General features: G+C 71.3%; 107 protein-coding genes, 3 tRNA genes and 2 pseudogenes (1 of these 112 cut by a window edge). 79 read left to right on the top strand and 33 right to left on the bottom strand.

The window, feature by feature from the left end:
- From Q7L65_RS05330 to Q7L65_RS05310, 5 genes are all read left to right on the top strand, one after another.
- Nucleotides 1–119, top strand: partial view of a hypothetical protein gene (locus tag Q7L65_RS05330; protein WP_304719260.1) — the final stretch only. The gene continues 331 nt to the left of window position 1, outside the view; the window shows 119 of its 450 coding nt (coding positions 332–450); its start codon lies beyond the left edge, outside the window; it ends in the stop codon at nt 117–119.
- Between the two features lie 142 nt (nt 120–261).
- On the top strand, nt 262–900 hold the full coding sequence (locus tag Q7L65_RS05325; protein ID WP_304719259.1) for a TetR/AcrR family transcriptional regulator: 639 nt from the start codon (nt 262–264) through the stop codon (nt 898–900).
- A 49-nt stretch (nt 901–949) separates the two neighbouring features.
- Nucleotides 950–1,567 carry a hypothetical protein gene (locus tag Q7L65_RS05320; protein ID WP_304719258.1) on the top strand — a complete coding sequence of 206 codons (618 nt, stop codon included), beginning with the start codon at nt 950–952 and terminating at the stop codon, nt 1,565–1,567.
- A gap of 33 nt (nt 1,568–1,600) precedes the next feature.
- Nucleotides 1,601–1,861, top strand: a complete 261-nt coding sequence (locus Q7L65_RS05315) for a hypothetical protein (protein WP_304719257.1) — start codon at nt 1,601–1,603, stop codon at nt 1,859–1,861.
- A complete protein-coding gene (locus Q7L65_RS05310) occupies nt 1,858–2,286 on the top strand; it encodes a type II toxin-antitoxin system VapC family toxin (RefSeq protein ID WP_304719256.1) in 429 nt (142 codons plus the stop codon). Before Q7L65_RS05315 ends, Q7L65_RS05310 begins: the two co-directional genes overlap by 4 nt.
- Nucleotides 2,287–2,310: 24 nt before the next feature.
- On the opposite strand, the gene Q7L65_RS05305 is transcribed toward Q7L65_RS05310, so the two are convergent.
- Entirely contained in the window at nt 2,311–3,573 is a 1,263-nt protein-coding gene (locus Q7L65_RS05305; RefSeq protein ID WP_304719255.1) for a ribonucleotide-diphosphate reductase subunit beta, read from the bottom strand.
- A 121-nt stretch (nt 3,574–3,694) separates the two neighbouring features.
- Nucleotides 3,695–5,065 (bottom strand): glycine--tRNA ligase, encoded by a 1,371-nt coding sequence (locus Q7L65_RS05300; protein WP_304719254.1) that lies wholly within the window; start codon nt 5,063–5,065, stop codon nt 3,695–3,697.
- A gap of 103 nt (nt 5,066–5,168) precedes the next feature.
- Here Q7L65_RS05300 and Q7L65_RS05295 point away from each other — a divergent pair, with 103 nt between their 5' ends.
- Both Q7L65_RS05295 and Q7L65_RS05290 read left to right on the top strand, forming a co-directional pair.
- Nucleotides 5,169–5,525: an FmdB family zinc ribbon protein gene (locus tag Q7L65_RS05295; RefSeq protein ID WP_304719253.1), complete on the top strand. Its 357-nt coding sequence runs from the start codon at nt 5,169–5,171 to the stop codon at nt 5,523–5,525.
- A complete protein-coding gene (locus Q7L65_RS05290; RefSeq protein ID WP_304719252.1) occupies nt 5,485–5,937 on the top strand; it encodes a hypothetical protein in 453 nt (150 codons plus the stop codon). The genes Q7L65_RS05295 and Q7L65_RS05290 overlap by 41 nt, the downstream gene beginning before the upstream one ends.
- An 84-nt stretch (nt 5,938–6,021) precedes the next feature.
- On the opposite strand, the pseudogene Q7L65_RS27690 reads toward Q7L65_RS05290, so the two are convergent.
- Both Q7L65_RS27690 and Q7L65_RS05285 read right to left on the bottom strand, forming a co-directional pair.
- A pseudogene (locus Q7L65_RS27690) lies at nt 6,022–6,273 on the bottom strand (LysR substrate-binding domain-containing protein); the annotation flags it as partial.
- On the bottom strand, nt 6,164–6,571 hold the full coding sequence (locus tag Q7L65_RS05285) for a LysR substrate-binding domain-containing protein (RefSeq protein WP_304719251.1): 408 nt from the start codon (nt 6,569–6,571) through the stop codon (nt 6,164–6,166). The pseudogene Q7L65_RS27690 and the gene Q7L65_RS05285, both read right to left, overlap by 110 nt.
- Nucleotides 6,572–6,596: 25 nt before the next feature.
- On the opposite strand from Q7L65_RS05285, the pseudogene Q7L65_RS27685 reads away from it, so the two are divergent.
- A pseudogene (locus Q7L65_RS27685) lies at nt 6,597–6,689 on the top strand (DUF4440 domain-containing protein); the annotation flags it as partial.
- 57 nt (nt 6,690–6,746) lie between these two features.
- Here Q7L65_RS27685 and Q7L65_RS05280 read toward each other — a convergent pair.
- Complete coding sequence (locus tag Q7L65_RS05280) at nt 6,747–8,027, bottom strand: LCP family protein (protein WP_304719250.1); 1,281 nt, start codon at nt 8,025–8,027, stop codon at nt 6,747–6,749.
- A gap of 22 nt (nt 8,028–8,049) precedes the next feature.
- Between Q7L65_RS05280 and Q7L65_RS05275 the strand changes: the two genes are divergently transcribed.
- From Q7L65_RS05275 to Q7L65_RS05220, 12 genes are all read left to right on the top strand, one after another.
- Nucleotides 8,050–9,018: an ROK family protein gene (locus Q7L65_RS05275; protein WP_304719249.1), complete on the top strand. Its 969-nt coding sequence runs from the start codon at nt 8,050–8,052 to the stop codon at nt 9,016–9,018.
- A 4-nt stretch (nt 9,019–9,022) separates the two neighbouring features.
- Entirely contained in the window at nt 9,023–9,832 is an 810-nt protein-coding gene (gene rsmI / locus Q7L65_RS05270; RefSeq protein WP_304719248.1) for a 16S rRNA (cytidine(1402)-2'-O)-methyltransferase, read from the top strand.
- A 105-nt stretch (nt 9,833–9,937) separates the two neighbouring features.
- The gene (locus tag Q7L65_RS05265) at nt 9,938–10,705 is read left to right on the top strand and encodes a succinate dehydrogenase cytochrome b subunit (protein WP_304719247.1); all 768 of its coding nucleotides are present in this window, start codon (nt 9,938–9,940) and stop codon (nt 10,703–10,705) included.
- On the top strand, nt 10,702–12,624 hold the full coding sequence (locus tag Q7L65_RS05260; protein ID WP_304719246.1) for a fumarate reductase/succinate dehydrogenase flavoprotein subunit: 1,923 nt from the start codon (nt 10,702–10,704) through the stop codon (nt 12,622–12,624). The genes Q7L65_RS05265 and Q7L65_RS05260 overlap by 4 nt, the downstream gene beginning before the upstream one ends.
- Nucleotides 12,621–13,391 (top strand): succinate dehydrogenase/fumarate reductase iron-sulfur subunit, encoded by a 771-nt coding sequence (locus Q7L65_RS05255; RefSeq protein WP_304719245.1) that lies wholly within the window; start codon nt 12,621–12,623, stop codon nt 13,389–13,391. Before Q7L65_RS05260 ends, Q7L65_RS05255 begins: the two co-directional genes overlap by 4 nt.
- Nucleotides 13,392–13,447: 56 nt before the next feature.
- On the top strand, nt 13,448–14,950 hold the full coding sequence (gene metG, locus Q7L65_RS05250) for a methionine--tRNA ligase (RefSeq protein ID WP_304719244.1): 1,503 nt from the start codon (nt 13,448–13,450) through the stop codon (nt 14,948–14,950).
- Between the two features lie 13 nt (nt 14,951–14,963).
- Nucleotides 14,964–15,716, top strand: coding sequence for a TatD family hydrolase (locus tag Q7L65_RS05245; RefSeq protein WP_304719243.1), 753 nt, complete (start codon nt 14,964–14,966; stop codon nt 15,714–15,716).
- A 78-nt stretch (nt 15,717–15,794) separates the two neighbouring features.
- A complete protein-coding gene (rsmA, locus tag Q7L65_RS05240; protein WP_304719242.1) occupies nt 15,795–16,616 on the top strand; it encodes a 16S rRNA (adenine(1518)-N(6)/adenine(1519)-N(6))-dimethyltransferase RsmA in 822 nt (273 codons plus the stop codon).
- Nucleotides 16,613–17,518, top strand: a complete 906-nt coding sequence (locus Q7L65_RS05235) for a 4-(cytidine 5'-diphospho)-2-C-methyl-D-erythritol kinase (RefSeq protein WP_304719241.1) — start codon at nt 16,613–16,615, stop codon at nt 17,516–17,518. The genes rsmA and Q7L65_RS05235 overlap by 4 nt, the downstream gene beginning before the upstream one ends.
- Nucleotides 17,508–17,729, top strand: coding sequence for a hypothetical protein (locus tag Q7L65_RS05230; protein ID WP_304719240.1), 222 nt, complete (start codon nt 17,508–17,510; stop codon nt 17,727–17,729). Before Q7L65_RS05235 ends, Q7L65_RS05230 begins: the two co-directional genes overlap by 11 nt.
- 147 nt (nt 17,730–17,876) lie before the next feature.
- Nucleotides 17,877–19,133, top strand: a complete 1,257-nt coding sequence (locus Q7L65_RS05225; protein WP_304719239.1) for a CdaR family transcriptional regulator — start codon at nt 17,877–17,879, stop codon at nt 19,131–19,133.
- A 209-nt stretch (nt 19,134–19,342) separates the two neighbouring features.
- Nucleotides 19,343–20,524, top strand: a complete 1,182-nt coding sequence (locus Q7L65_RS05220; RefSeq protein ID WP_304719238.1) for an EAL domain-containing protein — start codon at nt 19,343–19,345, stop codon at nt 20,522–20,524.
- A 78-nt stretch (nt 20,525–20,602) separates the two neighbouring features.
- Here the strand turns inward: Q7L65_RS05220 and Q7L65_RS05215 are convergent, their stop codons facing one another.
- Both Q7L65_RS05215 and Q7L65_RS05210 read right to left on the bottom strand, forming a co-directional pair.
- The gene (locus Q7L65_RS05215) at nt 20,603–20,779 is read right to left on the bottom strand and encodes a DUF1059 domain-containing protein (protein ID WP_304719237.1); all 177 of its coding nucleotides are present in this window, start codon (nt 20,777–20,779) and stop codon (nt 20,603–20,605) included.
- Nucleotides 20,780–20,806: 27 nt separating this feature from the next.
- Nucleotides 20,807–20,877 (bottom strand) — tRNA-Gln (locus Q7L65_RS05210).
- A gap of 97 nt (nt 20,878–20,974) precedes the next feature.
- On the opposite strand from Q7L65_RS05210, the gene glmU reads away from it, so the two are divergent.
- Genes glmU through Q7L65_RS05195 form a run of 3 tightly spaced genes read left to right on the top strand, consistent with a single transcriptional unit; the run spans nt 20,975 to nt 23,775 of the window.
- Nucleotides 20,975–22,381: a bifunctional UDP-N-acetylglucosamine diphosphorylase/glucosamine-1-phosphate N-acetyltransferase GlmU gene (gene glmU, locus Q7L65_RS05205; RefSeq protein ID WP_304719236.1), complete on the top strand. Its 1,407-nt coding sequence runs from the start codon at nt 20,975–20,977 to the stop codon at nt 22,379–22,381.
- A 41-nt stretch (nt 22,382–22,422) separates the two neighbouring features.
- Nucleotides 22,423–23,445 (top strand): ribose-phosphate pyrophosphokinase, encoded by a 1,023-nt coding sequence (locus tag Q7L65_RS05200; protein WP_304719235.1) that lies wholly within the window; start codon nt 22,423–22,425, stop codon nt 23,443–23,445.
- A gap of 18 nt (nt 23,446–23,463) precedes the next feature.
- Nucleotides 23,464–23,775 carry a hypothetical protein gene (locus tag Q7L65_RS05195; RefSeq protein ID WP_304719234.1) on the top strand — a complete coding sequence of 104 codons (312 nt, stop codon included), beginning with the start codon at nt 23,464–23,466 and terminating at the stop codon, nt 23,773–23,775.
- 21 nt (nt 23,776–23,796) lie between these two features.
- Here the strand turns inward: Q7L65_RS05195 and Q7L65_RS05190 are convergent, their stop codons facing one another.
- A complete protein-coding gene (locus Q7L65_RS05190; RefSeq protein ID WP_304719233.1) occupies nt 23,797–24,072 on the bottom strand; it encodes a DUF4235 domain-containing protein in 276 nt (91 codons plus the stop codon).
- 67 nt (nt 24,073–24,139) lie between these two features.
- On the opposite strand from Q7L65_RS05190, the gene Q7L65_RS05185 reads away from it, so the two are divergent.
- The 3 genes from Q7L65_RS05185 (at nt 24,140) to Q7L65_RS05175 (ending at nt 27,574) form a co-directional block, all read left to right on the top strand.
- Nucleotides 24,140–24,859 carry a hypothetical protein gene (locus Q7L65_RS05185; protein WP_304719232.1) on the top strand — a complete coding sequence of 240 codons (720 nt, stop codon included), beginning with the start codon at nt 24,140–24,142 and terminating at the stop codon, nt 24,857–24,859.
- 108 nt (nt 24,860–24,967) lie between these two features.
- Nucleotides 24,968–25,417: a hypothetical protein gene (locus Q7L65_RS05180; RefSeq protein ID WP_304719231.1), complete on the top strand. Its 450-nt coding sequence runs from the start codon at nt 24,968–24,970 to the stop codon at nt 25,415–25,417.
- Between the two features lie 120 nt (nt 25,418–25,537).
- On the top strand, nt 25,538–27,574 hold the full coding sequence (locus Q7L65_RS05175) for a glycoside hydrolase family 2 protein (protein ID WP_304719230.1): 2,037 nt from the start codon (nt 25,538–25,540) through the stop codon (nt 27,572–27,574).
- 116 nt (nt 27,575–27,690) lie between these two features.
- Here the strand turns inward: Q7L65_RS05175 and Q7L65_RS05170 are convergent, their stop codons facing one another.
- On the bottom strand, nt 27,691–28,032 hold the full coding sequence (locus tag Q7L65_RS05170) for a hypothetical protein (RefSeq protein WP_304719229.1): 342 nt from the start codon (nt 28,030–28,032) through the stop codon (nt 27,691–27,693).
- Nucleotides 28,033–28,135: 103 nt separating this feature from the next.
- Between Q7L65_RS05170 and Q7L65_RS05165 the strand changes: the two genes are divergently transcribed.
- The 8 genes from Q7L65_RS05165 to Q7L65_RS05130 all read left to right on the top strand — a co-directional run bounded on the left by Q7L65_RS05165 (nt 28,136) and on the right by Q7L65_RS05130 (nt 37,331).
- On the top strand, nt 28,136–28,777 hold the full coding sequence (locus Q7L65_RS05165; RefSeq protein ID WP_304719228.1) for a 50S ribosomal protein L25: 642 nt from the start codon (nt 28,136–28,138) through the stop codon (nt 28,775–28,777).
- Between the two features lie 6 nt (nt 28,778–28,783).
- Nucleotides 28,784–29,386, top strand: a complete 603-nt coding sequence (gene pth / locus Q7L65_RS05160) for an aminoacyl-tRNA hydrolase (RefSeq protein WP_304719227.1) — start codon at nt 28,784–28,786, stop codon at nt 29,384–29,386.
- 132 nt (nt 29,387–29,518) lie between these two features.
- Nucleotides 29,519–32,866: a transcription-repair coupling factor gene (gene mfd, locus Q7L65_RS05155; RefSeq protein WP_304719226.1), complete on the top strand. Its 3,348-nt coding sequence runs from the start codon at nt 29,519–29,521 to the stop codon at nt 32,864–32,866.
- Between the two features lie 115 nt (nt 32,867–32,981).
- Nucleotides 32,982–34,145 carry a peptidyl-prolyl cis-trans isomerase gene (locus tag Q7L65_RS05150; RefSeq protein ID WP_304719225.1) on the top strand — a complete coding sequence of 388 codons (1,164 nt, stop codon included), beginning with the start codon at nt 32,982–32,984 and terminating at the stop codon, nt 34,143–34,145.
- A 113-nt stretch (nt 34,146–34,258) separates the two neighbouring features.
- Nucleotides 34,259–35,116, top strand: a complete 858-nt coding sequence (gene mazG, locus Q7L65_RS05145; RefSeq protein WP_304719224.1) for a nucleoside triphosphate pyrophosphohydrolase — start codon at nt 34,259–34,261, stop codon at nt 35,114–35,116.
- Nucleotides 35,113–36,390: a phosphopyruvate hydratase gene (gene eno / locus Q7L65_RS05140; protein WP_304719223.1), complete on the top strand. Its 1,278-nt coding sequence runs from the start codon at nt 35,113–35,115 to the stop codon at nt 36,388–36,390. The genes mazG and eno overlap by 4 nt, the downstream gene beginning before the upstream one ends.
- A 272-nt stretch (nt 36,391–36,662) precedes the next feature.
- Nucleotides 36,663–36,944 carry a septum formation initiator family protein gene (locus Q7L65_RS05135; RefSeq protein ID WP_304719222.1) on the top strand — a complete coding sequence of 94 codons (282 nt, stop codon included), beginning with the start codon at nt 36,663–36,665 and terminating at the stop codon, nt 36,942–36,944.
- Nucleotides 36,945–36,974: 30 nt separating this feature from the next.
- Complete coding sequence (locus tag Q7L65_RS05130) at nt 36,975–37,331, top strand: hypothetical protein (protein WP_304719221.1); 357 nt, start codon at nt 36,975–36,977, stop codon at nt 37,329–37,331.
- Nucleotides 37,332–37,416: 85 nt separating this feature from the next.
- Here Q7L65_RS05130 and Q7L65_RS05125 read toward each other — a convergent pair whose 3' ends face one another.
- On the bottom strand, nt 37,417–38,007 hold the full coding sequence (locus Q7L65_RS05125; RefSeq protein WP_304719220.1) for a hypothetical protein: 591 nt from the start codon (nt 38,005–38,007) through the stop codon (nt 37,417–37,419).
- Between the two features lie 186 nt (nt 38,008–38,193).
- On the opposite strand from Q7L65_RS05125, the gene csrA reads away from it, so the two are divergent.
- Nucleotides 38,194–38,433, top strand: coding sequence for a carbon storage regulator CsrA (gene csrA / locus Q7L65_RS05120; RefSeq protein WP_304719219.1), 240 nt, complete (start codon nt 38,194–38,196; stop codon nt 38,431–38,433).
- Nucleotides 38,434–38,482: 49 nt separating this feature from the next.
- On the opposite strand, the gene Q7L65_RS05115 is transcribed toward csrA, so the two are convergent.
- From Q7L65_RS05115 to Q7L65_RS05105, 3 genes are all read right to left on the bottom strand, one after another.
- Complete coding sequence (locus Q7L65_RS05115) at nt 38,483–38,722, bottom strand: hypothetical protein (protein ID WP_304719218.1); 240 nt, start codon at nt 38,720–38,722, stop codon at nt 38,483–38,485.
- Between the two features lie 88 nt (nt 38,723–38,810).
- Nucleotides 38,811–39,359, bottom strand: coding sequence for a thermonuclease family protein (locus tag Q7L65_RS05110; protein ID WP_304719217.1), 549 nt, complete (start codon nt 39,357–39,359; stop codon nt 38,811–38,813).
- Between the two features lie 170 nt (nt 39,360–39,529).
- On the bottom strand, nt 39,530–40,450 hold the full coding sequence (locus Q7L65_RS05105) for a 2-deoxy-5-keto-D-gluconate 6-phosphate aldolase domain-containing protein (protein ID WP_304719216.1): 921 nt from the start codon (nt 40,448–40,450) through the stop codon (nt 39,530–39,532).
- 103 nt (nt 40,451–40,553) lie between these two features.
- Between Q7L65_RS05105 and Q7L65_RS05100 the strand changes: the two genes are divergently transcribed.
- Genes Q7L65_RS05100 through Q7L65_RS05080 form a run of 5 tightly spaced genes read left to right on the top strand, consistent with a single transcriptional unit; the run spans nt 40,554 to nt 43,779 of the window.
- A complete protein-coding gene (locus tag Q7L65_RS05100; RefSeq protein WP_304719215.1) occupies nt 40,554–41,654 on the top strand; it encodes a carboxylate-amine ligase in 1,101 nt (366 codons plus the stop codon).
- A gap of 40 nt (nt 41,655–41,694) precedes the next feature.
- Nucleotides 41,695–42,465, top strand: a complete 771-nt coding sequence (locus Q7L65_RS05095) for a rhomboid family intramembrane serine protease (RefSeq protein WP_304719214.1) — start codon at nt 41,695–41,697, stop codon at nt 42,463–42,465.
- 33 nt (nt 42,466–42,498) lie between these two features.
- On the top strand, nt 42,499–42,831 hold the full coding sequence (locus Q7L65_RS05090; protein ID WP_304719213.1) for a hypothetical protein: 333 nt from the start codon (nt 42,499–42,501) through the stop codon (nt 42,829–42,831).
- Nucleotide 42,832: 1 nt separating this feature from the next.
- The gene (locus tag Q7L65_RS05085; RefSeq protein WP_304719212.1) at nt 42,833–43,507 is read left to right on the top strand and encodes a metal-dependent hydrolase; all 675 of its coding nucleotides are present in this window, start codon (nt 42,833–42,835) and stop codon (nt 43,505–43,507) included.
- Nucleotides 43,504–43,779, top strand: a complete 276-nt coding sequence (locus Q7L65_RS05080; protein WP_304719211.1) for an Lrp/AsnC family transcriptional regulator — start codon at nt 43,504–43,506, stop codon at nt 43,777–43,779. The genes Q7L65_RS05085 and Q7L65_RS05080 overlap by 4 nt, the downstream gene beginning before the upstream one ends.
- A gap of 67 nt (nt 43,780–43,846) precedes the next feature.
- On the opposite strand, the gene Q7L65_RS05075 is transcribed toward Q7L65_RS05080, so the two are convergent.
- Nucleotides 43,847–44,956, bottom strand: coding sequence for a glycosyltransferase family 4 protein (locus Q7L65_RS05075; protein WP_304719210.1), 1,110 nt, complete (start codon nt 44,954–44,956; stop codon nt 43,847–43,849).
- A 28-nt stretch (nt 44,957–44,984) separates the two neighbouring features.
- Here Q7L65_RS05075 and Q7L65_RS05070 point away from each other — a divergent pair, with 28 nt between their 5' ends.
- Both Q7L65_RS05070 and Q7L65_RS05065 read left to right on the top strand, forming a co-directional pair.
- Nucleotides 44,985–46,292 carry a glycosyltransferase family 4 protein gene (locus Q7L65_RS05070; protein ID WP_304719209.1) on the top strand — a complete coding sequence of 436 codons (1,308 nt, stop codon included), beginning with the start codon at nt 44,985–44,987 and terminating at the stop codon, nt 46,290–46,292.
- A gap of 267 nt (nt 46,293–46,559) precedes the next feature.
- Entirely contained in the window at nt 46,560–46,979 is a 420-nt protein-coding gene (locus Q7L65_RS05065) for a hypothetical protein (RefSeq protein ID WP_304719208.1), read from the top strand.
- Between the two features lie 45 nt (nt 46,980–47,024).
- On the opposite strand, the gene Q7L65_RS05060 is transcribed toward Q7L65_RS05065, so the two are convergent.
- Both Q7L65_RS05060 and Q7L65_RS05055 read right to left on the bottom strand, forming a co-directional pair.
- Complete coding sequence (locus Q7L65_RS05060) at nt 47,025–48,632, bottom strand: RNA polymerase sigma factor (RefSeq protein ID WP_304719207.1); 1,608 nt, start codon at nt 48,630–48,632, stop codon at nt 47,025–47,027.
- A gap of 140 nt (nt 48,633–48,772) precedes the next feature.
- The gene (locus Q7L65_RS05055; RefSeq protein WP_304719206.1) at nt 48,773–49,594 is read right to left on the bottom strand and encodes a hypothetical protein; all 822 of its coding nucleotides are present in this window, start codon (nt 49,592–49,594) and stop codon (nt 48,773–48,775) included.
- Between the two features lie 240 nt (nt 49,595–49,834).
- On the opposite strand from Q7L65_RS05055, the gene Q7L65_RS05050 reads away from it, so the two are divergent.
- The 4 genes from Q7L65_RS05050 (at nt 49,835) to Q7L65_RS05035 (ending at nt 52,364) form a co-directional block, all read left to right on the top strand.
- Nucleotides 49,835–50,842, top strand: a complete 1,008-nt coding sequence (locus Q7L65_RS05050) for a thiamine pyrophosphate-dependent dehydrogenase E1 component subunit alpha (RefSeq protein WP_304719205.1) — start codon at nt 49,835–49,837, stop codon at nt 50,840–50,842.
- Nucleotides 50,839–51,870, top strand: a complete 1,032-nt coding sequence (locus Q7L65_RS05045) for an alpha-ketoacid dehydrogenase subunit beta (protein ID WP_304719204.1) — start codon at nt 50,839–50,841, stop codon at nt 51,868–51,870. Before Q7L65_RS05050 ends, Q7L65_RS05045 begins: the two co-directional genes overlap by 4 nt.
- Before the next feature lie 59 nt (nt 51,871–51,929).
- Nucleotides 51,930–52,013, top strand: a tRNA-Leu gene (locus Q7L65_RS05040).
- 84 nt (nt 52,014–52,097) lie between these two features.
- Nucleotides 52,098–52,364, top strand: a complete 267-nt coding sequence (locus tag Q7L65_RS05035; protein WP_304719203.1) for a DUF167 domain-containing protein — start codon at nt 52,098–52,100, stop codon at nt 52,362–52,364.
- 140 nt (nt 52,365–52,504) lie between these two features.
- On the opposite strand, the gene Q7L65_RS05030 is transcribed toward Q7L65_RS05035, so the two are convergent.
- Nucleotides 52,505–53,197 carry a helix-turn-helix domain-containing protein gene (locus Q7L65_RS05030; protein WP_304720243.1) on the bottom strand — a complete coding sequence of 231 codons (693 nt, stop codon included), beginning with the start codon at nt 53,195–53,197 and terminating at the stop codon, nt 52,505–52,507.
- A 230-nt stretch (nt 53,198–53,427) separates the two neighbouring features.
- Between Q7L65_RS05030 and Q7L65_RS05025 the strand changes: the two genes are divergently transcribed.
- The 3 genes from Q7L65_RS05025 (at nt 53,428) to Q7L65_RS05015 (ending at nt 57,864) form a co-directional block, all read left to right on the top strand.
- Nucleotides 53,428–54,066: a DsbA family protein gene (locus Q7L65_RS05025; protein WP_304719202.1), complete on the top strand. Its 639-nt coding sequence runs from the start codon at nt 53,428–53,430 to the stop codon at nt 54,064–54,066.
- Nucleotides 54,067–54,165: 99 nt separating this feature from the next.
- Nucleotides 54,166–55,830, top strand: a complete 1,665-nt coding sequence (locus Q7L65_RS05020) for an adenylate/guanylate cyclase domain-containing protein (RefSeq protein WP_304719201.1) — start codon at nt 54,166–54,168, stop codon at nt 55,828–55,830.
- Nucleotides 55,831–56,214: 384 nt separating this feature from the next.
- The gene (locus Q7L65_RS05015) at nt 56,215–57,864 is read left to right on the top strand and encodes an acetolactate synthase (protein ID WP_304719200.1); all 1,650 of its coding nucleotides are present in this window, start codon (nt 56,215–56,217) and stop codon (nt 57,862–57,864) included.
- A gap of 352 nt (nt 57,865–58,216) precedes the next feature.
- Here Q7L65_RS05015 and Q7L65_RS05010 read toward each other — a convergent pair whose 3' ends face one another.
- Nucleotides 58,217–59,149, bottom strand: coding sequence for a Ppx/GppA phosphatase family protein (locus Q7L65_RS05010; protein ID WP_304719199.1), 933 nt, complete (start codon nt 59,147–59,149; stop codon nt 58,217–58,219).
- A gap of 32 nt (nt 59,150–59,181) precedes the next feature.
- Entirely contained in the window at nt 59,182–60,114 is a 933-nt protein-coding gene (locus Q7L65_RS05005; RefSeq protein ID WP_304719198.1) for a D-glycerate dehydrogenase, read from the bottom strand.
- A 91-nt stretch (nt 60,115–60,205) separates the two neighbouring features.
- Here Q7L65_RS05005 and Q7L65_RS05000 point away from each other — a divergent pair.
- The 4 genes from Q7L65_RS05000 to Q7L65_RS04985 all read left to right on the top strand — a co-directional run bounded on the left by Q7L65_RS05000 (nt 60,206) and on the right by Q7L65_RS04985 (nt 61,815).
- Nucleotides 60,206–60,279, top strand: a tRNA-Met gene (locus Q7L65_RS05000).
- A 620-nt stretch (nt 60,280–60,899) separates the two neighbouring features.
- On the top strand, nt 60,900–61,115 hold the full coding sequence (locus Q7L65_RS04995; protein ID WP_304719197.1) for a helix-turn-helix domain-containing protein: 216 nt from the start codon (nt 60,900–60,902) through the stop codon (nt 61,113–61,115).
- Nucleotides 61,116–61,177: 62 nt separating this feature from the next.
- Nucleotides 61,178–61,426, top strand: coding sequence for an AbrB/MazE/SpoVT family DNA-binding domain-containing protein (locus Q7L65_RS04990; protein WP_304719196.1), 249 nt, complete (start codon nt 61,178–61,180; stop codon nt 61,424–61,426).
- Entirely contained in the window at nt 61,372–61,815 is a 444-nt protein-coding gene (locus Q7L65_RS04985) for a PIN domain-containing protein (RefSeq protein ID WP_304719195.1), read from the top strand. Before Q7L65_RS04990 ends, Q7L65_RS04985 begins: the two co-directional genes overlap by 55 nt.
- A gap of 19 nt (nt 61,816–61,834) precedes the next feature.
- On the opposite strand, the gene Q7L65_RS04980 is transcribed toward Q7L65_RS04985, so the two are convergent.
- The gene (locus Q7L65_RS04980; protein ID WP_304719194.1) at nt 61,835–62,254 is read right to left on the bottom strand and encodes a hypothetical protein; all 420 of its coding nucleotides are present in this window, start codon (nt 62,252–62,254) and stop codon (nt 61,835–61,837) included.
- Nucleotides 62,255–62,421: 167 nt separating this feature from the next.
- Between Q7L65_RS04980 and Q7L65_RS04975 the strand changes: the two genes are divergently transcribed.
- The 8 genes from Q7L65_RS04975 (at nt 62,422) to Q7L65_RS04940 (ending at nt 71,151) form a co-directional block, all read left to right on the top strand.
- The gene (locus Q7L65_RS04975) at nt 62,422–62,553 is read left to right on the top strand and encodes a hypothetical protein (protein WP_304719193.1); all 132 of its coding nucleotides are present in this window, start codon (nt 62,422–62,424) and stop codon (nt 62,551–62,553) included.
- Nucleotides 62,554–62,577: 24 nt separating this feature from the next.
- Entirely contained in the window at nt 62,578–63,546 is a 969-nt protein-coding gene (locus Q7L65_RS04970) for a hypothetical protein (protein ID WP_304719192.1), read from the top strand.
- Nucleotides 63,547–64,067: 521 nt separating this feature from the next.
- Nucleotides 64,068–68,051: an amidase family protein gene (locus Q7L65_RS04965; RefSeq protein ID WP_304719191.1), complete on the top strand. Its 3,984-nt coding sequence runs from the start codon at nt 64,068–64,070 to the stop codon at nt 68,049–68,051.
- Nucleotides 68,052–68,242: 191 nt separating this feature from the next.
- Nucleotides 68,243–68,428, top strand: a complete 186-nt coding sequence (locus tag Q7L65_RS04960) for a hypothetical protein (RefSeq protein ID WP_304719190.1) — start codon at nt 68,243–68,245, stop codon at nt 68,426–68,428.
- A gap of 95 nt (nt 68,429–68,523) precedes the next feature.
- A complete protein-coding gene (locus Q7L65_RS04955) occupies nt 68,524–69,096 on the top strand; it encodes a TetR/AcrR family transcriptional regulator (RefSeq protein WP_304719189.1) in 573 nt (190 codons plus the stop codon).
- Complete coding sequence (locus tag Q7L65_RS04950; RefSeq protein WP_304719188.1) at nt 69,096–70,337, top strand: glycosyltransferase; 1,242 nt, start codon at nt 69,096–69,098, stop codon at nt 70,335–70,337. Before Q7L65_RS04955 ends, Q7L65_RS04950 begins: the two co-directional genes overlap by 1 nt.
- A gap of 127 nt (nt 70,338–70,464) precedes the next feature.
- Complete coding sequence (locus tag Q7L65_RS04945; RefSeq protein WP_304719187.1) at nt 70,465–70,749, top strand: type II toxin-antitoxin system Phd/YefM family antitoxin; 285 nt, start codon at nt 70,465–70,467, stop codon at nt 70,747–70,749.
- 6 nt (nt 70,750–70,755) lie between these two features.
- The gene (locus tag Q7L65_RS04940; RefSeq protein ID WP_304719186.1) at nt 70,756–71,151 is read left to right on the top strand and encodes a type II toxin-antitoxin system VapC family toxin; all 396 of its coding nucleotides are present in this window, start codon (nt 70,756–70,758) and stop codon (nt 71,149–71,151) included.
- Between the two features lie 276 nt (nt 71,152–71,427).
- Here the strand turns inward: Q7L65_RS04940 and Q7L65_RS04935 are convergent, their stop codons facing one another.
- Nucleotides 71,428–72,390, bottom strand: coding sequence for an aldo/keto reductase (locus tag Q7L65_RS04935; RefSeq protein ID WP_304719185.1), 963 nt, complete (start codon nt 72,388–72,390; stop codon nt 71,428–71,430).
- Nucleotides 72,391–72,469: 79 nt separating this feature from the next.
- Between Q7L65_RS04935 and Q7L65_RS04930 the strand changes: the two genes are divergently transcribed.
- Nucleotides 72,470–73,030 carry a TetR family transcriptional regulator gene (locus tag Q7L65_RS04930; RefSeq protein WP_304719184.1) on the top strand — a complete coding sequence of 187 codons (561 nt, stop codon included), beginning with the start codon at nt 72,470–72,472 and terminating at the stop codon, nt 73,028–73,030.
- Between the two features lie 290 nt (nt 73,031–73,320).
- On the opposite strand, the gene Q7L65_RS04925 is transcribed toward Q7L65_RS04930, so the two are convergent.
- A complete protein-coding gene (locus Q7L65_RS04925) occupies nt 73,321–73,758 on the bottom strand; it encodes a hypothetical protein (RefSeq protein ID WP_304719183.1) in 438 nt (145 codons plus the stop codon).
- Between the two features lie 80 nt (nt 73,759–73,838).
- Nucleotides 73,839–74,336: a MarR family winged helix-turn-helix transcriptional regulator gene (locus tag Q7L65_RS04920; RefSeq protein WP_304719182.1), complete on the bottom strand. Its 498-nt coding sequence runs from the start codon at nt 74,334–74,336 to the stop codon at nt 73,839–73,841.
- Between the two features lie 135 nt (nt 74,337–74,471).
- Here Q7L65_RS04920 and Q7L65_RS04915 point away from each other — a divergent pair, with 135 nt between their 5' ends.
- Nucleotides 74,472–75,416 (top strand): NADP-dependent oxidoreductase, encoded by a 945-nt coding sequence (locus Q7L65_RS04915; protein ID WP_304719181.1) that lies wholly within the window; start codon nt 74,472–74,474, stop codon nt 75,414–75,416.
- Nucleotides 75,417–75,493: 77 nt separating this feature from the next.
- Here the strand turns inward: Q7L65_RS04915 and Q7L65_RS04910 are convergent, their stop codons facing one another.
- Entirely contained in the window at nt 75,494–79,132 is a 3,639-nt protein-coding gene (locus Q7L65_RS04910) for a hypothetical protein (protein WP_304719180.1), read from the bottom strand.
- A 106-nt stretch (nt 79,133–79,238) separates the two neighbouring features.
- Nucleotides 79,239–80,042 carry an IclR family transcriptional regulator gene (locus Q7L65_RS04905; RefSeq protein ID WP_304719179.1) on the bottom strand — a complete coding sequence of 268 codons (804 nt, stop codon included), beginning with the start codon at nt 80,040–80,042 and terminating at the stop codon, nt 79,239–79,241.
- 70 nt (nt 80,043–80,112) lie between these two features.
- On the opposite strand from Q7L65_RS04905, the gene hutH reads away from it, so the two are divergent.
- Genes hutH through Q7L65_RS04880 form a run of 5 tightly spaced genes read left to right on the top strand, consistent with a single transcriptional unit; the run spans nt 80,113 to nt 86,835 of the window.
- Complete coding sequence (gene hutH, locus Q7L65_RS04900; RefSeq protein ID WP_304719178.1) at nt 80,113–81,663, top strand: histidine ammonia-lyase; 1,551 nt, start codon at nt 80,113–80,115, stop codon at nt 81,661–81,663.
- A 21-nt stretch (nt 81,664–81,684) separates the two neighbouring features.
- Nucleotides 81,685–83,307: a urocanate hydratase gene (hutU, locus tag Q7L65_RS04895; protein ID WP_304719177.1), complete on the top strand. Its 1,623-nt coding sequence runs from the start codon at nt 81,685–81,687 to the stop codon at nt 83,305–83,307.
- Nucleotides 83,304–84,518, top strand: coding sequence for an amidohydrolase family protein (locus Q7L65_RS04890; protein ID WP_304719176.1), 1,215 nt, complete (start codon nt 83,304–83,306; stop codon nt 84,516–84,518). The genes hutU and Q7L65_RS04890 overlap by 4 nt, the downstream gene beginning before the upstream one ends.
- The gene (locus Q7L65_RS04885; RefSeq protein WP_304719175.1) at nt 84,515–85,699 is read left to right on the top strand and encodes a Zn-dependent hydrolase; all 1,185 of its coding nucleotides are present in this window, start codon (nt 84,515–84,517) and stop codon (nt 85,697–85,699) included. The genes Q7L65_RS04890 and Q7L65_RS04885 overlap by 4 nt, the downstream gene beginning before the upstream one ends.
- On the top strand, nt 85,696–86,835 hold the full coding sequence (locus Q7L65_RS04880) for a formimidoylglutamate deiminase (protein ID WP_304719174.1): 1,140 nt from the start codon (nt 85,696–85,698) through the stop codon (nt 86,833–86,835). Before Q7L65_RS04885 ends, Q7L65_RS04880 begins: the two co-directional genes overlap by 4 nt.
- A 9-nt stretch (nt 86,836–86,844) precedes the next feature.
- Here Q7L65_RS04880 and Q7L65_RS04875 read toward each other — a convergent pair whose 3' ends face one another.
- Nucleotides 86,845–87,894: an aldo/keto reductase gene (locus Q7L65_RS04875; protein ID WP_304719173.1), complete on the bottom strand. Its 1,050-nt coding sequence runs from the start codon at nt 87,892–87,894 to the stop codon at nt 86,845–86,847.
- A 78-nt stretch (nt 87,895–87,972) separates the two neighbouring features.
- Between Q7L65_RS04875 and Q7L65_RS04870 the strand changes: the two genes are divergently transcribed.
- Entirely contained in the window at nt 87,973–88,509 is a 537-nt protein-coding gene (locus Q7L65_RS04870) for a TetR/AcrR family transcriptional regulator (protein ID WP_304719172.1), read from the top strand.
- Nucleotides 88,510–88,523: 14 nt separating this feature from the next.
- The gene (locus Q7L65_RS04865; protein WP_304719171.1) at nt 88,524–88,658 is read left to right on the top strand and encodes a hypothetical protein; all 135 of its coding nucleotides are present in this window, start codon (nt 88,524–88,526) and stop codon (nt 88,656–88,658) included.
- A 32-nt stretch (nt 88,659–88,690) separates the two neighbouring features.
- Here Q7L65_RS04865 and Q7L65_RS04860 read toward each other — a convergent pair whose 3' ends face one another.
- Entirely contained in the window at nt 88,691–89,632 is a 942-nt protein-coding gene (locus Q7L65_RS04860) for a LysR family transcriptional regulator (RefSeq protein ID WP_304719170.1), read from the bottom strand.
- Nucleotides 89,633–89,743: 111 nt separating this feature from the next.
- Here Q7L65_RS04860 and Q7L65_RS04855 point away from each other — a divergent pair, with 111 nt between their 5' ends.
- Together Q7L65_RS04855 and rph are read left to right on the top strand one after the other, a co-directional pair.
- On the top strand, nt 89,744–91,078 hold the full coding sequence (locus tag Q7L65_RS04855; RefSeq protein WP_304719169.1) for an MFS transporter: 1,335 nt from the start codon (nt 89,744–89,746) through the stop codon (nt 91,076–91,078).
- Nucleotides 91,068–93,701, top strand: a complete 2,634-nt coding sequence (gene rph / locus Q7L65_RS04850) for a rifamycin-inactivating phosphotransferase (protein WP_304719168.1) — start codon at nt 91,068–91,070, stop codon at nt 93,699–93,701. The genes Q7L65_RS04855 and rph overlap by 11 nt, the downstream gene beginning before the upstream one ends.
- Nucleotides 93,702–93,707: 6 nt before the next feature.
- On the opposite strand, the gene Q7L65_RS04845 is transcribed toward rph, so the two are convergent.
- Entirely contained in the window at nt 93,708–94,385 is a 678-nt protein-coding gene (locus tag Q7L65_RS04845; protein ID WP_304719167.1) for a GAP family protein, read from the bottom strand.
- Nucleotides 94,386–94,689: 304 nt separating this feature from the next.
- Between Q7L65_RS04845 and Q7L65_RS04840 the strand changes: the two genes are divergently transcribed.
- Nucleotides 94,690–94,980: an MMPL family transporter gene (locus tag Q7L65_RS04840; protein WP_304719166.1), complete on the top strand. Its 291-nt coding sequence runs from the start codon at nt 94,690–94,692 to the stop codon at nt 94,978–94,980.
- On the opposite strand, the gene Q7L65_RS04835 is transcribed toward Q7L65_RS04840, so the two are convergent.
- On the bottom strand, nt 94,916–95,854 hold the full coding sequence (locus tag Q7L65_RS04835) for a class I SAM-dependent methyltransferase (RefSeq protein ID WP_304719165.1): 939 nt from the start codon (nt 95,852–95,854) through the stop codon (nt 94,916–94,918). The genes Q7L65_RS04840 and Q7L65_RS04835 overlap by 65 nt on opposite strands.
- 48 nt (nt 95,855–95,902) lie before the next feature.
- Between Q7L65_RS04835 and Q7L65_RS04830 the strand changes: the two genes are divergently transcribed.
- Nucleotides 95,903–96,463 (top strand): helix-turn-helix domain-containing protein, encoded by a 561-nt coding sequence (locus tag Q7L65_RS04830; RefSeq protein ID WP_304719164.1) that lies wholly within the window; start codon nt 95,903–95,905, stop codon nt 96,461–96,463.
- Nucleotides 96,464–96,487: 24 nt separating this feature from the next.
- Here Q7L65_RS04830 and Q7L65_RS04825 read toward each other — a convergent pair whose 3' ends face one another.
- Genes Q7L65_RS04825 through Q7L65_RS04815 form a run of 3 tightly spaced genes read right to left on the bottom strand, consistent with a single transcriptional unit; the run spans nt 96,488 to nt 99,493 of the window.
- Nucleotides 96,488–97,336 carry an ABC transporter ATP-binding protein gene (locus tag Q7L65_RS04825; protein WP_304719163.1) on the bottom strand — a complete coding sequence of 283 codons (849 nt, stop codon included), beginning with the start codon at nt 97,334–97,336 and terminating at the stop codon, nt 96,488–96,490.
- On the bottom strand, nt 97,333–98,418 hold the full coding sequence (locus tag Q7L65_RS04820) for an iron chelate uptake ABC transporter family permease subunit (RefSeq protein ID WP_304719162.1): 1,086 nt from the start codon (nt 98,416–98,418) through the stop codon (nt 97,333–97,335). Before Q7L65_RS04820 ends, Q7L65_RS04825 begins: the two co-directional genes overlap by 4 nt.
- Before the next feature lie 37 nt (nt 98,419–98,455).
- Nucleotides 98,456–99,493, bottom strand: coding sequence for an iron ABC transporter permease (locus Q7L65_RS04815; protein WP_304719161.1), 1,038 nt, complete (start codon nt 99,491–99,493; stop codon nt 98,456–98,458).
- 64 nt (nt 99,494–99,557) lie between these two features.
- On the opposite strand from Q7L65_RS04815, the gene Q7L65_RS04810 reads away from it, so the two are divergent.
- The 4 genes from Q7L65_RS04810 to Q7L65_RS04795 all read left to right on the top strand — a co-directional run bounded on the left by Q7L65_RS04810 (nt 99,558) and on the right by Q7L65_RS04795 (nt 107,735).
- Nucleotides 99,558–100,625 carry an ABC transporter substrate-binding protein gene (locus tag Q7L65_RS04810; protein ID WP_304719160.1) on the top strand — a complete coding sequence of 356 codons (1,068 nt, stop codon included), beginning with the start codon at nt 99,558–99,560 and terminating at the stop codon, nt 100,623–100,625.
- Nucleotides 100,626–100,797: 172 nt separating this feature from the next.
- A complete protein-coding gene (locus Q7L65_RS04805) occupies nt 100,798–107,031 on the top strand; it encodes a DUF2341 domain-containing protein (RefSeq protein WP_304719159.1) in 6,234 nt (2,077 codons plus the stop codon).
- A gap of 118 nt (nt 107,032–107,149) precedes the next feature.
- On the top strand, nt 107,150–107,386 hold the full coding sequence (locus Q7L65_RS04800; protein ID WP_304719158.1) for a hypothetical protein: 237 nt from the start codon (nt 107,150–107,152) through the stop codon (nt 107,384–107,386).
- On the top strand, nt 107,373–107,735 hold the full coding sequence (locus Q7L65_RS04795) for a type II toxin-antitoxin system PemK/MazF family toxin (protein WP_304719157.1): 363 nt from the start codon (nt 107,373–107,375) through the stop codon (nt 107,733–107,735). Before Q7L65_RS04800 ends, Q7L65_RS04795 begins: the two co-directional genes overlap by 14 nt.
- Before the next feature lie 315 nt (nt 107,736–108,050).
- On the opposite strand, the gene Q7L65_RS04790 is transcribed toward Q7L65_RS04795, so the two are convergent.
- Nucleotides 108,051–110,150, bottom strand: coding sequence for an FG-GAP-like repeat-containing protein (locus tag Q7L65_RS04790; RefSeq protein ID WP_304719156.1), 2,100 nt, complete (start codon nt 110,148–110,150; stop codon nt 108,051–108,053).
- A gap of 181 nt (nt 110,151–110,331) precedes the next feature.
- Between Q7L65_RS04790 and Q7L65_RS04785 the strand changes: the two genes are divergently transcribed.
- The gene (locus Q7L65_RS04785) at nt 110,332–110,811 is read left to right on the top strand and encodes a hypothetical protein (protein WP_304719155.1); all 480 of its coding nucleotides are present in this window, start codon (nt 110,332–110,334) and stop codon (nt 110,809–110,811) included.
- The last annotated feature ends 175 nt before the right edge of the window (nt 110,812–110,986 follow it).

Raw genomic sequence — 110,986 nt, 5'->3', positions numbered from 1 at the left:
CGCTCGCGCTGAGCGAAGATCTGCGCACGAAGGTGCTCGACGCGCTGTTCGGCAAGGAGGAGGAGTTCGAGTACACCTCCACCACCACGCCGAGCACGCCGCCGCCGACGGCGGCCTGACGGCTAGCGAGTTCCACGTCGTCGCGCTCTGCTGCGCGGCGACCGTGGGAACTCGCGGCATGGCTCGGAGGGCGCCCCATCGGGGCGCCCTCTTTGCGTCCGGTCCGGTGCCTCTGGCTGACGAGCCAGGTACGATCGGTGGATGTCCGCCACCGATGCGATCGTCCCCACCGTCGCGGACGGGCCTGTCCGCACGCTCGAGAGCGACAAGGCCAAGCGGATCGTCGACGCGATGCGCGTGAGCGTCGCGGCGCGCGGCGCGGCCGGCTCGACGTTCGATCATGTCGCGCGCGAGGCCGGCGTATCGCGCGGCCTGCTGCACTACTACTTCGGCACGAAGGAACGGCTGCTGGTCGAGGTCGTGCGGCGCGACTGCGACATCCGCATCGCCGGCCTCGCGGCCCAGCTGCACGGCGCCCACACCGCCGACGACTTCATCGACGGGCTCGTGCGCGGCCTCTCGGAGCTGGTCGAGGGCGACTCCGACCTCGTCACGCTGATGTTCGAGCTGTTCACGCTGTCGCGCCGCAACGCCGAGATCGCGGACGCGCTCGCCGACCTCTGTCGTCAGATGCGCGCGCATCTGGCCGCGTCGCTGACGGAGAAGCGCGACGAGGGCATCGTGCGGCTCGGCGCCGAGCCCGATGCCGTCGCCGGCGTGCTGCTTGCGCTCGCCGACGGCCTCGCGCTGCGCTTCCTGACCGAGCCGAAGCTCGATCCGAGCCCGACGCTGGCGGCCGCCGTCGCCGCGGCGCGCACGCTGATCGCCGATCCTGCGTAGTGGGGCGCGACCGCTGCGGCGCGCCGTCCTCATCGGCGCGGGCGTCGTCGTGCTGCTGTTGGTGCTCGCTCAGCTGCTGCTGCCGCGGCTGGCGGAGCGCGAGGTGACGCGTCAGCTCGGCGGCGACGGCGAGGTGACGGCCGCGAAGGTCCAGGCGCTGCCCGCGGTCGAGCTGCTGTGGCGCCACGCCGACCGCGTCAGCGCGCACGTGCGCAGCTACGACGCGCGCGTCGGCGACATCGCCGACGACCTCTACGAGACGCGCCGTGTCGACGAGCTGGACGTGCGGATCGACCGCGTGCGCGCGGCCGACGACGTCGAGCTGAACGACGTGCGGGTGCAGAAGCGCGACGGCGTGCTGGAGGGCTCGGCGGTGCTCGATCCGCAGCAGCTCACGGGCGCGCTGCCGGCCGGCATCGAGGGCAGGCTGGTGCCGCAGGACGACGGCGCGATCGTCGTCGACGCACGCATCGCGGGCGCCTCGGTGCGCCTGCAGGTCGTCGTGCGCGACGGTCGCGTCGTCGCTCGCCCCGACGGTCTGCTCGGCCTCGTCACCGCCTACCCGATCTTCTCCGACCCGCGCATCGAGGTCGACGCGATCAGCGCGACGCCGCTGCCGGACGGCCGCTTCCAGCTGCAGGCCAGAGCGCGCGTGCGCGCCGGCTAGGCATCTTTATGCGTCGTCGATATGCTTTTGTGCATGCGTACGACGATCAATCTCGACGACGAGGTCTTCAAGGCGTACAAGCAGCGTGCTGCCGAGCGTCGCACGAGCTTCGCTCACGTCGTGGAGGATGCGCTTCGCGCTGATCTGCACCAACGCAGAGCGGCCGCTGCGACGGCGCCGTTCCAGGTGCGTGTCTTCCGCGGCGACGACTCCGCTGCGCGCATCGACGTGAACGACAACCGCGCGCTCGAGCAGCTGCTCGACGAGGAGGACCGGTCGGCGGGACGCTGGTGATCCTGTTCGACGTCAACGTCCTGATCAACGCGCATCGGGCTGGCCAGGAGCATCACGACATCGCGCGCGAGCTGGTCGAGCACGTCGTCCGCGGTCCTGAGCCGTTCGCGGTGTCGGAGCTGGTGATGAGTGGATTCGTCCGGATCGTGACGAACCCGCGCGCGTTTGCCGTTCCGACACCGCTCGACGAGGCGTTCCTGTTCGTCTCCAGCATCAAGGACCATCCAAATGCGCGCGTGGTGCGCCCCGGGGGACGCCACTGGGAGATCTTCGAGCAGCTCTGCCGCAGCACTCAAGCGCGTAGCGCGCTGATCGCCGACGCGCACCATGCTGCGCTCGCGATCGAGCACGGTTGCGAGTGGCTCAGCTTCGATCGCGACTTCGCCAAGTTCAGCGACCTGCGTTGGCGTCACCCGCTCGACTGAGCTGACGCCGCGGGAGCAGCGCTCTCAGCCGAACAGCTTCGGCATCTTCGCCAGCAGCCGCAGCGAGCCGCTTGGGCGCAGGCGGCGGCGCACCAGCGCCAGGCGCGGGTCCAGTCGCCCCGCACTGACGTCGACGAAGTCCTCGACCGTGCAGCGGAAGGTCAGGTCCGCGCCGCCGGCGACGGAGCCGGGCGCGGCGCGCGAGCGGCCGTCGTCGATCCGCACGTGCCACGGCTGCGCGTCGGTGAACTCCCACGCGACCGTGACCGGGTGGCCGGGCGCGTGGCGGTGGTCGATCGAGCGCTCGACGCCGTCGAACAGCAGTCTCAGCGTCTCGCTGTCACGTGCGGGCGGCCCGGTCTTCTCGCCCAGGTAGCCCGCTCTCAGCAGTGCGACGCCGTACTCGGCCCGCTCGCGCGCGGTCTGCCGCAGCGGCAGCGGCAGGCGCAGCTCGTCGAGCGGCATCCCGGCGGCGCGCAGCTTGCTGTCCAGCGACGCGATTCCCATCTCGTAGATGTCGAGCAGCTCGAAGCCGAACGCGGTCGCGTAGCGCTCGTCCCAGCCCGGCGGAACGAACACCGCCAGCGCCCACGGCAGCACCTCGCGCAGCAGCTCCGCGACCGCCTCCTTGCAGTCCGGGTCCTCGTGCTGGAGGTCGTACAGCAGCTTGACGCCGAAGCCGATGTGGCGCTGCTCGTCGAACTCGACGTTGCGCATGCCGCCGTAGAAGCCCGGCAGCACGTCGCGCTGCTCCAGGTAGCCGGTGATGAAGTGCTGGCCCGATTGCGCCAGCGTCGCCTCGACGATCAGGTGGTACAGCGCGATCGCGGCCGCCAGCTTCGGCTTGCTTCTGTCGCGCCGCAGTTCGTCCGCCATCGTGTCGAGGCGGTCGAAGACCTTGCGAAAGCCCCATGTCAGCGACGGCTGGATCGCGGCCAGGCCGCCCGCCATCGTGCCGTCGCCGACGTCGGCGACCTCGTACATGAAGCGTTTGAAGAAGACCGCGTGGCGCGCCTCGTCGACCTGCTGGGTCGTGAGGAAGTACTTCTGCTCCGGCAGCGGCGCGGCGTCGATGTAAGGCGTCAGCGTGTCCGCGACGGCGTCCTCGCCGTGGAAGAAGAGCGAGTAGTTCCACAGCGCCGCTCTGCGCTCGAACGGGTCGAAGCGCTCCTGCCACTGCACGCGATCGGCGGAGAAGTCGATCTCCGTCGCGCGCCAGTTGCCGCGCTCCCAACGCTCGTAGAGATCCGTGTAGCTGATCTGCTCGGTCGCGGCGACGACGGCCATCGCGCGTCCCCTCTCATCGGTTGCACCGGATGGTGCAACCGTACGCGATCGGCTCAGCGCAGGCGCGAGTTCCCGGGGCGACGGCGGCGCCGCTCGCCGCCGTGGAACTCGCAATCCGCCGTCAGGCGGACAGCTTTGGGCTCTGCCAGGGCGCCCTCAGGCGGCGCTCCAGCTCGGGCGCGAGCTCGTCGATCGCGATCCGGACCTGCTCCAGTGAGTCGCGGTCGCGCAGCGTGACGGTGCGGTCCTCGAGCGTCTGGTGGTCGACCGTCACGCCCCACGGCGTGCCGATCTCGTCCTGGCGCCGGTAGCGCTTGCCGATCGAGCCGCCCTCGTCGTACTCGGCCTGCATGCGCGTGCGCAGGTCGTTGAAGATCTCTCGCGCGACCTCCGGGTGGCCGGCCTTCTTCAGCAGCGGCATCACGGCGACCTTGACCGGCGCGAGCTTCGGGTGCAGCCGCAGCACGGTGCGGATGTCGCCTTCGACCTCTTCCTCGTCATAGGCGTCGACGAGGAACGCGAGCGTCGCGCGGTCGGCGCCGGCGGCCGGCTCGATCACGTGCGGCGTGTAGCGCTCGCCCGTGCCGGGGTCCATGTACTCGAGCTTCTCGCCCGAGGCGGTTCTGTGCGCGTTGAGGTCGAACTCGCCGCGGTTGGCGATCCCCTCCAGCTCCGACCAGCCGATCGGGAAGAGGTACTCGACGTCGCTCGTGCCCGAGGAGTAGTGCGACAGCTCGTCCGGGTCGTGCGCGCGCAGGCGCAGGTGGTCGGGCCGGATGCCGAGGTCGGTGTACCACTGCTCACGCGCCGACAGCCAGTGCGCGAACCATCTCGGCGCGTCCTCCGGCGGCACGAAGAACTCCATCTCCATCTGCTCGAACTCGCGCGTGCGAAAGATGAAGTTGCCGGGCGTGATCTCGTTGCGGAACGACTTGCCGACCTGCGCGATTCCGAACGGCGGCTTTCTGCGCGCGAACTGCAGGACGTTCTTGAAGTTGATGAAGATGCCCTGCGCCGTCTCCGGTCGCAGGTAGACGGTCGCGCCCTCGTCTCTGACGGGGCCGACGGTCGTCGAGAACATCAGGTTGAAGGCGCGCGGCTCGCTCAGCTCGCCGCCGCAGGTCGGACAGCGCACGAGCGCCGGGTCCTCGCCGTTCTCGACGGCGGCCTCCTGCAGGTGGTCCAGCCGCCAGCGTCTCTTGCACTCGCCGAGGCACTGGACGAGCGGGTCGCTGAAGCCGGCGAGGTGGCCGCTGGCCTCCCATACGCGTGGGCTCTGGATGATCGCCGAGTCGATCGCGACGACGTCGTCGCGCTCCTGCAGCATCTGCCGCCACCACTCGCTCTTGACGTTCGTCTTGAGCAGCACGCCGTAGTGGCCGTAGTCGTAGGTCGACCCGACCCCGCCGTAGATCTCTGAGGAAGGGAAGATGAAGCCGCGCCGCTTGCAGAGCGCAACGATCTTGTCCATGGTCACGATGTCTGTCGCCATCCGGATTCGGATGCTAGTCGAGCACCCCCTGTCGGTGCGCGGACATCGATCGTTGGCACTCTCGTGGTGAGAGTGCCAACGACCTGCCTATACTCTTCCGACGATGCCGATCTACGAGTACCGCTGCGAGAACGGGCACAACTTCGACGCGATCCAGCGCATGGCGGACGACCCGCTGACGAGATGCGAAGTCTGTGGAGCGCCCGTCCAGCGCGTCCTGCACGCGCCCGCCGTTCACTTCAAGGGCTCTGGGTTCTATAACACCGACTACGGCACGAAGAAGCGTGCCCGCGAGCTGAAGAGCGCCGGCGAGGGTTCCAGCAAGAACGGTGATGGCACCAAGAGCAGCGACAGCAAGTCGACCGACAGCAGAACGTCCACGACGTCTTCCTCGTCGTCGGACAAGAAGCCGTCCTCGGGTGACAGCAAGCCCGCGAGCAGCAGCAGATCTGCGGCGTAGCGGCGCGATCGCGCTCGCGCTCGCGCTGCTGCTGGCGATCGTGCCCGCCGCTGCTCACGCGGCGGCGGCCGAGCGCTCTCCCTCGCCCGCCGCGCGCGCGGCGGCTGACACGGCCCGCTTCACCGGCCAGGTCACCGATGCCCTGCGGATGCCGGTGCACAAGCTCGCCGCCGCTGCCGACGGGCGCGCGCTCGCCGATCTCGTCTTCGTCGACGGCGAAGCGACCGGCACGGGATACCGCACGTGCGTCAGACGGCTTGGCCGCAGCCCGCTGCGGACCTGCTTCAACGCGACCAGCGGTCCGCAGGACAGCCCGACCGTGACGCCGCTGAGATTCCAGCGCGGCACCTACGAGGTCCGGTGGCGCGTCGCCGGCGAGACCGTCGCGCGCTGGCGCTTCCGCGTCGTCTGAGCGATTCCGGTCGGCGCGCTTGCGGCTGGCGCGCGTGCGGCCGGGCCACGCGATCCCGAGGCCGCGCGCGGCGAGTTGGGCGAGCACGTTCGGATCGCTCGCCTCGAACGCGATCCGCGGCGTGAAGCCGGAGGCCGCGCAGCTCGCGTCGAGCGCCGCGCGCAAGCCGCTCCCGCGCGGCAGGCTCAGCAGCGGCTGCTCGCGCAGCTCGTCGAGTTCGATCTCGTCACGGCCGGCGAGCAGGCCGCGTTCCGCGCCCGTCTCGCCGCGCTCGCTCGTCCCAGTCGCATTTGCCGCCGCCGCGATGGCGCGCCTCGCGTGCTCCCTCCCCGCCACGCTCGCTCGCCCCGCGCGCCACCGCCGCCACCAGCGGCTCGTCCAGGATCACCAGCGTCTCGATGCCGGCGGGCGGCGGGCCGGCCTGCGCGGCGAGGACCAGGTCGAGCTGTCCGTCGAGCAGCTGCGTCAGCAGCTCGTCGGAGTTCGCCTCCGTCAGCGTCACCTCGACGGCGGGGTGGGCGCGGTGGAAGACGTCGAGCAGGTCGGCGAGGTAGCCCGCCGGACCGGACGGGACCATTCCGACGGCGACGTGCCCGCGCACGAGCCCGGCCAGCTCGTCGGCCGCCGGCCGCATGCCGGCGACGGCGCCGAGATCGGCCGACGGGACAGGTGCCCGCGCCCAGGTCCTGCGCCGCCAGCCCGACGGCAGCTGGCTGCGGATCCTCGACCGGTCGGAGTCGAGATCGCGCTGAAGCGCCCGCCGCCGGCGCGCCGCAAGCCGGCGTGGCAGCGAGCCGCTGCCGACCCGCTCAGCCGTCCATGAACTGGTCGACGGCGGCCTGCTTGTCGGCGTCGGAGACGTCGAGGCCGGAGCCGCCGTCGGGCAGCGTCTCGAAGCCGGACGGTCTCAGCACCTCGACGGGCGGCGTGCCGCCGATCGCGGCCGCGCCGAAGAAGCCCAGCAGCGTCGGGCCGCCCATGTCGGTCCGCATCGCCTTCGGCGCCGCCCACGAGACCCACGGCAGGCGGAAGAACGTCGTGGGGGAGGTGACCTTGTCCTTGATCCCGCTGAGGATGTCCTGCTGGCGTCTGGCGCGCGTGAGGTCGTCCTCGGCGGGGTTGCAGCTGTTCTTGCGCGTGCGCGCGAGCGTCAGCGCGTCCTCGCCGTTCAGGTGGTGGGTGCCCTTTCTCAGGTTCAGCGTCCAGCCGCCGTTGCGGATGCCGCCGCTGATCTCCGAGCAGACGCGCCCGGTCCTCACGTCGATCCCGCCGAGCGCGTCGATCAGCTTCGGGAAGTTCTCGAAGTCGACCTCGATCAGATGGTTGATCGGGATCCCGAGGTACTGCTCGAGCGTGTCGATCGTCAGCGCCGCGCCGCCGAACGCGTAGGCGGCGTTGACCTTCTGGCGGCCGTGGCCGGGGATGTCGACGACCGTGTCGCGCGGGATCGAGAGGCGCGCGGACTTGCCGCCGCCGACGCGCCACAGCAGGATCGTGTCCGAGCGGCTCGGCCCGCTCGTCGATGCGCCCGGCTCCTTCGTGCCCGGCGGGCGCTGGTCGGAGCCGAGGATCAGGACGTTGTTGGCCGACCAGAGCGGGTAGCCGGCGTCGGTCAGCGCTGCCTTCGCGGAGTCGGAGACCTTGCCCTTCTGGATCTGCGCGCTGACGAGGAACAGCACCAGCGACAGCGCCAGCCACGCCCCGATCGCGAGCACGACCCACTTGACGACGCGCCCGACCGTGATCGGGCGTCTGGAACGCCCGCCGCCGCGCCGCAGCCGCAGCCGCCGGCCGCCACCCCCACCGCTCCCGCCGCCACCGCTCCCGCCGCTTGCGCCGGGCCGGTCGTCGCCGACCCCCGCGTCCTCCCCGCGCAGCCGCTCGCGCAGTCCGCGCGGCTTGGCGCGGTAGACCGTGTATTCGGGCTCGTCGCCTGGCGTGGAACCGCGCGCGCCGACGCTTCCGGAGCCGTCGCCGGAGTCGCTGCGCGGGGGCTTCGCGCGTCGTGCCGGCTCGCCGTCACCGGCCCTGTAGACGCGGTAGGAAGGCTCGTCGCCGCGCCCGGGGGGATCGTCGCGGTGCTCTGCCATGGAGCGGTCTATAGTGCCGACGATGTCGGCTGAGTGCGTTATCGGCGTCGACCTCGGGGGTACGAAAGTGCTCGCCGGCGTGCTCGACGGGGACCTCAACGTCCATAACCGCGTGTACCGCGAGGTGCACGGGCTGGGTCAGCGCGAGCTGATCGAGACCGTCGTCAGAGCGGTCGAGGAAGTGCGCGCAGCCGCTGACGCCGAGATCGCCGCGGTCGGCTTCGGGATCCCCAGTCTGATCGATCAGCGCACCGGCGTCGCGACGATGGCGGTGAACCTGCCGCTGATCGACGTGCCGTTCCGCGACGTGATGGCCGAGCGGCTCGGGATGACCGTCCACGTCGACAACGACGCGAACATGGCGGCGCTCGCCGAGTTCCGCGCCGGTGCGGCGCAGGGGGTCACCGACGCGGTCGTGCTGACGCTCGGCACCGGCATCGGCGGCGGGCTGATCCTCAACGGCAAGCTCTACCGCGGCGCGATCGGCGCCGGCGCCGAGCTCGGCCACATGGTGATCGAGAGAGACGGCCCGCGCTGCCAGGGCAACTGCCCCAACCACGGCTGCCTCGAGGTGCTCGCGTCCGGCACCGCGCTCGCGCGCGAGGGCACGCGGATCGCCGGCGAGCGGCCCGACTCGCTGCTGGGCAGAGCGCTCGCCGACGGTCGCACCGTCAACGGCGCGCTCGTGACCGAGCTGGCGCACGACGGCGACCAGGCCGCGATCGACACGCTCGAGCTGATCGGCCGCAACCTCGGCGTCGGGATCGCGAACTACCTCAACATCTTCAACCCCGACGTCGTCGTGATCGGCGGCGGCGTGATCGCTGCGGGCGAGCTGCTGATGGCGCCGGCGCGTGACGAGGCGATGAGACGCGCGCTGCCGACGATGGCCAAGCACGCCAGAATCGTCGTCGCGAGCTTCGGGCCCGAGGCCGGCATGGTCGGCGCCGGCGCGCTCGCGCTCGACGAGCTGCGCCGCGAGGTGGCCTGACGTCATGGCCGGCCGCCTGATCGTCTGCCCGACGCCGATCGGCAACCTCGAGGACGTCACGCTGCGCGTCCTCTCGGCGCTGCGCGAGGCTGACCTGATCGCCTGCGAGGACACGCGCCGCACGCGCGTGCTGCTGGACCGCTACGGCGTCGCGGGCGAGCTGCTCAGCTACCACGAGCACAACGAGCGCGACCGCGCGGCAGAGCTGGTCAGACGGATGCAGGCCGGCGCCAACGTCGCGCTCGTCTCCGACGCCGGCATGCCGCTCGTCTCCGATCCAGGCTTCCTGCTGGTGCAGGCGTGCGTCGCGGCGGGGCTCGCGGTCGAGGTGCTGCCCGGTCCGAGCGCCGCGCTCGCGGCGCTGGTCGCCTCGGCGCTGCCGGCCGAGCGCTGGCGTTTCGTCGGCTTCCTGCCGCGCAAGAGAGGCGAGCTGCGCGAGTCGTTCGAGACCGACGAGACGCTCGTCGCGTTCGAGTCGCCCAACCGCCTGGCGGCGACGCTGGCGGTGCTCGCCGAGCTCGATCCGCAGCGGCCGGTCGCCGTCTGCCGCGAGCTGACGAAGCTGCACGAGGAGATCGTGCGGGGTGACGCCGCGACGCTGGCCGAGCGGTACGCTGCGCAGGCACCGCGCGGAGAGGTGGTGCTGGTCGTCGGCGCCGCGACGCCCGTCGCGCCCGAGCTGGGCCCGGCGCTGAGCGCGCTGCGCAGACTCGTGGAGGCGGGCGCGAAGCGGCGTCCGGCCGCGGCTGTCGTGTCGGAGCTGACCGGCGTGCCGGCGAACGCGCTCTACAGAGCGCTGACCGAATCCGAGTAGTCACAGGCGCCACTAACGCGCTATTGTCCGACCATCGGACGATCTCAGTCCGATGGGCCGGGCGCGAGGCCCCCCGATTGCGCGCCCACGGACCTTTTTCGGAGAATGCTCGTCACAGACGGAACACGCGCACGACGCACGGGAATCCGTGAGCTGTGGGACTCGTCGATCGGCAAGAAGATCGCCGTCGCGGTCTCCGGCGCGGTCCTCGTCGGCTATGTCGTGCTCCACATGCTCGGCAACCTCAACTCGCTCTACGGACCGGGTGGCGGCGACGCGCGCGTAGACGACTACGCGCACTGGCTGCGTACGTTCGGCGAGCCGCTGCTGCCCTACAGCTTCGTGCTGTGGGCAGTGCGCGTCCTGCTGCTGGGCGCGGTCGTCGTCCACATCACGGGCATCGCCCAGTTGCGCGCCCGCAGCCGCGCCGCCCGCGGCGGTCATCCCGCCCGCCGCATCGGGCGCAGCTTCTCCTCCGCGACGGCGATCCTGACCGGTCTGCTGCTGCTGGCCTTCATCGTCTTCCACATCCTGCAGTTCACGACGCTGACGATCGACGTCACGCCGCTGCGGGAGGGCGCCGTCTACGCGAACCTCTACAACGCCTTCCAGAAGTGGTACTTCGTGCTGCTCTACGTGCTCGCGGTCGGCTCGCTCGGCTTCCATCTCAAGCACGGCCTCTGGAGCGCGACGCAGACGCTCGGGCTCGACCGCCCGGAGCGCAACCAGGGGATCCGCCGCACGGCGACCGCGCTGTCGGTCGTCGTCGTGATCGGCTTCGCGCTCGTCCCGATCCTCTTCTGGACCGGTGCGCTCGCCTCTCCCTCGGACGTCGTCGCACAGGCCTCTGCTACACCGGTGGTGACCCGATGAGCTCGACCGTCACGCTCGACGCGAAGATCCCCGCAGGCCCGCTGCAGGACAAGTGGAACACGTGGCTGGACGCGCATGCGCTCGTCGGCCCGCGCAACCGCGGCTCGCACACGGTGATCGTCGTCGGCACCGGCCTCGCCGGCGCCTCGGCGGCCGCCTCGCTGGCCGCGCAGGGCTTCCGCGTCAAGTCGTTCTGCTTCCAGGACTCCGCCCGCCGCGCGCACTCGATCGCGGCGCAGGGCGGCATCAACGCCGCGAAGGACTACGCCAACGAGGGCGACTCGATCCGGCGCCTGTTCGTCGACACGATCAGAGGCGGCGACTTCCGCGCCCGTGAGGCGAACGTCTGGCGCCTGGCGCAGCTGTCGGCCAACATCGTCGACCAGGCCGTGGCGCAGGGCGTCCCGTTCAACCGCGAGTACGGCGGCGCGCTCGCGACCCGCTCGTTCGGCGGCGTGCTCGTGCAGCGCACCTTCTACTCGCGCGGCCAGACCGGCCAGCAGCTGCTGCTGGGCGCCTACAGCGCGCTGCAGCACCAGGTCTCCAGCGGCAACGCGAAGATATACAACCGCCACGAGATGCTCGACGTCGTGCTCGTCGACGGTGAGGCGCGCGGGATCATCGCCCGCAACCTCGTCACGGGCGAGCTGGAGCGCCACGCCGCCGACGCGGTCGTGCTCGCCTCCGGCGGCTACACGAACGTCTACTACCTGTCGACGAACGCGATGAACTCGAACGTCACGGCTGCCTGGCGCGCGCACAAGCGCGGGGCGCTGATGGCGAACCCCTGTTACACGCAGATCCACCCGACCTGCATCCCGCAGAGCGGCGAGTACCAGAGCAAGCTCACGCTGATGAGCGAGTCGCTGCGCAACGACGGCCGCGTGTGGGTCCCGCGCAGACCGAGAGACGGCCGCCCGCCGGCCCAGATCCCGGACGCCGAGCGCTACTACTTCCTCGAGGAGCGCTACCCGGCGTTCGGCAACCTCGTCCCGCGCGACGTCGCCTCGCGCGCCGCGAAGGTCGTCTGCGACGAGGGCCTCGGCGTCGGCGGCACCGGCCGCGGCGTCTACCTCGACTTCCGCGACGCGATCAACGAGAGAGGCCGCGCGACGATCGAGGGCAAGTACGGAAACCTCTTCGACATGTACAGCCGCATCACGGCCGAGAACCCGTACGAGACGCCGATGATGATCTACCCGGCGCCGCACTACGCGATGGGCGGCCTGTGGGTCGACTACGAGCTGCAGACGACGGTGCCCGGCCTGTTCGCGATCGGTGAGGCGAACTTCTCCGACCACGGCGCCAACCGGCTCGGCGCCAGCGCGATGATGCAGTGCCTCGCCGACGGCTACTTCATCGTGCCGCACACGGTCGCCAACCACATCGCCAGACGGACCGACCGGGTCGACGAGTCGCACCCCGCGTTCGACACGACGCTCGCCGACGTGCGAGAGCGGATCGGCAGACTGATGAACGTCAACGGCACGACGGCGCCGCAGGTGCTGCACCGCGAGCTGGGGCACATCATGCTCGACAAGTGCGGCATGTCGCGCACGGCCGAGGGCCTCACCGACGCGATCGAGAGAATCCACCAGCTGCGCGACCACTTCTGGAACGACGTGCGCGTCGACGGCAGAGCGGACCAGCTCAACCAGAGCCTCGAGCTGGCCGGCCGCGTCGCGGACTTCATCGAGCTGGGCGAGGTCATGTGCCTCGACGCGCTGCGCCGCGAGGAGTCGGCCGGCGGCCACTTCCGCGAAGAGCACCAGACCGGCGACGGCGAGGCGCTGCGCGACGACGAGAACCACGCGACGGTCACCGCGTGGGAGTACGGCGGTGAGGGCGGCATGCCGGTCGCGCACGAGGAGCAGCTCACGTTCGACAACGTCAAGCTCGCGACCCGGAGCTACAAGTGAACTTCAAGCTCGAGATCTGGCGCCAGGACTACCCCGGCGACACGGGTCGCTACGAGACGATCGAGGCGACCGGCATCGACGCCGAGGCGTCGTTCCTGGAGATGCTCGATCAGGTCAACGAGACCGCGATCGCACGCGGCGGCAACGCCGTCGCGTTCGACAGCGACTGCCGCGAGGGCATCTGCGGCGCCTGCTCGCTGACGATCGACGGGCTGCCGCACGGCCCGCAGCAGGTCACCACCTGCCAGACGTACATGCGCGACTTCAGAGACGGCCAGACGATCCGCGTCGAGCCGTTCCGCAACAACGCCTTCCCGGTCATGAGAGACCTCGTGACCGACCGCAGCGCGCTCGACCGCATCATCGAGGCCGGCGGCTTCATCTCGACGACGACCGGCCCGCAGCCGGAGCCGAACGCGATGCCGGTCAGCCCCGAGACGCAGAAGACGGCGATGGACGCCGCGATCTGCATCGGCTGCGGCGCCTGCGTCGCCGCCTGCCCCAACGGCGCGGCGATGCTGTTCACGGGTGCGAAGGTGACGCACCTGAACGTGCTGCCGCAGGGCCAGGCCGAGCGCGGCGAGCGCGTGCGCTCGATGGTCCACCAGATGGACAACGAGGGCTTCGGCGGCTGCACGAACTTCGGCGAGTGCTCGCTCGCCTGCCCGCAGGAGATCTCGATCGACGTGATCGGCATGCTCAACCGCGAGTACCGCAGAGCGGTGCGCGACGAGAAGAAGGCGAACAAGAAGATGGTCGCGCAGTAGCGCCGAACGCGGCGCATCGCGACCTCGGCACGCCGGCCGCTACTGTTCTCGGCCGCGTGCCTTACTACGTCACAACTCCGATCTACTACGTCAACGCGCAGCCCCACCTCGGGCACGCGTACACGACGATCGCCGCCGACATCCTCGCGCGGCACATGCGTCAGCGCGGTGAGGACGTCTTCTTCCTCACCGGCACCGACGAGCACGGCGAGCCGGTCGCGCTCGCCGCCGAGGCGCAGGGCATCAGCCCGAAGGAGCTGGCGGATCGCAACGCCGCTCGCTTCGAGGCGATGATGCCGCGGCTCAACGTCACCAACGACTTCTTCATCCGCACCTCCGACCCGCGTCACATCAGACGCGTGCAGGAGGTGATGCAGAGAATCCACGACAACGGGCACACCTACCTCGGCACGTACGAGGGCTGGTACTGCCCGCGCTGCGCGGACTTCAAGAACGAGAACGAGATCGCGGAGGGCAACACCTGCCCGATCCACCACATCCCGCTGCTGCGTGAGAGAGAGGAGAACTGGTTCTTCAGACTCTCCACCTTCCAGGAGCCGCTGGAGCGTCTCTACGCGGAGCGGCCGGACTGGGTCGCGCCCGAGGCGCGTCGCAACGAGGCGCTCTCGTTCATCAACTCGGGCCTGCGCGACCTGTCGCTGTCACGCGGCAAGTTCACCTGGGGCGTTCCGGTCACGTGGGATCCGGCGCACGTCTTCTACGTCTGGTTCGACGCGCTGCTGAACTACTACACGGCGCTCTCGTTCGCACGTGAGGGCGAGGACCTCACCGACACGTTCTGGCCGGCGAACTTCCACCTCATCGGCAAGGACATCCTCAAGTTCCACGCCGTCTACTGGCCGGCGATGCTGATGGCGGCCGGGATCGAGCTGCCGCGCCACGAGATCGTCCACGGCTACCTGCTGCTGGACGGCGAGAAGATGTCGAAGTCGCTCGGCAACGTGCTCGACCCGTTCGACGTGATCGACAGATTCGGCACCGACGCGCTGCGCTACTACTGCTTCCGCGAGGTCTCCTTCGGGCAGGACGGCTCGGTCTCGACGACCGGCTTCGAGCAGCGCTACGAGTCCGAGCTGGCCAACGACTACGGCAACCTCGCCAGCCGCACGATCGCGATGGTCAACCGCTATCGCGAGGGGCTCGTGCCCGCGGTCGCGACCGACGCCGCGCTGGCGGCCGAGTTCGACGGCCTGCCGGAGACGGTCGCGGCGCTGCTGGACAGAGCGGAGCCGAGCCAGGCGCTGGAGGAGATCTGGCAGCGGGTGCGGCGGCTCAACAGATACGTCGAGGAGCGCGCGCCGTGGAAGCTCGCGAGAGATCCCGAGGCGGCGGACAGGCTCGACGAGACGCTCGCCTCGCTGATCGAGGGCGTGCGCGTCGTGACGGTGCTGCTGCACCCGTACATCCCGGAGAGCGTCGAGAAGCTGCTGAGCGCGCTCGACCGCCCGTCGCTCGACTACGCCGGCGCCGGGTTCGCCGCGCAGGGGTGGGGCACGCGAGTGTCCGCGATCGAGCCGCTGTTCCCGAAGACGAGATAGCGGCGCCGCGGCGATGATCGACAGCCACACCCACATCACCTCCTGCGGCGATCCCGAGGCCGAGCTGGTCGCGCAGGCGGAGGCCGCGGGTGTGCGGCGGATGCTCACGATCGGCACCGATTCCGACTCCTGCCGCGCCGCGCTGCAGGTCGCCGAGGACTTCCCGCAGGTGTTCGTCGGGATCGGCCGCCACCCCAACTCGGCGACCGGCTTCGACGACGCCGACCTCGCCGAGCTGTGCGCGCTGGCGGCGCATCCGAAGTGCCGCGCGATCGGCGAGACGGGCCTCGACTTCTACCGCGACAACGCCCCCGAGGCGGACCAGCGGCGCGCCTTCAGCGCGCAGATCGTGCTCGCGCGCGAGACCGGCAAGCCGCTCGTGATCCACACCCGCTCCGCGGACCAGCAGACGCTCGACCTGCTCGCCGCCGAGGCCGACGGCGTCAGAGTGATCCTGCACTGCTTCTCGATGCCGGACCGCGTCGACGAGTGCGTCGAGCGCGGCTACTGGATCTCGTTCGCCGGCAACGTCACCTACCCGGCCAACGCCGAGCTGCGCGCCGCCGCGGTGCGCGTCCCGGCCGACCATCTGCTGGTCGAGACCGACGCGCCCTACCTCAGCCCTCAGCCGCTGCGCAAGCAGCGCAACGTGCCCGCCAACGTCGCGCTGACGGCGCAGCTGGTGGCGCTGGAGCGACGCGTGCCGTACGCCGAGCTGGAGGCGCAGGTAGAGGCCAACGCCGCCGCGCTGTTCGGCTGGTCGTGAAACGCTGCGGCCGGAGGCCTTGCGTTGCACTGGAAGAACTCGCCCGGGGGCTCGTTCTTCCGGGGCGGAGGTGATGTCGTGAACGAGCCCGTCCAGCCGTCGCTGCGCCGCATGCGCGCGTTCGGGATCCGGCCCAACCGCGAGCTGGGCCAGAACTTCCTGATCGACTCCAACATCCTCGACGTGATCGCGCGCGCCGCGGAGCTGGCGCCCCAGGACGTCGTGCTGGAGATCGGCGGCGGCCTCGGCGTCCTGTCGGAGCACCTCGCCGAGCGCACCGCGCACGTGCACGTGGTCGAGATCGACCGCGGGCTCCAGGAGCCGCTGCGCGACGCGCTCGACCCGTTCGGCACGCGCACGACGCTGCACATGGGCGACGCGATGACGCTCGACCTCGCAGCGCTGGACCCGCAGCCGACGAAGGTCGTCGCGAACCTGCCGTACGGGATCGCGGCCGGCGCGATCCTGCGCACGCTGGAGGAGCTGCCGCACGCGACCGGCTGGGTCGCGATGGTGCAGAAGGAGGTCGGCGAGCGGCTCGCCGCCAAGGCCGCCAGCGACGCCTACGGGATCCCCTCGGTGATCGCCCAACTGGCCGCCGACGTGCGCGTCGTGCGCCCGGTCTCGCGACGCGTCTTCTTCCCGGTCCCGAACGTCGACTCCGTCCTCGTCGGGCTCAGACGCACCGGCCCCGCCGCCCCGAGAGCGCTGCGCACGTTCGTGCAGGCTGCCTTCGCGCACCGCCGCAAGACGCTCGCGAAGTCGGTCGGGATCGCCGGCGCCGGCTCCCCGGACCGGGTTCGGGACACGCTGGAGGCGCTCGGCCACCCGCGCGACGTGCGCGCCGAGCGGTTGTCGCCGACGCAGCTGCGGGAGCTGTGGGAGACGCTGCAGGCGTGAGCGCGACGCTGCGGGCACTCGCTCCGGGAAAGACGAACCTCGGACTCTTCCTCGGTCCCACGCGTGAGGACGGGTTGCACGAGCTCGTCTCGTTGATCGAGCCGCTCTCCCTGGCGGACGAGCTGAGCTTGGAGGAGATCGACTCCGACGTCGACGAGGTCGTCTGTCCCGGTGTCGAGGGACCGAATCTGGCCGCTGTCGCGCTGGCGCGGTATCGGGCGGCGAGCGGGTGGGACGGCCCGGCGCAGCGACTGACGATCGTCAAGCGCGTGCCGGTCGCGGCGGGTATGGGAGGCGGTTCCGGTGATGCCGCGGCGGCGCTGCGGCTTGTCGCGCAGGCCGCGGGGCGACCGCACGACCTCCTGATCGAGCAGCTCGCCCCCGGACTCGGCGCGGACGTTCCGAGCCAGCTCCAGCCGGGGCCGGTGCTCGTCTACGGCGCCGGCGAGCACGTCGAGCGCGTTGCGCCCCCATCGCCGCACGGACTGCTCGTGATCCCCTCACAGGAACGCCTGTCGACGCCGGAGGTCTTCCGTGAGGCGGACCGCCTCGGCCTCGGCCGCTCCCTCGAGGAGCTGCTGGAGCTGCGCGAGCGGTTGCGAGAGGGGCTGTCGCCCGACCTGCTCGTCAACGACCTCGAACCCGCCGCTCGCTCGCTCTGCGCGTCGATCGACGCTGCGCTGGCCGCCGCACGCGCGGCTGGCGCGGACCATGCGTTCGTCAGCGGCTCGGGCCCGACCGTGATCGGACTGTTCTGGGGAGCGCGTGGGGAGGAGGCCGCGGCGCGCGCCGCCGACACGCTGCGCGAGCGCTTCCCGGGAGCCGTCGCCGCACGCCCGGTCGGGCACGAGTTCGCGGCCGTCGGCCCGGTGCGGAACAATGGGGCCAGTCATGAGCAATGACGCGATCGTCCAGCTCGTCGCCATCGGCGCGGGCGCCATCGGCCTCATCGCCTTCGTGGCGCTCGTCACCGTGCCCGTCGCGTCTGCCTACGACCGCGTCTGGGAGCGGCTCGTCGCGAGCCTGCTGTCGCTGTGGGTGCTGGCCGCGCTGTGCGGCATCGGCGCACTCGTCGGCGCGGCCGTCATCTACTACTGGCCGCGGCTCTTCTGAGCCGCGTCTGGCGCGGCCGCGCCCGCCCGTCGAGCGCGACCGCGGGCGGTCGCCGGCGCCGCGCGCGGCGCACGTGAGCGCCGGCGTGACGAGCCGCCGCGGCAGGGGCCGCCCCGCGGATTCGGCCCGCTCGTACAATTGACTGCAATGTCCTCGCAGGCCCGCGGCGAGACGTCCGCTCCAGACTTCCAAGCGCTCGAAGCGATCACCGAGGCGATCTCGGGTGGCGCCGGCCTGCCGGAGATCATCCGGGCGGCTTCGCGCGCGCTCGACGCGAGCCTCGTGCTGATCGATCGCACCAGCGTCGTGCTCGCCGTCGCGGCCCGTTCGCCCGCCGAGGAGCGCGCGCTGCTGCGCGACGCGGAGGGCGTCGAGCGGATCGAGCTGCGCGTCGCCGACGCCGTCGTCGGCCAGTTGCGATTGCGCGGCCGCGAGGCCGGCTGGGCCGGCTCCGACAGATCGATGGTGCGGCTCGTGACGACGCTGATCGCGTCCGAGGTCGAGCGCGTGCGCGGGCCGGAGCGCGCCTCCGAGGAGGCCGCGGCCGCCTTCGTCCACGCCGTTCTCGCGCGCGAGATCGCCGACCGCGACGACCTCGTCGCGCGCGGCAAGGAGCTCGGCATCTCGCTCGATCGCGGCGGCAGCGTCGTCGTCGTGCGCGCCCATCCGCGCTCGCCGACCGACGACGACTGGCGCTCGCGCCTGCTCGCGCTGGCCGAGCGCGGCGCCCGCTCGATCGCCCCCGGCGCGATCGCCGCCTCGACCCCCGCCGGCGACGGCGACGAGGTCGTCGTGCTCGTCGCCGACCCCGACGGCGACGCCGGCCGGCGCGTCGGCGCGACCGTCCTGCGCGAGCTGGAGGCGAACCTCAGCGGCTTCGCGTTCGCCGTCGGCCGCAGCCGCGTCGCGAGAGATCCGGTCGACCTGCATCGTGCCGGCAACGAGGCGCTGCTGGCGGCCAACGTCGTCGAGGGCGATCCCGACGAGGCGCTGCTCGCCTACGACGACACCGGCACCTACCAGCTGCTGCTGCCGCACATGAGCGACCCGGCGGAGCTGCGGCGCTTCTACGACGAGACCGTCTCGAAGATCGTCGCCTACGACGAGCAGTACGAGACCTCGGACCTGGTCGGCACGCTCGAGACGTTCCTCGAGTGCGACGGCAACGTCAACGCGACGGCGGCGAGGCTGATCACCCATCGCCACACGGTCCGCTACCGCTTCGAGCGCGTCAGGGAGATCACCGGTCTCGACGTCGCCTCCACCGACGGGCGCGAGAAGCTCTCGTTCGGGCTGAAGGCGATGCGCGTGCTGGGGATCGCGGCCCCGCGCGGACCGGCCACGGAGCGCGGCTCCGAGGGCGGCCGGGTGCGGCGCGAGTCGCCGGACCGCAGCGCACGCTGAGCGTCTGCTGTGGGCTGGCTGGGAGCCGGCTGAGCGGTAGCTGAGAACGCGGTGTCAGCGCGTGAACGTCTTCGCGCCGACTGCGCGCGCCGTCGCGATCGAGCGGAGTATCAGACGCGCGCGCTTGCCGCAGACGCCATTTTGTGTCACATCTCTTGATGCAACGTTCGCGGCGCTCGGACGCTCCTCCCGTTACTAGGATGCGTGCCGTGGAAGCGGGAAGCGGTGGGGAGGCGGAAGCGCCGATCGGGATGAGCGGCGCGGACGCCTCGGTCTCACATCTGATCGACCGGCGGGGTCGCTGCCGGCTGGCCTACGAGCCGGTCGCAGATCTCGCGCGCGGCGTCATCTGCGGCTACGAGGCGCTCGCGCGCTTCCCCGAGGCGATGAGTCGCGAGCGCTGGCGCGAGGAGGCGCTGCAGCGCAAGCTCGAGCCGGACATCGACGCGTTCGTCGTCGAGTCCGTGCTGGCGGCGCGCGAGAGCCTGCCGAGCGACTGCTTCCTGTCCTTCAACATCGAGCCGCAGACGCTCCTGCGCGAGCCCGTCCAGAGCGTGCTGGAGCGCGCCGGCCGGCTCGATCGCCTCGTCGTCGAGCTGTGCTCGCGCACGACGCAGGTGCCGGAGGCGCAGCTGGAGGCGGCGGTTCTGCGGCTGCGTGACGCCGGTGCGACGATCGCCGTCGACGAGGTCGGCACCGGCACCGGGACGCTGCGCCAGATCGCGATAGTGCGCCCTGAGTTCGTCAAGCTCGACGCCGCGCTCGTGAGCGGGCTGCACCGCGACGACGCCAAGCACATGATCGTCGACACGATCGGCCACCTCGCGAGCCAGCTCGACGCCTGGGTCGTCGCGCAGGGCGTCACCCAGGTCGAGGAGCTCGACGCGCTGATCGGGCTGCGCGCGCCGCTCGCGCAGGGTCCGCTGATCGGCGTGCGGACGAAGACGCTGACGCGCGTCGGCTTCGCGCTGAGCGCCTACGTGCGCGACCGCGGCGGCGCCGCGACGGCGCCCGGCGCACTGCTCGCGCTGATCGAGCGGCCGCCCGCGCTGGAGCGCGACAGCGACCCGCACGAGCGCGCGCTGCTGTTCGAGCAGGAGCCGGCGCTGCAGCACGTGCCGATCGTCGACGCGCGCAGGCGCCCGATCGGGATGCTGGAGCGCGGCGCCGCCGGGCGCGGCGAGGATCCCCACGGCGACGTGCTCGTCGTCGCGCCCTCGGGGCAGATCCCTGAGCTCGTGCAGCGCGCGATGCTGCGGCCGCAGGAGACCCGCTTCGACCCTGTCGTCTGCTGCGACGTGCAGGGGAGATACGTCGGGCTGGTGCGGGTCGAGCGGCTCGTCACCGTGCTCGCGACCGCGCGTCGCGCGCAGCCGATGACGCTCGCCTGAGCGCCCGCGCCGAACGCTGCCGCACAGCAGGAGCGCCCCGACCCGGCGCACGCGGCCGCCTCCGCGGCTGCCGAGGCCCTACTCGACGTCGTGGATCTGCGCCCGCACCTCGTCGACCACGGAGTCCGGCACGTGCTCCATGCCGTGGTCGTCGTGTGCGTGGCGGGCGACCTGCGCGAGGATCGCCTCCTCGCTCTCGCCTGTGAACCTGGCGGTGCAATCGGGCACGACAGCACCGCAGAAGAACTCCTTCATCCCGTCTCCTCCTCTCGCATCGGACGACTGGGGGACCGGGACTCGAACCCGGATAGCCGGCTCCAAAGGCCGGAGTCTTGCCATTAGACGATCCCCCAAGGGGTCGCCGCCGATTCTAAGCGCCAGGACGCGCAGGCCGTCGCGGAGGGGTCTTCCGGCCAGGCGGCAGGCTGTCCGGCGGCCGACGTGGCTACGATGCGTGGCGTGACCGCTCCGGTCGTCGTCATTCTCGCGGCAGGGCAGGGAACGCGTATGCGCTCTGCCACGCCAAAATTGCTGCACCCCCTTTGCGGAAGACCGCTGCTGACGTGGACGGTCGCCGCCGCGCGTGAAGCGGGCGCGGCGAAGGTCGTCGTCGTCGGCGGGCCCGACCGCGCGCTCGCGCCTGGTCTGCCCGACGACGTCGTGCTGGCGGTGCAGGAGCAGGCGCTCGGCACCGCCGACGCCGTCCAGGCGGCCGCGGCCGAGATCGACCGCGACGCGCCGGTGATCGTGCTCAACGGCGACGTGCCGCTGATCACGGGCGCCTCGCTGCACGAGCTCGCGGTCGCTCACGCGGCGCACGGCGCCGCCGCGACGATGCTGACGACGGTGCTGCCGGATCCGAGCGGCTACGGCCGCGTCGTGCGCAACGCCGACGGCGCCGTCGAGCGCGTCGTCGAGACGAAGAAGCCGGGCGACGCGACGCCGGCCGAGCTGGAGATCCGCGAGGTCAACGGCGGCGTCTACGCGTTCGACGGCGGCCAGCTGATCGACGCGCTGGCGGAGGTTCGCTCCGACAACGCGCAGGGCGAGCTGTATCTGCCCGACGTGCTGCCGATCCTGCGTGCCAGAGGCCGCGTCGTGCGCGCGCATCTGGTCGACGACCCGGCGATCGCGCTCGGCGTCAACGACCGCGGCGACCTCGCGAAGGTCCGCGCGGAGGCGCAGCGGCGGATCCTCGCGGCGCACATGACGGCGGGCGTCACCGTGATCGACCCCGGCTCGACCGTCGTCGACGCGGGCGTCGAGATCGGCGCCGACACGACGATCGCCGCCTTCACCTCGCTGCACGGTGCTACGCGCGTGGGCAGCGGCTGCCAGGTCGGCCCGCACAGCACGCTGATCGACGCCGAGCTGGGCGACGGGGTCACCGTGCCGCACTCCTACCTGACCTCGTGCACGGTGCGCGACGGCGCCAGCGTCGGCCCGTTCGCCTACCTGCGGCCCGGCGCGCTGCTGCGCGAGGGCGCCAAGGTCGGCACGTTCGTCGAGGTCAAGAACTCCGATGTCGGCGCGGGCACGAAGGTGCCGCACCTGTCGTACATCGGGGACACCGACATCGGGCCCGGGTCGAACCTCGGCGCGGGCACGATCACGGCGAACTACGACGGCGTCAGAAAGCACCGCACGACGATCGGCGCGCGCGTGAAGGGCGGCGTCGACACGGCGTTCGTCGCGCCCGTGACGGTCGGCGACGACGCCTGGACGGCGGCCGGGTCCGTGATCACCGAGGACGTGCCGGACGGCGCCCTCGGGATCGCACGCGGCAGGCAGCGGAACGTGGAGCAGTACAGCGAGCGCAAGAAGGAGAGCGAGGACCAGTGGCCTCCCAAGTCGTGACCCCGGCAGTGTCGGCGGCAGGGCGTAGACTCGTCTCCCAGATGAGCTCGGCCGTGCCGCAGGAGCATCCGCAAAGCCACCTCGAGATCGGCTACGGCAAGCAGCTGATGCTGTTCAGCGGCCGTGCGCATCAGCAGCTCGGCAACGACATCGCCGGCAAGCTGGGCGTCGAGCTGGGCGGCGTGACGCTGAAGACCTTCTCCAACGGCGAGGTCTACTGCCGCTACGAGGAGTCGATCCGCGGCGCGGACGTCTTCATCGTCCAGCCGATCTGCGGCAACGAGCGCACCGGCATGACGGCGAACGACTCGCTGATGGAGCTGCTGGAGATGGTCGACGCGGCCGTCGGCGGCTCCGCGCACCGCGTCGTCGCGGTCTGCCCCTGGTACGGCTACTCGCGCCAGGACAAGAAGTCCGCCCCGCGCGAGCCGATCTCCGCCCGTCTCGTCGCGCGCATGCTGGAGACCGCGGGGATCGACCGGATCCTCACGATGGACCTTCACTCCGGCCAGATCCAGGGCTTCTTCCAGAAGCCGTGCGACCACATGACGGCGATGTGGATGCTGACCAGATACTTCGCCGACCAGAGCCTCGAGGACCTCGTCGTCGTCTCGCCGGACGCCGGCCGCGTGAAGCTGAACAAGAAGTTCGCGGCGACGATCGGCGCCGAGCTGGCGATCCTCAACAAGGAGCGCCCGGCCCAGCAGGTCGCCGAGATCGGCTACGTGATCGGCGACGTGAAGGGCAAGACGGCCGTGATCGTCGACGACATCATCGACACGGCCGGCACGCTGAAGGCGGCCGCGCAGACCGTCCGCGACGCCGGCGCCACGCGCGTGCTGGCGGCTGCGACGCACGGCGTCTTCTCCGGCAACGCGTGGGAGAACCTCGCGGCCGCCGCGTTCGACGAGGTCGTCGTGACGGACACGATCCCGCTGCCGAAGGGCGCGCCGGACAACATCACGGTGCTGCCGTGCGCCGACCTGCTGACGAGTTCGATACGCCAGATCTTCACGGACGGCTCGGTCTCCGAGGTCTTCCGCGGCGAGAACCAGCTGTTCTGAGCGGGCACCGGCGCTGAGATGGCGCGCGACGCCGCTCACCTGATGACGCTGCTCGGCCTCACCGAGGACGAGCTCTGCACGCTGCTGGCGGTCGATCCGCTGACGTTGCTGTCCGGGCAGCTCGACCACCGGCCGGAGCTGCCGATCCTGCTCGACCTGCTGGCCGAGGCGGAGGAGCGCGCAGGTGCGCCCGTGCTGCGCCGCTGGCTGCGCGCGAGCGGTCCGTCGGGACGGCCGCTCGACGCGCTGCTGGCGCGCGACTTCGCGCGCTTCGAGGACCAGCTGACCCAGCTCGCCGAGCGCGGCTTCGTGCTGCGCGGCGGCGGCTGAGTGGCTGGGACCGGGCTGCGGCTAGTCCTTGTCCGGCGTCTTCTCGCCGGGCCAGATCCCGAAGACGTGCTCGAACCCTCTGGCGCCGGCGCGGTCGACGGCCGCCTTCGTGACCGAGAACGTCACGCCCTGCAGGGCGGCGGCGGCGAGCACTCTGGTCCAGCTGGCCAGCTCCGTCTTCGCCTCCGGCGGCTCCTCGTCGTCGATCTTGCTCCAGACGACGGTGAAGATCCGGCGCGCGAGCAGGCCGGCGAGGATGCCGGCGACTATGCCGAATGGCTTGTAGATGAGCTTCATGCGCTGAGGCTACCCGTCGACAGGCCGATTATCCTGTGGGAACGAACTTCCCAAGGACGGTGGCGCGATGAGCGACGAACGGCACGACGAGGGCGCGGCTGAGGAGCTGCTGCGCAGGGCGCTGCTGGACGCCTCCGACGCGGCCGCGGTCTCGCTCGCGGTCGGCGACCTGCCGCTGAGCCAGGCGGTGACCATCGTCTTCCACGGCCGCCGCGACCTCGGCACGATCCAGACGTACGTCGCGCACGGCCGCCACGGCGCTGGGATGACGCTGTCTGCGCGCGACCTGCTGCGCGTCCCCTGCGACCTCGACCTCGGCGACGCGGAGGACCGCGAGCAGGCGGAGGAGCTGTACCTGGAGCAGGCGCAGGCGCTGCGCGAGGCGCTCGTCGGCGCCGACACCGTGCTCGACGTCTGGCGCGAGCCGCTGCAGGACCTGGCCGGCGGGGCGGTCACGGTCGAGCGCTCGATCGAGCTGCGCGTGCCGCTGCCGGCGCACCGGCTGCTGCCGATCGCGCTCGTCGCGCCGGAGCGCCAGCTCGTCGTCGCGCCCGTCTGCGGCGCGCGGGCGCTGTCGGAGGGCCGCCCGCCGCTCGGGATCGCCTGCGCCCAGCAGGATCTCGCGCGCATCTACCCGCTGCCCGACGACCCGGCGCGGGCGCTCGGCGAGTTCCTCGAGCTGGCGGCCGAGCACGCGCACGGCCTCGCCGAGCGGCTCGCCCACCAGGAGACCTCCGTCGCCCGCTTCCTCGAGATCAGCGGCGAGGAGCCGCCGACGCTGCACTGAGCCAGGCTGAGGCGGGCAGCGGCGCTTTGCCGCGCCGTCACCGCCGCGGGCCGGGCGGCGGGAGGCCCGCCGCCCCCGCTTGACCGCATCGGCGATGATGCCGCGGCGATGAGCCGCTCCCGAAGGATTCTCCTGCTTGCCGTCGCGGTCGTCGCGTTCCTGCTCGTGAGCGCCGCGCTCGCACGCGTGCTCAGCGCCAACGGCGCCGAGCGGACGGCGATCAAGGACGCGCTGACGGCGCAGGCGAGCGGCGATCCGGCCGCTTTGATCGCCTCGATCGACGGCTGCGCGCAGAGCGCCGAGTGCCGCGCGACGGCAACGGAGAACGCAGCGAGACTGAGATCGAGCGGCGAGCTGGAGCTGGTGCGGCTGGACCTCTCGACCGGCTTCTCGCCGTTCGACACGACCGGCACGGCGCGCGTCGTGTGGACGACCCCGACCCGACTGACCGTCGTGCAGTGCGCGCGCGTGCGCCGCGACGGCAACGCCGTCAGCGGGATCGAGGTCAAGCTGCTCGCGCTCAGCCGGCCGATCGGGCGCGAGACCAGCTGCCCGTAGCGCGGGGGCGCGCCAACCACCGAAGCGGCGGGGTCGCTCAGGGTCGGAGTGTCAGAGATCTGACACCGAACGAATGGCGCCGCAACTGTCGGGACCCTTCCGTACTCTCCACCAGCGTTGATGCCCCGCCGTCCGTCGTTCTCCGCCTGCCTGCTCGCGCTCGCCCTCGCCCTGCCGGGCGGCGCCCTGCTCGCCCCCTCCTCCGCGCTTGCGGAGGAGCCCCCGCCCGAGGTCACCACCCCCGGCGGCCCGACCGCGCCGATCAACCCCGTCGAGCCGCCCTCGACCGAGGTGACCGTGCCGGCGGGCAGACCGCTCTTCCTCGAGGGACAGGACAACCGCCTGCTCGTCGACGGGCCCTGGCTGTACCGCGACGACACGGCTGACGTCGGCGTCGCGCAGCGGTTCTTCTCGCAGACGGGCGTCGACGGCTGGAGCGGCGCGACCGTGCCGAGCGTCTGGAACGTCGGCGGCACGTCGAGAGCGTCGTTCGAGGGCACCGTCGGCTGGTACCGCAAGGACTTCAGGCTGCCGGCCAGCAGAACGGCCAGAACCGACAGCTGGATCATCCGCTTCGAGGCGATCAACTTCCGCGCGACGATCTGGCTCAACGGGCGCAAGCTCGGCGAGCACGTCGGCGGCTACACGCCGTTCGAGCTGGTGCTGCCGAACCTCAACCGCGGCGGCGTCAACCGCCTCGTCGTGCGCGTCGACAACCGCCGCGCGATGCCGCCCGGCGTGCTCAGCCAGCCGATCCCCGCGACCGGCTGGTGGAACTACGGCGGCATGCAGCGCGAGGTCTACCTGCGCAAGGTCGACCGCATCGACGTCAGCGACGTGCTCGTCAGCCCGAGACTGCCCAGCCCGCGCGGCCCGGCGACGGTGACCGCGAGCGCGACGCTCAGAAACTTCACGCGCGCCAACCAGCTGGTGACGCTGAGAGGCAGATTCGGCACGCAGCCGCTGGACTTCGGCGAGCAGGTCGTGGCCGCCGGCAGAAGCGTGACGCTGACGACCAGAATCGTCGTCAGACGTCCGCGACTGTGGTCGCCGGCGAGACCGAACCTCTACCGCGTGCGCCTCGTCGCGACGGCGCAGGACGCGAGAGCGAGAACGGCGACGCAGGTCGCCGGCTACACGCTCGACACGGGCATCCGCTCGCTCGTCGTCTCCGGCAGCGGCCAGCTCGTGCTCAACGGCGAGACGGTCCGCTTCCGCGGCGTCGCGATCCACGAGGACACGCTCGAGCGCGGCTCGGCGATGAGCAACAGCGACCGCGAGCGGCTGATGCGGGTCGTGCGCGACTCCGGCTCGACGTTGATCCGCGCCCACTACCCGCTGCATCCGGAGTTCCAGGAGCTCGCCGACCGCCAGGGCGTCCTGCTGTGGAACGAGATCCCGGCGACCTACCAGCTGGCGGAGGCCGACCTCGGCCGCCCCGTCTTCCGCAACCTTGCGCTGCAGGAGATCAGAGAGGATCAGCTCGCCAATCGCAACCACCCGTCGATTGCGGTCTGGTCGGTCGGCAACGAGATGGCCAGTGCGCCCGGCCGCAACCAGGCGACCTACCTCAACAGCGCGGCGGAGCTGATCCGCTCGCTGAACCCGACCGCGCTCGTCGGGCTGGCCTTCGCCGGCCACCCGGAGACCGACTGCCAGCCCGCCTACGCGCCGATCGACGTGCTCGGGATGAACGACTACTTCGGCTGGTACACGGGCGTCAACGGCAACATCGCCGACCGCGACGAGCTCGACCCGTTCCTCGACCAGCTGCGCCGCTGCTATCCGAAGCAGGCGCTCGCGGTGACCGAGTACGGCGCCGAGGCCAACCGCGACGGGCCGCCGGAGGAGAAGGGCACCTACTCCTTCCAGTCGGAGTTCCTCGACTACCACCTCAGAGCGTTCGCGACGAAGCCGTGGCTGAGCGGCAGCGTCTACTGGGCGCTGCAGGACTTCCGCATCCGCAACGACTGGGGCGGCGGCAACCCGTGGCCGACGTCGCCGATCCACCAGAAGGGCCTCGTCGGGCTCGACTTCGTGCCGAAGCCGGCGTTCGACGTGCTGCGCACCAGCTACCGCGCCACGCGTCAGTACGTGCCGCGCACGCAGAAGAAGGCGGCGGCCACCCGCGCCGCCGTCGCGGCAGCCGCTCGTTAGCGGGGGCCGGTTGGCGGGCGTCGCGTCGCGCTAGGAGCGCTGCGGGGCGGGTCAGCGGGGGCGGAGCGCCGCGCCAGGAGCGCTGCGGGGCGGGTCAGCGGGGGCGGAGCGTCGCGCTAGGAGCGCTGCGGCGTGCGCTGCGGGGACGGGCTCGGCGCGTGCGCCGGGCGCCGCTCACGCGCGGGCACGAGGTCGGCGAGGCGCTCGCCCGAGCGCAGTCGCACCCGCGCCGGCACGGCGTCCGGAAGCGGCAGACCGCCGGAGGACGGCCCGCGCGGCGGCTCGGGCAGGTTGCGGTCGTTGCCGCCGCCCCCGCCGCCGTCGTCCTCGTCCTGCGGCGGCGCCCAGGAGATCGGCTGCTCGTCGCGCAGCAGCGGCAGCAGCAGCACCATCCCGAAGCCGAGTCCGAGCAGATGCAAGGTGCCGAACACCACCACCACGAGCGTCTCTTCGCCCATCGGTCCAGGGTAGCGCCGCACGTCCGCGCGCGGGAGATTTGTCCGCTGCGCAAGGGATCGGAAGGCGCGAAGTCGCCCGATGCACTACCCTCTCTCGTCGCTCATGGCTGCTGAAGAGACCACACTCACCGTCGCTCCCCGCGAGATCGAGGGCTCCCGTGCCACCCGCCGCCTTCGTCGCAGCGGGTTCGTGCCGGGCATCGTCTACGGCGGGGATGCTGACCCGCTCCCGTTCCAGGTCGACGCACGCGAGCTGCGCAACGCGCTCGCCCACGGCGGCGCCGTCATCCAGCTCACGCTGGACGGCGCGCAGACGCCGGTCGTCCTGAAGGACCACCATCGTCATCCCGTCACCGGGAACATGCTGCACGTCGACCTGCTGCGCGTCGACCTGTCGCAGAGAATCCACGCGACCGTCATCGTCGAGCTGATCAATGCCGACGACGCTCCGGGCATCAAGTCCGGCGGCGTGCTCGACCAGGTCACGCGCGAGATCAACATAGAGGCGCTGCCGAACGAGATCCCGGACGCGATCGAGCTCGACGTCTCGAACGTCGAGATCGGCGACACCGTCTACCTCTCTGCCCTCACGCCGCCGGCTGGCGTCGCGCTGCTCGACGACCTCGAGGAGACCGTCCTCGCGAGCGTCATGGCGCCGAAGCTGTCGGTCGAGTCCACGGACGAGATCGAGACGGAGACCGAGGTCTCCAGCGACAGAGCCGCCGAGGGCAGCTCCGAGGGCTAAGGCCGCATGCGCCTGGGGCGGTCCGCCGCGGGCGCGTCGCCGGTCGACTGGCTCGTCGTCGGGCTGGGCAACCCCGGCTCGCAGTACGCAGCGACACGGCACAACATCGGCTTCGAGGTCGCGAACGCGCTCGCCGCGCGCTGGCAGCTGCCGCGCGCGAAGAGAAGATATTCGGCGCTCGTGACCGACGGACGGACCGGGCCGGGAGGACCCCGTGTCGCGATCGTCCTCCCGCAGACCTACATGAACGAGTCGGGCAGGGCGGTCAGCCCGGCGCGCGGCTCCTACAGAGTCCCGCTCGAGCGGATCCTTGTGCTGCACGACGAGATCGACCTCCCGTTCGGCGAGATCCGGGCGCGGATGGGCGGCGGCCTCGCCGGCCACAACGGCCTCAAGTCGCTCAAGCGCGAGCTCGGCAGCCCCGACTTCGCGCGTGTGCGGATCGGTGTCGACCGGCCGCCGACGACCGATCCCGATCGCGTCGCGGCCTACGTGCTCGGCCGTTTCAGCGAGTCGCCGGCCGACGTGCGCGAGCTGATCGAGCGCGCGACCGACACCGCCGAGCGGATCGTGCTCGGCGAGCTGGAGCCCGAGGCGCGCCGCACCTGACCATCCCCCGCCCTCGTGGACAGCGACCGCGCGGTCGGTTCGTCCACGTGGCTTAGGAATCCCTGAGACTCAAGCCCTAGACTGCTGCATGGCCTCGGCCGCTCCATGCGGTCTCTCGGCCTGTCCTCTTCCATGCTCGCTCCGCTCCTCGCATACGCTGCTGACGACACCGCCACGACGAAGCTCGCCGCGGACGGTGGTCGCGCCTTCGTCTCGCAGTCGCTGCGCCCGTTCGTCGTCGCCGCGCTCGCGCAGCAGGACGTCACCCGTCCGCTGCTCGTCGTCGCCGGCGACGATCGCCAGGCGCGCGACCTCGCCGCCGACCTGCGCACCTGGCTGCAGCCGCGGCCGGTCCGCTTCTATCCCTCGCGTGGCGTCGCCTACGAGTCGCACCTCGCGCCGCCGCCGCACCTCGTCGGCCTGCGCGTCGCCGCGCTCGACGCGCTCGTGTCGGAGCGCCCGGCCGGCGAGCCCGCGCCGGTCGTCGTCGTCTCTGCCGTCGCGCTGTCGGAGAAGGTGCCCGACCCGGCGCTGCGCCCGCACGGCTTCGAGCTGAGAGTCGGCGAGCTGCTCGACCTCGACGAGACCGCCGAGGACCTCGTCGCGGCCGGCTACGAACGCGTCGACCAGGTCGACGACCGCGGCCAGTTCGCGATCCGCGGCGGTCTGCTCGACCTCTACCCGGCGACCGAGGACCGCGCCGTCCGCGTCGACCTGTTCGGCGACGAGATCGAATCGCTGCGCTGGTTCTCGACCTTCACGCAGCGCTCGCTCGGAGACGCCGACGCGGTCGAGGTCTCGCCCGCGGCGGAGCTCGCCGCCGAGCACCGCGAGCTGGCCGAGATCGCGGCGCTGGAGGACCCCGACTCGCGCCCGGACATCGCCGAGCTGCTGCCCGTCGGCGACTTCCACGCGATGCTCGACCTCGTCCCCGACGCGGCCGTGCTGATCGCCGCCGAGGAGGAGATCACGCCGGCGCTGACCGATCACTGGTCTGACGTCTGCACCGCCTTCCACGACAACGACGCGCACGACCTCTACGTCGCGCCCGAGGCGGTCGAGGAGGCGCTCGGGCAGCGCGCGCAGATCCGCCTCTCCTCGATCGACGGCGACCAGGCGATCGCGTTCCGTGGCCAGGCCGCCGACGTCGCCGCGCGCGGCGTCAAGGAGGCCGAGCCGGAGCTGGAGAAGCTCGTGCGCGGCGGCTACCGCACCGTCGTCGCGTTCGGCCGCAGAGGCGAGGGCGAGCGGGCGGCCTACAACCTCGGCCGCATGAAGGTGCGCTGGTCCAATGGCGACGCTCCGCGCGGCGCGGACCTCGCCTTCGTCGAGGCGCGCCTGCGCGACGGCTTCATCGCGCCCAGCTTCAGACTCGCGGTGATCCCGGAGCACCGGCTCTTCCACCGTCGTCCGGCGCGGTCCGCCGGCCGCGGCTCGGCCGGTTCGCGGCGCGGCGCGCTGCGCTCGTTCACCGACCTGCGCACCGGCGACATCGTCGTCCACGAGGACCACGGCCTCGCGCGCTTCGCCGGCTTCGACACGAAGACCGTCGCGGGCGTCACGCGCGACTACCTGGAGCTGGAGTACGCCGGCAGCGACAAGGTCTTCATGCCGGTCGACCAGTTCGCGAAGATCTCGCGCTACGTCGGCGCGGGCGGCGACCATCCGCCGCTCTCCAAGCTCGGCGGCAGACGCTGGGACACGCTCAAGTCGCGGGCGCGCAGAGCGGCGCAGGAGATGGCCGGCGAGCTGCTCAACCTGTACGCGGAGCGCAAGCGCCGCGAGGGTCACGCCTTCCCGCCGGACACCGACTGGATGCGCGACTTCGAGGACGCCTGGCCCTACCGCGAGACGCCCGACCAGCGCGAGGCGATCGAGCAGGTCAAGGCCGACATGGAGACGGCGCGCCCGATGGATCGCCTGATCTGCGGCGACGTCGGCTACGGCAAGACGGAGGTCGCGCTGCGGGCCGCCTTCAAGGCTGCCAACGACGGCAGACAGGTGATGGTGCTCGTCCCGACCACGATCCTCGCCCAGCAGCACTACGGCACCTTCTCCGAGCGGCTGAAGGACTACCCGTTCACGATCGAGCACGTTTCGCGCTTCCGCCCGGCGGCCGAGCAGAGAGCGGCGATCGCGAGATTCGTCGACGGCGCCGTCGACATCCTGATCGGCACGCATCGCGTGCTCTCGCGCGACGTGCGGCCGAAGGACCTCGGCCTGCTGATCGTCGACGAGGAGCAGCGCTTCGGCGTCAAGCAGAAGGAGCTGCTGCGGCAGCTGAAGCTGAAGGTCGACGTGATCGCGATGTCGGCGACGCCGATCCCGCGCACGCTGCAGATGTCGATCGCCGGGATCCGCGACATCTCCGTGATCGAGACGCCGCCGGAGGGTCGCCGGCCGGTCAAGACGTACGTTGGCGAGTACGACGAGCAGCTCGTCAAGGGCGCGATCGAGCGTGAGCTGGCGCGCAGAGGCCAGGCATTCTTCCTCCACAACCGCGTCGAGTCGATCGACGAGACGGCCGAGCGGCTGCGCGCGCTGTGCCCGAACGCCCGCTTCGAGGTCGCGCACGGCCAGCTCGACGAGAGAGAGCTGGAGAAGCGGATGCTGCGCTTCCTGCGCGGCGAGGCGGACGTGCTGGTCGCGACCTCGATCATCGAATCGGGCATCGACATCCCGCAGGCGAACACGCTGATCGTCGAGCGCTCCGACCTCTTCGGCCTGTCGCAGCTCTACCAGATACGTGGCCGCGTCGGGCGTTCGCGGGAGCGCGCCTACGCGTATCTGCTGTACCCGTCCGCAGCCTCGCTGACGGCCGACGCCGCGCAGCGCCTGTCGGCGCTCTCGGACTACACCGAGCTGGGCGCCGGCTTCAAGGTCGCGATGCGCGATCTCGAGATCCGCGGCGCCGGCAACCTGCTCGGCGACGAGCAGTCCGGCCACGTCGCCGCGCTCGGCTTCGAGCTCTACATGCAGATGCTCGACGAGGCGGTCGCGGAGCTGGGCGGCGTCGAGGAGGGCGAGGAGCTGGCCGAGCCCGTCCGCATGGACGTCAACGTCGACGCGTACGTACCCGCCGACTACATCCCGTACGAGCAGGCGAAGATCGACGTGCATCGTCGCATCGCGGGTGCGCGCGAGGTCTCGGAGCTGCACGAGCTGCGTGCCGAGCTGGAGGATCGCTTCGGCGATCCGCCCGAGCCGCTGCGCAACCTGCTGCTGCTGCAGCAGGCGCGCATCAAGCTCGGCGAGGCCGGCGCACGCGCGGTCAGCTTCCGAGCCGGTAGGCTCGCCGTCACGCCGATCGAGCTCGACTCGCGCCGCGCCAAGCGCATGCGCGAGGAGATCCCGGAGGCGCTGTACGAGTCAGGTAAGTCGCAGCTGTCCGTGCGAGTTCCCGACGATCCGGCCGCGCGCTTTCCGGCGGTCGTGCGGGCAGCCGATGTGCTGCTCGCGATCACACGTGAGGCCGCGTGAACGGTGTGAACGCGGACGCGAGAACCTTGTTTCAGGTTCTAATTGCTAAAGCCCATCTAATAATCAGTTGAACTGCCGCACCGAGCAAGGAGACTTCTGTACAGTGCCCTCGTCCGTGACCAAGACACTTCGCATCTTCCTGGCGCTCGGCGCCTTTTTTGCGCTTGCCTTCACCATCGCCGCATGCGGTGGAGACGACAACAGCAATGACGTGCCGAGCAACGCGGTCGCGTCGGTCGATGGTGATCCGATCACCAAGGCCGACTACGATCGCTGGGCCGAGATCACCGCCAAGAGCGCTTCCGCTCAAGGCGGCACCGCGGTGATTCCGGATCCGCCCGACTACACCAGATGCGTCGCCGCGCTCACCGAGCAGGCGAGATCGGTGAGAGGCCAGAGAGTCCCCGCCGTCGCGCAGCTCAGAGCGCAGTGCAGACAGCTGGACACGCAGATCAGACAGCAGACGCTGTCGCAGCTGATCCAGACGATCTGGATCGAGAAGGAAGCGAGAGATCTCGGCGTGAGCGTCACCGACGCTGAAGTCGACAGATACCTCGCTGACTCCAAGAGACAGTCGTTCCCCAGAAGAGGCGACTACGAGAAGTTCCTCAGAAGCTCGGGGATGACCGAGAGAGAGCTGCTCTTCCGCTTGCACTCACAGAGACTCGCCGAGGCGATCTCCGAGGCCATCCAGAGAAGAGCCGGCAACGTCACCGAAGCGCAGATCACGGATTACTACAACAGAAACAGAGACCAGTTCGCTGTTCCTGAGCGTCGCGACCTCGAGATCGTCCTGACCAGAACCGAGGCGCAGGCCGAGCAGGCCAAGAGAGCGGTCGAGTCCGGCACTCCGTGGGCCGAGGTGGCGAGAAGATTCTCCGACGACGCGGTCTCCAAGAGCAACGGCGGCAGACTCGCCGGCGTCGCCAGAGGCCAGCAGGACAGAGCGCTCGACACGGCGGCGTTCGGCGCCAGCAGAGGCGAGATCGTCGGTCCGGTGAGAGGCCAGTTCGGCTGGTACATCGTGCGAGTCGACGGCATCACGCCGGCGAGACAGAGCACGCTCGACGAGTCGAGATCCCAGATCAGAGAACTGCTCAGACAGCAGAACTCGACGACGGCGATGACGGACTTCAGCAGAAGATTCGTGACCCGCTGGGCCGCTCTCACCAACTGCCGTGCCGGCTACGTGATCGAGCAGTTCTGCTCCAACGCGCCGAGACCGAGAACGCCGACGTCGACCGCTGGCGGCACCGTCGCCACGACGCCGGCCAGATAGTTGGGCTTCGCCGTGCGAGTCCCCCGGCGGCGACCGTCAGGTCGTGACGTTCGTGGGGACTCGCGGGTAGCCTTCGGACGCGGCAGATCACCACTGGGTAGTCTGCCGCGTCAGTGAGCGCGAGCCGATCAGAGATCCAGGAGGCGCTGCTGCGCCTCGACGAGCTGACGCGCCGCCTGCGCCGCGAATGCCCGTGGGATCGCGAGCAGGACGAGCGCACGATCGTGCCGCACACGCTCGAGGAGGCGTACGAGCTCGCCGACGCAGCCAACCGTCGTGACGACGGCAAGCTGCTCGACGAGCTCGGCGACGTCCTCTTTCAGGTCCACTTCCTCGCGCTGCTGTTGGAGGAGCGCGGGGCGGGGGACCTCGCCGCGGTCGCCGAGAACACGCGTCAGAAGCTGATCCGGCGCCACCCGCACATCTTCCCGCCCGGCAGCGCCGAGACGGACGCCGCGCTGGCGGTCGCCGCCGACGCGGTCGAGACCTCCGGCGAGGTGCTCGCCAACTGGGACAAGATCAAGCAGGGCGAGGAAGGGCGCGAGCGCGGCATCTTCGCCGAGGTTCCCGAGAACCTGCCGTCGCTGCTGTACGCGCGCAAGGTGCAGCGCCGTGCGGCCTCCAGCGGCTTCGACTTCCCCGGCGTCGAGGGCCCGCTGCAGTCCGTCCGCGACGAGTTGGATGAGCTGATCGAGGTCGCCGAGGTCGATGGCGAGCGAGCGCGCGACGCGCGCTTCCACGAACTCGGCGACGTGCTGTTCGCGGCGGTCAACGTCGCCCGCAAGCTGCACGTCGACCCTGAGCTGGCGTTGCGTGCCGCGAGCACGCGCTTCCGTGGCCGCGTCGAGGGCGCCGAGACGCTCGCGAGCCGCGCAGGACACAGCTGGGACGATCTCGACAGCGACGCGCAGCTCGGCTTCTACCTGCGAGCGCGCATGAACGAACCCGAACCAGGAGACCAAGACGCATGAGCCAGATCGAGCACGTTCACGCTCGCCAGATCCTCGACAGCCGTGGCAACCCCACCGTCGAGGTCGAGCTGAGCCTTCGCTCGGGCGCGTGGGGTCGCGCGGCGGTCCCGTCCGGTGCGTCGACCGGCGAGTACGAGGCGACCGAACTGCGTGACGGCGGCGACGCCTGGCTGGGCAAGGGCGTCACGAAGGCCGTCGCGAACGTCAACGGCGAGATCGCGACCGCGGTCCGCGGCAAGGACGCGACCAACCAGGCCGGCATCGACCGTCTCCTGATCGACCTCGACGGCACGCCGAGCAAGTCGCGCCTGGGCGCGAACGCGACGCTCGCCGTCTCGCTCGCCGCTGCGCACGCGGCGGCGGCGGAGGAGCGCCAGCCGCTGTGGCGCTACCTCGGCGGCGACGCGGCGCACATCCTGCCGGTGCCGATGATGAACGTCCTCAACGGCGGCGCCCACGCCGACAACAAGATCGACTTCCAGGAATTCATGATCGTGCCGTGGGGCGCGTCGTCGTTCTCGGAGGCGGTCCGCTGGGGCGCGGAGATCTACCATCAGCTGAAGAAGAACCTGCACGACCGCGGACTCTCGACCGCGGTCGGCGACGAGGGTGGCTTCGCGCCCGACCTCGGCTCCAACGAGGAGGCGCTCGAGGTGCTCGTGCGCGGGATCGAGACGGCCGGCTACAAGCCCGGCGACCAGGTCGCGATCGCGCTGGACCCCGCCACCAGCGAGATCTACGAGGGTGGCCGCTACGTGCTCGAGCACGAGAACCGCAGCCTGACCGCCGAGGAGATGGCGGCGTACTGGGCCGAGATGGCCGGCCGCTACCCGATCGTCTCGATCGAGGACGGCATGGACGAGGGCGACTGGGGCGGCTGGTCGACGTTGACCGACCGCCTCGGTGACAAGCTGCAGCTCGTCGGCGACGACCTCTTCGTCACCAACACACAGCGGCTCAAGCGCGGCATCGACGCCGGCGTCGGCAACTCGATCCTGATCAAGGTCAACCAGATCGGCACGCTGACCGAGACGCTCGACGCGATCAAGCTCGCGCGCGAGAACGGCTACACCGCCGTCATGTCACACCGCTCGGGCGAGACCGAGGACGTGACGATCGCCGACCTCGCGGTCGCGACCGGCTGCGGTCAGATCAAGACCGGCGCGCCCGCACGCTCGGACCGCGTCGCGAAGTACAACCAGCTGCTGCGGATCGAAGAGGCGCTCGGCAACGACGCCGTCTATCCCGGCCGCTCCGCCTTCAAGGGCGCTTAGCGCATCGCCTCGCGGCGCCACGCACGATCCGACGCGCCTCAAGGGACTCCGTCCCGATCGGCTCGCTCGGATCGCGCGTGGCATCCACGATCCGACGCGCTGAGCACCGTGCGGGTGGGTCATTGCATCGTCCAGGAGCGGCAGGAGTTCCCTCCGGGCGGGCGAAACGAATCTGGATGCCGCCGTCTGACCCGCACCGCCGTGACCGTTCCGAGCGCCGTTCGAGTTCGCCGTCACGACCACCGGCGCAGACCGCCTTCGGCGCGGCCGCGATGCGGGTCCGCTGGGATCGCGTCGGGCGCATCTCGCTGCTGCTGCTGCTGGCGGCAGTCGTCGCGCTGTACGTGCAGCCGGCGCGCTCCTACGTCTCGACTTGGCGCGACTCCAACGTCAAGCAGCAGGAGCTGCAGGCGCTGCAGCGCGAGCACGACCTGCTGAGCAGACGTGCCAGAGAGCTGCGCCAGCAGCGCACGATAGAGACCGAGGCACGCCGCCTCGGGATGGTGCGGCCCGGAGAGCGGCCGTACGTCGTCAGCGGTCTGCCGGACGACTGAGCCCGCGCCGCGGTCGCTACCGTTTGACGGGTGCAGACCGAGACAGCGCTCCAACTGTGGCAGGACGGCCAGCGTCGCCTGCGCGATGCCGATCCGTCGTTGCGTCAGCAGCTCGAACGCGTGACGGACGCGGTCGTCGACGAGCTGCGCCGCCGCCTCGGCGGGGCGTTCACGACCGACGACCTGGCGCAGCTGTACAGCCAGGGGAGTGACTGGGTGCTGGACGTCGCGATGGCGACCGTGCCGGACGATCCGAACGCGTGGGACGCGTCGGCGGTCGTTGGCGCGGCCTTCTCACGCTATGTGCGCGAGGCGGTCGACTGGTCGGGCGGCAAGCGCCGCACGCGTGAGGAGCTGGAGCATCAGTCGCAGCCGCTGGACCGTTGACGGACCTCGGCAGGAGCACACGCGCAGCCTGACCGTTGACGGTGCAACCGGCCCCAGCCAGTTGCACCGTGCTGCGGTTGAGTCTCTACTCGTCTTCGTCTTCGCCGATGCGACGGATCACGATCTGGTCTTCCTCGATCGTGATCTCGACCGGACGGTGACCCGCCCAATGCTCGGCGTAGACCGGGTCGTCCTGCACGGCGGGATCGAGCCACAATCCGTAGCCCTCCTCGCCGTGGTCGAACGTGCCCTCGAGCGGTCCCGCGGATGCCTTGCGGCGTCCACGTCCACCGCGGCGGCCACGGCGGCGGGAGGGCTTGTCGCCGTCCTCGTCGTCGTCGGTCTCCGCGTCCTGCTTACGGGCTCTAGCCCGTGCGGCGTCTTCCTTGGCCTTGGCTTCGGCGGCTTCCGCCTCGGCTTTGGCCTTGGCGGCCTGCGCTGCTTCGAGTTCAGCGGCGATCAGCGCGTCGTCCTCCGCACGGAGATCGATCTCGTCGTCGAAGTCGGCACCGGTTTCGGTGTCGACATCGTCGGCGACGAGCTCGTTCTCGCGCTTGAAGGAGGCGATCTGCTGCGTCGTGACCTCGAGCTGGTGCGCGATCCAAGCGTCAGTGCGGCCCTGTCGGACCCACTGGCGGATCTGGTTGAGCTGGGGACGAAGTGAGCGTCGTGCCATCGCGCGCGGACACTAGCGGAAAGTGCGAAGGCGGCGACCCGCCCTCTTGCAGGAGGAATGCGGGAGGAAATGCCGAGACCGCCGGCTCTGCTCGTTATGCTTGCTTTTTGAGCGACCGGATGTCTCTTTGACTCGCCCTCCCCGGTCGTGACCGGCCACCAGGCAGCAGGGAGGCAGAACAGCGCAATGTTGGTTCTGACGCGCAAGTCAAATCAGAGCATCATGATCGGGGACGACATAGAGGTCTCCGTGCTCGCGATCATGGGCGAGAAGGTCCGCATCGGCATCCAGGCGCCGCGAGACGTCCCGGTCTTCCGCAAGGAGGTCTACCTGGAGATCCAGCAGGAGAACCTCGCTGCTGGAGAGGGTGCCAAGGAAGAGGTCGACGCAGCGCTGCGCAAGCTGGGCGGCGGAGCGGAGGCTTAGCAGCGAATCCGGCGCGCCCGCCACAGGCGGGCGCACGCGAGGGCTTTGATCAGCCCATCACCATGTAGAGCGTCTCGAACATCGCGATCGTCACGACGACGGCGGTTGCGATGAGGGTGAGCGCCAACAGGACGAAGCGCATCGATCCACGCTTGTGGATCTTCTCCAGCTCACGCTTGCGCGATCGCTGCTGTGCCTTCGTCGCCAGGTGCTCGCGGCGCGAACGGTCGAGCGCGGACTCCTCATAGAAGGCCTGCTCGAACTGGGCGAGACTTTGACGCATTCTCATGAAGCTCGAAGCGTACCACTCGTCATAACGCCATTGTCACGCGCGTCGGCGCTCATGGCCTGCCGCGAACGCGCCGGGAATCGCGCGCTCAGCAGGCGTTCCAGAGTCCGCGGCGAGCGTCGCGGGCGGCTGACTGCAGCCGTGCCAGCTCGATCGCGTGGGCGGTGTTCGGGCGGATCGAGAGCGTCCGCGCGGCGCCGTCGCGCACCAGTCGCGCGTTGACGAAGAGCCCGTCTCGGGCGCGGTAGACGTAGGCCAGCAGCCGGTCGTAGCGGTCGCGCAGCTCCCGGTCGAACTGCAGCGTCAGCTTCTCGCCGGCCTGCACGAGCCGTCTGTTGAGCGCGCTCGCCGCCTCGCCCCCGCACTCGACCGGCGTGTTCGGCTTGACCGTCTCCGGCGTGTCGACGCCGAGGTAGCGCACGCGTTCCCGCCTGTCGCCGTCGCCGATCGTCACCGCGATCGTGTCGCCGTCCACGACGCGTTCCACGCGCGCGCTCACGCGCCCGCCCGCGCGCAGTTGCGGATCGGAGCCGCCGCCGAGCCAGTCCGGCCAGCCGCCGGGCGGCCGCACGTCGCCGAGCACGAGCCCCGCGAGCAGCAGCAGGGCGATCCAGGGCAGTGCGCGCTTCCAGGTCATGCGCCGAGCGTATTCGCGCGCCGCGCCACCGCAAGGCCGCGGCCGACAACTGCGCGCGCATTGGTGCAGGCTCGGCGCAGAGCTGTCGCAGAGTGAGCTTGCGACGGCGCGAAGCGGCTCCCGGCGCCCGATCCGGTGTTGGGAGAGCGGGCGCGCGGGAAGGGGAAGTCCTAGTGGACTTCCTGCTGCGTGTAGACGTCGATGAAGCGGAGGTAGTTGTCGGCGATCTTCGACGCCGCGTCGGCACGCGAGACGGAGCCGTCGAGGAAGCCTCTGAGCGAGTCCCACCAGATCGAGCGGCCGATCGCGAAGCCGACGAAGCCGTCGACCGGCGACGCCTCGCGCAGCCAGTGGTCGACCTTCGCGTCGCTCGCGCCGCGGCCGAGCACGACGCAGACGACGCCCTCGCGACCCTCGCCGACGCGCGTCTGCTTGGCGAGCATCTCGGCGTCGGCGCGAGCGTCGACGCCCTCGATCTTCCAGATGTCGACCTCGATGCCGTAGTCCTGCGTCTCCTCGATCGCGCGGCGCATCAGCTCCGGGCGCAGCTCGGCGTCGTAGCGGTCGGCGTCGCCGCCGACGGACGCCAGCTGGTCCGCGGTCGCCGGGACGAGCAGCTCGTAGAGGAACTTGCGGTCGTTCGCGTGCAGCCAGTCGGCGAGGCGCTTGAGCTTCTCGTTCTGGCGCGGGTTGACGGCCGCGTCGGGATCGTCCGGGTTGTAGCGCACGAGGACCTTGGAGAAGGCCGGGTCGAACTGCTCGATGTGAGCGCCGAAGTCGTCGCCGTACTGGAAGTCGAACTCGTTCTGGCCGCTCTTCTCGACCGGCATCGCGAGCATCAGGCCCTTCGCGTGCGCCTCCGCGGGGATGTTGCCGCCGAACTGCTCGTCGACGAGCACGCCGACGGCGCTGGCCTCGACGCCGCGCTCGTTCGCCAGTTCCATGCCCTCGTAGATCAGCTGCTTGGAGTCGGCGATCGTGGCGGTCTGCTCCGGGGTCGGGTCGCCGTCGATTCCGAACATCTTCGTCTGGAAGGAACCGCGATGATCGAACGCGAGGATGTAGAGCTTGCCGTCGTAGCCGAGAGCCATGAAACCGTCCTCAGAAATGGGGGGAGGAATGCGCGAAGTGACCGTTCAGTCTAAACCCCTGAGCGCTGGCGGCAGCGCGGTGAACGAATACGCTTGCGCCGACGTGGAACCCCATTTCGATGGTCCCAACTACACGCTCGGCATCGAAGAGGAACTGATGATCCTCGACGGCGACACGCTCGATCTGTCGAACTCGATCGAGGCGATGCTCGAGGACGCGCCCCCGGAGCGCGTCAAACCGGAGCTGATGGAGTCGGTGCTGGAGATCGCGACGTCGCCGCAGCCCGACACCGCGTCGGCGGGCCGGGAGCTGCGCGAGCTGCGCAGACTCGTCAGCGACACCGCCGCCGCGCGCGGGTTGGCGATCGGCTCGGCCGGCACGCATCCGTTCGCGATGTGGGAGCAGCAGCGGATCGTCGGGCGCGACCGCTACCGCGACCTCGTCAGCGACCTCAAGTTCGTCGCGCGCCAGGAGATCATCTTCGGCCAGCACGTGCACGTCGGGCTCGACGACGCCGACAAGGCGATCCACGTCGCCAACGGGATGCGGATCCACCTGCCGGTGCTGCTGGCGCTGTCGGCCAACTCGCCCTTCTGGCGCGCCGACGCGACCGGGCTGGCATCGACGCGCACGCCGATCTTCCGCGCCTTCCCGCGCGTCGGGATCCCGCCGACGTACGACGACTGGGAGGACTACGCGGCCAGAATCGGCTTCATGGTCCGCAGCAGGGTGATCGAGGACTACACCTACCTCTGGTACGACGTGCGCCCGCATCCGGCGCTCGGCACGGTCGAGGTGCGCGTGATGGACAGCCAGACGCGGATCGAGCACACGCTCGCGCTGACGGCGCTGATCCAGGCGATGGTGAAGGAGCTGGCCGAGCATTTCGAAGCCGGCAAGAAGCTGTCGAAGTACCCGCACCAGATGATCGACGAGAACAAGTGGCTGGCCGCGCGCCACGGGCTGTCCGGCGACCTCGTCGACCTGCCCGGGACCGATCGCGTGCGCACGCTGGAGCTGGCGCGGCGGCTGCTGGACCGGCTGCGCGAGCACGCCCAGGACCTCGGCTCGACCGCCGAGCTGGAGGGGATCGAGGACCTGCTCGAGCGCGGCAACGGAGCGGCCCGTCAGCGGGTCGTCTACGAGGCCAATCACGACCTGCGCGAGGTGGTCGCCGAAATCGTCGCCGCGACCGCCGTCTGACGGGCGCCCCGGAAACCCCTCCGGGGACTAGACTGGATCTGTGAGCAGCGGCGCCCCAGACCTGTTCGTCATCTGCAAGAGCTGCGGGTCAGAGGTCAGCCCGTACATCACCGAATGCCCCTACTGCGGCAATCGGTTGCGCAAGCGTGCGCCCAAGCTCGACAGAGCCGGTCGGCCGAAGGACAAGCCGCGCAAGGCGAGGAGAGCTCCGTCGCCGTCGCTGGGGCCGCTGAAGCGCGGCGAGATCCCCGGCATCCGCGTCGATGCGCGTCCGTACGCCACGATCGCGCTGGTCGCCGCGAGCCTCGTGATGCTCGTGTACCTGCGGGCCGACCCGCAGCGTCTGCTCGACTTCTCGGTCTTCCTGCAGCTCGACAGCTCGAACTGGTGGCACGTCGTCACCGCCGCGTTCGCCTACCAGAGCAGCGGCTACGCCTTCGTCACGCTGTTCGCGATCGCGCTCTTCGGCTGGCTGATCGAGCGGCGTCACGGCCCGCTCGTGGTCGTCGCGCTGTTCCTGCTCGGCGGCTGTGGCGGCCTCGCGGTCGCGGGCCTGGCGGAGCCGTCGTACCTGACGCACGGCGCCAACGGGGCGGCGCTCGCGCTCGTCGCGGCATGGGCGGTCCCGGACCTGCTCGACGTGCGCGCCGGTCGCGAGATCGAGGGCGACCTGCTCGGCGCGGCCGTGCTCGCCGTGTTGCTGCTGCTGATGCCCGTCGCGGTCCGCGAGGCGAGCGCGCTGGCCGGTGCGACCGGCCTCGTGGTCGGCCTGCTGGTCGGCCTGCCGCTGGCGCGCTCCGTACGTCGCTGAGTCCGCACGCGCCGCGACGCTACGATGGCGGCAATGGCCGACCGTGCATACAGCGATGCTGAGATCGACGCCGCGGTCGCCCTGTTGCAGGACGCCGAGCGGCTGCGCGATGCGCAGGAGCTCGTCGCGCGCGCCGCGCCGCAGCTGCAGAGAGTGCTGAACACGGCGCTCTCGCAAGGCGGCTGGTTCGGCGACATCCACGACCAGGCGGTCCAGGCGGTCGCCCGCGAAGAGGATCTCTCCCAGCGCGCGGTGGCGATCAGCACGCTGGTGGCGGAGGAGACCCGCCTCGGCATGCTCGTCGGCGTGGCCGTGGGCTTCGAGCTCGCGCGAACACTCGAAGCGGACACCTCGAAGGGGGAGTGACATGGAGCTGCGATTCCTCGGCCAGTCGGCGTTCTCGTTGAGCGACGGCGGCACGACGGTCCTGACGGACCCGTTTCTGACCGGCAATCCGAGAGCTGTCGTCAGCGCCGACGAGCTGGATCCACAGGCGATCCTGCTGACGCACGGCCACGGCGACCATCTCGGCGACACCGTGCCGATCGCCAAGCGCACCGGCGCGACCGTCGTTGCGATCGTCGAGCTGGCGAACGAGATCGCCGCCGAGGGCGTCGACGTGCGCGACCCCAACCTCGGCGGCACGGTGAGCTTCGAGTGGGGCTCGGTCAAGATGGTGCCCGCGTTCCACACCGCGGTCTCGCCGAGCGGCACGACGCACATCGCCGCCGGGCTGCTGATCGACTTCAAGGGCACGACGATCTACCACGTCGGCGACACCTGCCTCTTCTCCGACCTGGCACTGGTCGGGCGCGGACGTGAGATCGACGTCGCGCTGGTGCCGATCGGCGGCCACTACACGATGGATCGCCACGACGCGGTCGAGGCCGTGAAGCTGATCGGGGCGAAGACCGTGATCCCGATCCACTACAACACCTTCCCGCCGATCGAGACCGACGCACAGGCGTTCAAGGCCGACGTCGAGGCGCAGACCTCCTCGCAGGTCGTCGTGCTGGAGCCGGGCGAGACGTGGGCCTCATGACCCACGCGATCGTGTTGATCCAGGCGGAGCGCAACGCGCTCGCCGAGCTCGGCGGCCAGCTCGCCGAGATCCGCGGCGTCGCCGAGGCCTACTCGGTCACCGGCGAGTGGGACTTCGCCGCGGTCCTGCGCCTGCGCGAGCAGGACGATCTCGCGCATGTCGTGACCGAGACGCTCTCGCAGCTGCCCGGGATCGTCAAGACGCAGACGATGGTCGCGTTCGAGGTGTACTCGAGACACGACCTCGACGCATTGTTCAGCGTCGGGGAGTAGTGCTGCGCACTGGAAGTTCCACGGCGTCGCGCTGAAGCCGCGGGGCGCCGGTGGGAACTTCCGTCCGTCAGTGCACGCCGGCCGCCGCCAGCGCTTGGCCGAAGGCGTCGGCCATGCGCTCGTGCGTGTGGCCGCTGAGCGCTTCGCGACCGGCTTCGCCGAGGCGGGTGCGCAGGGTCTCGTCGTCGAGCAGGCGAGTGAGCGCGTCGGCGAGCGCCTGCGGGTCGCCGGCGCGGACGACGAGGCCGGTCTGTCCGTTGCGCACGAGCCCGCCGGCGGCAGCGCCGACGGCGTCGGTCGCGACGACCGGGGTCGCCTGGTGCATCGCCTCGTTGCAGACGAGGCCCCACGGCTCGCGGAAACGCGGCGTCGGGATCGACGGGAGCGTCACGGCGGTCGCGGCGGCATAGGCGACCGGGAGGTCGGCGGCGCCGACGGGCGGGAGCAGGTGGACGCCGTCGGCGGACGCGGCGCGCACGCGCGGCGCCAGATCGCCGTCTCCGATCGCGACCAGCCGCGCCTGCGGGTGCGTCGAGCGGACCGTGCGCCAGGCGTCGAGCAGCACTCCGATCCCCTTCTCGGCCACGAGCCGTCCGACGTACAGGACGAGCGGCGCGCCGGTGGGCAGGTCGTGGGCGACGCGCCAGGCGCTCGTCTCGGCGGGCGTGACCGCGCGGCCGAAGACGGCCGCATCGACCGACTGCGGCGCGACGAAGACGTCGTCGTCGTGGCCGCGATAGCCGGCGACGTAGCGGCTGACGTGCGGGCCGTAGGTGAGGACTGCGTCGGCGTGGCGGTAGACGTGCCGCACGAGCGGAAACGCGACCGCCGCCTTCGCGCCGCCGCGCGGATGCGCCCAGACCGAGGCCCAGAGGATGAACCTGCGCCGTCGCAGCCGCATCCCCGCGTAGGTCGCCGGCAGCATCGCGCCGCCCGCGACCGGCGCGATCGCCGCCTCGTAGCGAGCGCCGAGCCGGAGCGCCGCGCGCGGTCCGTCGAGCCGCCGCGCGGAGAACGGCGCGGCCGCGAGCTGCGCGTCGAGGTCGCCGAACCAGGCGGGCACGTAGCTCTGCCCGCCGCCGAAGCACAGCACCTCGACGCCGTAGCGTTCGGCCAGCAGCCGGTACAGCGGGGCGCGGTACGGGGTGATGACGTTGGTGACCAGCGCGATCGCCACCCCGCCAGCCTGCCAGAATCGCACGCTGATGGCCGCGGCGGACGCATCGAGACCTCCATCGCGCCGCTCCGGGCTCGCGAGTGACGTCGCGCGGGCGGCTGGTGGGCTCTCTGCTGCGAGCGGGCGGGCGGCGGAGCCGGAGCGGGTGCTGCTGCTGCACAACCGCTATCGCGCCGCCGGCGGGGAGGAGCGGGTCGTCGATCAGCTGGAGGCGCTGCTGAGCGAGCGGGGGCATGCGGTTGCGCGGCTGGAGCGCCACAGCGCGGCGGCCGGCGGTGCGGCTGCTGCGCGCGGGCTGCTGCGCGGCGGGATCGACGAGGACGAGGTCACCGAGACGGTGCGTGCGCACCGGGCCGAGATCGTCCACGCGCACAACGTTCATCCGCTGTTCGGTTGGCGCGCGCTGGCCGCTGCGCGCGCGGCCGGTGCGCGGGTGGTGCTGCACCTGCACAACTATCGCCTCGTCTGCGCGATCGGCATCGCCTACTGCGACGGCGAGCCGTGCACCCGCTGCCATGGCCGCGACACGCGCCCCGGCGTCCGCCTGCGTTGCCGCGGCTCGCTCCCCGAGGCGGCCGTCTACGCCGCCGGCATCGCGCGCCAGCAGCCGAGACTGCTCGCCCACGCCGACGCGATCGTGACGGTCAGCAACGCGCAGCTCGCGATGCTGGGGCGGCTCGGCGTCGAACTGGACGCCGCGGGTGGGTCGCTCGGCGGCGGCGCGGTGGCGTCGGGCGCGGGTGGGCCGCTCGGCGGTCGCGCGGCCCACGGGTTCGTGGTGACCAACGCCGTCGAGCGGATCGCCGGGGAATCGCTCGCCGAGACCGGGACGTATGCGCTCGTCGCCGGGCGGCTGGTGCAGGAGAAGGGGTTCGACATGGCCGTGCGGGCGGCGGCAGCCGCGGGAATTCCGTTGCGGATCGCGGGCGAAGGACCGGACGAGCAGGCGTTGCGGGCGCTGGCGGGCGACGCCGACGTGCGCTTCCTCGGGCAGATCTCCCAACAGGAGCTGGCACGCGAGCGCCGCGGCGCGGCGCTGCTGCTCGCCCCCTCGCGCTCGGACGACTCGTGTCCGATGAGCGTCGTCGAGGCGCTCGCCGACGGACTCCCGGTGCTCGGCAGCGACCGCGGGGGACTGCCCGAGCTGGTCGGCCCCGGCGCGGTCGTCCCGGCCCGCGACGCCGACGCGTGGACGACAGCATTGCGCACCCTCTGGTCAGACCCCGCCCTGCGCGCGACCCGCGGCGCCGAGTCCCTCGCCCGAGCCCGCGACAACCACAGCCCCGACGTGTACTACGACCGCCTCATGCAGGTCTACGCTCGCGCCTGCCGGTAGGAGCGAAGGTTCACTACCGCACAGCGGTCGTAAACCTGCGGCCCCAACCGTGAGACAGGCGGCGGTTCGCTCCGGGGCGTCGGACGCCGAGTCGCGGGTAGGCTCCGCCCCATGCGCGCACGCCACACCCGCACCTCTCTCACAGCTGTCGTTCTCGCGATCGGAGCCCTCGCTGTGCAGGGCTGCGGCAGCGACGATGGCGCAACCGGGACGACCACCAGCGCGGCGAGCGACACCCAAGCCACGCAACCTGCCCCGCCGTCCACCATGACCGGCCCCGTCGCGTCGACCCCCGACGCGACGCCGCCACCGCCGCCGACGGTGACCGACATCCCGACGAGCACGACTCCTCCGCCGCCGTCGAACACGACGCCGACGCCCCAGGAGGAGCAGGGCGGGGGTGGCGAGGAGTCGATCCGGGTCCCGGCCGCGTTCGCGATCAGAGGCGGCGCGCTGACGCCGCCGCAGGTGACCGTCCCGCCGCGCCTCGCGGTCGAGCTGTCGGTCCAGTCCGACGGTCAGGCGCACACGATCGTGCTGAGAACGCCTGAGTCGCAGACGCTGAGACTCGAGGCCGGCACGACCGGATCGGTGCGGATGCCCGGACTGCGCGCCGGCACCTACGAGATCACGCTCGACGGCAGAGCAGCCGGCCAGCTGATCGCCGGCGGCGAAGTCGGGCCGTAGAAGCGGCTGCGGCCGAGCGGGGCGCCGCGTGTGAAGCGGAGCCTGTTACGGCGCCGTCGAGCCCGCGTCGCCGTTCGTCGCGCCGTCCGTAGGCGTCGTCGTCGGAGGCGGGGACTGGTCGTCGGCCGGCGGGGTCTGCTCGGCCGGAGGCGGGTCGACCGGCGTCGTCGGCACCGTCTGCGTCGGCGGGGTGACCGGGTCCGGGGCGGGCTCGGCGGGGAGCGTCGTCGCGGGCGGCGGGGTGTCGACCGGCGTCGTCGCGGCGGGCGGGGCCGGCGGGGTGGCGGCCGTGGTGGCCGGCGGCGGGGTGGAGCTCGCGACCGTCTGCGGCGGCTGATCCGCCGGCAGCTCGGACGGCAGCGCCGTCGTGCCCGACTCGACCTGCGTCTGGCCCGGAGTCGCCGGCGTGGTCGTCGTCGCGACCGTCGTGCCGTCCGTGACGGGGTCGGCGGCGGGCGCGGGATTGGCCGGCGTCGTCGTGACCGGCGGCTCGACCGGCACTCTCGCGGCTGCCGTCGCGGTCGCGGCGGCGGCGTCTCTGGAGGCGGCAGCGGCCTTCAACGTGGCCTGCTGCTTCTGCACGGGCGCTCTGACCGGCGCGTCGAGCGCGCGCTGGACCTGGGCCGGAGCGTCGCGATAGGTCGGCTGCGCGCGCACGTCGGCGGGCGCCTGCGCGACGAGCGGCGCCGGCGGTGCGGCCGCCTCACGCGGGGCGCGGTGCTCGATCTCGACCGCGCCGGCGGTCACGAGCGCGGCGGCGGCGAGGCCGGCGGCGGCCTTCGTCGCGAGCGTCGACATGCCGGCGGAGATCAGGCCACCGGTCGCGGATCCCGCTGCGACGGAGCCGGCCGCGGCGCCGGCGGCGCCCGTGGCGCTCGCGCCGCCGCTCGCGCTGGCCGACAGGCCGAGGTGCGCGAGGATGACCTTTCTGAAGGCCAAGACGAAGCCGACGGGCATGACCGCGGCAAGCGCCTTGTTGGTCGACTTCAGCTGCTGGCGGAAGCCGGCGCAGCTCGCGCAGGTGCGGATGTGGCGGCGCACCGGCGGGGAGGTGCGCCGCTTGAGGCCCTCGGCGATCTCGCCCAGCTCCAGCCGCACGTCGTCGCACGACAGCTGGCGCGCCTCGGCGGCCTCGGCGAGCGAGACGCGGGCGCGCACGAGCAGCGACTTGACGGACGGGATCGTCGTCTCCATCGCTTCGGCGATCTGCTCGTAGGAGAGCGCGTCGATCTCGCGCAGCAGCAGCGCCGTGCGCTGCGTCTCCGGCAGGTCGCCGACATCCGCGATCAGCTCGCGGAACTCCTCGCGCTTGTGGACCTTGTCCGCGGTCGTCGTGCCGTGCTCGGCGAGGTGCACGTCCATCGAGTCGACGCCGATCGGCTGCTGGCGGCGCAGGTGGTTGAGGCTGCGGTTGCGCGCGATCCGGTAGAGCCACGGGCGCGCGTTGATCGGCCGGTCGTCGGCGAGGATCGCGTTGAAGGACGCGGCGAAGACCTCCTGCAGCACGTCCTCGGCGTCCTCCTTGGACCCGAGCATGTGACGGCAGAACGCGAGCAGGCGCGCCTGGTAGCGACTCACGAGCACCTCGAAGGCGCCGTGGTTGCCACGACGGACGAGCGCGATCAGGCGCTCGTCGGACTGGAGACGGAGCAAGGGTGACCGGCCATGCAGCCCGGCGACCCCTGCGTGTTTGAGTGCAGAGACTTCCACGCGGTTCAGATCCTCGCCTGTTGGGACACCGTAGCAGCGCCCGAGTTGCGAAAAAGGTCGTGAAACCGGGCCACCACGACCCCTTACTGGCGCGACAACGCGCGCGCGGGTTCGCGCGAGCGCCCACGCGCGTGACGGTGCGCCACCTCCGACAGCACCAGCGCGACCGCGACGGGCACCGTCGCGGGCAGCGTGTCGGTCACGAGGAAGAGCGCGTCGAAGGAGAGCGAGAGCCCGAACGTCAGCAGCGCGATCCAGCCCTGGCGGCGTCGCTCCGCAGCCAGCAGCGCGCCGAAGACGCCCGCGATGAAGAAGTCGCCGTAGCCGATCACGGCGTGCCCGAACTCGGCCCGCTGCAGCTGCGGGAGCTGCGCCGGCGGCGCAGCGCCGTTGAGCACGGTCGCCGCCGGCTGCAGGGTCTCGGCGCCGATCAGGTACGCGTCGCAGATCGCCATCAGCACGATCCCGACCTTCAGCCAGCCGTGCGGCGCGACCGAGACCAGCAGCACGCCGAGCGTCACGCACGAGAGGCCGCTCAGCAGCGTCGCGGCCAGTTCGCCGCCGAGGTTCTCGTCGCGCGCGACCCATGCGACGAGGAAGAGGACGGCGGCCAGCGGCGCCAGCCACGGACGGCCGCCGTGCATCGTCCAGCCGAGCGCCGCGGCGGCGAGCGGCGGGATCGCGATCAGCGCCACCCACGTCAGCACGTCGGCAGTTGCGCCCTGGAAGTTGATCGCCCACACGACGAGCGCGATCGAGGCGAGCGGGACGAGCGCCCACCACGGGCTGCGCAGCCGCGCCGACAGCCGTTCGAGCGCCGGAACGGAGTGCGCGCGGGGCAACGCGACGGCTCCCGCTTGGACGCCGATCAGGACGATGTTGGAGGCGAGAAACTCACGCGTCACATTCCGAATGATGGACCACGAATTCCACCGTCACCTAAAGGGCCAGTCGGGACCCCCCCAACCGGGCGGTTGCTGCACAATCGAAGCTTTGAAAGACCCGCCGCTACCCTCAAGGTGCCGCCAATGCCCTCCTCCGTACCCAGCTCCGTATCCAAGCCCCGCTCGACGAATCGTCGCGAACGCCGACGAGGAGGCGACGGGGCACCCGGATCGGGACACGGACTCGACCTGTATGAGCAGATGCTGCTGATCCGGGTCTTCGAGGAGGAGGTCGAGCGCCAGTACAAGCGCGCGAGAATCGGCGGCTACTGTCACCTCGCCTCCGGCCAGGAGGGCGCCACCGTCGGCGCCGTCCATCCGATGCTGGAGCAGGACCTGCTGTTCTCCTCCTACCGCACGCACGGCCTCGCGCTCGCCAAGGGCGTCGACCCGGACGCCGTGATGGGCGAGCTGTTCGGCCGTGAGGGCGGCTCCGCGCACGGTCGCGGCGGCTCGATGCACCTGCTGGACTTCTCCAAAGGCTTCCTCGGCGGCTGGGGCATCGTCGCGGGGCAGCTGCCGCTCGCCGTCGGCGCGGCGCTGGAGATCTCCTACCGCGACAAGAGAGCCGCCGTCATGTGCGAGCTCGGCGACGCGGCGACCAACATGGGCGCCTGGCACGAGTCGCTGAACCTCGCCGCGATCTGGAACCTGCCGCTCGTGACGCTCGTCTTCAACAACAGATACGGCATGGGCACGACGGTCGAGAAGGCCTCGGGCGAGCCGGAGCTGTACAAGCGCGCCAGCGCCTTCCGGATGCACGGCGAGCGCGTCGACGGCCAGGACGTCGAGGCCGTGCTGTCGGCCGCCGACCGTCTTCTCACGCGTGCGCGCGAGGAGCGCAAGCCGGCCGTGCTCGAGGTCGTCACCTACCGCTACCGCGGCCACTCCGTCGCCGACCCCGGCACCGCGTACCGCACGCCGGAGGAGATGGAGGAGTGGAGAAAGCGCGATCCGATCGAGATCTACCGCCAGCGGCTGCTCGACGAGGGTCGTGCCGGCGAGTCGCAGATCGAGGCGATCAGAGCGCGCGTCGAGAAGCGCGTCGAGCAGGCCGTCGAGGCCGCCGAGGCGAGCCCCGAGCCGCCCGTCGACTCCCTTTCCCAGCACCTCTACGGAGACGCCAGCAGCGCTGAGCAGTTCGCGCGCATGGGTCCCGGCAGCCCGTTCGGCGAGCGCGAGCTCGTCCTGGAAGGACTTGGCAGATGAGCGCCACCGCACCCGCCCGCAGCTCCACCACGATGACGTACCGCGAAGCGGTCCGGCTCGGCCTGCGCGAGGAGCTGCTGCGTGACGAGGACGTCTTCCTGATGGGCGAGGAGATCGGCGTCTTCGAGGGCTCCTACAAGGTCACGGCCGGCCTCTTCAGAGAGTTCGGCCCGGTCCGCGTGCGCGAGACGCCGATCTCGGAGGAGGGCTTCGTCGGCGCCGGCATCGGCGCGGCGATGATGGGCCTGCGCCCGGTCGTCGAGATCATGACGCTGAACTTCATCCTCGTCGCGATGGACCAGGTCGTCAACCACGCGGCGAAGATCCGCTACATGTTCGGCGGCGAGGTCGGCTGTCCGCTCGTGATCCGCACGCCCAACGGCGGCGGCTCGCAGCTGACGGCGCAGCACTCGCAGAGCTTCGAGGTCTTCTTCGCCCACACGCCGGGCATGAAGGTCGTCGCGCCCAGCACGCCTGCCGACGCGCACGGCCTGCTGAAGGCCGCGATCCGAGACGACGACCCGATCCTCGTCGTCGAGAACCTGCAGTCGTACAAGGTCAGAGGCGAGGTCCCCAACGATCCCGACCATGTCGTCGAGATCGGCAAGGCCGCCGTCACGCGCGATGGCGACGACATCACGCTCGTGGCGCACTCCTTCGCCGCCACGCGCGCGCTGAGAGTGGCCGAGAGACTGAAGCGCGACCACGGCGTCAACGCCGAGGTGGTCGACCTGCGCTCGCTGCGCCCGCTCGACGTCGAGACGGTCGCGAAGTCGATCCAGAAGACCAACCGCGCGCTCTGCGTCGACGAGGGCTGGGCGACCTACGGCATCAGCGCCGAGATCGCCGCGCGCATCCAGCGCGCCTGCTTCGACGACCTCGACGCGCCGATCGAGCGCGTCGGCCTCGCCGAGGTGCCGATGCCGTACGCCAAGCAGCTCGAGAGAGCCGCGATCGTCAACGACGACAAGATCGAGGCGGCAGCGCTGAGCGTGCTCGGCCTCGGCCCGGACGTCTTCTCGTACTGAGCCTGGACGGGGAAGCGCCGCCGGCGACGTGCGAGGCTGACATGCTTCGCAGCACGCCGGCCCGGGTGGCGGAACTGGCAGACGCCGCCGACTTAAAATCGGCTGTCCTCACGGACGTGCGGGTTCGAGTCCCGCCCCGGGCATGTGCTGCGCTTCGCGAGTTCCACGGCTGGATGCCGGCAATGCGCGGCGGAAGCGGGAACTCGCGCGCCTCTATCGTGCGTCGCATGGGTGACCTGAGAGTGCGGCTGCAGCCGCGCGCGAAGAGCAACGAGCTGGTCGGGCTGCGCGAGGGGACGCTCGGCGTGCGGGTGACGGCGCCGCCGGTCGACGGCAAGGCGAACGCGGCGCTGTGCAAGCTGCTGGCGAAGCGGCTCGGCGTCGCGCCCTCGACGGTCGCGGTCGTACGTGGCCAGTCGGCGCGCGAGAAAGTCGTGCGCGTGGACGGAATCGAGACATCGATCCTGCTGCACCGACTTGTTGACGTGACGTGAACGTCCGAATGCGGACGATTCTTGACGTGGGGGCGTAGCGTAGGTGGATGAGCCGCGAGGGACGCACCGGGGTCGCTGAAAGTTCCCGCGCAGCCGGTGGACGGCAGCTGCGCGGGATCCCTCCAGGAATGATGCGTCGGTCAGGCGACCGCGGCTTCGGCGTGCGTGACGACCGGCGTCAGCCCGTCGAGCACGGCGTCGGTCAGACGCGCGTCACCGCTGATCTCGAGGCCGCCGCGCGAGCCGTCCGGCACGAGCGCGTCGACCCAGGCACGCTCCGTCCCGCTGATGCGGGCGGCGGCGTCGGCGTCGGCACGCTCTTCGAGCGTCACGTCGCCTCTTCTGATCGTGATCAGGTAGACCCTGTCCTCGCCGTCCTTGGAGCGCTGCTGGACGTTCAGCTCCAGCGTGCCCTTGATGGACTTCGGGACGGTCAGCAGGCCCGGCGCGAGCCGGAACACGGCGCCGATGTCGATCGCCTCGCCGCGACGCGGCTCGGTCCACGACCATTCGTATCCCCAGCGCGCGAGCGCGGCGAGGACGGGAATGAGGTCACGGGCGCGCTCGGTCAGCTCGTAGTCCACGCGCGGCGGGACCTCGCGGTACCGCTGACGGGTGAGCAGGCCGTCGGCGACCATGCGGTTGAGGCGGGAGCGCAGTTGCTCCGTCGAGATGCCGGGCAGCGTGCGCTGCAGCTCGACGAAACGGCGCGGACCACTGACGAGGTCGCGGACGATCAGCAACGTCCACTTGTCGCCTACGAGGTCGAGTGCCCGGGCGTCCGGCGACCACTGGTCGTACGGATGGCGTTTGGGCGGGGGAGCGGGTGAAATGGGGAACCTCCGGTGGGACGAGAGCGGGGCGACCTACCTACCGTGATGCAGATTAACCGACTGACGGGTAGCCGCGACGCCCAGGTAGGCGAAATGCGACAGAAACGCGCCATCTTGTGCCTTCCTGTCGCATTTACTGGGGAAGAGAGCGACGATACGGCCATGGCACGCCCAAACCGAACAGAGTTAGGGTGTGCACGACACGCGGGACCTGCTGGAGGTGCGTGCAGATGGGCGAAGTGATCCAGTTCGTGCGGCGTCGACCAGCGGCGCGCGACCGAACGGCCGCGGTGACGTTCTTCTTCGATCTTGCCTGCCCGTATACGTACCTTGCGGCAGAGCGGCTGGACAGGCGCTTCTGCGGCGCGCGCTGGCGCCCGGCCGCCGGGCGCCACCTGATCGGCAGCCCGCTGTTCGGGGCCGACGGCGGGGCCGACCCGCGCGCGATGCACGCGGTCGAGCGCCGCGCGCGCGAGCTGCACATGCCGCTCGTCTGGCCCGAGCGCTTCCCGGCGCCCGTGCCGCACGCGATGCGAGCCGCGACGCACGCGGCCGCGCGCGGGCGCGGACAGGCGTTCGTGATCGCGATCGGCCGGCTGGCGTTCTGCGGCGGCTTCGACGTCGAGGACTCGCGGATCCTCGCCGAGGCGGCGGCCGCGGCCGGGCTCGACGTCAAGGAGACGCTGGCGGCGGCCGCCGACGAGCGGCGCGACGCCGAGGTGCTCGCGGCGGGCCGCGCGCTCTGGGTCGAGGGCGGCACGACGCTGCCCGCGGTCCGTCACGAGGGCGGGCTGTTCTGTGGAGAACATGGCATCACGGCAGCCATCTTTGCGCTCCCGGCGGTCGTCACCGCGGGCCCGGGCCGCTGACCGCTCGCAGCAGCTTTCAATCCGCACTGGGCGCGTGAGCGCTTCCTCATCGGCGCCAGCCTCAAATCTGAGCCTGTCGCTGTCACAATCCCAGGTGGGATGGACCGGGTACTGCGATATGCATATCGCCGGCTCGGCCGGCGTTATCCGCTGACCGTCGTCGTTCTCCAGTTCCAGATCGCGCACCTCCTCGCGCTGGGAGGGATCGTGCTGTTGCGGCTCTACCAGCCGATGAGCAACAGCACCTTCCTCCTCTTGCTGGTGGTGGCCGAACTGCTGGTGGCGCTCGACAACGTGAGTTCGACACTGCTCGCGCGGCGGCTTCTGCGACCGGTCGTGGCCTGGCTGGACGGAGCGCGCGACCGCGCGGCGACCGCCGCTGCGTGGCGCGCGCTCGCGTCGCTGCCGAGCGCGTACACGCGCCGCGTGCCGACGGTCCCGATCGCGCTCGTGATCGTGCCGTTCGCCGCATTCGCGACGCTGGAGCTGGATCTCAAGCCCTATTCGGCGCTGGCGGTCCTGCTCGGGATGCTGCTGACGCTGCTGTACGGCGCGGTGCTGCGCTTCTTCTTCATGGAGTCGCTGCTGCGGCCGGTGCTGGAGGACGTCGCGCTGCAGATGCCCGACGACTTCGACCCCGGCCGGGCCGGCGTCTCGCTGCGCAGGCGCCTGCTGATCGGCCTGCCGGCGATCAACATCCTCACCGGCGTGATCGTCGCCGGGATCGAGATGAACCGCCACGGCGCGCGGCTGGACGACATCGGCCCCGCGGTCGTGATCGCGATCCTCGTCGCGTCGATCATCTCCGTCGAGCTGACGGTGCTGCTGTCGCGCTCGATCTTCGACCCGATCGACGCGCTGCGCTCAGCGACCGAGCGCGTCGGCCGCGGCGACCTGTCGACGCGCGTCGCCGTCGTCTCGACCGACGAGACCGGCCGCCTCGCGCGCTCCTTCAACGACATGGTCGCCGGCCTCTCCGAGCGCGAGAAGCTGCACGAGGCGTTCGACGCCTACGTCGGCCCCGACGTCGCCGAGATGGTGCTGCGCGACGGCACGCACCTCGACGGCAAGGAGCAGGAGGTGACCGTGCTGAGCCTCGACATCCGCGACTTCACGCAGAAGGCGGAGAAGTCGACGCCGCGGCGCGTGGTCGACTTCCTCAACGAGTTCTACGGGTTGGTCGTGCCGATCATCGAGCTCCACGGCGGCCGCGCGGACAAGTACGTCGGCGACGGCCTGCTGGCGATCTTCGGCACGCCCGAGCCGCTCGTCGACCACGCCGACCGGGCGGTCGCGTCCGCGCTCGACGTGGCGGTCGCCGTGCGCGACCGCTACGACGACGTGCGCGTCGGGATCGGTGTCAACTCGGGGCCGGTGATCGCCGGCACGATCGGCGGCGGCGGCCACGTCGAGTTCACCGTCATCGGCGACGCCGTCAACACGGCGGAGCGGGTCGAGCAGGTGACGCGCCAGACCGGCGACACGGTACTCGTGACCGAGGCGACGCGGCGGCTGCTGACGCGTGACCACGGCAGGTTCGAGAACCGGCCCGCGGTGCCGCTGAAGGGCAAGACCGAACGCGTGCAGCTGTGGGCGCCGAAGGCCGTCAGCGCAACCGCCGGCGGCTCGCCGGACGGGACCGAGCGCGGCGGACCCGAGGCCGGCGGCGGTGCGCCGGAGCCGGGCGGTTCAGCCGATGCGGCGGAGCGCGACGCGGGCGTGCGCCGCGTCGGTGCCGACGCGGCGCCGGCGCCGAGGACCTGAGCCGCGCGCGAGCAAACGGGCCTGAGCGCTGAGCCGGCCGCGACGGCTCGGACGCGGAAGAGGCCCGGAGTCCTTCCGGGCCTCTTCGCTGTCGACGGCTCCTTTGGGGACTGGCGAGGTCGGGGGTCCATGCCAGTCCGGAGCGATGCGTCGCGGCCGAATGCTTGGGAGGCGCCGAGGTCGGTCGGCTCATCCGGCCATGTCGGGAACGAAGGAGGTCGTGCCGTCTCCTCGTCCTGACAGGGATAGTGCGCGCTCAGGAAGTTTGGTGCAACCCCTGAATTCGGGGACATACGTTGCTCATACAACGATGCTCGGTTGTACGAAATGGCGTGCAGATCCGTACCAGCACATCTGGCGCGCGCCCGCACTAGAGTCGGGCGCATGTCAACGGACACGCAGCAGGAGACGCGGCTGCACGGCGGACGGCTGATCGCTCGTCGCCTCAAGGCCCACGGCGTCACGAAGCTCTTCACGCTCTCTGGCGGGCACATCTTCCCGATCTACGACGGCTGTCGTGCGGAGGGCATCGACATCGTCGACGTCCGTCACGAGCAGGCGGCGGCGTTCGCGGCCGAGGGCTGGGCGAAGGTCACGCGCACGCCCGGCGTCGCCGCGGTGACGGCGGGGCCCGGCGTCACGAACGCGATCAGCGCGATCGCGTCGGCGCAGTCGAACAACTCGCCCGTGCTGGTGCTCGGCGGCCGCGCGCCGGCGATGCGCTGGGGCCGCGGCTCGCTGCAGGAGATCGACCACGTCCCGTTCGTGCGGCCGCTGACGAAGCTCGCCGCCACGCCGGACGGGACGGCCGAGATCCCCGGGCTCGTCGACGAGGCGCTGAAGGTCGCGCTGTCGCCGCACTCGGGCCCGACCTTCCTCGACTTCTCGATGGACCACGTCTTCAGCGAGGCGGAGGAGCCCGCCAGCGACGCGACGCTGCTGGAGCCGTGGCGAGGCGCGGGCGCCGACGGCGACGCGATCGAGCGCGCCGGCGCGTTGCTGGCGCAGGCCGAGCGCCCGGTCGTCATGGCCGGTACGAACCTCTACTGGGGCCACGGCGAGACGGCGCTGCAGCAGCTTGCCGAGCAGCTCGGCGTGCCGGTCTTCCTCAACGGCCTCGCGCGCGGCTGCGTGCCCGCCGACCACGAGCTGTTCTTCTCCCGCGCTCGCGGGGCCGCGTTGAAGGGCGCCGACGTCGCGCTCGTGATCGGCGTGCCGATGGACTTCCGGCTCGGTTTCGGCGAGTCGTTCGGCGCCGAGACGGAGCTGATCACGATCGACGTCGCCGAGCCGCTGCGCGAGCACCCGCGCAAGGTCGTGGCCGAGCTGTACGGCGCCCTGCCGGCGACGCTCGACGCGCTGCGCGTCGCCGCGGCCGGCGGGCCGGATCGCGCGGCGTGGAAGGCGCAGCTGCGCGCGATCGAGGAGGAGAAGCGAGCGGCCGAGCGGGCGGAGCTGGGCGACGAGCGCGCGCCGCTGCACCCGATGCGGGTCTATCAAGGCCTCGCGGAGGTGATCGACCGCAACGCGATCATCGTCTGCGACGGCGGCGACTTCGTCTCCTACGCCGGACGCGTGGTCGACTCCTACGAGCCCGGCTGCTGGCTGGACCCGGGGCCGTTCGGCTGCCTCGGGACAGGCCCGGGCTACGCGCTGGCCGCGAAGCTGGCGAGACCGGAACGGCAGGTCGTGCTGCTGCTCGGCGACGGCGCGTTCGGCTTCTCCGGGCTGGAGTTCGACACGCTCGCACGCCATGGCGTGAACGTCGTCGGGGTGATGGGCAACAACGGCATCTGGGCGCTCGAGAAGCACCCGATGGAGTTCCTCTACGGCTATTCGGTCGCGGCGGAGCTGCGGCCGGCGACGCGCTACGACGAGGTCGTCAGAGCGCTCGGCGGCCATGGTGAGCTGGTCGAGCGGCCGGAACAGCTGCGCGGCGCGCTCGAGCGCGCCTTCTCGGCCGGCGTCCCGGCGCTCGTCAACGCGCTGACGGACCCGACCGTGGTGTATCCGCGCAAGTCGAACCTGGCTTGAGCGAGCGTCCTCACAGGGCCGCCTCGCGGCGCCGGACGCGATCCGCCGATACGTGCGTGTACCCAAAAAAGGAAACCGCCCGCATCATGCGGGCGGTTTCCATGAACGGCCCCATCAGGACGGGCAGGGGTACGTGCCTTGAAAGGGCCTTTTAATCGGTCCGGACGGCGGGAGGCGCCGTTTTTACGCGGCTTCGCCCGGACCTATGGGTCGGGCAACCGACCCGCTTGCACGAACCCGATGCCCGACAGCCCGATATTGCCCGAGTTGTCCGCATACAAACAATCGAACATACGTCCACGATCGTTTCTAACGTATTGACGATCGGGTACGGCCAGCCGGTTGGGCCTCGTCACGTGGCGCGTGCCCGCTCCAGCATCACGCCATGCAGAATGTCGTGTTCCGACACTTCGAAGCTTTGGATTCCGAAAAAGCGAAGCACCTCGATCAGGATCACGGTGCCGGCGACGATCGTCTGGGCGCGATCCGGATGCAGTCCGACGACCTCGCGGCGCTGCGCCAGCGGCAGCTGCGCCAGGCGCGCCAGCAGCAGCTCCGCCTCGCCCAGCTCGACGACGTAGCCGTGTACGCGGCCGGGGTCGTACGGCTCCAGCTCCTGCTCGATCGCGGCCAGCGAGGTCGCGGTCCCGGCGACGCCGATCGCGAGCTGCGCGTCGTCGCGGACGGTGAGCGGGATCTGCGCCTGCAGCACGGAGCGCACGTCGTCGGCGAGCGCCTGCAGCTGGCGGGGTGGCGGCGGGTCGTCGTGCAGATGGCGCTCGCTCTGGCGCACGACGCCGAGCTGCGTCGAGATATGGAAGTCGACATGGCCCTGGTGGCCGACGACCAGCTCGGTCGAGCCGCCGCCGATGTCGAACACGAGCAGCGGCGTGCGGTCGCCCGGGTCGCGGCCGTGCGTCGCGCCGAGGAACATCAGCTGCGCCTCCTGCTCGCCGGCGATCGTGCGCGCGTCGAGTTGGAAGCGCTCGCGCACGACCGCGGTGAAGTCGGCGCCGTTGGCGGCGTCGCGCACGGCGCTCGTCAGCACGGCGAGGCGCGCGTCGGCGGGGACGGCGGCCTCGTCGAGCGCGGTCCGGTAAGCGGCGAGGGTCGCGAAGACGCGCTCCATCGCGGCGTCGGAGAGCGTGCCGCTCGCGTCGACGCCGGCGCCGAGGTGCGTCACCTGCGAGCGCCGGACGAGCTCGTCGACGTGGCCGGCGGGGTCGACGTCGGCGATCAGCAACCGCGTCGAGTTGGTGCCGATGTCGACGACGCCGATCCGCATCTCGTGCCAGGTCCTGGTTGCGCGCGCGCCGCTCAGCGCGGGCTGACGGCCTGGGGGAGAGGGTCGCCCGCGAGCCCCGCGAGCACGTTGTCGACGGCGATCTCGGTCATTCGCGCGCGCGTGCGTGTGGTGGCGGAGCCGATGTGCGGCACGACCAGCACGTTCGGCGCGCTGAGCAGCGGATGGTCGGCCGGCAGCGGCTCGGGCTCGGTCACGTCGAGCGCGGCACCGGCGATCGTCCCGGCGTGGAGCGCCTCGATCAGCGCGTCGGTGTCGATCACGCCGCCGCGCGCCGTGTTGACGAGGATCGCGTTCGGCTTCATCCGCTTCAGCGCGTCCGCGTCGATCAGGTTGCGGGTCTGCGGTGTCAGCGGGACGTGGAGGGAGACGTAGTCGGAGCGCTCGAGCAGTTCCGGCAGCGGCGTGCCGCCGCGGCTGGTCGTTCTCAGCACCTCCATGTCGAAACCGGCGGCGCGCCGCGCGACCGCGTCGCCGATGCGCCCGGCGCCGACGATCCCGAGCGTGGTGCCGGCGACGTCGTGCCCGAGGAAGCCGCCAGGCTCCCAGGTCCCCCAGCGCCCCTGCTTGACGTCCTCCGCGGTCTGCGGCAGCCGGCGTGCGGCGGCAAGCAGCAGTGCGAAGGCGAGGTCGGCGGTCGCGTCGGTGAGCACGTCGGGTGTGTTGGAGACCGAGATCCCGCGCGCGTTGGCGGCGGCGACGTCGACGTTGTCGTAGCCGACGCCGTAGTTCGCGACGACTCTGAGCCGCGGGCAGGCGTCCAGCAGCGTGGGCCCGACCGTGTCGACGAGCGTGCACAGCAGCGCGTCCGCATCTCGCGCGCGCGAGGCGAGCGCCTCCGCGGACGGCGGTGCCGCGTCTTCCCACACGTCGACCTGGTGGCCGGCGGCACGCAGCCGCTCCACATCCCCACCGGGCAGTCTGCGCGTGACGAAGACAAGGCTCATGCTGCGGAATCCTACGACCCGATGGGGTGCGCCGCCTGGCGCAGAGCCGGACGGCCCCTCGAATCCGATTGCGCTAGAATCTCCAGTCCGCCGCGGGGTGGAGCAGTCTGGTAGCTCGTCGGGCTCATAACCCGAAGGTCGCGGGTTCGAATCCCGCCCCCGCTATACGGAAGCCGCCTCTCGCCAGGCGGCTTTCGTCGTTCTGGGGCGGGTTGGCTGGCGGCTCGGTGGGGCGGGAGTACCAGCCGGGAGTACCAAACGGCTCAGGCTACGAGCGGGTTCGCCGTATGAACCAGCGGCCGTACTTTCGAGGGGGCCGCTGGTTGGAGCCGTCGATCTGTCCGGCACGGAGTCGGTTGCGCAGTGGCAGTCCCGGTCGGGATCTGCTGTCTCTGAGGATCCCGGCGGCGCCGAGCCATCTGGCTGCGGGGACCGCGGCAACTTCTCTGAGTCTTCGTCTCCGGAGTTCGCGTTGCAGAGCGGCGTTGATCGCAGCCAGATCGGAGCGCATGCTGCATCTTGAATCAGGAAAGCGGAGCGAGCAAGTTGCCGTGGTCGCCACCCGAAACTCTGACCCAAATCAGCACCCGAATCCAAGATTCGGCAGGGGTCTGGGAGAGAAAGAAGTGCAGTCTGAGGCGGCCAGTGGGGACTGGGTGAAGTCCAGGGTCAGACACATCGGGCGGTCGGATCTGGACGAAAAGTCGCTCGCACGATCGGAGGTCTCAACTGGATAGACAGGTAGAGGGGCGTACTGGGCGCGCCGGGATCAAGGAGTGGGCGGCATGGATTCGACGCCCGAAGTCGGACGGGAAGGACGAGGTCGACGGTCGATCACACGGGAGGACGTGATGACGGCTGCGGAAGTCGCTGAGATGCTCGGAATGCCGGTGTCGACGGTCTACGAGCTGGCGCGGCGCGGCGAGCTGCCGTCAGCGCGGCTGGGCCGGACGGTGCGGTTCTTGCGCGAGAGCGTCGAGGAGCGGTTGCGTGGCGAGTGAGGGTCTCGACTGTCTGGGGCGGCAACGGTATCCTTACTCGAAAGCAAATGTAAGGACATCTGGTGGAAGCTTCGGCACGTCTGACATCGAAGGGTCAGGTCACCATCCCCAAAGCCGTGCGCGACGCGCTCGACTTGCACGCGGGTGATGAGCTTGTCTTCCGGGTGGAGCGCAAGCGAGCGGTGGTCGCCAAGACACCCGACTTCCTGGATCTGGCCGGCGCCGTCAGCGTGCCGGAGGGCAAGCGCGGCACGTCGTGGGACGAGGTGCTGCGCCAGACGCGCCGGGTGCGTGGGGAGCAGCGGCGCTGATCGCGTTCATCGATACGAACGTCATCGTCCGTCACTTGACTGGCGATCCGCCCGAGCAGGCGGCACGAGCCACGCGGGCGTTGGCGAGCGCGGAGCGACTGCTCTTGACCGATCTCGTCGTCGCCGAGTGCATCTATGTGCTGCAGTCGTTCTATGAGGTCCCGAGAGACCGGGTCGCCGAGCTGATGCGAGCGGCTATCGCGATGCCATCGATCAGCGTCGTCGACGCTCCCCTGCTGCGCCGTGCCCTGGAGGTCTACGAGCACGATCGCCTCGACTTCGCCGAGGCATATCTCGTCGCTCAGGCAGAGGCGACCGGGGTTGGTGCAGTGTTGACGTTCGACAAAGCCGTCGACCGCGCCGAGAACATTGTTCGTCTGAGACCCTAAGTCGGGCCTCGGACGAGTGCTAACCGCCTGTCGGATCAGGCGTGTGCATCTCGATGAGCATCGCGATGCGCAGCAGTTTGTCCTTGAGCATTTTCATCGTGTCTGGATCAGGGGTTTGTTGGCGCTGTCGCGCTTGCCACTCTGCGATCGCATCGTATACCGAGTATCGGAGATAGTTCAGGAACCCTTCGCTTCCGACCACCTGGCGAATATGAGGATGCTTCATATTCACAACAACGACGATTGACGAGCCAGCACTTGAATCAGCTATGACGTAAGGATCATTGGGTGACGTGTCCTGAGCCAGGTAGCCCTTAACGGTCACGCGACCCACGACAGCGTCAAAGTGCGGGGAGGACTCGCTGACCGATGCGATGAGCGGCTCAAGGCTGTCCGCAACGACCTCGGGTGGCGGGACGTCATCGATTGTGGATGTCACTGAGCTCGCCCGTCTGGTGGACAGGGGTCGCGGTCCGAGGCTCGACGACCACGGCGTCGAATCCGCAGCCGTCTGCCGCGGGCGCGCAGGTCGGTGGGGCCGCCGGCGCGCTGGACCGCAACGCCGAACGGGGTGCCGTCGGCGCCGTGACCAGGCGACGATTCCTCGTGGTCGTGGTCGTGGTCGTGGTCGTGGTCGTGGTCGTGGTCGTGGTCGTGGTCGTGGTCGAAGAAGCCGCCGGGTGCGACACGATCGTCGACCTCAAGTCCTGCCGGCCGCGATCCGATGCTCCGTCGTAGTCACGCGTCCGACTCGGAGGACCAATGTCCAGATTCACTCGTCATCGCGCCGGTGCGGCTGGCGCCGCCGCCGTCCTTGTCGCCGTCGCGGCGGCGTCCGCGTACACCGCGGCCACGGCCGCCTCGGCCTCCGCCGGAGATCCGCCCGATCCGGTTGTGGCTCGGGCCGCGGCGGCTGCGCCTTCGATGCTGTTCGTGCAGAACGCGCGCGCCGGCACATTCGAGCCGATTGCCCGAAGACGGGGGCTCGCGCGGCTGACGCTGCGCGACGTCGATCCGCACACCGTCTACTTCAGCGACCGTCCGCGGCGGCTGACCGGCACGACCGCCACCGCGACCGTGCTCGACGGCCTGTTCGGGCCCGGCCGCGGCGCGCCACCGAACGCGGTGATCGAGCTGTCCGGCGGCGATGCCGATGCCGACACGATCGCGGTCGAGCTGACGCGGCCTCGCTACGACGTCAAGCGGGCCACGCTCAGCTACGTCGTGCGCGGGCTCAAGGACACGGCGCTCGACGGTCGCCGGCTCGCGACCGCTCGCGAGCGCCTCGACGACCGTCTGCCGCGCCGCTTCGGCGCGGTCTCGTTGTTCGTCGACGACGCCGACTGGGGCAACACGTGCACGGTCAACGTCACCAACGCCGCACAGAGCGGCATCCACATCAGCTCCACCTCGAAGTGGGGCACCGACCACTGGGACGGCGGCGACCCCAACGGCAAGCAATGGCTTCCCGGCAAGACGCAGGGCTGGAAGACCGGCGGCGGCTTCTCCCGCGGCTGTTCGAACTCCGCCACGATCACGACCTGGGACGGCGCCACGATCAACGTCTCCACGACCGATCCCTACTCCGGCTCCAACAGCTACACCTGCGACGTCACGCAGGCGCCCGGCAACGGCTACGGCAGATACAGCTGCACTCTCGGTCCGGGATCCACCACCAAGGGGCCGGTCATCCTGATCAACTGGACCGTCACGCAGGAGGTCGCGCCATGAGCGTGACGCCTGCGGGTCAAGGACGGCAGCCCTCCGAGGCCGGTGAAGATCAGCGCAACGCCTGTCGCGGCGATGTCGCGTCATCTGCGCGCGCCACCCTGATTCGGCCCCAGCTTCCGCACCTCGACGAACCGGTGGCCCCGGTCGGGGATATGCGTCAGTAACCCGTCCCCGCTACTCAGAAAGGGCCTGCAGATGCAGGCCCTTTCTCGTTCTCAGGGACAGCGCCAGGGCGACCTCGTGGTTGAGCCTCGTGGTCCACGTGTCTGACGCGCGGCCAGCGAGGAGGCTGCGCGGGTCGCCCAGTCGTGGTAGCCCGAACTCGCCACGCAGCGAGCTACACCACTCCGAAAAACCTCACCCTCGACCGGGGGGCGAAGCGCAGGCCAGCATGTTTCGACAGCTGGATACCTTGGCGCGGCAACGCCATCCCTAGCCTCACGCATATGCAAATCGCACCACGCAAACACCATCGACGACGGCTGACTCTGGCGGTTGCCGCAGCTGTGTCGACGGCCCTGTTGAGCGCTCCCGCGGCCCACGCCGCCAGTCTCGACCTCGAGAAGACCTCCGCAGCGGAGCTCGAGGCGATGATGACCAGCGGGACGCTCACGAGCGTCGATCTGACGCGAGCCTACATCGACCGCATCGCCAAGACGAACCAGCGCGGCCCGACGATCGACGCGATTCGTTCGCTGAACCCGAACGCGGTCGCCGAGGCGCGCGCCTCCGACGCGCGTCGCGCCGCCGGGCATGCCGGCAAGCTGGAGGGCCTGCCGGTCCTGCTCAAGGACAACATCGACGTCGCCGGCATGCCGACCACGGCGAACTCCGTCTCCCTCGAGCACAACATCCCGACGAGGGACTCGTTCCTCGCCGCGCGGTTGAAGGCTGCTGGCGCGATCATCCTCGGCAAGACGACGCTCACCGAGTTCGCGGCCTACGTCTCGGACAACCAGTCCTCCGGCAACGGCTCGCTCGGCGGCCAGACGCTCAACCCGAACGACCGCTCGCAGGACCCGAGCGGCTCCTCGTCGGGCTCCGGCGCCGCGGCCTCCGCTGGTCTGGCCGCGCTCACCTTCGGGTCCGACACCGAGGGCTCGATCACCTACCCGACCGCCGCTGAGGGCCTTGCCGGCCTGCGGCCGTCCACCGGCCTCATCGGCCGCACCGGCGTCGTGCCGATCTCGTCCACGCAGGACACCGTCGGCCCGATGACCCAGACGGTCACCGACCTCGCGATGGCGCTCGACGTGGCCGTCGCCGTCGATCCGGGCGACGTGTGGACCCAGGACGACAAGCGCCCCGGCCCGGCCGACGTCGCCTCGCATCCGGCCGACGGCACGAGCTACACCTCGGCGCTGTCGACCACGGCGCTTGACGGCAAGACGATCGGCGTGTGGTCGGACCAGATCTCCAACTCGCAGGTCGACGAGGCCCTCACGGCGGCGGGCGCCACGGTCGTGACGCTTCCCTCGTCGCTGCGCACCTGGTCGCGCCAGAGCAGCAGCAACGACATCCAGGACCGCGAGTTCCGCCGCGACCTCACGGACTACCTGAAGGTCGACCACGACGGCCCGCAGAAGAGCTTCGACGACGTGTGGGCCTACATGAACGCCCACCCGTGGGAGGCGACGAAGTACGGCACGGCCGGGCGCATGGGCGCCGCGGTCCCGTTCGACCTCTCCGACCCGGCGCAGAACGCGGAGTACGTGACGATGCGCGACAGCGAGATCGCCCGCGCGCGGACGCACATGGAGGGCCTGCTGGCCAACAGCGGCAACAGACTCGACGCGATCGTCAGCACGAGCGCCGGCACGATGACCTCCGAGGCTGCCTACGGCGGCTACCCGGTCCTCGACGTCCCGTTCGGGAACGCCGCTGCGACCCGTCGTCCGACGAGCGTCCTGTTCTCTGGCTACCGCTTCGGCGAGCGGGATCTCGTGGGCATGGCCTACGACCTCGAGCAGACGGCCATCACGATGGGACTCGGCCGCAAGGCGCCGTCCGAGCTGAACCCGGCCGATTGGCGCTGCGTCGACGACGGCCCGCGCTATGACCCGCAGTCGTGCGTCACGGCAACGCCGTTCGCGCCGCTGGCCAACGCGCTGACCGCGCCCGTCGACCTCGAGACGCTCACGATCGACCAGATCAAGACGAAGCTCGCAGACGGCTCGCTGACGACGTCGGACCTCGTCAAGGACTACCTCGACCGGATCGGCTACGTCAACCGGCAGGGCCCCGGCCTCAACGCGGTCCGCTCGATCAACCCGCAGGCGATGGTGCAGGCGGCCGCGGCTGATGCGGCGCGTGCCAACGGCGACCCGCTCGGCCCGCTGGCCGGCGTCCCGCTGCTCGTCAACGACATGATCGACGTGGCCGGGATGCCGACCACGGGCGGCTCGATCGCGCTGCAGGACCTCGTCCCGGCTGCGGACTCCGCCGTGGTCGCGAAGCTCAAGGCCGCCGGCGCGATCATCCTCGGCAAGACGAACGTCACCGAGTTGAACGGCATGATCTCGAGCACCGCGCCGGCGGGCTACAGCTCGCTCGGCGGCCAGACGCTCAGCGCGTACAACCTCCGCGGCACGACGACCGGCGCCCTCGCGGCGGCGGCGGCGGGCATCGCGGCGGCGACGATCACGACGGACACCGACGGCACGCTGCTGACGACGGCCGGCACCGCCGGCGTCGCGGCCTTGCGCCCGTCGGCCGGCATCATCAGCCGCACCGGGATCATGCCGACGGCGAAGAGCTACGACACGGCGGCGATCGCCGGTCGCAACATCGCTGACATCGCGAACACGCTGACCGGCATGGTCGGCCCGGATCCGGCCGACGCCACGACGGCTGACGCGCCGGTGACGGCCCCGGACTACCGGGGGGCGTTGAGCACGTCGCTCGCCGGCATGACGATCGGCACGACCACCGGCTTCACCGCGGCGGTCGCGAACACGCTTACGAGCCTCGGCGCGACGGTCGTGTCGGTGGGCGCGGCGCCGACCTCGACGGCTGGGACGAACATCGTCGGGCGGCAGGTCGTGCGCGACTTCGACGCGTACCTCGCCGGCTTCCCGACCAGCCCGATCACGTCGTTCGCCGATGTGATGGCGTACAACGCCGACCACGCGCTCGACGGCGACAAGTTCGGCCATGCGCAGGCGACGACCGTGTCCGGGTACACCGCGGGCACCGTGGACGCCGAGGCCGCGACGGAGCGGGCGAGCGCGAAGACGGCGCTTGACGCGAAGTTCGACAACAGCGGCACTCCGGTCGACGTCATCCTGTCGTCCAACGCGGCGGCGACCCAGACGATCGCGGCACGAGCGGGCTACCCGCAGGCGACGCTGACGACGGCGTACTCGGCGACGAACCGCACGCCGTCGGCCACGGCGCTGTTCACCGGCAAGGCCGGCGACGACGCGCAGGTCCTGAAGGTCGCCTACGCGTACGAGCAGGCCGTGGACATCCGCCAGACCCCGGGCGAGAACTCCCCGAACATCTGGCACTGCGTCGCGCCGATCGCCTACGAGAAGCGCAGCTGCCCGCCGGGCGAGCTGGCCGCCGACGCCGCTGACCCGCAGCTGGAGGCGCTGGCGACGACATTCGGCGCTCAGGCCGCGCAGACGATCAGCCCGGGCAAGTGGATCACGTTCACGAACACCGGTGCTGCCGACGTCACGGTGACGAAGGCGAAGATCACGTCCGACAACGAGGACTCGGTCGGCGAGTTCCTCATCACGAACGACCTCTGCACAGGGGAGACGATCGCCGCTGGCAGCACCTGCAGGGTGCAGGTCCGCTACGCGCCGGGCGCGGAGAACAGCGCTGCCGCCGCGTACGTCACGCTGAACGGCAACATTCCGGGCGGCTCGATCTCGGCGGCCGTGTCGGGCTCCAGCACGACGCTCCCGCAGGGGCCGAAGGGCGATCCCGGCGACCCGGGCGATCCCGGCGACAAGGGCGATACCGGCGACCCGGGCGACAAGGGCGACACCGGCGACAAGGGCGACACCGGCGATCCGGGTGAGACCGGCGCCAAGGGCGACCCGGGTGAGACCGGCGCCACGGGTGCGACCGGCGCGAAGGGCGACACCGGCCCGATCGGCCCGACGGGGGCGACTGGCGCCACGGGTGCGACCGGCGCGAAGGGCGACACCGGCGCGGCCGGCAAGGACGGGACGGTGACGATCACGGCTACGCGCAGATCAGTCCGTGTCCGCCGCGGCTCGACGATGCGTCTGCAGTACAAGTTCGCCAACCACACGGGCGGCGCGCTCATCGGTGTGAAGGTGAAGATCGCCGCTGTGAAGCAGCTCGTGGGCAAGCGCACGGTGACGCTGTCGGCGCTGTCGGCGGGCAAGACGACCACGGTGTCGCTCCCGCTGAAGGCGTCGAAGAAGGCGAAGCTCGGGACCTACACCGTGAAGGTGAAGTTCACGGTCGGGACGAAGACGGTCACGCGCTCGCTGCCCGTTACGGTCACCCGCGCCACGCGCAAGTAGAAGCAAGAACGCCGCGAGCCGGGCGCGCCGCTCTTGTGGTGGCGCGCCCGCTCCGCGGGTGAACCGGATCCAGCCAGGGGCCACGGACGTTCGCGCCGCCCCTGCGAGTTGCTACCGGCCGACGTGCTCGAGGACGCGCTGCAGCCCGGGTGGGCGACGGGCTCTTCTCGCACTGTCGCACGGTGCCGTACATGGCGATGTTCGGCGCGCCGATCGGCGGTGAGCGGGGCGGGCTGCTCTCCGATCCCGTGCGATCGCGACGTCGATGTCGCGCGCGACATCTCATGGGGATCCATTCGCGCGCCGAGCTCGGCCGCTGGATGGCCGAGCGGGATCGCGGCGCCGACCTCCCCTCGGGCCCGCCGCCGACGCACTGACGCCACGTGATCCCGGTGCCGGATCGGGCTGAGACTTATTTCGTGGTAATATCGCTAACATGAATTTGATGGAGGCGCGCAGACGGTCCTATCGGATGGGTGCTCGCGCCGAGTCGGCCGCGGCCACGGGTGAGCGGATCCTCGACGCGGTGACCGCGCTGTTCTGGGAGCAGCCGGCCGACCGCATCTCGCTCGACGAGGTCGCGCGATGCGCCGGGGTGTCGGTGCAGACGGTGATCCGGCGCTTCGGCACCAAGGAGCTGCTGTTCGCCGCCGCGGCCGAGCGGGCGGTCGTGCGGGTGCGCGCGCAGCGCGATACGGCGCCCGTGGGCGACCTGCGCGCCGTGGTCGCCGTGCTCGCCGAGCACTACGAGCAGTTCGGCGACCGCGTGCTCAAGCTGCTGGCGGAGGAGGATCGGATGCCCGCGCTGCGGGAGATCGCCGACCGAGGCCGGCAGCTGCATCGCGACTGGTGCGCGCGCGTCTTCGCCCCCGCGCTCGCGGGTATGCGCGGCGTCGCGCGGGCGCGGCGGCTGGCACAGCTGGTGGCGGTCTGCGACGTCCAGACGTGGAAGCTGCTGCGGCGCGACTCCGGACTCAGCCGGCACCAGACGGAACTGGCGCTGGTGGAGCTGCTGGAGCCGCTGGCGAGACCGGGGCCGTCCTGATGACGCGGATTCTCGCGTACACGAGTCCCGCGCGCGGGCATCTGTTTCCGCTCGTGCCGATCCTGCTGCAGTTGCGCGAGCGCGGGCACGAGATCTCGTTGCGGACGCTCGGCTCGGAGGTCGAGCGCATGCGCGCGCTCGGGTTCGACGCGGCGCCGATCGATCCGGCGATCGAGGCGATCGAGCACGACGACCATCGGGCGCTCACGCCCCTGGGGGCACAGCGGCTGGCGATGCGCACCTTCAGCTGGCGCGCCGAGCACGATGCGGGCGACCTCCACCGCGCGATCGGCGACGTCGAGCCCGACGCGTTGCTGGTCGACGTGCAGGCGTGGGGCGCGCTGGCGACCGCCGAGGCGTGGGGTGGCGTCTGGGGCGCGTGGTGTCCGTATCCGCTGCCCTTGGCCTCACGCGGCGCGCCGCCGTTCGGCCCCGGGTTCGCGCCGGCCGGCGGGCCGCTGGGGCGGCTGCGCGACGCATTGCTCGGGCCGCTCCTGTTCGGCTCGCTCGTGCGGCTCGTGCTGCCGCGCGTCAACGAGGTGCGCCAGAAGTCCGGGCTCGCGCCGCTGGGGGATCCGGCGCGGCTCTTCACGGGCATCCCGTTGCTGCTCTACCTGACGGCGGAGCCGTTCGAGTACTCGCATCCGGATTGGCCAGAGACGATCCGTCTCGTCGGCCCGTGCGAGTGGGACCCGCCGGAGTCGCCGCCCGGCTGGCTCGCGGAGGTGCAGGAGCCGATCGTGCTGGTCACGACCTCCAGCGAGTTTCAGGATGACGGCAGGCTCGTGCGTTGCGCGCTGGAGGCGCTGGCCGAGGAGCCGGTCCACGTCGTCGCGACGCTGCCCTCCGAGGACCCCCTCGTGCACAGCCCGCCGCAGAACGCCCACGTGCTGCCGTTCACGTCGCACGGGCCGATCCTCGACCGCGCGGTCTGCGCGATCACGCACGGTGGCATGGGCGCCACGCAGAAGGCGCTCGCCCGCGGCGTGCCGGTCTGCGCGGTGCCGTTCGGACGCGACCAGCTCGAGGTCGCCCGCCGCGTCGAGGTCGCCCGCGCCGGTGTACGGCTCCCGGTGCGCCGGCTCGCCCCCAAGCGTCTGCGCGCGGCCGTGCGCGAAGCGACCGGACGGGCCGACGGCGCGCGGCGCGTCGCCGCAGGCTACCGCGCGGCGGGTGGCGCGGTCGCGGCGGCCGACCTCGTCGAGCGACAGCTGCGCACCGGCCGATCCGAGCCTTGGTGATCCCTCTGGACGCAACCTGGGGTAGCGTCAGCTTCCGCATCGACTGATGAGTTGCCGTTGCGTGGCGGCTCTCGCCCTGGTGAACCGCGTCCGACCTGCGGATGATTGTGCTACGTTGTGACGCACAATGTCCAGTGTCGGGGTCCGCGAGCTGCGTCAGAACCTGAGCCGCTATCTGGAGCGGGTCAAGGAAGGCGCGTCGCTGGACGTCACCGAGCACGGTCGGGTGGTCGCGCGTCTCTCGCCTGCGGGTGAGCGTGTGTCGGATGAGTACTCGGCGCTCGCGGCCGAGCATGGAGCGACGTTGCCGCGTGCCAGCTTGAATGAACTGATCGCGCAGCGGACGCGGCGCGCGGCTCCGTCGGGCACGACTGACGCGCTGTTGGCTGAAGGCCGCGCCGAGCGGGCGTAGCCGGCGGTGGCGGGCGTCTACCTCGATACGAGCGCGCTCGGGCGCGTCGTGCTCGACGAGCCTGACGGCGACGCGATCGGGGTGGCGCTGACCGAGTTCGAGGTCGTCGTGTCCAGTCGTCTGCTGCGGATCGAGTTGCATCGTCTCGGACTGCGGACTGGGATTGCGAGCGAGGAGATCGAGGCCTGGCTGGCGGGGGTTGCGATCGTGCCGGTGGACGACGCGGTCCTCGCGGCGGCAGAGACGGTTTCGCCAGCGTCGGTCGCAACGCTTGATGCGATCCATCTTGCAACTGCTCTCCAGCTCGCCGCCGAGCGGCACGTCACGTCGATCATGACGTTCGACACGCAACTGGCCGCAGGTGCGCGCGAGCACGGGCTCGATGTGATCACGCCGAGCTGATCACTCGCCTATTTCGATGCGAAGCACTGGACGAACCGGTAGTGCGGGCGGGTGGAGGCCCTGGTGGTCGAGGAGGGCTTTGTCGCCGGTCACGATCGCGCAGGCGCGAAGAGGCGTCGAGAAGATAATCATCATGGGGGACCGTGCTTCGAGCGCGACCCCGGCAACCTGATCACGCCAGCTTCCGCGTTCCGTAGGCGTGAGAGAGGCGGGTGTGCATGATGGCGCCGACCCCGACGAGGCAGAGCGTCACGCCGATGAGGCGTGGCTCGTGCGCTAGCGGGATCCGTGGGCGCCGTCGGGGAGGATCTCGGCGATGCGGGTGAGGTCTTCGGGGGTGAGGGCGATGTCGGCGGCCTGCGCGTTCTCGGCGAGTCGTTGTGCGTTGCGCGTGCCGGGGATCGGTGCGATGTCGTCGCCCTGGGCGAGCAGCCAGGCGAGCGCGAGCTGCGAGACGGTGGTCCCGCGTGCGGCGGCCAGGTCGGTCAGCCGTTCGACGGCGGCGACGTTTGCCTCGAAGTTGCCCGGTTGGCGGCGCTGGTCGTGGCTGCGGATGTCGTCGTCGGGGTAGGCGGTCGCGGGCTTGATCTCGGCGGCTGTGAGGAAGCCGCGTCCCAGTGGCGAGAACGGCACGAAGCCGATGCTCAGCTCGTGCAGCAGCGGCAGGATCTCGGCTTCGACGGCGCGCTCGAAGAGCGAGTACTCGCTCTGCAGGACGGAGACGGGGTGGACCGCGTGGGCGCGGCGGATGTCGTCGGCTCCGGCTGAGCTGAGTCCGAAGTAGCGGACCTTGCCGGCGTCGATCAGCTCCTTGACGGCGCCGGCGACCTCCTCGGCCGGCACGTCGGGATCGGGGCGGTGCTGGTAGAGCACGTCGATGTGGTCGGTCTGCAGGTGGCGCAGGCTGTTCTCGGTCACGGCGCGGATGTTCTCGGGGCGGCTGTTTGCGCTGGCCCAGACCGGATCGGCGGTCATGTCGAAGCCGAACTTCGTCGCCAGGACGACCTCGTCGCGAAACGGCTTGACGGCTTCTCCCAGCAGCCGTTCGCTGGAACCGGTCCCGCCGCCGTAGAGCTCGGCGGTGTCGAAGTGGGTGATGCCGAGCTCACGCGCGCGGCGGATGGTGGCGACGGCGGTCGCCGCGTCGGAGCCGGGGCCGTAGGCCATCGTCATCCCCATCGTCCCCAGGCCGATGGCCGAGACCTCGAGTCCTTGCGTTCCGAGCGTGCGGATGTGCATGTCGATCCTTCCGAACGAACTAGATAGTTCGCACCACGGTAGCATGATCCGAACCGGTTCGTTCGGTATCTTGGGTTGCGTGCCGCAGACAGCCGCCCCGACTCGCGACCGCATCCTCGGCGCCGCTGTGGAGGAGTTCAGCGCGCATGGGCTGGCGGGTGCGCGCGTCGATCGCATCGCCGCCGCGGCAGCCGCCAACAAGCGCGCGATCTACGAGCACTTCGGCGACAAGGAGGGGCTGTTCGACGCCGCGCTCGACCACGTGCTCGGCGCGCTGACCGAGCAGGTGCCGATCGCCGAGGACGATCTGCCGGGCCACGCCGGCCGCTTGTTCGACTACTTCGTCGCGCACCCGCAGGCGCTGCGCATGAGCCTCTGGCGCCAGCTCGAACGTCCGAGTGCCGGCACCAGCGCCGACGCGACCAGTCGTTACGACGACAAGGTCGCGGCACTGCGCGACCGCGCAGGCGCGTTCGATCCCGTCGACCTGATCGTCCTCGTCGGCGGGTTGGCGACGGCTTGGTTCAACACGCCCCAGGCGTTGCTGGCCGCCGACGGACGCGACCCCCGGTCCGCGGCGCGCCTGGCCGAGCATCGAGCGGCCGTGGTGGAGGCCGCGAGACGCCTGGCGTCAACCTGACGCTCCCTGCGCGCTCCTTCCGGATCTCGCCAGTGACCATCAGCGACGACGTATGGGCGTACTTGGAGCGCGAGCTTCCCGGCTCGATGCTCGACGACGGCTACTTCTTCGTGAGGATCCAGGCCCCCGTGAACCGCGGACGCAATGGCTGGTCGAGCTCACCGACGGAGCGGTCGACGTCGTTGGGCTCGCGGGCGAGCTCGCGCCGGAGGGCGTGATCGTCTTGATCGCGCCTGATCGCGGACTGTCCCTGGACGTCAACCTGCTGGACGTCCGCGCCACGTCGGGGATCACGCCGGACGGGCTGGTCTCCGAGCACGAGGACTGCTTCGCGCCCGCCGACGAGCGGTGACGGCAAGCGCGAGGCCCGCACCGGCGCCCCCGAGGCCGGTGACGATCAGGCCGATCGGGAGGACCGCCGACCGTGAGACGGCGCGGTCACCGTCCGCGGTCACCGCGATCGTCTTGCCCACGTCGTCGGCGTCGGCACCCTGGACAGTGCCGACGACCACGTGTCCGTCGCCGCCCGGCAGATCGCCCCCGACCACCCACGTGCCCGCGCATCTCGTGCTGTGTATGCGGCTGGGGCCGCGTTCGTCGCAGGCGGTGATCCTCGCTGCGACGCGCGCGCCGGAGTCGCGGTCGGCGAGCCAGGACGCATCGGCCGCCGCCACGCCGAGGCCGGCGAGGATCAGGATCGCGACGATTCCCTTGCCGAGGAGGTTCACGCCACAATGTCGCAGGTCGCCACGATCCGGCACCTGGTCGCGGGATGGTCGGACCGCGCCGCTCTCCGGCGGGCTGACCGCTATCGCCGGCGACGGCGCGGCGCGGCAGAGCGGGGCGGGGTCGAGCGCATGTGGTCGCGCACTGGCGTCAGCAGCGCGGCGAGCGCCTGCACGTCGCGCGGCGAGAGCACCTCGAACAGCAGCTGCTGGACGACCTCGATGTGACCCGGGAAGACCTTCGCGAGCCGCTCGCGGCCGGCGTCGGTGATCGTGACGGTGACGCTGCGCTCGTCGTCGGCGGATGGAGAGCGCGTCACCAGTCCGGCCTTCTCCAGCAGCCCCGCCTGATACGTGAGGCCGCTGCGGCTGTAGACGACGCCGTCGGCCAGGTCGGTCATCCGCTGGCTGCCGGTCGGCGAATCGCCGAGCCGGGCGAGCAGCTGGAACTGGACGAAGCTCAGGTCGCCGGCGTCGCGCAACTGCTGCTCGACCTGATGGCGCAGCAGGCTCGAGACCTCGAGGAGCGCGAAGTAGGCGCCGAGCTGGGCGGGATCGAGGGACGGCGGAGTGTCGGGCACGCGCCCCAGTCTATGTGCTTCGAAGTCAAAGCGTCCCTCGTTTGCTTCGAACTTGAAGCAGTGCTAAGGTGATCGCCAGAGTGCTTCGAATTCGAAGCGCATAGCGCAACCACATCACCACCAGAGAGGTCCCTCATGAAGGCCATGCGGTTTCACGACTACGGCGATCCCAGCGTCCTGCGCTACGAGGACGTCGAGACGCCCGACCCCGGCGCCGGCGAGGTGCGCATCCGCGTCGCTGCCTCGGCGTTCAACCCGGTCGACGACGGCATCCGCGGCGGCTACCTGCAGGACCCGTTCCCGGTGGAGTTGCCGCACACCCCGGGCATCGAGGTCTCCGGCACGGTCGACGAGGTCGGCGACGGCGTCGCGAGCCTGTCGGCCGGCGACGCGGTCGTCGGCTTCCTGCCGATGGTCGCTCCCGGCGCGGCGGCCGAGTACGTCGTCGCGCCCGCCGAGAGCCTCGTGCCGGCGCCGACGAGCATCCCGCTCGCGGACGCCGCCGCGCTGCCGATGGTCGGCCTCACCGCCTACCAGGCGCTCTTCGACGACGCCGCGCTGACGGCCGGGCAGCGCGTGCTGATCAACGGCGCCGGCGGCGCGGTGGGCGGCTACGCGGTGCAGCTGGCCAAGCGCGCGGGCGCGCACGTGATCGCCACGGCCAGCCCGCGCAGCAGGGACCGCGTCCGGTCCGCGGGCGCCGACGAGGTCATCGACCACACCTCCACCGCGGTCACCGCGGCGGTCACCGAGCCGGTCGACGTGCTCGTCAACCTCGCGCGGATCGCCCCCGACGACCTCGTCGCGCTCGTCGCTCGGGTCCGTCCCGGTGGCGTCGTCGTCAACACCGTCCCGACGATCCCCACTCCCGGCGACGAGGAGAGGGGCGTGCGCGCCGTCGGCGTCTTCGTCCGCAGCGACGCGGAGCAGCTGTCCAAGCTGGTGGCGATGATCGACCGCGGCGAGTTGCGCGTCGACGTCGCCGAGCACGTGCCGCTGAGCGAGCTGGCGGACGTTCACGCGCGCGCGGGCGCGGGCGAGCTCTCCGGCAAGGTCGTGGTCGTCCCCGACGCCGCTTGACCCCCGGCCCTGGGCGATCGCACCCGCCGCCGGGCGCGCTCGGCGAGCGCGCCCGGTTCGGCAGGCGATGCTGCGGCTCAGCGGCCGCGGCCGATGGTGACAACCGTCTTGGTCGCCGCCTTGCCCGTGCCGATCACGAGCATGTAGCGGCCGGCCTTCAGCGCTCCGTGGGTGGCGCGGAGCTTGCCGAGGCGGCCCTTGGCGACGGTGCGGCCGTCGCGGACCAGCTTGGCCTTCGCGGCCGATGCGCGCGCGCTTCTGCTCGCGCCTCTGGCGGCTCTCGTCTGCTTGCAGGAGATGACGACGTTGACGCCTCTGGACTTGACCGAGCATCTGACTGCGCCGGTGTTGCCCTTGTCGCCCTTGTCGCCCTTTGCGCCTCTCGGGCCCGTGGCGCCGACGACGCCGACGGGGCCGATCGGCCCGACCGGGCCCTGCTCGCCCTTGTCGCCCTTGTCGCCCTTGCCGCCGCTCGGGCCGGTGGGGCCGGCGACGCCGACCGGACCGACCGGACCGACCGGACCCTGCTCGCCCTTCGGACCCTCCGCGCCGTCTCTGCCGTCGGCGCCGCCGGAGCCGTCTCTGCCGGCCGGACCGGCCGGACCGGCCGGACCGGCCGGACCTTGATCGCCCTGGTCGCCCCTCGGCAGGCCGGTCGAGGCGCCGGTCAGCGCGACGGTCGTCTTGCCGCCCGGCAGGTTGCCCTTGATCTGCAGCAGCGCGTTCGACGTCGTGTCCAGGCGCGACGGCGCGAAGCGGACGCGGATGTCGCACGACTCGCCGACCTCCAGCGAGGTGCCGGCGCACTCGTCGCTGCTGACGAGGAAGTCGTCACGCGACTGACCGTCCTCGTCGACCACCCGCACGTCGTCGAGGCGCACGACGTTCAGCGTCGTGAAGCCGTCGTTGGCGATCGTCACCGTGCGCGGCGAGCCGACCGTCGTCGCGGCCTGATCCGGGAACGCGCCCGGGTCGCTGACCGCGAAGCTCGTGAGCGACGGCGCGGTCAGCCTGACCTCGTCGCTGCGCGCCTTTCTGGTGAAGAGGTTCGCGTCGTCCTTGTTCTCTCTCGCCCCGGTGTACAGCTTGTCGAAGCCCTGGTCCATGATCAGGCGGACGCTCGCGCCCTGCGTCAGGTGGTCGGGCAGCTCGCCGATGGCCTCCCAGCCGCCGCTGGTCGCGAACGGTTCGAAGTCCTTCGTCAGCGGGGTCGGGAGCTTCTCCGGCGCGGTCGCCGGGTTGCCGTTCCAGACCCACAGCATCTGCGTCTCGGCCGGCGTCGTGCCGCCCGAGCCGGCGCTCAGGATCAGGTACTCGTTGGACGCGTTCTTGCGGATCTCGCGGATGCTCTGGCCGGCGAGGTCGAGCAGGATCGGCTCGCCGAACTCCGCTCTGCTCGCGCTGGCGTCGGTGATCTCCTCGACGTTCTCCAGCGGCACGATCAGCGCTCTGCCGTCGACCGTCGCCGGGACGACCGGCGAGCGGAAGCCGAGGTACAGCTCAGAGCCGTCCGGCGAGAACTCCGCGCCCTCGATGTTGAAGCCGTTGCGCAGGTCCGGCGCCACGCCCGCCGCCGTGCCGGCCGCGAAGCCGAAGCGGTCGCCGTGGGCCTGGTCCCAGGCGACCAGGTCTCTGCGCATCTCCGTGTACTGGACGCCCTTCGGGGCCAGTCTCGCGTTCGCGCCCGAGCCGGTCACCGTCGAGGCGTAGACGAGCGAGCGGAAGAACGTCAGCGCGCCGTCCTTTCTGTTGCCGTGCGAGCCGAGCCAGTAGATCGTGTCGCCCTTGCGCGCCGAGGACTCGTGGTCGATCTCGCCGTTGCGCACGACGGCCGCGAAGGTCGCCAGCTCACGGCCGGAGACCTTGGAGTCGTACAGGCCGATGTCGCTCTTCTCGTCGTCGGCTACCAGCAGGTAGCCGTCGCCGACCGAGATCGCCGACGACGCGTCGCTGATGCCCTGCAGCACGCGGCTGGTCGGCGTCGTCGTGGCGGAGACCTGGTACGGGATGTCCAGCGTCGCGACCTTGCCGGTCGTGCCGGTCACGGTGATCCTGATCGTCGCGGAGGCGTTGCCGTCTCTGCGCGGGTTGAACGTGACATAGCGCTCGGCACCGGTGCCCGTGATCGCCACGTCGCCCGGCTCGAACAGCCCCGCGGGCTGCTGCGAGACGGCCTCGACGGTCGTCGTCAGCTGCGTGGCGGAGACGAGTCTGCCGAAGCTGTCCAGCTGGCCGACGGCGAACGGGACGACCGGGTTGGTCGGGTCGCCCTTCACGCCGGAGAAGGGGTTGGTCCGGTCGACGCGGCTCAGCGGGTAGCCGCTCTGCAGCGGCTGGATGAACGGTCTGTCCTGGTCGGGGAACGGGAGGACGATCTCCGACGAGACCGATCTGCTGAAGTACGGCGTGCCGAGGCAGGAGGCGCGCACAGAGATCGCGTGACCGATGTCGAGGTATTGGATGTCGTACGTCACGCGGGTGCCGCCGCTGCCCATGCCCCCCGGCCCCATGTAGTACCTGGCCGCTGCGATCGGCTCGTTGTCGCGGAACCACTGGTAGACGAGTCTGCAGTCGGAGGGACGGTCCCAGGTGCCGGGGGAGTTGGCGAACAGTTGCTCCCACGGCCGCGCGGTGCCGATGAATCTCGGGACGGTCTGGTCGTCCAGCTCCGGCGCCTGCGAGAGGTAGAGCGTCCAGTTCGGGCTGACCGCGAGCGTCTCGACCGGCTCGGTCGCGGTCATGGTCAGCTGACCCGTCAGGACGTCGTAGGTGGCGGGTGCGGCGGAGTCGAGCGCCGGCAGGGCGCCGTCGACCGTTCTCAGCGGCGGGACGGTGATGCCGCCCGCTCTGTAGGAACCGAGGTAGACGGCCTGGCCTCTGATTCTCGCCACCGTCGGCACGCGGGTCCAGCCGGCGAACGCGGAGAAGTCGGTGATGCGGTTGCCCGTCACGAGCAGGCCGGCGGTGGCGCCGGCCTGGTTGCCGAGTCTGTTGGCGCCCGCGCCCAGCGGGGCCAGCGCCGAGATGTCCGCGATGCGGTTGTTGGACAGGTTCAGCGTCGTGAGCACGCTGGCGCCGAACTGCTTGCTCGCCAGCGGCGTGACGTCCCCGATCTTGTTGCCGGACAGGTTGACGCTGGTCGCGTTCGGCAGGTTCGGCAGCCCGGAGAGGTCGCTGATCTGCTGGTCGGTGAGCACCAGCGTTCTCAGGTTGGTCAGGTTCGCCAGCGGGCTCAGGTCCGAGACCTGCGCGTTTCTCAGGGTCAGCGAGGTGAGCTTGGTGAGGTTCGCGAGCGGGCTGAGATCGGAGTAGCCGCCTCTCGCGGGTGGGTACGTGATGTCGAGCGAGGTGAGGTTCTCGAATCTCTCGAGACCGGTGAGATCGTTGACCGGGCCTTGGTAGGCAGCCGCCACGGTCGTGACCGCCTTGGCCTGAGCCTCGGTGATGGGGTCGGAGGAGGTGACCCCCGCGGCGCCTCTGAGGCGGGCGTAGAGGTTCGGGTCCGGGACGTTGACCAAGTCGCCGTCGGCGGCCAGCGCGGCTGTCGAGGAGACGGCCAGACCGGCTGCGGCGAGCAGCGCGACGATCAGCGTCGAGACGAGCGCGCGCAGGAGGCGGATCCTTCCGCGGAAGGACGGAGCAGGGGAGGCAGCAGCAGTGCCGACACCGGGCCAGGCCTCGGTGCGCGGTCGCGGCTGTGCCGCAGATGACGTCATTCGAATCCCTCGTAGAGATGACAGACGCGCGCAGTCTCCGCGACGACGGGGGCGACGGACGTGTCGAACTCGTGAAGTTCACCCGTCTTTTGCCTCGCGGCCGGCGTCATCTCGGTGAGCGGTGCGTGACGAGCGCCGTCCCTCGCACATGGCGGGCGACCGACCTCGCGGCCTGTTGGACCTCGACAGCCAGTTCGCCCATCAGCCCCGCGTCGACCTCCGATGACGGGAACGTGACCCCCACCGCGGCGAGCGATCGTCCGGTGTGGTCCAGGACCGCCGCCGCGACGGACCCGAAGCCGGTGGTGACGAACCCGTCTTCGATCGCGTAGCCGCGCCGACGGGCGTCGCTCAGCAGACGGCGCAGCTCCGTGAGGCTGCTGGGTCCTGTCGCGGTGCGCAGCGAGAGGTCATGGCGGGACGGCCACAGGGCGCGCACCTGGGCCGGCGTCAGCGCTGACAGCATCGCGAGCCCGGTCGCGGTGAGCGTGGCCGGCAGCCGGACGCCGACATCGGAGACGAGGCTCGGTTGGCCTGCGCCGCGCTCCTCCAGCAGGTACAGCGTGTCGCGCCCGTCGAGTACCGCGAAATGGCCGCTGTGCGTGGTCCGCTGCACCAGTCGCGACAGGATCGTCCCCGCCACCCATCTCAGCGGCTCCTGCCGCGTGTACGCCGATCCGAGCTCGAACGCCGCGGTGCCGAGCCCGTAGCGGCGCTCCTCGCCGAGGTGCACGACGAAGCCGCGATCTCGCAGCACGGCGAGGAGGTGATAGACGGTCGACCGCGGGAGCCCCAGGTCGCGGGCGATCGCGGAGGCCGGCAGCGGCGCGACGTGATGGCTGAGCAGCGTCAGGACGTCGAGCGCGTGCGCTGCCGCCGGTGCATTGCCGGGGCGAGGCATGTCGATCATCGTCTCAGATACGAGACAGAGGTGGAGGAGTTTGCGTGACTGCCGGCCGCCTCTCTCGTTCAATGACGTCATGGACGTGACGATCGACACGATTCGCGTTGACGTCGGGCCGCTCACGCCGGCGGAGGTCGTCGCGGTCGCGCGCGCAGGACGACAGGTCGAACTGACGTCCGAGGCGGTCGCTGCCATGCGCGAGTCCCGTGCGGTCATCGACGGGCTGGCTCACGACAGCCAGCCGCACTACGGGGTCTCGACCGGTTTCGGCGCGCTCGCGAATCAGCCGATCCCGCCCGACCTGCGCAAGCAGCTGCAGCGCAGCCTGATCCGCTCCCACGCCGCGGGCAGCGGCCCGGAGGTCGAGCGTGAGGTCGTGCGCGCCCTGATGCTGCTGCGCCTGTCGACGCTCGCCACCGGGCGCACGGGGATCCGGCCGCAGACGGCGCAGGTGTACGCACGCCTGCTGAACGCGGGAATCACGCCGGTCGTGCACGAGTACGGATCGCTCGGCTGCTCGGGCGACCTCGCGCCGCTGGCCCATTGCGCGCTGGCATTGATGGGGGAGGGTCGGGTTCGCGACGCGGACGGCACGCCGCTGGAGGCAGGCGTGGCGCTCGGGCGCGCCGGCATCGTCGCGATCGAGCTGGTCGAGAAGGAGGGCCTGGCGCTCATCAACGGGACCGACGGCATGCTCGGCATGCTCCTGCTCGCGATCGAGGACCTGCGCGAGCTGCTCGTCGTCGCCGACATCGCGGCGGCGATGAGCGTCGAAGCGCTGATGGGCACCGACGCCGTCTTCGCGCCCGAGCTGCAAGCGCTGCGCCCGCAAGCCGGGCAGGCCGTCGCCGCGGCGAACGTCCGCGCCCTGCTCGCCGGCAGCGCGATCGTCGCAAGCCACCGCGGGCCCGAGGACACGCGCGTCCAGGACGCCTACTCGCTGCGCTGCGCGCCGGCCGTCGCGGGCGGCGCGCGTGACACGGTCGACCATGCCGCGAGCGTGGCCGCCCGCGAGTTGGCCGCGGCGGTCGACAACCCCGTCGTGACGCGCGACGGGCGCGTCGCGTCCAACGGCAACTTCCACGGCGCCCCGTTGGCCTACGTCCTGGACTTCCTCGCGATCGTCGCCGCCGACGTCGCGAGCATCGCCGAACGGCGAACCGATCGGCATCTGGATCCGGCCCGCAGCCACGGCCTGCCGCCCTTCCTCGCGGACAGCCCGGGGGTCGACTCCGGCTACATGATTGCCCAGTACACGCAGGCGGCGATGGTGTCGCAGCTGAAGCGCCTGGCGGTTCCCGCGTCGGTCGACTCGATCCCGAGCTCCGCGATGCAGGAGGACCATGTCTCGATGGGCTGGTCGGCCGCCCGCAAGCTGCGGCTCGCCGTCGATGCGCTGCGCGGGGTGCTGGCGATCGAGCTGCTGACGGCGTCGCGCAGCCTCGACCTGCGCGCGCCGCTGGTCGCCGGTCCGGCGACGGCCGCCGTCCGCGCGCGGATTCGCGAGCACGTCGCCGGGCCGGGACCCGACCGGTTCCTGGCGCCTGACATCGAGGCGGTCGTTCGGCTCGTGCGCGATGGATCGGTGCGCGCGGCTGCCGAGACGGTCGTCGGTCCGCTCAGCTGAGAGACGATTGGAGGCCCCACGATGAGCAAACGACTGCGCTGTCGCGGCTGGCAGCAGGAAGCTGCCCTGCGGATGCTGGAGAACAACCTGCATCCCGACGTCGCGGAGCGACCTGAGGAGCTCGTCGTCTACGGCGGGATCGGGCGAGCCGCCCGCAACGACGAGGCGCTGCAGGCGATCAAGCGCGAGCTGATGCGTCTCGGCGACGACGAGACGCTGCTCGTCCAATCCGGCAAGCCGGTCGGCGTGTTCGCGACCCACGAGGACGCGCCGCGGGTGCTGATCGCCAACTCCAACCTCGTCGGCGACTGGGCCAACTGGGAGACCTTCCGCGAGCTCGACGCGCTCGGATTGATGATGTACGGGCAGATGACGGCGGGCTCGTGGATCTACATCGGGACCCAGGGGATCCTGCAGGGCACCTACGAGACGTTCATGGCGCTGGCCGCCCAGCGCTACGACGGCACGCTCGCCGGGCGTCTCGTCGTGACCGCCGGGCTCGGGGGGATGGGCGGCGCGCAGCCGCTGGCCGTCACGCTCGCCGGCGGCGTCGCCATCTGCGTCGAGGTCGACCGCCATCGCATCCAGCGCCGCCTGGAGACCGCGTACCTCGACGTCGCCGCCGCCGACCTCGACGAAGCCCTCGCGCGCGCCGGCGAGGCGACCGCGGCCGGCCAGCCGCTCTCGATCGGCCTGCTCGGCAACGCCGCGGAGATCCTGCCCGAGCTGGTGCGCCGCGGCGTCCACATCGACGTCGTCACGGATCAGACCTCGGCGCACGATCCGCTCAACGGCTACATCCCGGCGGGCCTGACGCTGGAGCAGGCCGACGTGCTGCGCGCGCGCGACCCCGACACGTACCTGGCCAAGGTCGGCGAGTCCGCGCTGGCGCACGTCGCGGCGATCCGCGCGCTGCAGTCCGCCGGCTCGGAGGCGTTCGACTACGGCAACGCCCTGCGCGGCCTCGCCGCCGAGCACGGCGACAGGGACGCGTTCTCCTATCCGGGGTTCGTCCCGGCCTACATCCGGCCGCTGTTCTGCGAGGGCAAGGGCCCGTTCCGCTGGGTGGCGCTGTCGGGCGAGCCCGATGACATCGCCGCGACCGACGCCGCGATCCTCGACCTCTTCGGCGACCAAGAGCCGATCGCGCGCTGGATCCGCCTGGCGGCCGAGAAGGTGCAGTTCCAGGGCCTGCCCGCGCGGATCTGCTGGCTGGGCTACGGCGAGCGGCATCTCGCCGGCCTGCGCTTCAACGAGATGGTCGCCAGCGGCGAGCTGAAGGCGCCGATCGTGATCGGACGCGACCACCTCGACTCCGGCTCCGTCGCATCGCCGCAGCGCGAGACCGAGGCGATGCGCGACGGCTCGGACGCGGTCGCCGACTGGCCGCTGCTCAACGCGCTGCTCAACACGGCTGCCGGAGCGACCTGGGTGTCGATCCATCAGGGCGGCGGCGTGGGGATGGGCAAGTCGATCCACTCCGGCCAGGTGATCGTGGCCGACGGGACCCCCGCGGCGGCACGCCGCCTCGAGCGCGTCCTCAAGGCAGATCCGGGCACCGGGGTGATCCGGCACGCCGACGCCGGCTACCCGCAGGCGATCGCCGCCGCCGCGGCACACGGGATCCGGATCCCGATGCGATGAGCGTGTCCGTTCGTCACGCCGACCAGCTGGTGCGCTTCCCGGCCGCCCGCACGCCGTACCTGCGGCACGATCGCGCGGCCGAGATCGAGAGCGGCGCGGGTGAATTGACGATCGCTGACGGCGTCGTCGCCGGCTTCGAGGCCGACCGCGACGCCGACGTGGTGATCGACGCGAGCGGCGGCGCGGTCGTCCCGGGGTTCGTCGACTGCCACACCCATCTGCCGTTCGCCGGTTGGCGCGCGCAGGAGTACGCGCAGAAGGTCGCCGGGGTCGCCTACGAGCAGATCGCGCGAGCGGGCGGCGGGATCGCGGCGTCGGCGGCGGCGCTGCGCGCGGCCGGCGACGAGGACGTGCTGCGGCAGGCGGGCGCGATCCGCGCGGAGATGCTGGCCCACGGCACGACGACGTTCGAAGCGAAGACGGGCTACGGGCTCTCGCCCGAGCAGGAGCTGCGCGCGGTCCGGCTGGCACGCAGCCTCGGCGCCGACGTCGTCACCGGCCTGTTCGCCCACGCCGTCCCGCCCGGATTCGACGCGGACGCGTGGATGGAGAGCGCCGAGCAGCTCGCGCGCGACGCCGACGTCGACGCGCTCGACGTCTACGTCGAGTCGATGGCCTTTCGCAACGCCGACCTCGAGCGCCTGGGCGAGATCGCCAGGCAGCGCGGGCTGCCGCTGCGAGCCCATGTGGAGCAGTTCAACAGCAACCGATCGGTGCCCGTCGCGATCGCCGCGGGCGCCCGCTCCGTCGACCACCTCGCCTGTCTGCATCCGGACGATCGCGGCGAGCTGGCGGCGTCGGAGTGCGCCGCGGTGCTGCTGCCCGGGGCGGAGTTCCTCGGCGACGAGCGGGTCGCGCCAGGGCGCGCGCTCGCGGACGCGGGCGCGATCTGCGTGCTCGCGACCGACTGCAACCCGGGGACCTCGACGGTCGTGTCGATGCCGCTCGTGATCGGGCTGGCGGTGCGCCGCTATCGCTGGACGGTGCAGGAGGCGCTGCTCGCCTCCACGCTCAACGCGGCGTGGGTGCTCGGACTCGAGCGGGAGCGCGGTTCTCTCGACGTCGGCAAGCGCGGCGACGCCGTCGTCCTGGACGGACCGATCGAGCAGCTCCCGTATCGCTTCGGCCGCAATCCCGTCGCGGTCGTGATCCGCGGCGGCGAGATCGTCTGGGTGCGTCCCGACCAGTCCTGGCGGGTCACGCCGCGATGATCACCGCCGAGCAGCTCGCGCAGCGGATGGCCGGGATCGAGCCGATCGGTCGTGCGCCCGACGGTGCGACGACCCGGCTCGCGTGGACGCGCGAGGACGCTGCCGCCCGCGCGTGGTTCGCGCAGCAGGCGCAGGGCGCCGGTCTGACGGTGCAGCGGGATCCGGCGGGCAACCTGTGGGCGACCCCGGCCGCGCCGGGCCCTTGGTGGGCCGTCGGATCGCACCTCGACTCGGTCCGCGACGGCGGCCGCTACGACGGTGCGCTGGGCGTCGCCGCCGCCTTCGCCGTCGCCGCCGGCAGCGCGCATCCGGTTGCGGTGATCTCGTTCGCGGACGAGGAGGGCGCTCGCTTCAACACGCCGACGTTCGGGTCGCGCGCGCTCACCGGCGCGCTCGACGTCGCCGACGCGCTCGCCCGCGTCGACCAGGACGGCGTGAGCCTGCGAGACGCCCTGCGCGACGACGGTGTCGACCCCGACGGCCTCGTCCGTGCGCCGGCGTGGCTCGACCGCCTGCGGGGATTCGTCGAGCTGCACATCGACCAGACCCGCGACCTCGCCGTCGCGGGCGTCGCAGCCGGGCCGGTCGCGCGCCTCGCCGCCCGCACGCGTCTGCAGCTGCGACTGGACGGTCAGGCCGACCACGCCGGCACGACGCCGCGCGACGACCGGCGTGACGCGCTGATGGCGGCCGCCCGGATCGTCGTCGCCGGCGACGACGCGGCGCGGCAGCGGCCCGAGATGCGCTTCACGCCCGCCCGGATCGAGGTCGACCCCAACGTCGCCACCACGATCGCCCGCCAGGTCCGGCTCTGGGTCGACGCGCGCGCACCGGAGCCGATCCAGCTGCAGACGTGGGTCGACGCGTTCTCGCTGGAGGCCGCGCGCGTCGCCGCCGCGCACCGCGTGCGGCTCGACCTGCGGACCGCGTCGTTCTCGCCCGGCACGACGTTCGACCAGGCCGTGTTCGACGGCCTGGCGCGACACCTTCCGGCCGCCGCGCCGGGCCTCGTCTGCTTCGCCGGTCACGACGCCGGCATCGTCGCCGCCGCGCGTCCCGCCGGGATGGCGTTCGTCCGCAACCACGACGGGATCAGCCACGCGCCGCAGGAGGACGTCTCGCTCCAGGACGCGGCCACCGGCGCCGACGCGATCCGCGCGTTCATGGAGGACCAGGCATGAGGATCCACCGCGTCCCGGCGATGGCGAACGTCCACTCGCACGCCTTCCAGCGCGATCTGCGCGGGGTCGCCGAACGCACCAGCGACCCCGGCGACGACTTCTGGGCCTGGCGCGACGCGATGTTCTCCGCCGTCGACCGACTCGATCCGGAGCGCATGAAGCAGGTCGCCCGACGCGTCTATGCCGAGATGCGGGCCGCCGGCTACGGCGTCGTCGGCGAGTTCCACTACGTCCACCATCGGCCCGACGGACGGCCGTACGGCGAGCCGAACGCGATGGCGATCGCCGTCGCCGAGGCCGCCCAGGAGGTCGGCCTGCAGATCGTCCTGCTGCCGGCCGCCTATCACCGCGGCGGCGCCGGCATTGCGCTCGTGCGCGGTCAGCAGCGGTTTGCGGACCCGACGCCCGAGGCCTTCCTCGCGCGTGTCGACGGCCTGCGCGCGTGGGCCGACGGGCAGGACGGCGTCGGCGTCGGCGTCGCGGCGCACAGCGTGCGCGCGGTCCCCGCCGACTGGCTGGCCGCGATCGCGGAGTACAGCGACCGGCACGGCCTGGTCCGCCACATCCACGCGCACGAGCAGCCGCGCGAGCTGGATGAATGCCGGGCCGAGCACGGCTGCTCGCCGATCGAGCTGCTGGCCGAGCGCGGGTTTCTCGGCGAGCGCACGACGATCGTCCACGGCATCCACGTCACGCCCGCCGAGATCGACACGCTCGCACGCACGCGCACGCTCGTCGCAAGCTGCCCGACGACCGAGGGCAGCCTCGGCGACGGCTGCTTCCCCGCGAGGGCGTATCGCGACGCCGGCGTGCGGGTCGCGATCGGCAGCGACTCCAACGTGATCGTCGACCCGTTCGAGGAGGTCCGCGAGCTGGAGACGCTCGCGCGACGGGCGCACCGCACACGGCACGCCCTCCTCGCGCGCGCCGGCGGGGCCGGCGACCTGTGGGGAGAGATCGCCGCGAACGGGCGCGCAAGCCTCGGCGTCGAGCGCGAGGCGACGATCGGCATCGACCTCGACCACCCGCGCCTCGCGGGGATCGATCCCGACGACGTCCTGCGCGCGCTGGCGACCTGCGCGGCGGCGGACGTCGTCGCCGCGCTGGCTCCGCCCGCCGCCGAGGAACGCGCGTGAAGCACTCGGCTACGCGTTGGCGTAGCCGGGGATCTGCGCGATGATCTTCTGCAGCTCGGCGTCGTCCGAGACGCCCTGGAAGTCGGACCGGGGCGTGTACGGTCGCTCGAGCTGCGCGAGTTCTTCGAGCGTCAGCTCGATCTCGAGGGAGGCGACGGCGTCGTCGATCTGCGACGTCTTGTTGGCGCCGACCAGCGGCGCGTCGACGACCGGCTTGCCGTGCAGCCAGGCGAGCGCGATCTGTGCGCGCGGCACACCACGCGCCGCGGCGATCTCGCCGACCGCGTCGATGATCGCGTGGTCGCTGTCGACGGTGGCTCCCGTGTAGAGCAGGTCCGCGTAGCCGCCGTCGGTCTCCGCGCGTGCGCTCGACTTCGCCTCGTCCCAGGCGCGGGCCAGGCGGCCGCGCGCGAGCGGGCTCCAGACGATCGTCCCCACGCCCGCGTCCAGGCAGAGCGGGATCATCTCGCGCTCCTCCTCGCGTGCCAGCAGGTTGTAGTGATCCTGCATCGAGACGAAGCGCGCCCAGCCGTGCTCGCGCTGCAGGTGCAGCGCCTTGGCGAACTCCCAGGCGTGCATCGAGGACGCGCCCAGGTAGCGGACCTTGCCGGCCTTGACGAGGTCGTGCAGCGCCTCGAGCGTCTCCTCCAGCGGGGTCGACTGGTCGTTGCGATGGATCTGGTAGAGGTCGATGTAGTCGGTCCCGAGCCGCTTCAGGCTGTGCTCGACCTCGCTCATGATCGCCTTGCGCGAAAGCCCCCTGCCGTTCGGCGCCTGCCGCATCGGGTGACGCAGCTTGGTCGCGATCACGACGTCGTCGCGGTTGGCGAAGTCCCTCAGCGCGCGGCCGAGGATCTCCTCGCTCGATCCGTACGAGTAGAGGTTCGCGGTGTCGAAGAAGTTGATCCCGGCCTCGATCGCGTGCTTGATCAGCGGGCGGCTGGCTGCCTCGTCCAGTGACCAGACCGGATGGCCGCGTCTCGGGTCGCCGTAGGTCATCGCGCCGATCGCGATCGGGGAGATGTCGAGGCCGGTGCCGCCGAGCTTGACGTAGCGCATGGGGTGCTCCTGTATCGTAAGTGGAGAGGTCTCCGAATCAACATAGCGGAGAACTCTCCACTTAGGAGGGAAGTTGTGATGGTCCGCTCAGATGCACGCGAAAACCGCGACCGCATCCTCGAAGTCGCTCGCCGGGCCTTCGAAGAATCCGGCGACACGTCGCTCAACCAGATCGCTCGACGGGCCAACGTGGGCCCCGGCACGCTCTATCGGCACTTCCCGACGCGCGAGGCGCTCGTCCTCGCCGTCTATCGACGCGATATCGAGCTGCTGGTCGGCTCCGTGCCGGAGCTGCTCGCGACGAAGACCCCGCTGGACGCGCTCCGCAGCTGGATCACGGAGCTGGTGCGCTCGATGCGGGTGAAGCACGGTCTCGGCGACGCCCTCAGCCCCGGCGCCCGTCAGTCGGTCACCGAGCAGAGCTACGGGCCCGTCATCGCCGCGATCACCCAGATGCTCGAAGCGGGTCAACGAGACGGGAGCATCCGCGACGACACCGACGCCGCCGACGTGCTCCTGCTCACGGGCGCCCTCTGGCGCGCGCCAGAGGGCGAGGCGGAACGCTCACAGCGGATGCTGAGCTTCATCCTCGACGGGCTGCGTACGCAGCGCTAGAGCTCCCGGCGGAGATGATCGTGGTGCAGGAGGGCCGGGCCGTCGGGATGATCACCGTGGTCCTGACGCGCGGAGCACCGCTCCGCGACCAGGACCGTGACGGCATCGCCAGCTTGATCGAGCAGCGTCTGCGCGCGGCCTTCGCCTGAGCGCGCGGCGCGTGGGTGCGCATCGCGCCGTGTCAGGCCTTGCGGCGTCCCCAGCTCGGAATCCAGACGTCGCTGTCGGACACGCCGGTTCGTCTGGTGGCGAGGTGATCGCGAAGCCTGGCGAGCGCGGGGTGCGGGTTGTCGTGGCGCCAGATCAGTGACATCGGGTAGACGGGCGTGGGGTCTTGGATCGGGATGCGGCGGAGGTCGTAGCGGTCGGGCCAGAGGTACTTCGTGTGCTCCCCGGCGAGGTTCCCGAGCGTCTCGGACTCGGCGAGCACGTCGAGCACGTGCTCGGTTCCGAAGTGCGGCCCGACCCGCTCGATCGTGAGCCCGAACGCGTCGGCGAGGTCGTAGTAGTAGAGGTCCCACTCGCTGCCCGGGAGCATGCCGGGCATCCAGATTCGCTGGCCGACCAGCTCGACGAGGGTGACCGAGCGGGCGGAGGCGAGCGGATGGGCGGGACCGACGAGCAACTGGTGCGCGTCGTCGACCGCCGGCATCGCCGCGATCCCCGGTGGCAGTCTCGACACGGGGGAGCCAACGGCCCGGAACGAGGCGTCGATCGTCCCGGCTTCGATCGCGGCGATCGCCGCCGGCGCGCTGTCGACGATCGTCACGAGGTCGAGTTCGATCTCGGGGTACGCCTGGTGGAACCCGCGCACCACGGCGGCGGGGGCGGTGCGGTAGCTCATGACGTCGATGCGCAGCGCGCGCCGGCCCGGTCGCACGGAGTCCGCGGCCCGCCGTTGCACCCGCACCAGCTCGCGGGCGTGCGGGAGGAACGCCTGCCCGTCGATCGTGAGCTGGGCGCCGCGCGCCGTGCGGGTGAAGAGGCGCACGTCCAGCTCCTTCTCCAACATCGAGATGCGCTTGGAGACGGCCTGCTGGGTGATCGACAACACGGCGGCGGCCTTCTGGAACTGGCCGGCGTCCGCGGCCACGACAAAGGTGTGCACTACGTCGAGATCCACGGTTACGACTCTATCTGCACAACGCGACGTTGTGTCGTGTGATCGAAGCGGTTGTTTGATCCCCTGTGACGGCGTTGATTTGATCCCATGCGATCAAAGAAACGTTGTGCGATGAGAGATCGGGGTTCGGTGGCGAGACCATCGCTGGAGAGGCAGTTCGGCTGGCTGTGGGCGGCCTATGCGGTCAGCGCCTACGGCTCTGGGCTGGCGCTCGGCGCGCTGCCGTTGATCGCCGTTCTGGTGCTGCGCGCCAGCCCGGCCGAGGTGTCCGCGCTGGCCGCGGTCGGGCCGGCTGTGGGCGCGCTGATCGCGCTGCGGCTCGCGCCGTGGGTGGAGTTCCGCCGCAAGCGGCCGGTGATGATCGCGATGGACCTGGCGCGCTTCGCGGCGGTGGCGACGATCCCGTTCGCGTACGCCTTCGGCCGGCTGAGCCTCGTCCAGCTGCTCGTCGTCTCGGCAATCGTCGCCGCGTCCAAGATCGCGTTCAACGCCGCCGGCGGCGCCTACCTCAAGACGCTGGTGCCGTCCGACGACCTGCTGGTGGCCAACGCCCGCTTCGAGTCGACGAACTGGAGCTCGCTCGCGGTCGGGCCGCCGCTGGGCGGGGCGGCGATCGGCCTGTTCGGGCCGGTCACCAGCGTCGTCGCCGACGCGCTCAGCTACCTGCTCTCGGCGCTGGGCATCGCCGCGATCCGCGGCCGCGAAGAAGCCCCGCCGAGGTCCGCGACGGGCCGCGTGCGGGCCGGCGAGCTGCTCGACGGCTGGCGGCACATCCTGACCCACCCCCGCCTGCGGGCGCTCTACCTCAACAACATGCTCGTCGCCGGTCTGATCATGGCCACCGAGCCGCTGCTGGCCGTGCTGCTGCTGCGCGAACTCGGGTTTCCGCCCTGGCAGTACGGGCTCGCCTTCGCCGCGCCCTGCCTCGGCGGGCTGATCGGCTCACGGCTGGCCCGCCGGGTCGTGGCCCGCCACGGCCAGCAGTGGGTCTTCCGGGTCGTCGGCACGCTGCGCGCCGTCTGGCTGGTCGGGCTCGCGTTCGCGCGTCCCGGCGTGGTCGGCCTCGCGATCGTGATGGCCGTCGAGCTGGCGATCGTCGTCAGCATGAGCCTGTACAACCCGGTGCTCGCGACCTACCGGCTGCAGCACACTCCGCAGCACCGCGTCGCCCGCACGCTGTCGGCCTGGTCGATCGGTCAACAGGCGTCGATCGCGCTCTTCACCGCGCTCGGCGGCCTGCTCGCCGGGCTCACCAGCCCCCGGGCGGCGATCGCGATTGCGGGGCTGCTGATGCTCGCCAGCCCGCTGCTGCTGCCGCGTCGCGGGGCCTCCACGACCCCCGCCACATCCAAAGTATCGCTGCCAGGGGGGCTTGTTTCAAGCCCCCCGGTGTGCCTCATACTCGCTCGTCGCAATGCGACAGAGGAGCGACGTGATGGGCACTGAGGAGCAGACGGCGACGGTCGCCGTGCTGGACTTTCAAGCGATCGACGAGACGCAGGCGGCGGTCGTCGGCGGCAAGGGCGCGCACCTGGGGACGCTGTCGCGGATCGAGGGCGTCCGCGTGCCGGCCGGCTTCTGCGTGACGACGGACGCGTTCCGGCGGATCGTGGCGGACGCGCCGTCGATCGGCGATCGGCTCGACCGGCTGTCGCGCCTGGACCCGGACGACCGCGAGGCGATCGGCACGCTCAGCGCGGAGATCCGTCGGATCATCGAATGGGTCGCGATTCCCGACGACGTGACGGCGGCGATCGGCGCCGCGCTCGCGCGGCTCGGGGAGCACGCCGCATACGCGATTCGCTCGAGCGCGACGGCGGAGGACCTGCCGACGGCATCGTTCGCGGGCCAGCAGGACACGTACCTGAACGTGATCGGGCCGGCGGCGATCCTCCAGCACGTCAGCCGCTGCTGGGCCTCGCTGTTCACCGCGCGGGCCGTCACCTATCGCCTGCGCAACGGCTTCGACCACCGCGAGGTGCAGATGGCGGTGGTCGTGCAGCAGATGGCCTTCCCGCACGCCTCCGGCATCCTCTTCACGGCCGACCCGGGCACGTCCAACCGCAAGGTCTCCTGCGTCGAGGCGAGCTTCGGCCTCGGCGAGGCGCTCGTCTCAGGTCTCGTCAATGCCGACGCGTACAAGGTGCGCGACGGGGAGATCGTCGACAGGGCGGTCGGCGACAAGCAGCTCGCGGTGTACCCGCTGCCGGGCGGCGGCACGCAGGAGCAGCTGATCGGTCCGGCGCAGCGGCGGCAGCCGGCGCTGACGGACGCGGAGGTCGTGCGGCTCGCGCAGCTGGGCCGGCGGATCGAGGCGCACTTCGGCCGTCCGCAGGACATCGAGTGGTGCCTGGTCGGCGACGGCTTCCAGATCGTCCAGAGCCGGCCGATCACGACGCTGTTCCCGATCCCCGACGCGGGCGACGACGCGAACCACGTCTACCTCTCCGTCGGCCACCAGCAGATGATGACCGACCCGATGAAGCCGCTCGGGCTCTCGCTCTGGCAGCTGACGGCCTTCCCGCGGATGTACGAGGCCGGCGGGCGGCTGTTCGTCGACGTCGCGCCGCGGCTGACCTCGGCGGCGGCGCGCGCAGGCATCCTCGAGACTATGGAGACGGCCGATCCGCTGATGGGAGACGCGCTGCGGACCGTCCTCGAGCGCGACGACTTCGTCCCGTTGGCGCCGGACGCGGGGCCGGCGGGGCCCGCAGGTGCCGCTGGCGCGCCGCCGCGCGACGCGCCGGGTCCGATCGAGACCGACCCGGCGATCGTCACCGAGCTGATCGAGGGCTGCGAGGTCTCGAACGCCGCCCTCGCGCGCGAGATACGGTCGAAGTCCGGAGCGGCGCTGCTCGACTTCGTCCTGGCGGACGTCCAGGAGCTGAAGCGGATTCTCTTCGATCCGCGCAGCCACCAGGTGTTCATGGGTGCGATGGACGCCACGGGGTGGCTCAACGAGAGGCTGCAGGAGTGGCTGGGCGAGAAGAACGTGGCTGACACGCTGACGCAGTCCGTCCCCGACAACGTCACCTCGGAGATGGGGCTGGCGCTGCTGGACGTCGCGGACGCGATCCGCCCCTATCCGGAGGTGGTGGCGTTTCTGCAGACTGCCGAGGACGACGGCTTCGTCGACGAGCTTCCCGCGCTCGCGGGCGGGTCCCGAGCGCGCGCTGCGATCGCGGCCTTCCTCGACAGGTACGGCATGCGCTGCGTCGGCGAGATCGACATCACGCGGCCGCGTTGGAGCGAACGCCCGACCACGCTCCTGCCGCTGATCCTCGGCAACGTCAGGAACTCCGAGCCTGGTGACGGCGAGCGGCGCTTCGAGCAGGGGCGGCGGGAGGCGCTGGAGAAGGAGCGGGAGCTGCTGGAGCGCCTGCGGGCGCTCCCGGACGGCGCGGCGAAGGCCGACGCGACGAAGCGGATGATCGATCGCGTCCGGACCTTCATCGGGTACCGGGAGTATCCGAAGTACTTCATCGTCAGCCGCTACTTCATCTACAAGCGGGCGCTGCTGGACGAGGCCGCGCGGCTCGCGCAAGCCGGGGTGCTGCGTGACGTCGAAGACGTCTTCCACCTCACGCTCCAGGAGTTCCACGACGCCGTGCGCGGAGGACGCGTCGACTACCAGTTGATCGGCCGGCGCAAGGAGGCGTTCCGGTCCCATCAGGCGCTCACGCCGCCGCGGGTGATCACCTCGGACGGTGAGGTCGTCGCCGGCGCATACCGGCGCGACGACGCGCCGGCCGGCGCGCTGATCGGCCTGCCGGTCTCCAGCGGGACGATCGAGGGCCGGGCCCGTGTCATCCTCGACATGGCGCAGGCCGAGCTGGAACCCGGCGACATCCTCGTCACCGCCTACACGGACCCCAGCTGGTCCCCGCTGTTCGTGGCGATCGAAGGTTTGGTGACGGAGGCGGGCGGCCTGATGACGCACGGCGCGGTCGTCGCACGCGAGTACGGCCTCCCGGCCGTCGTCGGGGTGGAGCATGCCACCAGGCTGATCCAGGACGGCCAGCGCATCCGCGTGCACGGAACGGACGGGTACGTCGAGATCCTGGACTAGGGCGAGTCAGAGGCCGGCGAGACCGTCGCCGAGCAGCTTCGCGCCGAGCAGCAGCAGCACGACCGTCATGATCACGGCGTTGTTGTCGGCCATGAACTGCTTGATCTCGGCAAGCGGACGGGCGGCGCGCTCACCGGCTGCGAGGTGGAAGGCGACCGAGCCGGCGACGGTCGTCGAGCCGATCACGACGTAGACGGCGAGCGCCAGTGCGGTCCCGGTCGTATCGAGTCCCGCCTCGGCGATCGATGCCGCCGCGGTGAGCGTCAGCGCGAGGTTCTTGGGGTTCGCTGCCGCGAGGGCGGCGCCGAGCACCGCTGCGCGCCCGGGGCCCGCGCGGTCGAGCGTCGCCATCCAGCTCGGCTCCTCCGGCGTCGCATCGCGCCTTGGGCGCTTGGTCCACTGCTTTGCGGCCATCGCGAGGAACAGGATCCCGATCGCGATCTTCCACCAGTCGAGGCCAGCGTCGTCTCCGCCGGGATCGGTGGTGCCCGCGACGAGCAGCACGACGGCGGTGCTGACCGTCACCAGTCCCGCGATCCAGCCTGCCGCGAACGCCGGTCCCGCCGTGCGGGCGTGCTGGCCGCCGAGCACGCCCACGATGGCCACGATCGGGATCGGGCTCAACGCGACCGCGAGCGCCGAAGGGAGCAGATCGCCGATCGTCCCGTTCAGCACGACGCGCATCCTCTCACGATGCCACGCGCGGCGCTACGTTCAAGCGATGCACGCCGCACGCGCGTGTCGAGGTGCGCTGCGGCGGTCGCCGCCAGCGCCCTAGAAGCGCGGTGCTCGGCCGGGTCCGCGCCGCGCAGGCCGGGGTCGGCGACGTGCACGGCGTGGTCGCGCCGGAGGGGCCGGACTGGCGCCGCGGCGGCGACGCGCTCTACGGGTCGTTCCCGCTGCTGCTCGGCGCGATCGCGCTGCTGACCTTCCTGCTGCTCGCGCGGGGATCGCCGCGACGGGCTCGATCGCGGCCTGGGTCCCCTTCATGGTGTTCGCGTTCCTCTACGGCCTGTCGATGGACTACGAGGTCTTCGCCTTCGCCGCGCTCGCGGTCGGGCCGCAGGTCGACGTCAAGATCCTCGCGACCGGTCTGGCGGCCGGGATCCTGCTCGATGCCACGATCGTCCGGGCGCTGCTCGTGCCGGCCGCCGTCTCGCTGTTCGGGAGATGGAACTGGTATCTGCCCGACACCGCGGCGAAGCTCCTTCGCGTCAGACCGTTCCGTGCTGGCGAACCGTCATGGTCGTCCGGTGATCGTCCTGTTGTCGCGCGATGAACAGCTTGCGGCTCGTCGTGACCGTGGCGCCGGCCCAGCGGTCCCCGGCGTGCGGCGGCGATGCCGGTTCGACGCACGCCTGCAGCGCTGTGAGGTCGGCTGCGGCGAGGAAGTCGGCGAGGTTGCGCGTCGCTCGCTGCAGTTGGTTCGTGAGGAACGTGCGCGTCGCGGCGTCGTCCGGCGCCGTCATGGTGTCCGCCAAGGTCTGGGAGACGACGACGTCGAAGCCTGCGGCGTTGAGGATGCCGGGGTAGCGGTCGGCGTTCAGCGCGCCCGGCAGCGTCGGGCGCGCGCGCTCGAACCAGTCGGACTGGGCGGCTCGGACGCGGTCCCAGATGCCTGGGCGGCCGAGGTCGTCGGCCAATCGCACGACGATCGGGTCCGCGCGTTCGAGCAGGCAGACGAGGCCGTGGGGACGCAGCAGCGCGCGGACGCTCCTGAGTGCGGCGACCTCGTCGGCGGCGTGGTGGATCGCCATCCCCGCCCAGGCGAGGTCGAAGGTGCCGAGCGCCCCCAAGTCGCCGTCGAGGTCCAGTTCGCGGGTCTCCACGCGCGCGGACGCGCCGTGCCGTGAGGCACGGGCCTCGGCGCGGGCGAGCATCGCGCGGGAGCCGTCGACCGCGACGACGGCGGCGGACGGGAACGCCGCGGCGAGCGCGACCGTCGCGACGCCCGGCCCGCAGCCGAGGTCGAGGATGCGGCAGACCTCGGCGTCGCCCGCGTCGAACAGCTCGGCGCACTGGGCGATCGCCTGGTCGGTCACGCCGGCCGCGAGGGTGCCCTCCAGCGTGAGGGCGTCGGCGATGCGGTCGCTGTCGAACGCGCCCGCGTGGTGGGCCGTGTGCGCGCTGTGGTCGGGACGGTGATGTGGCATGGAGACCACGCTAGTCGCAGCCTGCGCAGATGGCATAGGATCTTGCCAATGACGCAAGAAGTCTCGCTGGAGGACGTCGCGCGCCGCCGCCTGCGGACGCTCCGCAAGGCGCGCGGCTGGTCACTCGACGAACTGGGGCGTCGCGCGCACATCGGGCCGTCGACGCTCAGCCGGCTGGAGAGCGGCCAGCGACGGATCGCGGTCGACCATCTCGTGACGCTCGCCCGCGCGCTCGGCACGACCGTCGAAGAGCTGGTCGCCGAGGAGGAGGACGACGTCGTGATCCGCCCGCGCCGCGACGAGGCGGGCGGATCGACGTTCTGGCTGCTCACCCGCCCCGACGATCCGTCCGGGCGCGTCGTGGCGAAGATGCGCATCCCGGCCCACGAGCGGCTTCCCGAGGCGCGCGTGCATCCCGGCCGCGACTGGTTCTACGTGCTCGACGGCACCGTGCGCCTGCAGCTCGGCAGACGCGAGCTGCTCGTGACCGCGGGCAACGCCGCGAGCTTCGACACGATGACCCCGCACAGCATGAGCGGCCACGGCGGCCCGGCCGAGATCCTGTCGATCCTCGACCACCACGGCGAGCGCGCCCACCTGCACGGCTGAGCGGCGGCTCGTCCAGGCGGCGTCCTAGGAAGAGCGCCTGAGCGGCGCCGGCGCGCGCGCCGGCGCCTGTCGTCGCGCCGCCTCCTGCGGCCGCGCCGCGGGGACGATCATCGGCGCGCCGCTGGCGGGGCAGGGGACGACGAGGCAGTCGAGTCCGAAGACCTCCGACACCAGTTCGGCCGTGACGATCTCGGCCGGGTCGCCCTCGGCGACGACGGCGCCGTCGCGCATCGCGATCAGGTGCGTCGCGTAGCGGCAGGCGTGATTGAGGTCGTGCAGCACGGCGACGAGCGTGCGGCCGTCCCGGTGCAGCTGCGCGCAGAGGTCGAGCACCTCCATCTGGTGCGCGACGTCGAGGAAGGTCGTCGGCTCGTCGAGCAGCAGCAGCGGGGTCGACTGCGCCAACGCCATCGCAAGCCAGACGCGCTGGCGCTGGCCGCCGGACAGCTCGTCGACGAGCCGCTGCGCGAGATCCTCGACCGCCGTCTGGCGCAGCGCGTCGCGGACCGCCTGCTCATCCTCGCGCGACCACTGCCGCAGCAGCCGCTGGTACGGGTGGCGGCCGCGCGCGACCAGCTCCTCGACGGTGATCCCGTCCGGCGCGGTCGAGGACTGCGGCAGCAGCCCGACGCGGCGCGCGACCTGCTTGGTCGGCAGCGACGAGATCTCGCCGCCGTCCAGCAGCACCGACCCGGCGCGCGGCTTCAGCATCCGCACGAGCGCGCGCAGCAGCGTCGACTTGCCGCAGGCGTTGGGCCCGACGATCGCGGTGAAGCCGCCGGCCGGGATCGCGACGGTCAGGTCGCTGGCGACGACGTTGCCGTCGTAGGCCAGCGTGACCGCGCGCGTCTGCAGCGGCGCCTCGTCGCTCATGCGCGTCCTCGCTTCCATTCGATCGTCAGCAGCCAGGCGAGGTAGCAGCCGCCGAACGCGCCTGTCATCACGCCGACGGGCAGCGCCGTCCCCGGCACCAGCCGCTGCGCCGCGACGTCGGCCGCGAGCACGATCAGCGCGCCGGTCAGCGCCGAGCAGACCAGCGGCGGCGAGGCGGTGCGCGTCAGCCGCCGCGCGATCTGCGGCGCCGTCAGCGCGACGAAGCCGATCGGGCCCGCCGCGACGGTGCAGAGCGCGACCAGCCCGACGCCGAGCGCGACGAGCGCCAGCCGCGCCCGCTCGACGCGCACGCCGAGCGCGTGCGCGGTGTCGTCGCCCAGCTCCAGGACACGCAGGACGCGGCCGCCGGGCACCGTCAGCGGCAGCAGGACGGCGAGCCCGATCGCCAGCGGCACGACGTCGTCCCAGTCGCGGCCGTTGAGCGAGCCCAGCAGCCAGCGCGTCGCCTCCAGCGCCTCCTCGATGCGGGCGCGCGACAGCAGGAAGTCGATCACCGCGACCATCAGGAAGCTGATCGCGATGCCGATCAGGATCAGGCGGTAGCCGGACGTGCCGCGGCGGCCGAACGCGAGGCCGTAGACGAGCAGCGCCGTGAAGGCGCCGCCCGCCAGCGCCCCGAGCGCGACCGCGGCGCCCGACCCCGCGAGGATCGTGATCACGACGAGCGCGCCGACGGACGCGCCGTCCTGGAAGCCGATCAGGTCCGGCGAGCCGAGCGGGTTGCGCGTCAGCGACTGGAAGATCGCGCCGGAGATCGCGAGCGCGACGCCGACGAGCAGGCCGGTGAGCGCGCGCGGCAGGCGCAGGTCGCGCACGATGAAGGTCGTGCCGGCGTCGCTGCCGCCTGTCAGCGCGGCGATCACGCCGCGCGGGCCGATCGGGAAGTCGCCGGTGCCGATCGCGACGACCATCAGCGCCGCGAGCGCGACCGTCAGCAGAGCGCCGACGACGAGCGGCCGGCGGCGCGTCCGCAGCGAGACGGCGTCGCCGATCCGCACGACGCGTGGGGCGGGGCGCGTGCGGGGGTGCGAGCGCGTTCGATTGCGCGCGAGCGCCGTCACGGCGCCGCGATCGGCTTGCAGGTGCGCGCGAGCGTCGTCACAGCGCCGCGATCCGCTTGCGCCGCACCAGCGCGATGAAGACCGGGGCGCCGATCACGGCGACCATCACGCCGACGGGCAGTTCGGCCGGCCGCACGAGCACGCGGCCGATCACGTCCGCGACGAGCATCAGCGCCGCGCCGAGCACCGCCGAGTAGGCCAGCACCCAGCGCTGGTCGGGACCGCAGATCGCGCGGCCCGCGTGCGGGACGGTGAGGCCGAGGAAGTACATCGGCCCGGCGGCCGCGGTCGCCGCGCCGCACAGCAGCGTGATCGAGACCGCGCCGCCGATTCGCGTGCGCCCGACACGGGCGCCGAGCGCGCGCGCCGAGTCCTCGCCCAGCGCGAGCGCGTTGAGCGGACGCGCCAGCACCATCGCGAGCGCCGCACCGGCCACTAGGAACGGCAGGATCGTGTCGAGCGGCACACGACCGCGTCCGCTCAGCGACCCGACCGACCAGAAGTTGTATTGCTGCAGCAGTCTCGCGTCGCCGAGCGCGATGCCGTAGATCAGCGCCGTCAGCGCCGCCGTCAGCGCGGTGCCGGCGAGCGCCAGGCGCACCGGCGTCGCGCCGCCGCGCCCGGCGCCGCCGATCGCATAGACGGCGATCGACGCCAGCGCCGCGCCGGCGAACGCGAACCAGATCGAGCCGGTGGCGCCGGAGAGCCCGAGCGAGAGCGCGATCACGACCGCGGCGGACGCGCCGGCGTTGACGCCGAGCAGGCCCGGATCGGCGAGCGGGTTGCGCGTCAGCGCCTGCATCAGCGCGCCTGCGACGCCGATCGACGCGCCGACCGCGATCCCGAGCAGCGTGCGCGGCACGCGGATGTCGCGCACGATCTCCGCCTCCGCCGAGCTGCCGCCGTGCAGCAGCGCGTCGACGACGTCGGCGAGCGGGATCGATCTCGCGCCGACCGCGAGGCTGAGCGCGGCGGCGACGGCGAGCAGCGCGACGCTGACAGCGAGCCCCAAGCCGGCGACCGCGCGGCTGCGACCTGCGCGCGATTGGGATGTGACGGGAACGGCGAGGCTCACGGGACAGTCAGGGCACGCGGACGAGTTCGTTGCACTCGAGCACGTTTGTTAGGGTAGCCTAATGATGTCCGTCAAGCGTCCCTTATTGCTCGTCGTCGTCGCGCTTGTCGCGACCCTAGCGCTCGCCGCCTGCGGTTCGGACGAAGGATCCTCGTCCTCTGACACCCCCGCCGGCACGACGGCCGGCAGCACGACGGCCGACGCCGCAGCCGGCGCGTTCCCCGCCACCGTCGAGCACAAGTTCGGCACCACGACCGTCCCGTCAGCGCCGAGACGGATCGTGACGGTCGGCCTGACCGAGCAGGACACCGTGCTCGCGCTCGGCCACACGCCGATCGCGACGACCGAGTGGTACGGCGAACAGCCCTACGCCGTCTGGCCGTGGGCGAGAGCGGCGCTCGGCGACGCCAGACCGGAGGTCCTCTCCAACGCCGACGGGATCGAGTACGAGCGGATCGCCGCGCTGCGACCCGATCTGATCATCGGCGTCAACGCCGGGCTCAAGCGCGACGACTACGAGAAGCTCTCCAAGCTCGCGCCGACGGTCGCCTCCGGCAGAGGCAGCACCGAGTACTTCTCGCCGTGGTACCAGCAGGTCGAGCTGGTCGCGGCCGCGCTCGGCAAGCCCGCGGAGGGCCGCGCGCTGATCGAGCAGGTCAGAGCCGACTACGCGAGCGCCGCCAGAGCGCATCCGCAGTTCGCCGGCAAGACCGTCACGTTCAGCCAGAACGGCTTCTACGACGGGATGATCTACGCCTACCCCGACGGGCTCAGCACCGACTTCCTGACGATGCTCGGCTTCACGATCAACCCGAGACTGACGCCGCTGATCCAGAGACGCGGCGAGCAGGTCGGCGTCTCCGAGGAGCGCATCGACGTGCTCGACGCCGACGTGATGGTGTTCGCGACCGAGAGAGCGTCCGACATCGCCGCGCTGGAGAAGGTGCCGACGTTCGAGACGCTCAGAGCGGTGGCGGACAGCAGAGCGGTCTTCACCGACGGGACGCTCGCCGGCGCGATGTACTTCGACACGCCGCTGGCGCTGGAGTACGTGCTGGAGCACCTCACGCCGCAGCTCGCAGACGCCGTCGCCGGCAGATCGCCGCGCAGGATGGTCGGCGCCGCTGGGTGAGCCCGCTCGCGACAGCCGCGGGTCCGGTCTGTGAATCGGCCGTCACCGTTACTTCACAGCTCCATCACAACGATGTATGGGGGCGGGGGTGAAATGAGAGACCTCACGCCGCATTCCTCCTGTGTCGGCGTGCGAGGCAGCCCCGCCTCTTCCCCTTGAGAAGGACCTCTTCATGCGTGCATCCCGGCTCGCCCGGATCATCGCTGCCGCGGCCGCGGCAGCGTTGGTCGCCATCCTCGGAGCCGCAGGCGCCGTCGCGCTCGGATCGTCGAGCGCACCTCCAGGATGGCTGGTTGCGAGCGCGCCGGAGCGCATGCAGATGGTCGTGCAGGCACCGTCGTCGGTGACGAGCACGCTCGCCGCCTTCCCGGTCAAGGTGCTGCTGAAGCCGGACACGTTCGACTACACGCACGCCGATCCGCAGCATCTCTCCTTCACCGCGGGCGACGACGCGACGGCGCTGCCGTACGAAGTCGAGCAGTGGGACCCCAACGGCACCAGCACGGTCTGGGTGAAGCTGCCCGCGCTGAGCGCCGCGGCTGCGAACCTCGACGTCTACTTCGGCGACGGCGCGCCGCAGAACGCGACGTCGGCCGCCGGCGTCTGGGACGGTCACTACGTCGCGGTCAACCACTTCGACGCCGCCTCGACCACGCAGAGAGACTCCACCTCCAACGGCTTCGACGGCACGCTCGAGGGCTCAGACGCGGCGACCACCGGGCCCGGCCAGGTCGGCCAGGTCGGCGGTCTCGCCGTCGCGCTGAACGGGACCGACGGCGACGTCGACTTCGGCACGTCGATCGGCGCGACGGTCTCCGACTACACGTTCTCGACGACCGTCGACGTGACCGACGCGATGCTCGCCGACACCAAGTACCACCTCGTCGGCGGCCGCGACCAGTACAGCGGCGCGCATCCGGGCGAGCAGTTCTCGATGTTGATCTACAGAGGGCACGTCTACGCATCGCAGTACCCGGCGAGAAACACCCCGAACACCGATGCCGCGTCGGCGATCACCGCCGGCTGGCACACGTTCACGGTCTCCTACGACAGCACCGCGAGAACGCTGCGGCTGTTCGTCGACGGCGCGCTCGCGGAGACGCTGACGGGCGTGCCCGCGCTGCCGACGGGCGACCCGCTGGCGCACTTCCTGCTCGGCGCGTACACGAGAAACGTCGACACCGGCACGACCACCAACACCGCCTTCACCTACGACGAGTTCCGCCTCTCCGACGAGGTCCGCAGCGCGGACTGGATCGCGGCCGACCAGCTCGCCCAGACCGACCAGCTCGTCACCGCCGCGCACTGGCAGACGCAGGACGACGTGACCACGACGGATCCGACGGACCCGACGGATCCGACGACGCCGAGCGGCGGTCCCTCCGACTGGCAGGTCCCGTCGGCCGAACGGCGCCTCCAGGTCGCCGTGCAGGCGCCCGGCGTCGGCGGCGCGGTGACGAACTTCCCGGTGCTCGTCCAGTTCGACACGAGCAACTTCGACTACGGCGCCGCGGCCCCCGACCACCTCGTCTTCCTGGCCGAGGGCGACGACACGCCGCTGCCGTACGAGATCGAGCGCTGGAACACGCACGGCGCCAGCACGGCGTGGGTCAAGTTCCCGTCGCTGGACAGCACGGCCAAGACGCTGAACCTCTACTACGACGGCACGCCGCTGAACACGACCGACGCGACCGACGTGTGGGAGGCCGGCTACGCGACGGTCAACCACTTCGCCAGCGACGAGGGCACGCTCGACGACTCGACCCAGAACGGCTGGAGAGGCACCGCCGCGACCGGGGCCGGCCAGTACCAGCAGGAGACCGGGTCGAGAACCTACGGCTTCACGCTGAACGGCACCGACGGCGCGATCGACTTCGGCGCGGCGATCGGCGCCGACCTGGAGCACTACACCTACTCGGCGACCGTCAACGTCACCTCGGCGATGGTCACCGACAGCACATACCACCAGATCGGCGGGCGCGACCAGTACAGCGGCGCGCATCCGGGCGAGCAGTTCTCGATGCTGATCTACAGAGGTCACGCCTACGCCTCCCTCTACAACGGCAGCGGCACCGTCTCGACGTCGCAGGCCGACGCCGACTCGGCCGTGACCGCCGGCTGGCACACGTTCACGCAGACCTACGACGGCGCCGCGCTGCGCCTCTACGTCGACGGCACGCTCGCCGAGAGCGCCGCGACCACCGCGACGGTCAACCACGCGGACCTGATCCACTTCCTGCTCGGCACCTACACGGCCAACGCCGGCAGCAGCACCTTCACGCCGTTCACCTACGACGAGATGCGCATCTCCGACACGGTCCGCTCGGCCGACTGGATCAAGGCCGAGTACCTCGCCCAGAGCAACCAGCTGGCGACGCCGGCCGCCACCTCGCAGACGCAGAACGGCAACGTGCTGCTGTCGGTGACGGCGCCGGGCGCGAGCGCCACCGTCGGCTCGGCGATGACGCTGACGGGCACCGTCGACCAGCCCGCGACCGTGACCTACAAGCTCGACGCGGGCGACGAGGTCTCGCTCGGCTCGGTCAGCGGCGCGTTCAGCGCGCCGATCTCCGGCCTCTCCGACGGCGACCACCACCTCACCGTGACCGCCACGGGCGCCGGCGAGGGCAACACGACGACCCGCACGATCGACTTCACCAGCGACGCGACCGCGCCGCAGATCGTCTTCAACACGCCGCACGACGGTCAGAAGTTCGGCGTGCACCAGTCGTTCAGACTGGACGTCGCGACGTCCGACCCGTCCGGCGTCGCCTCGACGACGCTGAAGATCGACGGCGCCTCCTACGCCGACGGCGACACGATCGGCTCCGACGACCTCACGCCGGGTGCGCACACGCTCGTCGTGACCGCCGCCGACCGGCTCGACAACTCGACCAGCAGAGAGATCGGCTTCTCGACGGGCGCGGAGGCGAGCTTCAGCGGCGTCACCCCGGCCGACGGCGCCAAGGGCCTCGATCCCGCCCACACCACGCTCGGCATCACGGCGACCAGCGCGCTCGGCGGCAGCTTCGACCTCGCGTTCAAGCGCGGCTACGTCGCCGACGCTGCAGACGGCGGGATCGACGGCGTCGCGCAGGGCAGCTCGGCGAACGCCCAGCCCGGCCGCGACGGCGGCGACGCCGTCGTCGACGCGAGCGGCATCGACGCCCGCGACGACGGCTCGAGCCTCGTCACCGGCAGCACCGACGCCTACCCGTTCCAGCGCTTCGACGTGAAGGTGCCGGCCAGCCTCGGCTCCAGCAGGTTCACGCCGAAGTGGAGCGGCAGCGTGCCGGCCGGCGAGCGCGCTGCGCTGTCGGTCTGGAACAAGACCACGCGCGCCTGGCAGCTGCTCGACTCCGCCACCGGCGACGGCGACAGAATGACCCTGTCGGGCGACGCGACCGTCGCTGACACCGTCACCGACGGCAAGGCGCAGCTGCTCGTGCAGGACGCGCCGGTCAGCGCCTTCGGCAACAGCAGCGACACGCTCAAGACGGCATGGGTGACCGACACCCAGTTCTACTCCGAGTCGAACCCGAGAACGTTCGACGCCGAGACGCAGTGGGTGCTGGACCACAACGACGCCGCGGCTGCGGCCGACCAGATCAGATACGGCTTCCTCACCGGCGACATCGTCAACGCCGCCGGCCAGGGCTTCCAGTGGACGAACGCCTCGCCGGCGATGCAGCGCTGGGACGACGCCGGCTTCCCGTACGGGATCGTCGAGGGCAACCACGACCTGACCGTCTGCAACTACACGAGCAGCAACGGCTGCGGGCCGTCGGACGCGCAGAACTCGCAGCTGCCCGCCTACGCCACCTACCAGAGCTACTTCGGCGCCGATCGCTATGCCGCGAACCCGTGGTACGGCGGCAGCCAGTTCGACAACGCGCAGCACTACGACGTGCTCTCGACGCCGAAGGCCGACTACCTGTTCGTCTACCTCGACCTGTACCTGACGCCGGACGAGATCACGTGGGCCAACCAGGTGATCCGGTCGCATCCGAACGCCAACGTGATCCTGGCGACGCACGAGTACACCGAGCAGAACGGCTCCTACGTCACCGAGCAGCCGCTCGCCGGCGTCGGCATCGGCCAGCGCATCTACAACCAGATCGCGGCGCCGAACAGAAACGTGATCGCGGTCTTCAGCGGCCACGTCTGGCCCAGCGAGCACCGGCAGACGAAGGACCTCGGCAACGGGCGCGTCCTGGACGAGATCCTCTACGACCCGCAGAGCCAGCCCAACCAGGGCAACGGCTGGATGGCGACCGTCGACTTCGACACCGCGAACCAGACGATCACCAAGCGAGAGTTCTCGGTCACCAACGCCGCGCTCGGCAACAACTACATGGGCAACGAGTCGCAGGCGAACTTCACGATCCCGATGAATGTAACCGCGCCCGACCGTTCCCTCTCGACCGACTACGTCGCGGTCAGCGCGCTCGGCTCGGACACGATCGGGGAGGCCCACGACGTCGCCTCCGGCGCGCCCGCGACCGTCGCGGTCCCGCCGTCGCTGCTGAGAATCGGCGAGCCGTTCGCCTGGTACGTCACGGCGACCGACGACGACGGCGCGGTCACGACCTCGCCGCTGTACCAGCTGACGCCGGCGGCGGCGTTCGACAGCACCGTCGTGCAGATCACCGGCACGCCGAAGCAGGGCCAGACGCTGTCCGCCGACACCTCCGGCTTCTCGCCGCAGGCGGACGCGTACACGTACCGCTGGAACGCCGACGGCACCGCGATCGACGGCCAGACCGACGCGACGCTGAGACTGACCGCCGGCATGGTCGGCAGAGCGATCACCGTGTCGGTGCACGCGACGAAGGCCGACTACGCGGACGCCGACGCGCAGTCCGCCGCCGTGACCGTCGTCGACGGCGACTTCACGCCCGGCGAGCTGTCGGTCGACGGCGATGCGAGAGTCGGCCGCACGGTCTCCGCGCAGCTCGACGGGTGGGACCCGCAGCCGGCCGCCGGCGACGTCCGCTACCAGTGGCTGCTCGACGGCAGCGCGATCCAGGGCGCGACGTCGGCGACCTACGCGATCCCCGCCGACCAGGTCGGCAAGGCGCTGAGCGTCCGGATCGCGATCGACGGCGTCTACGGCGGGCTGCAGACGACCTCGGCCGGCGTCGCGATCAGAGCCGGCACGCTCGGCGCGGGCAACGCCCCGACCGTCGGCGGCACCGCGAAGGTCGGCAAGACCGTCACCGCCGAGCCCGGCTCCAGCGACCCGGCCGACGATGGCCACCCGAGCTACCAGTGGCTGCTCGGCGGCCAGCCGATCGCGGGGCAGACCCAGCCGACGTACGCGGTCAAGCCCAGCGACGCGAATGCCGCGCTGCGGGTGCGCGTGACGCATCACAAGGCCGGCTATGGCGACCTCGACGTCGACTCCGCCGCCGTCACGGTCGCGAAGGGCGACTTCGCCGCCGGCTCGCCGACGATCAGCGGACCGGTCAAGGTCGGCGAGCAGGTCTCCGCAGTCGCGGGTGCATGGTCCCCCAACCCGGAGAGCGTCACCTACCAGTGGCTGCTCGACGGCCAGGCGGTGAGCGGTGCGACCGCGGCGACGTACACGATCGCGGCGGCCGGCAACGGCCACCGGCTGAGCGTCGCGGTCTCCGTGCACGCGACCGGCTACGCGGACGGCAGCGCGACGTCCGACGAGCAGAAGGTCGCCGCCGGCACGCTGCTGGCGAGCACCGATCCGACGATGCGGGGCACGTTCCAGGTCGGCGAGACGATCGGCGCGACCGCCGGAACGTGGTCGCACGACGCTCGCACGACCGGCTACCAGTGGCTGCTCGACGGCCAGCCGATCGCGGGCGCCACGGCGGCGTCCTACACGCTGCCCGCTTCGGCGGCCGGCCACTGGCTGAGCGTCCAGCTGACGGCCGAGGCCGACGGCTACGCGCCGGCGATCGCGACGTCGCAGAGCATGTCGATCGCCAGCGCGCCGGCGCCGGCGGGGCCGACGCCGCCCTCCGGCGGCGACCCGAGCGGGCCGTCCGCGCCGCCGGCCGGCACGCCGCTCGCCAGTGGGTCGAGAGAGGCGGCGATGAAGCCGCTGACGCGTCCGTCGCGGTTCGTCGTGTCGGGCTCCAAGCGCGTCGGGACGACGCTCGAGGTGAAGGTCGCCAAGGGCAAGTGGCCGGCGCACACGACGCTGCGCTACCAGTGGTACGCCGGCGGCAAGAAGATCAGGGGGGCGACGAAGCCGAGCTACAAGGTCGCCGCCAAGTACCGCGGCAAGAGGCTGACGGTGAAGGTGACCGGCTCGCGCAAGGGATTCCGCTCGATCACGGTGACGGTCGCGGCTGGCAAGGTCGCGGCGGCCGTCAAGGCGTCCGCGCGCAGGCGCGACGCCGCGAAGGGGAAGGCCGCCACGAAGTAGCAGCCGGCTCGTGCGCGCTGCTGGAGGGAGCTTCCCCCAGCACCGCGCACGAGCTGCTCGCGCGAGTCGTTCCTGCCCAGAGCTTGTTGGCGCCATGCCATGGCGCTAGCCTTTGGCTATGGCTGCTGAGACTGCGACGATCCGGGTGACCCGTCAGACGCGCGATCTGCTTGCTGCGCAGGCGCACGAGCGAGGGATGTCGCTGTCGGCGATGCTCGAGGAGCTGGCGCGCGACGTTGCTCGTGAGGCGGTCTTCCGCTCCGAGCGTGAGGCCGCCCGCGCGGATGCTGTGGATCGGGGCGCGCAGGATGACGAGCGCGCGTGGGCCGCGGCGCTCGGTGATGGCGTCGACTGAGCCGCATCGGGGGGAGATCTGGCTCGTCTCGCTTGGTGCCGCGCGCAAGGGGGAGCCGGGCAAGAACCGCCCGGCGATCGTGATCTCGGTCGACGACATCGTCGCCGGCGCTGAGCATGAGCTGTTCGTCGTCGTCCCGGTCTCGAGTTCGCGCGCACCGTCGCTGTTGCGTCCGAGGGTCTCGCCGCAGGAGGGCATCGACGGTGACAGCGCGGCGATCTGCCGAGGCGTTCGCGCGGTCTCCCGCTCGCGGCTGCTGCGGCCGATCGGCACGCTGGAGCCGGGGACGCTCCGCGAGGTCGAACGGGCCCTGGCGCTGATCCTCGGCATCGCCGAGATCAGACGTTAGCCAGCGGTCTGCGGCGGAGCGGCGACGATCAGGAGCGAGTTGCCGTCGGGGTCGCGCAGGCGGAACTGCGTCGGGACGCCGGCGAGCGGGGCGCCGCTCCACCACATCATCTCGCTCTCGCGCAGCGGGGCGTCGTCGACGTCGACGCCGCGGGCGCGCAGGCGAAGTCATTGCAACGCGCGTGGCGGGCGTTCTGTTGGCTGTCATGTCCCCATCGACCGGGGACGGGACGGAACTCATCGCGGCGGCCGCTTCGCCTCGGGCCGTGCCGAAATCGACACGCTCAGCTGACGTGTTCGCGCGGCAGCGTTCGCGTCAGCGGCGGGTTCTGACGACGATCCGTCTCAGCGCCGGTCTCTGTTCGTTCGCCTTCGCGGTCAGCGTGAGCGTGTAGGTGCGGCCGCGGCGGGCGTTCTTCGCGAGTCTGAGCGTGATCGTCCGACGGAGCGTGCGCCCTGCGGCGACGGTGCCGAGCTTGGCACAGCGGCTGGCCGTGAGCGCTCTTGCGCTCGTGCGGGCGCAGAGCGTGACGCGGGTGGCAGGGACCTTGCCTCTGTTGCGCAGCGTAACGGTCAGCCGCAGCCGCTTGCCGGGGGCGAGCGAGACGCGGGCGGGGCGGGCGGACAGCGCGAGGGCCGCGCCGCGAGCGGTCGAGCCGCCGGCTCTGCCGCCGCCCGCGCCGCCTGCCCCGTCGCCACCCGCCCCGCCGCCACCGGTTCCGCCGCTGCCGCCAGTTCCGCCACCGCCGGTGTCACCGCCACCAGCCGCGCCCCCGCCGCCACCTGCTCCGCCGCCGGTGTCACCACCACCGCCGGCGCCGCCTCCGCCCCCACCACCGGGGTCGCCGCCACCGCCGTCGCCGCCACCGCCATCCGGCGCGGGCGTCGCGGTCCCCGTCAGCGCGATCGTCTTCAGCGGCGCCGCGGGGGCGTCGGAGACGATCGTGAGGGTTGCTGCGCGGGGGCCGGCGACGAGCGGAGCGAATGCGACCGTGGCGACGCAGCTCTGGCCGGCGGGGATCGGACGGTCGACACAGCCTGCGGCGCTGAAGTCGCCGGCGTCGGTGCCGGTGACGGTCAGCGAGCTGATCCGCAAGCCATGGTCGCCCGGGTTGGAGATCGTCACGGTCGCGCTCGCGGGGGCGGCGCCGACCTGGCTGGAGCCGACGTCGAGCGTGGGTGCGACGTCGAGCTGCGGTTCGCTGTCGTTGATCAGCACGAACAGCCGCGACGGGAACGAGACGTTGGTGGCGAGGACGTCGAGGCGGCCGTCGCCGTCGAGGTCGGCGATCGCGCCCGCGTTCATGCCCGCGCCCGCTCTGATCGGCGCGCTTGCCGTCGGCGCGAAGCGGCCCGCGCCGTCGCCGAACAGCGGCCAGATGCCCTCGTTGATCGGCAGGGCCGCGTCGAGGCGGCCGTCGCCGTCGAGGTCGCCGAGCGCAAGCGAGAAGGCGGTCGCCGGGTTGAGGTCGGGCGGGGTCACGAACGAGTCGGTCGGGCCGACGCGGAACGTGCCGTCGCCGTTGCCGAGCAGGACGCCGACCGTGTTGGTCTTGTTGTCTCTGCTCGCCGGGATCACCGGTGCGGCGAGGTCGAGCGTGCCGTCGCCGTCGAGGTCGCCGGCGCTGAGCGCGAGCGTGCCGGAGCCGATGTCGTAGGGGCTGCCCGCGACGCTCGTGAAGCCGCCGGCGCCGTCGTTGCGCAGGACCGTCACGAGCCCGTTCACGACGAAGACGTGCGCGACGGCCGCGTCGAGGTCGCCGTCGCGGTCGAAGTCGGCGAGCGCGATCGCGCTCGGGTCGGTGCCGTCGAGCGCGACGTCGAGGCTGAGCGGGGCGCCGAACGTGCCGTCGCCGACGCCGGGCTGGACGACGAGCCGCGTCCCGGCCGGCAGCGCGGTCGGCACGACGAGGTCGAGGATCCCGTCGCCGGTGACGTCGCCGAGCGACATGCTGCCGGGGTTCCCCGGCACGGTCACCAGGTTCGCCGGACCGAAGCCGCCGTCGCCGTCGCCGAACAGGACGGCGACGTCCGAGCCGCCCTCTCTGGCCTGCAGCGCGAGCAGGTCGGCGTGGCCGTCGCCGTTGACGTCGGCGACCTTCAGCGGGCCGGCGTAGCTGCTGCCGAGCGCGCGCGGGCTCCCGGGCGCCGGGGCGTAGTCGCCCGTCGCCGCGTCGCGCAGCAGGATCGACAGGTCGCCCGACTGCAGCGAGACGGCGACGTCGGCGTCGCCGTCCTCGTCGAAGTCGCCGACGCCGAGCCCGATCTCGCTGCCGAGACCCGAGCCGGGCAGCGCGACGCTGCTTCTCGTGAACGTGATCGCGCCCGCCGGGACTGCCGGTGCGAGCACGAGGGCAGCCAGCAGCGCGAGCGCCGCGCCAAGGCGCGCGCGGGTCGTCCATGCCGTCACAGCCATCACCTCGCGTCGTCGATGTGACGCCGGCCTGACGGCGACGCCCTTCTCGGCAGACCAGCGTACGAACGCGCGCGCGCCCCGGCTATGGACCCCGGTCCCCGCGCGGCGGGACCTGGGTCCCCGGCTGGCGCTGACCGCCGCCGCGGCCAGCCTGCGGCGCGGGTCGGCCGGCTGGCGCACGATGCCCGCGGCCGCCGGCTGGCGCATCCGCCAGTCCTGCGGCCGGGCGCGGGTGGTTCGATGGCACGGTGACGTTCGCGCTGCGAGACGCGCAGGCGGCGGCCGGGCGGCCGCGCGCAGCGGCGCGATCGAGGTCCCGGTCCACCCGGCCTACCGCGGCCCGCTGCTGGAGCACATCCTCGCCGAGCCCGGCGAGCGGATCCTCGTCTGCGACGCCGAGCTGCTGCCGCGCCTGCGCGACCTGGCGCCGCCCGCGCTGGAGCGCGTAGTCATGCGCGTGACGGGCGAGCTGGACAGCGAGCAGGTCCCGCCCGGCGTCGACCGCGCTGCTCACCACGAGCGCGCGCGTGTCTCGATCGAGCGCGGTGACGGCGTCGAGCAGCGCCTGCAGGAACGGGCCGGAGAACTGGTTGACCGGCGGCCGGTCGAGCACGAGATGGGCGACGCCGTCGTCGTCCTGGACGGTCAGCCACGGACGTGAGCTCATCGACGCCAGCTCATCACGTCGGCCGCTCCTGCGGAGGCGGTGCAGCCGCGACTAGCGGTTGCGCCAGCGCTCAGGCGGCCGTGGCGGCCTGTGGTGTCGGCAGGTTGCCGATGTTGTAGTGGTGGCGGGTGGTGTAGAGGGTGGTGCGTTGGGCGGCGGGGCGGCCTGC

It is taken from the genome of Conexibacter sp. CPCC 206217 (assembly GCF_030646165.1).
In the GTDB taxonomy this organism is placed as follows: Bacteria; Actinomycetota; Thermoleophilia; order Solirubrobacterales; family Solirubrobacteraceae; genus Conexibacter.
Note: the sequence above shows the minus strand (reverse complement) of the source record. Positions and strands in the feature narration are given on the sequence as shown.

What these genes read in the sequence shown, in the direction of transcription:
- Q7L65_RS04795 (WP_304719157.1), top strand. Translation starts at nt 107,373, where the DNA reads ATGGCGTCGACTGAGCCGCATCGGGGGGAGATCTGGCTCGTCTCGCTT.
- Q7L65_RS05190 (WP_304719233.1), bottom strand. Translation starts at nt 24,072, where the DNA reads ATGAAGCTCATCTACAAGCCATTCGGCATAGTCGCCGGCATCCTCGCC.
- Q7L65_RS04955 (WP_304719189.1), top strand. Translation starts at nt 68,524, where the DNA reads ATGGGTGCTCGCGCCGAGTCGGCCGCGGCCACGGGTGAGCGGATCCTC.
- Q7L65_RS05125 (WP_304719220.1), bottom strand. Translation starts at nt 38,007, where the DNA reads ATGGCACGACGCTCACTTCGTCCCCAGCTCAACCAGATCCGCCAGTGG.
- Q7L65_RS04950 (WP_304719188.1), top strand. Translation starts at nt 69,096, where the DNA reads ATGACGCGGATTCTCGCGTACACGAGTCCCGCGCGCGGGCATCTGTTT.
- Q7L65_RS04825 (WP_304719163.1), bottom strand. Translation starts at nt 97,336, where the DNA reads ATGAGCGACGAGGCGCCGCTGCAGACGCGCGCGGTCACGCTGGCCTAC.
- Q7L65_RS05165 (WP_304719228.1), top strand. Translation starts at nt 28,136, where the DNA reads ATGGCTGCTGAAGAGACCACACTCACCGTCGCTCCCCGCGAGATCGAG.
- Q7L65_RS04840 (WP_304719166.1), top strand. Translation starts at nt 94,690, where the DNA reads ATGGTGTTCGCGTTCCTCTACGGCCTGTCGATGGACTACGAGGTCTTC.
- Q7L65_RS05115 (WP_304719218.1), bottom strand. Translation starts at nt 38,722, where the DNA reads ATGAGAATGCGTCAAAGTCTCGCCCAGTTCGAGCAGGCCTTCTATGAG.
- Q7L65_RS05325 (WP_304719259.1), top strand. Translation starts at nt 262, where the DNA reads ATGTCCGCCACCGATGCGATCGTCCCCACCGTCGCGGACGGGCCTGTC.
- Q7L65_RS05260 (WP_304719246.1), top strand. Translation starts at nt 10,702, where the DNA reads ATGAGCTCGACCGTCACGCTCGACGCGAAGATCCCCGCAGGCCCGCTG.
- Q7L65_RS05315 (WP_304719257.1), top strand. Translation starts at nt 1,601, where the DNA reads ATGCGTACGACGATCAATCTCGACGACGAGGTCTTCAAGGCGTACAAG.
- Q7L65_RS04810 (WP_304719160.1), top strand. Translation starts at nt 99,558, where the DNA reads ATGTCCGTCAAGCGTCCCTTATTGCTCGTCGTCGTCGCGCTTGTCGCG.
- Q7L65_RS05175 (WP_304719230.1), top strand. Translation starts at nt 25,538, where the DNA reads ATGCCCCGCCGTCCGTCGTTCTCCGCCTGCCTGCTCGCGCTCGCCCTC.
- Q7L65_RS05300 (WP_304719254.1), bottom strand. Translation starts at nt 5,065, where the DNA reads ATGGCGACAGACATCGTGACCATGGACAAGATCGTTGCGCTCTGCAAG.
- Q7L65_RS05225 (WP_304719239.1), top strand. Translation starts at nt 17,877, where the DNA reads ATGTCCTCGCAGGCCCGCGGCGAGACGTCCGCTCCAGACTTCCAAGCG.
- Q7L65_RS05025 (WP_304719202.1), top strand. Translation starts at nt 53,428, where the DNA reads ATGGGCGAAGTGATCCAGTTCGTGCGGCGTCGACCAGCGGCGCGCGAC.
- Q7L65_RS04865 (WP_304719171.1), top strand. Translation starts at nt 88,524, where the DNA reads ATGATCGTGGTGCAGGAGGGCCGGGCCGTCGGGATGATCACCGTGGTC.
- Q7L65_RS05090 (WP_304719213.1), top strand. Translation starts at nt 42,499, where the DNA reads ATGGCCGACCGTGCATACAGCGATGCTGAGATCGACGCCGCGGTCGCC.
- Q7L65_RS05015 (WP_304719200.1), top strand. Translation starts at nt 56,215, where the DNA reads ATGTCAACGGACACGCAGCAGGAGACGCGGCTGCACGGCGGACGGCTG.
- Q7L65_RS04905 (WP_304719179.1), bottom strand. Translation starts at nt 80,042, where the DNA reads ATGATCGACATGCCTCGCCCCGGCAATGCACCGGCGGCAGCGCACGCG.
- Q7L65_RS04790 (WP_304719156.1), bottom strand. Translation starts at nt 110,150, where the DNA reads ATGGCTGTGACGGCATGGACGACCCGCGCGCGCCTTGGCGCGGCGCTC.
- Q7L65_RS05185 (WP_304719232.1), top strand. Translation starts at nt 24,140, where the DNA reads ATGAGCGACGAACGGCACGACGAGGGCGCGGCTGAGGAGCTGCTGCGC.
- Q7L65_RS04880 (WP_304719174.1), top strand. Translation starts at nt 85,696, where the DNA reads ATGAGGATCCACCGCGTCCCGGCGATGGCGAACGTCCACTCGCACGCC.
- Q7L65_RS05295 (WP_304719253.1), top strand. Translation starts at nt 5,169, where the DNA reads ATGCCGATCTACGAGTACCGCTGCGAGAACGGGCACAACTTCGACGCG.
- Q7L65_RS05305 (WP_304719255.1), bottom strand. Translation starts at nt 3,573, where the DNA reads ATGGCCGTCGTCGCCGCGACCGAGCAGATCAGCTACACGGATCTCTAC.
- Q7L65_RS05010 (WP_304719199.1), bottom strand. Translation starts at nt 59,149, where the DNA reads ATGCGGATCGGCGTCGTCGACATCGGCACCAACTCGACGCGGTTGCTG.
- Q7L65_RS05020 (WP_304719201.1), top strand. Translation starts at nt 54,166, where the DNA reads ATGGACCGGGTACTGCGATATGCATATCGCCGGCTCGGCCGGCGTTAT.
- Q7L65_RS05110 (WP_304719217.1), bottom strand. Translation starts at nt 39,359, where the DNA reads ATGACCTGGAAGCGCGCACTGCCCTGGATCGCCCTGCTGCTGCTCGCG.
- glmU (WP_304719236.1), top strand. Translation starts at nt 20,975, where the DNA reads ATGCGTGGCGTGACCGCTCCGGTCGTCGTCATTCTCGCGGCAGGGCAG.
- Q7L65_RS04915 (WP_304719181.1), top strand. Translation starts at nt 74,472, where the DNA reads ATGAAGGCCATGCGGTTTCACGACTACGGCGATCCCAGCGTCCTGCGC.
- Q7L65_RS04830 (WP_304719164.1), top strand. Translation starts at nt 95,903, where the DNA reads ATGACGCAAGAAGTCTCGCTGGAGGACGTCGCGCGCCGCCGCCTGCGG.
- Q7L65_RS05180 (WP_304719231.1), top strand. Translation starts at nt 24,968, where the DNA reads ATGAGCCGCTCCCGAAGGATTCTCCTGCTTGCCGTCGCGGTCGTCGCG.
- Q7L65_RS04885 (WP_304719175.1), top strand. Translation starts at nt 84,515, where the DNA reads ATGATCACCGCCGAGCAGCTCGCGCAGCGGATGGCCGGGATCGAGCCG.
- rph (WP_304719168.1), top strand. Translation starts at nt 91,068, where the DNA reads ATGGGCACTGAGGAGCAGACGGCGACGGTCGCCGTGCTGGACTTTCAA.
- Q7L65_RS04855 (WP_304719169.1), top strand. Translation starts at nt 89,744, where the DNA reads ATGAGAGATCGGGGTTCGGTGGCGAGACCATCGCTGGAGAGGCAGTTC.
- Q7L65_RS05005 (WP_304719198.1), bottom strand. Translation starts at nt 60,114, where the DNA reads ATGAGCCTTGTCTTCGTCACGCGCAGACTGCCCGGTGGGGATGTGGAG.
- Q7L65_RS05195 (WP_304719234.1), top strand. Translation starts at nt 23,464, where the DNA reads ATGGCGCGCGACGCCGCTCACCTGATGACGCTGCTCGGCCTCACCGAG.
- rsmI (WP_304719248.1), top strand. Translation starts at nt 9,023, where the DNA reads ATGGCCGGCCGCCTGATCGTCTGCCCGACGCCGATCGGCAACCTCGAG.
- Q7L65_RS04995 (WP_304719197.1), top strand. Translation starts at nt 60,900, where the DNA reads ATGGATTCGACGCCCGAAGTCGGACGGGAAGGACGAGGTCGACGGTCG.
- Q7L65_RS04890 (WP_304719176.1), top strand. Translation starts at nt 83,304, where the DNA reads ATGAGCGTGTCCGTTCGTCACGCCGACCAGCTGGTGCGCTTCCCGGCC.
- Q7L65_RS05070 (WP_304719209.1), top strand. Translation starts at nt 44,985, where the DNA reads ATGGCCGCGGCGGACGCATCGAGACCTCCATCGCGCCGCTCCGGGCTC.
- Q7L65_RS05275 (WP_304719249.1), top strand. Translation starts at nt 8,050, where the DNA reads ATGTCGGCTGAGTGCGTTATCGGCGTCGACCTCGGGGGTACGAAAGTG.
- Q7L65_RS04970 (WP_304719192.1), top strand. Translation starts at nt 62,578, where the DNA reads ATGTCCAGATTCACTCGTCATCGCGCCGGTGCGGCTGGCGCCGCCGCC.
- Q7L65_RS05265 (WP_304719247.1), top strand. Translation starts at nt 9,938, where the DNA reads ATGCTCGTCACAGACGGAACACGCGCACGACGCACGGGAATCCGTGAG.
- Q7L65_RS04960 (WP_304719190.1), top strand. Translation starts at nt 68,243, where the DNA reads ATGGCGATGTTCGGCGCGCCGATCGGCGGTGAGCGGGGCGGGCTGCTC.
- Q7L65_RS04945 (WP_304719187.1), top strand. Translation starts at nt 70,465, where the DNA reads ATGTCCAGTGTCGGGGTCCGCGAGCTGCGTCAGAACCTGAGCCGCTAT.
- Q7L65_RS05170 (WP_304719229.1), bottom strand. Translation starts at nt 28,032, where the DNA reads ATGGGCGAAGAGACGCTCGTGGTGGTGGTGTTCGGCACCTTGCATCTG.
- Q7L65_RS04835 (WP_304719165.1), bottom strand. Translation starts at nt 95,854, where the DNA reads ATGCCACATCACCGTCCCGACCACAGCGCGCACACGGCCCACCACGCG.
- Q7L65_RS05105 (WP_304719216.1), bottom strand. Translation starts at nt 40,450, where the DNA reads ATGGCTCTCGGCTACGACGGCAAGCTCTACATCCTCGCGTTCGATCAT.
- Q7L65_RS04785 (WP_304719155.1), top strand. Translation starts at nt 110,332, where the DNA reads ATGCCCGCGGCCGCCGGCTGGCGCATCCGCCAGTCCTGCGGCCGGGCG.
- Q7L65_RS05135 (WP_304719222.1), top strand. Translation starts at nt 36,663, where the DNA reads ATGCGGGTCCGCTGGGATCGCGTCGGGCGCATCTCGCTGCTGCTGCTG.
- Q7L65_RS04805 (WP_304719159.1), top strand. Translation starts at nt 100,798, where the DNA reads ATGCGTGCATCCCGGCTCGCCCGGATCATCGCTGCCGCGGCCGCGGCA.
- Q7L65_RS05200 (WP_304719235.1), top strand. Translation starts at nt 22,423, where the DNA reads ATGAGCTCGGCCGTGCCGCAGGAGCATCCGCAAAGCCACCTCGAGATC.
- Q7L65_RS04935 (WP_304719185.1), bottom strand. Translation starts at nt 72,390, where the DNA reads ATGCACATCCGCACGCTCGGAACGCAAGGACTCGAGGTCTCGGCCATC.
- Q7L65_RS05050 (WP_304719205.1), top strand. Translation starts at nt 49,835, where the DNA reads ATGCTGCTGATCCGGGTCTTCGAGGAGGAGGTCGAGCGCCAGTACAAG.
- Q7L65_RS05080 (WP_304719211.1), top strand. Translation starts at nt 43,504, where the DNA reads ATGACCCACGCGATCGTGTTGATCCAGGCGGAGCGCAACGCGCTCGCC.
- Q7L65_RS05065 (WP_304719208.1), top strand. Translation starts at nt 46,560, where the DNA reads ATGACCGGCCCCGTCGCGTCGACCCCCGACGCGACGCCGCCACCGCCG.
- Q7L65_RS04910 (WP_304719180.1), bottom strand. Translation starts at nt 79,132, where the DNA reads ATGACGTCATCTGCGGCACAGCCGCGACCGCGCACCGAGGCCTGGCCC.
- hutU (WP_304719177.1), top strand. Translation starts at nt 81,685, where the DNA reads ATGAGCAAACGACTGCGCTGTCGCGGCTGGCAGCAGGAAGCTGCCCTG.
- hutH (WP_304719178.1), top strand. Translation starts at nt 80,113, where the DNA reads ATGGACGTGACGATCGACACGATTCGCGTTGACGTCGGGCCGCTCACG.
- pth (WP_304719227.1), top strand. Translation starts at nt 28,784, where the DNA reads ATGCGCCTGGGGCGGTCCGCCGCGGGCGCGTCGCCGGTCGACTGGCTC.
- Q7L65_RS04845 (WP_304719167.1), bottom strand. Translation starts at nt 94,385, where the DNA reads ATGCGCGTCGTGCTGAACGGGACGATCGGCGATCTGCTCCCTTCGGCG.
- Q7L65_RS05085 (WP_304719212.1), top strand. Translation starts at nt 42,833, where the DNA reads ATGGAGCTGCGATTCCTCGGCCAGTCGGCGTTCTCGTTGAGCGACGGC.
- Q7L65_RS05035 (WP_304719203.1), top strand. Translation starts at nt 52,098, where the DNA reads ATGGGTGACCTGAGAGTGCGGCTGCAGCCGCGCGCGAAGAGCAACGAG.
- mfd (WP_304719226.1), top strand. Translation starts at nt 29,519, where the DNA reads ATGCTCGCTCCGCTCCTCGCATACGCTGCTGACGACACCGCCACGACG.
- Q7L65_RS05045 (WP_304719204.1), top strand. Translation starts at nt 50,839, where the DNA reads ATGAGCGCCACCGCACCCGCCCGCAGCTCCACCACGATGACGTACCGC.
- Q7L65_RS04870 (WP_304719172.1), top strand. Translation starts at nt 87,973, where the DNA reads ATGGTCCGCTCAGATGCACGCGAAAACCGCGACCGCATCCTCGAAGTC.
- csrA (WP_304719219.1), top strand. Translation starts at nt 38,194, where the DNA reads ATGTTGGTTCTGACGCGCAAGTCAAATCAGAGCATCATGATCGGGGAC.
- Q7L65_RS05230 (WP_304719240.1), top strand. Translation starts at nt 17,508, where the DNA reads ATGAGCAATGACGCGATCGTCCAGCTCGTCGCCATCGGCGCGGGCGCC.
- Q7L65_RS05215 (WP_304719237.1), bottom strand. Translation starts at nt 20,779, where the DNA reads ATGAAGGAGTTCTTCTGCGGTGCTGTCGTGCCCGATTGCACCGCCAGG.
- Q7L65_RS05285 (WP_304719251.1), bottom strand. Translation starts at nt 6,571, where the DNA reads ATGCGGCCGGCGGCCGACGAGCTGGCCGGGCTCGTGCGCGGGCACGTC.
- Q7L65_RS05245 (WP_304719243.1), top strand. Translation starts at nt 14,964, where the DNA reads ATGATCGACAGCCACACCCACATCACCTCCTGCGGCGATCCCGAGGCC.
- eno (WP_304719223.1), top strand. Translation starts at nt 35,113, where the DNA reads ATGAGCCAGATCGAGCACGTTCACGCTCGCCAGATCCTCGACAGCCGT.
- Q7L65_RS04875 (WP_304719173.1), bottom strand. Translation starts at nt 87,894, where the DNA reads ATGCGCTACGTCAAGCTCGGCGGCACCGGCCTCGACATCTCCCCGATC.
- Q7L65_RS05280 (WP_304719250.1), bottom strand. Translation starts at nt 8,027, where the DNA reads ATGGCAGAGCACCGCGACGATCCCCCCGGGCGCGGCGACGAGCCTTCC.
- Q7L65_RS04800 (WP_304719158.1), top strand. Translation starts at nt 107,150, where the DNA reads ATGGCTGCTGAGACTGCGACGATCCGGGTGACCCGTCAGACGCGCGAT.